Origin of the sequence: Variovorax boronicumulans (assembly GCF_009811375.1) — a bacterium.
GTDB lineage: Bacteria > Pseudomonadota > Gammaproteobacteria > Burkholderiales > Burkholderiaceae_C > Variovorax > Variovorax boronicumulans.
The window spans coordinates 2,976,973-3,086,980 of record NZ_BKDH01000001.1; the positions used below are offsets into that span (position 1 = coordinate 2,976,973).

107 protein-coding genes, 1 pseudogene and 2 riboswitches (1 of these 110 cut by a window edge) are annotated in these 110,008 nt (G+C 69.4%); of the genes and pseudogenes, 46 read left to right on the forward strand and 62 right to left on the reverse strand.

Going from position 1 to position 110,008, the window contains the following annotated elements:
- The first annotated feature begins 156 nt into the window (after nt 1-156).
- From VHAB30_RS13640 to VHAB30_RS13650, 3 genes are all read left to right on the forward strand, one after another.
- Nucleotides 157-543 carry a DUF4259 domain-containing protein gene (locus tag VHAB30_RS13640; protein WP_159277380.1) on the forward strand — a complete coding sequence of 129 codons (387 nt, stop codon included), beginning with the start codon at nt 157-159 and terminating at the stop codon, nt 541-543.
- 220 nt (nt 544-763) lie between these two features.
- Nucleotides 764-3,928 carry a hypothetical protein gene (locus tag VHAB30_RS13645; protein WP_159277381.1) on the forward strand — a complete coding sequence of 1,055 codons (3,165 nt, stop codon included), beginning with the start codon at nt 764-766 and terminating at the stop codon, nt 3,926-3,928.
- Between the two features lie 154 nt (nt 3,929-4,082).
- Nucleotides 4,083-5,126 (forward strand): RNA methyltransferase, encoded by a 1,044-nt coding sequence (locus VHAB30_RS13650; protein ID WP_159277382.1) that lies wholly within the window; start codon nt 4,083-4,085, stop codon nt 5,124-5,126.
- Here the strand turns inward: VHAB30_RS13650 and VHAB30_RS13655 are convergent.
- Nucleotides 5,119-5,871 (reverse strand): alpha/beta fold hydrolase, encoded by a 753-nt coding sequence (locus VHAB30_RS13655; protein WP_159277383.1) that lies wholly within the window; start codon nt 5,869-5,871, stop codon nt 5,119-5,121. The genes VHAB30_RS13650 and VHAB30_RS13655 overlap by 8 nt on opposite strands.
- Nucleotides 5,872-6,110: 239 nt before the next feature.
- Here VHAB30_RS13655 and VHAB30_RS13660 point away from each other — a divergent pair, with 239 nt between their 5' ends.
- On the forward strand, nt 6,111-7,709 hold the full coding sequence (locus VHAB30_RS13660) for a glucan biosynthesis protein (protein WP_070059360.1): 1,599 nt from the start codon (nt 6,111-6,113) through the stop codon (nt 7,707-7,709).
- 25 nt (nt 7,710-7,734) lie between these two features.
- On the opposite strand, the gene VHAB30_RS13665 is transcribed toward VHAB30_RS13660, so the two are convergent.
- The 3 genes from VHAB30_RS13665 to VHAB30_RS13675 all read right to left on the reverse strand — a co-directional run bounded on the left by VHAB30_RS13665 (nt 7,735) and on the right by VHAB30_RS13675 (nt 9,178).
- Nucleotides 7,735-8,229, reverse strand: a complete 495-nt coding sequence (locus VHAB30_RS13665; protein ID WP_159277384.1) for a pentapeptide repeat-containing protein — start codon at nt 8,227-8,229, stop codon at nt 7,735-7,737.
- A 134-nt stretch (nt 8,230-8,363) separates the two neighbouring features.
- Nucleotides 8,364-8,594: a hypothetical protein gene (locus VHAB30_RS13670; RefSeq protein ID WP_235926638.1), complete on the reverse strand. Its 231-nt coding sequence runs from the start codon at nt 8,592-8,594 to the stop codon at nt 8,364-8,366.
- Between the two features lie 170 nt (nt 8,595-8,764).
- Nucleotides 8,765-9,178: an FKBP-type peptidyl-prolyl cis-trans isomerase gene (locus VHAB30_RS13675; protein ID WP_062474455.1), complete on the reverse strand. Its 414-nt coding sequence runs from the start codon at nt 9,176-9,178 to the stop codon at nt 8,765-8,767.
- 136 nt (nt 9,179-9,314) lie between these two features.
- Between VHAB30_RS13675 and eat the strand changes: the two genes are divergently transcribed.
- Genes eat through VHAB30_RS13695 form a run of 4 tightly spaced genes read left to right on the forward strand, consistent with a single transcriptional unit; the run spans nt 9,315 to nt 13,515 of the window.
- Nucleotides 9,315-10,721 (forward strand): ethanolamine permease, encoded by a 1,407-nt coding sequence (gene eat, locus VHAB30_RS13680; protein ID WP_095947449.1) that lies wholly within the window; start codon nt 9,315-9,317, stop codon nt 10,719-10,721.
- Nucleotides 10,722-10,730: 9 nt separating this feature from the next.
- Entirely contained in the window at nt 10,731-12,125 is a 1,395-nt protein-coding gene (locus VHAB30_RS13685) for an ethanolamine ammonia-lyase subunit EutB (protein ID WP_159277385.1), read from the forward strand.
- On the forward strand, nt 12,122-12,937 hold the full coding sequence (gene eutC / locus VHAB30_RS13690; RefSeq protein WP_159277386.1) for an ethanolamine ammonia-lyase subunit EutC: 816 nt from the start codon (nt 12,122-12,124) through the stop codon (nt 12,935-12,937). Before VHAB30_RS13685 ends, eutC begins: the two co-directional genes overlap by 4 nt.
- Nucleotides 12,934-13,515: a peroxidase-related enzyme gene (locus VHAB30_RS13695; protein ID WP_062474448.1), complete on the forward strand. Its 582-nt coding sequence runs from the start codon at nt 12,934-12,936 to the stop codon at nt 13,513-13,515. Before eutC ends, VHAB30_RS13695 begins: the two co-directional genes overlap by 4 nt.
- 18 nt (nt 13,516-13,533) lie before the next feature.
- Here the strand turns inward: VHAB30_RS13695 and VHAB30_RS13700 are convergent, their stop codons facing one another.
- Genes VHAB30_RS13700 through VHAB30_RS13710 form a run of 3 tightly spaced genes read right to left on the reverse strand, consistent with a single transcriptional unit; the run spans nt 13,534 to nt 16,627 of the window.
- Nucleotides 13,534-15,297, reverse strand: coding sequence for a phosphoethanolamine transferase (locus VHAB30_RS13700; RefSeq protein WP_159277387.1), 1,764 nt, complete (start codon nt 15,295-15,297; stop codon nt 13,534-13,536).
- 57 nt (nt 15,298-15,354) lie between these two features.
- Entirely contained in the window at nt 15,355-15,930 is a 576-nt protein-coding gene (locus VHAB30_RS13705; RefSeq protein ID WP_070059370.1) for a phosphatase PAP2 family protein, read from the reverse strand.
- Nucleotides 15,917-16,627 carry a phosphatase PAP2 family protein gene (locus tag VHAB30_RS13710; RefSeq protein WP_159277388.1) on the reverse strand — a complete coding sequence of 237 codons (711 nt, stop codon included), beginning with the start codon at nt 16,625-16,627 and terminating at the stop codon, nt 15,917-15,919. Before VHAB30_RS13710 ends, VHAB30_RS13705 begins: the two co-directional genes overlap by 14 nt.
- A 138-nt stretch (nt 16,628-16,765) precedes the next feature.
- On the opposite strand from VHAB30_RS13710, the gene VHAB30_RS13715 reads away from it, so the two are divergent.
- Together VHAB30_RS13715 and VHAB30_RS13720 are read left to right on the forward strand one after the other, a co-directional pair.
- Nucleotides 16,766-17,440, forward strand: coding sequence for a response regulator (locus tag VHAB30_RS13715; RefSeq protein ID WP_062474437.1), 675 nt, complete (start codon nt 16,766-16,768; stop codon nt 17,438-17,440).
- A complete protein-coding gene (locus VHAB30_RS13720; RefSeq protein WP_159277389.1) occupies nt 17,437-18,795 on the forward strand; it encodes a sensor histidine kinase in 1,359 nt (452 codons plus the stop codon). The genes VHAB30_RS13715 and VHAB30_RS13720 overlap by 4 nt, the downstream gene beginning before the upstream one ends.
- 20 nt (nt 18,796-18,815) lie before the next feature.
- Here the strand turns inward: VHAB30_RS13720 and VHAB30_RS13725 are convergent, their stop codons facing one another.
- From VHAB30_RS13725 to VHAB30_RS13735, 3 genes are all read right to left on the reverse strand, one after another.
- Complete coding sequence (locus VHAB30_RS13725; RefSeq protein ID WP_070059373.1) at nt 18,816-19,238, reverse strand: acyl-CoA thioesterase; 423 nt, start codon at nt 19,236-19,238, stop codon at nt 18,816-18,818.
- Nucleotides 19,235-20,068, reverse strand: coding sequence for a DMT family transporter (locus tag VHAB30_RS13730; protein ID WP_235926640.1), 834 nt, complete (start codon nt 20,066-20,068; stop codon nt 19,235-19,237). Before VHAB30_RS13730 ends, VHAB30_RS13725 begins: the two co-directional genes overlap by 4 nt.
- 77 nt (nt 20,069-20,145) lie before the next feature.
- On the reverse strand, nt 20,146-20,928 hold the full coding sequence (locus VHAB30_RS13735) for an SDR family oxidoreductase (RefSeq protein WP_159277391.1): 783 nt from the start codon (nt 20,926-20,928) through the stop codon (nt 20,146-20,148).
- A 140-nt stretch (nt 20,929-21,068) separates the two neighbouring features.
- On the opposite strand from VHAB30_RS13735, the gene VHAB30_RS13740 reads away from it, so the two are divergent.
- Nucleotides 21,069-22,772, forward strand: coding sequence for an electron transfer flavoprotein-ubiquinone oxidoreductase (locus VHAB30_RS13740; RefSeq protein ID WP_062474428.1), 1,704 nt, complete (start codon nt 21,069-21,071; stop codon nt 22,770-22,772).
- Between the two features lie 55 nt (nt 22,773-22,827).
- Here the strand turns inward: VHAB30_RS13740 and VHAB30_RS13745 are convergent, their stop codons facing one another.
- Nucleotides 22,828-23,889: a hypothetical protein gene (locus VHAB30_RS13745; RefSeq protein ID WP_159277392.1), complete on the reverse strand. Its 1,062-nt coding sequence runs from the start codon at nt 23,887-23,889 to the stop codon at nt 22,828-22,830.
- A gap of 65 nt (nt 23,890-23,954) precedes the next feature.
- Between VHAB30_RS13745 and denD the strand changes: the two genes are divergently transcribed.
- From denD to VHAB30_RS13765, 4 genes are all read left to right on the forward strand, one after another.
- Nucleotides 23,955-24,971, forward strand: a complete 1,017-nt coding sequence (gene denD / locus VHAB30_RS13750; RefSeq protein ID WP_159277393.1) for a D-erythronate dehydrogenase — start codon at nt 23,955-23,957, stop codon at nt 24,969-24,971.
- A gap of 55 nt (nt 24,972-25,026) precedes the next feature.
- Nucleotides 25,027-26,001: a TRAP transporter substrate-binding protein gene (locus tag VHAB30_RS13755; RefSeq protein WP_062474422.1), complete on the forward strand. Its 975-nt coding sequence runs from the start codon at nt 25,027-25,029 to the stop codon at nt 25,999-26,001.
- A gap of 80 nt (nt 26,002-26,081) precedes the next feature.
- Nucleotides 26,082-26,594 (forward strand): TRAP transporter small permease, encoded by a 513-nt coding sequence (locus VHAB30_RS13760; protein WP_062474469.1) that lies wholly within the window; start codon nt 26,082-26,084, stop codon nt 26,592-26,594.
- Between the two features lie 10 nt (nt 26,595-26,604).
- Nucleotides 26,605-27,897 carry a TRAP transporter large permease gene (locus tag VHAB30_RS13765; RefSeq protein ID WP_062474420.1) on the forward strand — a complete coding sequence of 431 codons (1,293 nt, stop codon included), beginning with the start codon at nt 26,605-26,607 and terminating at the stop codon, nt 27,895-27,897.
- Between the two features lie 36 nt (nt 27,898-27,933).
- On the opposite strand, the gene VHAB30_RS13770 is transcribed toward VHAB30_RS13765, so the two are convergent.
- Entirely contained in the window at nt 27,934-28,713 is a 780-nt protein-coding gene (locus tag VHAB30_RS13770; protein ID WP_159277394.1) for an AraC family transcriptional regulator, read from the reverse strand.
- Nucleotides 28,714-28,822: 109 nt separating this feature from the next.
- On the opposite strand from VHAB30_RS13770, the gene VHAB30_RS13775 reads away from it, so the two are divergent.
- From VHAB30_RS13775 to gcvP, 6 genes are all read left to right on the forward strand, one after another.
- Nucleotides 28,823-30,016, forward strand: a complete 1,194-nt coding sequence (locus VHAB30_RS13775; RefSeq protein ID WP_159277395.1) for an MFS transporter — start codon at nt 28,823-28,825, stop codon at nt 30,014-30,016.
- 260 nt (nt 30,017-30,276) lie between these two features.
- Complete coding sequence (locus VHAB30_RS13780; RefSeq protein WP_159277396.1) at nt 30,277-30,759, forward strand: L,D-transpeptidase Cds6 family protein; 483 nt, start codon at nt 30,277-30,279, stop codon at nt 30,757-30,759.
- A 96-nt stretch (nt 30,760-30,855) separates the two neighbouring features.
- The gene (locus VHAB30_RS13785; protein ID WP_062474467.1) at nt 30,856-31,392 is read left to right on the forward strand and encodes a hypothetical protein; all 537 of its coding nucleotides are present in this window, start codon (nt 30,856-30,858) and stop codon (nt 31,390-31,392) included.
- A 31-nt stretch (nt 31,393-31,423) separates the two neighbouring features.
- Nucleotides 31,424-31,514, forward strand: a riboswitch (glycine riboswitch).
- Between the two features lie 12 nt (nt 31,515-31,526).
- Nucleotides 31,527-31,631: riboswitch (glycine riboswitch) on the forward strand.
- A gap of 47 nt (nt 31,632-31,678) precedes the next feature.
- A complete protein-coding gene (gene gcvT / locus VHAB30_RS13790; protein WP_159277397.1) occupies nt 31,679-32,875 on the forward strand; it encodes a glycine cleavage system aminomethyltransferase GcvT in 1,197 nt (398 codons plus the stop codon).
- A gap of 71 nt (nt 32,876-32,946) precedes the next feature.
- Nucleotides 32,947-33,318, forward strand: a complete 372-nt coding sequence (gene gcvH, locus VHAB30_RS13795) for a glycine cleavage system protein GcvH (RefSeq protein ID WP_062474411.1) — start codon at nt 32,947-32,949, stop codon at nt 33,316-33,318.
- A 57-nt stretch (nt 33,319-33,375) separates the two neighbouring features.
- On the forward strand, nt 33,376-36,285 hold the full coding sequence (gcvP, locus tag VHAB30_RS13800) for an aminomethyl-transferring glycine dehydrogenase (protein WP_159277398.1): 2,910 nt from the start codon (nt 33,376-33,378) through the stop codon (nt 36,283-36,285).
- A 31-nt stretch (nt 36,286-36,316) separates the two neighbouring features.
- Here the strand turns inward: gcvP and VHAB30_RS13805 are convergent, their stop codons facing one another.
- The 3 genes from VHAB30_RS13805 to VHAB30_RS13815 form a co-directional block, all read right to left on the reverse strand.
- Nucleotides 36,317-36,556, reverse strand: a complete 240-nt coding sequence (locus VHAB30_RS13805) for a hypothetical protein (protein ID WP_235926644.1) — start codon at nt 36,554-36,556, stop codon at nt 36,317-36,319.
- 117 nt (nt 36,557-36,673) lie between these two features.
- Nucleotides 36,674-37,585, reverse strand: a complete 912-nt coding sequence (locus VHAB30_RS13810) for a DUF3014 domain-containing protein (RefSeq protein ID WP_159277399.1) — start codon at nt 37,583-37,585, stop codon at nt 36,674-36,676.
- A gap of 142 nt (nt 37,586-37,727) precedes the next feature.
- Entirely contained in the window at nt 37,728-38,846 is a 1,119-nt protein-coding gene (locus VHAB30_RS13815) for a DUF2855 family protein (RefSeq protein ID WP_159277400.1), read from the reverse strand.
- Between the two features lie 50 nt (nt 38,847-38,896).
- Between VHAB30_RS13815 and VHAB30_RS13820 the strand changes: the two genes are divergently transcribed.
- Nucleotides 38,897-39,514 carry a TetR/AcrR family transcriptional regulator gene (locus tag VHAB30_RS13820; protein WP_159277401.1) on the forward strand — a complete coding sequence of 206 codons (618 nt, stop codon included), beginning with the start codon at nt 38,897-38,899 and terminating at the stop codon, nt 39,512-39,514.
- Here the strand turns inward: VHAB30_RS13820 and VHAB30_RS13825 are convergent.
- The 4 genes from VHAB30_RS13825 to VHAB30_RS13840 all read right to left on the reverse strand — a co-directional run bounded on the left by VHAB30_RS13825 (nt 39,489) and on the right by VHAB30_RS13840 (nt 43,775).
- On the reverse strand, nt 39,489-40,166 hold the full coding sequence (locus tag VHAB30_RS13825; RefSeq protein ID WP_159277402.1) for an alpha/beta hydrolase: 678 nt from the start codon (nt 40,164-40,166) through the stop codon (nt 39,489-39,491). The two genes, VHAB30_RS13820 and VHAB30_RS13825, sit on opposite strands and share 26 nt — an antisense overlap.
- A 39-nt stretch (nt 40,167-40,205) precedes the next feature.
- A complete protein-coding gene (locus tag VHAB30_RS13830) occupies nt 40,206-41,246 on the reverse strand; it encodes an NAD(P)H-dependent flavin oxidoreductase (protein ID WP_159277403.1) in 1,041 nt (346 codons plus the stop codon).
- 153 nt (nt 41,247-41,399) lie between these two features.
- Entirely contained in the window at nt 41,400-42,701 is a 1,302-nt protein-coding gene (locus VHAB30_RS13835) for a UDP-N-acetylglucosamine 1-carboxyvinyltransferase (protein WP_062474398.1), read from the reverse strand.
- A 156-nt stretch (nt 42,702-42,857) separates the two neighbouring features.
- Nucleotides 42,858-43,775 carry a protein NO VEIN domain-containing protein gene (locus VHAB30_RS13840; RefSeq protein WP_095947426.1) on the reverse strand — a complete coding sequence of 306 codons (918 nt, stop codon included), beginning with the start codon at nt 43,773-43,775 and terminating at the stop codon, nt 42,858-42,860.
- A gap of 111 nt (nt 43,776-43,886) precedes the next feature.
- Between VHAB30_RS13840 and VHAB30_RS13845 the strand changes: the two genes are divergently transcribed.
- Complete coding sequence (locus VHAB30_RS13845) at nt 43,887-44,606, forward strand: hypothetical protein (RefSeq protein WP_159277404.1); 720 nt, start codon at nt 43,887-43,889, stop codon at nt 44,604-44,606.
- Between the two features lie 3 nt (nt 44,607-44,609).
- Here the strand turns inward: VHAB30_RS13845 and VHAB30_RS13850 are convergent, their stop codons facing one another.
- Nucleotides 44,610-44,927, reverse strand: a complete 318-nt coding sequence (locus VHAB30_RS13850; protein WP_159277405.1) for a hemagglutinin — start codon at nt 44,925-44,927, stop codon at nt 44,610-44,612.
- 109 nt (nt 44,928-45,036) lie between these two features.
- Between VHAB30_RS13850 and VHAB30_RS13855 the strand changes: the two genes are divergently transcribed.
- On the forward strand, nt 45,037-45,258 hold the full coding sequence (locus tag VHAB30_RS13855; protein ID WP_143599026.1) for a DUF7661 family protein: 222 nt from the start codon (nt 45,037-45,039) through the stop codon (nt 45,256-45,258).
- A gap of 11 nt (nt 45,259-45,269) precedes the next feature.
- On the opposite strand, the gene VHAB30_RS13860 is transcribed toward VHAB30_RS13855, so the two are convergent.
- Entirely contained in the window at nt 45,270-45,539 is a 270-nt protein-coding gene (locus VHAB30_RS13860; protein ID WP_159277406.1) for a hypothetical protein, read from the reverse strand.
- Nucleotides 45,540-45,646: 107 nt separating this feature from the next.
- Between VHAB30_RS13860 and VHAB30_RS13865 the strand changes: the two genes are divergently transcribed.
- The 3 genes from VHAB30_RS13865 to VHAB30_RS13875 all read left to right on the forward strand — a co-directional run bounded on the left by VHAB30_RS13865 (nt 45,647) and on the right by VHAB30_RS13875 (nt 49,789).
- Entirely contained in the window at nt 45,647-47,743 is a 2,097-nt protein-coding gene (locus VHAB30_RS13865; protein ID WP_159277407.1) for a S8 family serine peptidase, read from the forward strand.
- A gap of 89 nt (nt 47,744-47,832) precedes the next feature.
- Nucleotides 47,833-48,084: a cell division protein FtsQ/DivIB gene (locus VHAB30_RS13870; RefSeq protein WP_070095020.1), complete on the forward strand. Its 252-nt coding sequence runs from the start codon at nt 47,833-47,835 to the stop codon at nt 48,082-48,084.
- A gap of 100 nt (nt 48,085-48,184) precedes the next feature.
- Nucleotides 48,185-49,789, forward strand: a complete 1,605-nt coding sequence (locus VHAB30_RS13875; protein ID WP_159277408.1) for a phospholipase D-like domain-containing protein — start codon at nt 48,185-48,187, stop codon at nt 49,787-49,789.
- Here VHAB30_RS13875 and VHAB30_RS13880 read toward each other — a convergent pair.
- Nucleotides 49,780-50,766, reverse strand: coding sequence for a LysR family transcriptional regulator (locus VHAB30_RS13880; protein WP_216850715.1), 987 nt, complete (start codon nt 50,764-50,766; stop codon nt 49,780-49,782). The genes VHAB30_RS13875 and VHAB30_RS13880 overlap by 10 nt on opposite strands.
- A gap of 138 nt (nt 50,767-50,904) precedes the next feature.
- Between VHAB30_RS13880 and VHAB30_RS13885 the strand changes: the two genes are divergently transcribed.
- Entirely contained in the window at nt 50,905-52,125 is a 1,221-nt protein-coding gene (locus tag VHAB30_RS13885) for a M20 aminoacylase family protein (RefSeq protein ID WP_216850716.1), read from the forward strand.
- 47 nt (nt 52,126-52,172) lie between these two features.
- On the forward strand, nt 52,173-53,165 hold the full coding sequence (locus VHAB30_RS13890; RefSeq protein ID WP_159277410.1) for a Bug family tripartite tricarboxylate transporter substrate binding protein: 993 nt from the start codon (nt 52,173-52,175) through the stop codon (nt 53,163-53,165).
- A gap of 16 nt (nt 53,166-53,181) precedes the next feature.
- Here the strand turns inward: VHAB30_RS13890 and VHAB30_RS13895 are convergent, their stop codons facing one another.
- A complete protein-coding gene (locus tag VHAB30_RS13895) occupies nt 53,182-53,382 on the reverse strand; it encodes a hypothetical protein (RefSeq protein WP_159277411.1) in 201 nt (66 codons plus the stop codon).
- Nucleotides 53,383-53,539: 157 nt separating this feature from the next.
- Between VHAB30_RS13895 and VHAB30_RS13900 the strand changes: the two genes are divergently transcribed.
- The gene (locus VHAB30_RS13900; protein WP_062474377.1) at nt 53,540-53,830 is read left to right on the forward strand and encodes a hypothetical protein; all 291 of its coding nucleotides are present in this window, start codon (nt 53,540-53,542) and stop codon (nt 53,828-53,830) included.
- A 114-nt stretch (nt 53,831-53,944) separates the two neighbouring features.
- The gene (locus tag VHAB30_RS13905) at nt 53,945-54,832 is read left to right on the forward strand and encodes an amidohydrolase family protein (protein WP_235926646.1); all 888 of its coding nucleotides are present in this window, start codon (nt 53,945-53,947) and stop codon (nt 54,830-54,832) included.
- A 21-nt stretch (nt 54,833-54,853) separates the two neighbouring features.
- Here the strand turns inward: VHAB30_RS13905 and VHAB30_RS13910 are convergent, their stop codons facing one another.
- The 13 genes from VHAB30_RS13910 to VHAB30_RS13970 all read right to left on the reverse strand — a co-directional run bounded on the left by VHAB30_RS13910 (nt 54,854) and on the right by VHAB30_RS13970 (nt 69,946).
- A complete protein-coding gene (locus VHAB30_RS13910) occupies nt 54,854-55,609 on the reverse strand; it encodes a tRNA-uridine aminocarboxypropyltransferase (RefSeq protein WP_159277412.1) in 756 nt (251 codons plus the stop codon).
- A gap of 73 nt (nt 55,610-55,682) precedes the next feature.
- On the reverse strand, nt 55,683-57,044 hold the full coding sequence (locus VHAB30_RS13915) for an NHL repeat-containing protein (protein WP_159277413.1): 1,362 nt from the start codon (nt 57,042-57,044) through the stop codon (nt 55,683-55,685).
- Between the two features lie 250 nt (nt 57,045-57,294).
- Complete coding sequence (locus VHAB30_RS13920) at nt 57,295-58,518, reverse strand: DUF1501 domain-containing protein (protein WP_159277414.1); 1,224 nt, start codon at nt 58,516-58,518, stop codon at nt 57,295-57,297.
- A 14-nt stretch (nt 58,519-58,532) separates the two neighbouring features.
- Nucleotides 58,533-60,128: a DUF1800 domain-containing protein gene (locus VHAB30_RS13925; RefSeq protein ID WP_235926648.1), complete on the reverse strand. Its 1,596-nt coding sequence runs from the start codon at nt 60,126-60,128 to the stop codon at nt 58,533-58,535.
- A 115-nt stretch (nt 60,129-60,243) separates the two neighbouring features.
- Complete coding sequence (locus tag VHAB30_RS13930; RefSeq protein WP_159277415.1) at nt 60,244-60,918, reverse strand: DsbA family oxidoreductase; 675 nt, start codon at nt 60,916-60,918, stop codon at nt 60,244-60,246.
- A gap of 59 nt (nt 60,919-60,977) precedes the next feature.
- Nucleotides 60,978-62,399, reverse strand: a complete 1,422-nt coding sequence (locus VHAB30_RS13935; RefSeq protein ID WP_095744853.1) for an MFS transporter — start codon at nt 62,397-62,399, stop codon at nt 60,978-60,980.
- A 49-nt stretch (nt 62,400-62,448) separates the two neighbouring features.
- Nucleotides 62,449-64,350: a bifunctional sugar phosphate isomerase/epimerase/4-hydroxyphenylpyruvate dioxygenase family protein gene (locus tag VHAB30_RS13940; protein WP_159277416.1), complete on the reverse strand. Its 1,902-nt coding sequence runs from the start codon at nt 64,348-64,350 to the stop codon at nt 62,449-62,451.
- A gap of 141 nt (nt 64,351-64,491) precedes the next feature.
- The gene (locus VHAB30_RS13945; RefSeq protein ID WP_159277417.1) at nt 64,492-65,268 is read right to left on the reverse strand and encodes an alpha/beta fold hydrolase; all 777 of its coding nucleotides are present in this window, start codon (nt 65,266-65,268) and stop codon (nt 64,492-64,494) included.
- Nucleotides 65,265-66,509, reverse strand: coding sequence for an MFS transporter (locus tag VHAB30_RS13950; protein WP_159277418.1), 1,245 nt, complete (start codon nt 66,507-66,509; stop codon nt 65,265-65,267). Before VHAB30_RS13950 ends, VHAB30_RS13945 begins: the two co-directional genes overlap by 4 nt.
- Nucleotides 66,506-66,931 (reverse strand): carboxymuconolactone decarboxylase family protein, encoded by a 426-nt coding sequence (locus tag VHAB30_RS13955; protein ID WP_095947412.1) that lies wholly within the window; start codon nt 66,929-66,931, stop codon nt 66,506-66,508. The genes VHAB30_RS13950 and VHAB30_RS13955 overlap by 4 nt, the downstream gene beginning before the upstream one ends.
- Nucleotides 66,928-68,142 carry a 3-carboxy-cis,cis-muconate cycloisomerase gene (gene pcaB / locus VHAB30_RS13960; protein WP_159277419.1) on the reverse strand — a complete coding sequence of 405 codons (1,215 nt, stop codon included), beginning with the start codon at nt 68,140-68,142 and terminating at the stop codon, nt 66,928-66,930. Before pcaB ends, VHAB30_RS13955 begins: the two co-directional genes overlap by 4 nt.
- Before the next feature lie 16 nt (nt 68,143-68,158).
- Nucleotides 68,159-68,992, reverse strand: coding sequence for a shikimate dehydrogenase family protein (locus VHAB30_RS13965; protein ID WP_159277420.1), 834 nt, complete (start codon nt 68,990-68,992; stop codon nt 68,159-68,161).
- A 30-nt stretch (nt 68,993-69,022) separates the two neighbouring features.
- The gene (locus tag VHAB30_RS13970) at nt 69,023-69,946 is read right to left on the reverse strand and encodes a shikimate dehydrogenase family protein (protein ID WP_159277421.1); all 924 of its coding nucleotides are present in this window, start codon (nt 69,944-69,946) and stop codon (nt 69,023-69,025) included.
- A gap of 199 nt (nt 69,947-70,145) precedes the next feature.
- Here VHAB30_RS13970 and VHAB30_RS13975 point away from each other — a divergent pair, with 199 nt between their 5' ends.
- The 8 genes from VHAB30_RS13975 to map all read left to right on the forward strand — a co-directional run bounded on the left by VHAB30_RS13975 (nt 70,146) and on the right by map (nt 76,816).
- Nucleotides 70,146-70,940, forward strand: coding sequence for an IclR family transcriptional regulator domain-containing protein (locus VHAB30_RS13975; RefSeq protein WP_056573982.1), 795 nt, complete (start codon nt 70,146-70,148; stop codon nt 70,938-70,940).
- A 73-nt stretch (nt 70,941-71,013) separates the two neighbouring features.
- The gene (locus VHAB30_RS13980) at nt 71,014-72,021 is read left to right on the forward strand and encodes a Bug family tripartite tricarboxylate transporter substrate binding protein (protein WP_095947408.1); all 1,008 of its coding nucleotides are present in this window, start codon (nt 71,014-71,016) and stop codon (nt 72,019-72,021) included.
- Between the two features lie 132 nt (nt 72,022-72,153).
- On the forward strand, nt 72,154-72,819 hold the full coding sequence (locus VHAB30_RS13985; protein WP_062482520.1) for a response regulator: 666 nt from the start codon (nt 72,154-72,156) through the stop codon (nt 72,817-72,819).
- The gene (locus VHAB30_RS13990; RefSeq protein WP_235926650.1) at nt 72,820-74,235 is read left to right on the forward strand and encodes a sensor histidine kinase; all 1,416 of its coding nucleotides are present in this window, start codon (nt 72,820-72,822) and stop codon (nt 74,233-74,235) included.
- A 23-nt stretch (nt 74,236-74,258) separates the two neighbouring features.
- A complete protein-coding gene (locus VHAB30_RS13995; protein WP_159277422.1) occupies nt 74,259-75,278 on the forward strand; it encodes a Bug family tripartite tricarboxylate transporter substrate binding protein in 1,020 nt (339 codons plus the stop codon).
- Between the two features lie 15 nt (nt 75,279-75,293).
- Nucleotides 75,294-75,698: a DUF6194 family protein gene (locus VHAB30_RS14000; RefSeq protein WP_159277423.1), complete on the forward strand. Its 405-nt coding sequence runs from the start codon at nt 75,294-75,296 to the stop codon at nt 75,696-75,698.
- A 66-nt stretch (nt 75,699-75,764) separates the two neighbouring features.
- On the forward strand, nt 75,765-76,025 hold the full coding sequence (locus VHAB30_RS14005; protein ID WP_062482851.1) for a ParD-like family protein: 261 nt from the start codon (nt 75,765-75,767) through the stop codon (nt 76,023-76,025).
- Nucleotides 76,025-76,816 (forward strand): type I methionyl aminopeptidase, encoded by a 792-nt coding sequence (gene map, locus VHAB30_RS14010; RefSeq protein ID WP_159277424.1) that lies wholly within the window; start codon nt 76,025-76,027, stop codon nt 76,814-76,816. Before VHAB30_RS14005 ends, map begins: the two co-directional genes overlap by 1 nt.
- A 31-nt stretch (nt 76,817-76,847) precedes the next feature.
- On the opposite strand, the gene VHAB30_RS14015 is transcribed toward map, so the two are convergent.
- The 6 genes from VHAB30_RS14015 to VHAB30_RS14040 form a co-directional block, all read right to left on the reverse strand.
- A complete protein-coding gene (locus VHAB30_RS14015) occupies nt 76,848-77,822 on the reverse strand; it encodes a Csu type fimbrial protein (protein WP_082818355.1) in 975 nt (324 codons plus the stop codon).
- A complete protein-coding gene (locus tag VHAB30_RS14020) occupies nt 77,810-80,134 on the reverse strand; it encodes a fimbria/pilus outer membrane usher protein (protein WP_216850717.1) in 2,325 nt (774 codons plus the stop codon). Before VHAB30_RS14020 ends, VHAB30_RS14015 begins: the two co-directional genes overlap by 13 nt.
- A gap of 25 nt (nt 80,135-80,159) precedes the next feature.
- Nucleotides 80,160-80,909 (reverse strand): fimbrial biogenesis chaperone, encoded by a 750-nt coding sequence (locus VHAB30_RS14025; RefSeq protein ID WP_159277426.1) that lies wholly within the window; start codon nt 80,907-80,909, stop codon nt 80,160-80,162.
- Nucleotides 80,910-80,942: 33 nt separating this feature from the next.
- Complete coding sequence (locus VHAB30_RS14030) at nt 80,943-81,467, reverse strand: Csu type fimbrial protein (RefSeq protein ID WP_062475695.1); 525 nt, start codon at nt 81,465-81,467, stop codon at nt 80,943-80,945.
- A gap of 401 nt (nt 81,468-81,868) precedes the next feature.
- Entirely contained in the window at nt 81,869-82,993 is a 1,125-nt protein-coding gene (locus VHAB30_RS14035) for a 3-deoxy-7-phosphoheptulonate synthase (RefSeq protein ID WP_159277427.1), read from the reverse strand.
- A gap of 147 nt (nt 82,994-83,140) precedes the next feature.
- Nucleotides 83,141-83,782 carry a hypothetical protein gene (locus VHAB30_RS14040; RefSeq protein WP_159277428.1) on the reverse strand — a complete coding sequence of 214 codons (642 nt, stop codon included), beginning with the start codon at nt 83,780-83,782 and terminating at the stop codon, nt 83,141-83,143.
- A 199-nt stretch (nt 83,783-83,981) separates the two neighbouring features.
- On the opposite strand from VHAB30_RS14040, the gene VHAB30_RS14045 reads away from it, so the two are divergent.
- Nucleotides 83,982-84,239, forward strand: coding sequence for a hypothetical protein (locus tag VHAB30_RS14045; RefSeq protein WP_099796404.1), 258 nt, complete (start codon nt 83,982-83,984; stop codon nt 84,237-84,239).
- Between the two features lie 74 nt (nt 84,240-84,313).
- On the forward strand, nt 84,314-84,667 hold the full coding sequence (locus tag VHAB30_RS14050) for a hypothetical protein (RefSeq protein ID WP_159277429.1): 354 nt from the start codon (nt 84,314-84,316) through the stop codon (nt 84,665-84,667).
- Nucleotides 84,668-84,680: 13 nt separating this feature from the next.
- Here VHAB30_RS14050 and VHAB30_RS14055 read toward each other — a convergent pair whose 3' ends face one another.
- Genes VHAB30_RS14055 through VHAB30_RS14070 form a run of 4 tightly spaced genes read right to left on the reverse strand, consistent with a single transcriptional unit; the run spans nt 84,681 to nt 88,696 of the window.
- Nucleotides 84,681-85,904, reverse strand: a complete 1,224-nt coding sequence (locus tag VHAB30_RS14055; protein ID WP_095947396.1) for an ROK family transcriptional regulator — start codon at nt 85,902-85,904, stop codon at nt 84,681-84,683.
- Entirely contained in the window at nt 85,897-86,694 is a 798-nt protein-coding gene (locus tag VHAB30_RS14060; RefSeq protein ID WP_070059425.1) for an ATP-binding cassette domain-containing protein, read from the reverse strand. Before VHAB30_RS14060 ends, VHAB30_RS14055 begins: the two co-directional genes overlap by 8 nt.
- Nucleotides 86,694-87,653, reverse strand: a complete 960-nt coding sequence (locus VHAB30_RS14065; protein ID WP_062475719.1) for an ABC transporter permease — start codon at nt 87,651-87,653, stop codon at nt 86,694-86,696. Before VHAB30_RS14065 ends, VHAB30_RS14060 begins: the two co-directional genes overlap by 1 nt.
- Nucleotides 87,654-87,682: 29 nt before the next feature.
- The gene (locus VHAB30_RS14070) at nt 87,683-88,696 is read right to left on the reverse strand and encodes a sugar ABC transporter substrate-binding protein (RefSeq protein ID WP_159277430.1); all 1,014 of its coding nucleotides are present in this window, start codon (nt 88,694-88,696) and stop codon (nt 87,683-87,685) included.
- 466 nt (nt 88,697-89,162) lie between these two features.
- Between VHAB30_RS14070 and aspT (VHAB30_RS14075) the strand changes: the two genes are divergently transcribed.
- From aspT (VHAB30_RS14075) to VHAB30_RS14085, 3 genes are all read left to right on the forward strand, one after another.
- Complete coding sequence (aspT, locus tag VHAB30_RS14075) at nt 89,163-90,851, forward strand: aspartate-alanine antiporter (RefSeq protein WP_159277431.1); 1,689 nt, start codon at nt 89,163-89,165, stop codon at nt 90,849-90,851.
- Nucleotides 90,852-90,924: 73 nt separating this feature from the next.
- Entirely contained in the window at nt 90,925-92,613 is a 1,689-nt protein-coding gene (gene aspT / locus VHAB30_RS14080) for an aspartate-alanine antiporter (protein WP_062475727.1), read from the forward strand.
- Between the two features lie 55 nt (nt 92,614-92,668).
- A complete protein-coding gene (locus VHAB30_RS14085; RefSeq protein WP_159277432.1) occupies nt 92,669-94,315 on the forward strand; it encodes a bifunctional aspartate transaminase/aspartate 4-decarboxylase in 1,647 nt (548 codons plus the stop codon).
- A gap of 33 nt (nt 94,316-94,348) precedes the next feature.
- Here VHAB30_RS14085 and VHAB30_RS14090 read toward each other — a convergent pair whose 3' ends face one another.
- The 10 genes and pseudogenes from VHAB30_RS14090 to VHAB30_RS31340 form a co-directional block, all read right to left on the reverse strand.
- Nucleotides 94,349-96,517, reverse strand: a complete 2,169-nt coding sequence (locus tag VHAB30_RS14090) for a LamG-like jellyroll fold domain-containing protein (RefSeq protein WP_159277433.1) — start codon at nt 96,515-96,517, stop codon at nt 94,349-94,351.
- 104 nt (nt 96,518-96,621) lie between these two features.
- Entirely contained in the window at nt 96,622-97,797 is a 1,176-nt protein-coding gene (locus VHAB30_RS14095; protein WP_235926652.1) for an MFS transporter, read from the reverse strand.
- 17 nt (nt 97,798-97,814) lie between these two features.
- The gene (aroC, locus tag VHAB30_RS14100) at nt 97,815-98,927 is read right to left on the reverse strand and encodes a chorismate synthase (RefSeq protein WP_159277434.1); all 1,113 of its coding nucleotides are present in this window, start codon (nt 98,925-98,927) and stop codon (nt 97,815-97,817) included.
- A 33-nt stretch (nt 98,928-98,960) separates the two neighbouring features.
- Nucleotides 98,961-99,146 (reverse strand): hypothetical protein, encoded by a 186-nt coding sequence (locus tag VHAB30_RS14105; protein ID WP_062475744.1) that lies wholly within the window; start codon nt 99,144-99,146, stop codon nt 98,961-98,963.
- A gap of 54 nt (nt 99,147-99,200) precedes the next feature.
- Nucleotides 99,201-100,784: an MFS transporter gene (locus tag VHAB30_RS14110; protein ID WP_159277435.1), complete on the reverse strand. Its 1,584-nt coding sequence runs from the start codon at nt 100,782-100,784 to the stop codon at nt 99,201-99,203.
- Nucleotides 100,781-101,149 (reverse strand): YciI family protein, encoded by a 369-nt coding sequence (locus VHAB30_RS14115; protein ID WP_159277436.1) that lies wholly within the window; start codon nt 101,147-101,149, stop codon nt 100,781-100,783. The genes VHAB30_RS14110 and VHAB30_RS14115 overlap by 4 nt, the downstream gene beginning before the upstream one ends.
- Nucleotides 101,146-101,526 carry a YciI family protein gene (locus VHAB30_RS14120; RefSeq protein WP_159277437.1) on the reverse strand — a complete coding sequence of 127 codons (381 nt, stop codon included), beginning with the start codon at nt 101,524-101,526 and terminating at the stop codon, nt 101,146-101,148. Before VHAB30_RS14120 ends, VHAB30_RS14115 begins: the two co-directional genes overlap by 4 nt.
- 72 nt (nt 101,527-101,598) lie before the next feature.
- The gene (locus VHAB30_RS14125; protein ID WP_235926654.1) at nt 101,599-102,873 is read right to left on the reverse strand and encodes an RNA polymerase sigma factor; all 1,275 of its coding nucleotides are present in this window, start codon (nt 102,871-102,873) and stop codon (nt 101,599-101,601) included.
- On the reverse strand, nt 102,870-103,352 hold the full coding sequence (locus tag VHAB30_RS14130) for an SRPBCC family protein (protein WP_308789335.1): 483 nt from the start codon (nt 103,350-103,352) through the stop codon (nt 102,870-102,872). Before VHAB30_RS14130 ends, VHAB30_RS14125 begins: the two co-directional genes overlap by 4 nt.
- 149 nt (nt 103,353-103,501) lie before the next feature.
- Nucleotides 103,502-103,789, reverse strand: a pseudogene (locus VHAB30_RS31340) (ArsR/SmtB family transcription factor); the annotation flags it as partial.
- On the opposite strand from VHAB30_RS31340, the gene VHAB30_RS14140 reads away from it, so the two are divergent.
- Nucleotides 103,788-104,210, forward strand: a complete 423-nt coding sequence (locus VHAB30_RS14140) for a cupin domain-containing protein (protein WP_159277439.1) — start codon at nt 103,788-103,790, stop codon at nt 104,208-104,210. The pseudogene VHAB30_RS31340 and the gene VHAB30_RS14140 overlap by 2 nt on opposite strands.
- Nucleotides 104,211-104,289: 79 nt before the next feature.
- A complete protein-coding gene (locus VHAB30_RS14145) occupies nt 104,290-105,207 on the forward strand; it encodes a DUF2167 domain-containing protein (RefSeq protein WP_159277440.1) in 918 nt (305 codons plus the stop codon).
- 21 nt (nt 105,208-105,228) lie between these two features.
- Here the strand turns inward: VHAB30_RS14145 and VHAB30_RS14150 are convergent, their stop codons facing one another.
- The 6 genes in view from VHAB30_RS14150 to VHAB30_RS14175 are tightly spaced (at most 50 nt apart) and all read right to left on the reverse strand, a layout consistent with a single transcriptional unit that may run on beyond the window.
- Nucleotides 105,229-106,017: an enoyl-CoA hydratase/isomerase family protein gene (locus VHAB30_RS14150; RefSeq protein ID WP_159277441.1), complete on the reverse strand. Its 789-nt coding sequence runs from the start codon at nt 106,015-106,017 to the stop codon at nt 105,229-105,231.
- Nucleotide 106,018: 1 nt separating this feature from the next.
- On the reverse strand, nt 106,019-106,849 hold the full coding sequence (locus VHAB30_RS14155; protein ID WP_070059439.1) for an SDR family NAD(P)-dependent oxidoreductase: 831 nt from the start codon (nt 106,847-106,849) through the stop codon (nt 106,019-106,021).
- A gap of 37 nt (nt 106,850-106,886) precedes the next feature.
- On the reverse strand, nt 106,887-107,303 hold the full coding sequence (locus tag VHAB30_RS14160; RefSeq protein ID WP_095744817.1) for a MaoC family dehydratase: 417 nt from the start codon (nt 107,301-107,303) through the stop codon (nt 106,887-106,889).
- Between the two features lie 14 nt (nt 107,304-107,317).
- Nucleotides 107,318-107,758 (reverse strand): MaoC family dehydratase N-terminal domain-containing protein, encoded by a 441-nt coding sequence (locus VHAB30_RS14165; RefSeq protein ID WP_159277442.1) that lies wholly within the window; start codon nt 107,756-107,758, stop codon nt 107,318-107,320.
- 11 nt (nt 107,759-107,769) lie between these two features.
- Nucleotides 107,770-108,954 (reverse strand): lipid-transfer protein, encoded by a 1,185-nt coding sequence (locus tag VHAB30_RS14170; protein ID WP_159272320.1) that lies wholly within the window; start codon nt 108,952-108,954, stop codon nt 107,770-107,772.
- Nucleotides 108,955-109,004: 50 nt separating this feature from the next.
- Nucleotides 109,005-110,008, reverse strand: partial view of a long-chain-fatty-acid--CoA ligase gene (locus VHAB30_RS14175; protein WP_159277443.1) — the 3' portion only. It continues 556 nt past the right edge of the window; 1,004 of the gene's 1,560 nt are visible here — the last part of the coding sequence; its start codon lies off the right edge, out of view; it ends in the stop codon at nt 109,005-109,007.

Consider the following 110,008-nt stretch of genomic DNA (forward strand, 5'->3'; position numbering starts at 1 on the left):
CCCCATGTCAGGGGCGCGGCCATGCTACTGGGAAGCGTCGCCTGGCATTCTGACGAATTCTGCGAGGCCGCGCGATCACGAGATTCGCGCCGCTAGCATCACCGCATCTTCAAACCGTGGCCGCACCGCGACACGCCACACACGGGAGTCAAACGAATGGGTACATGGTCGACAGCAGGCTTCGGCAACGACGAGGCACTCGATTGGCTGGCTGAACTGCAGGAAGCCGATGACGCGCTCGCCTTCATCCGCGAGACGCTGGATTCAGGTTCGACCGAAGGCACCGTCGCCGCGGCCGAAGTGCTGGCACTGCTCGCCGGACACGGCAGCGCCGATGTGCACCCGGACGCGATCGACTGGTGCGCCGGCAAGGCCGCGCCGCCCACCGACCTGCGCCATGCCGCCGCCGACGCGCTGCAGGCCATCCTCGACGACCCCGACGCGGACGGGCACGACACCTGGGCCGAGCTGGGCGAGGACGACGAGGACTACCTCGCGTGGCTGGCCAACCTGAAGAGCCTGCAGGTCCGGCTGCGCGGCTGAACCGCGCTGAACGCGCCCGGCGTTCCGGCCAAAGCGTGCGCCGTGTTACGTAACGAGTGGCGACAGCTGCCCGTTTTGCACCATTGGCCTGACAGGGCCATTTGCACAAAAATCGTTTCGAATCAAAGAGATACGGCGTTTTCGGCCCGTCGTTGACGGCCGAAGTCGAAGGCGGCACGCATGTTGCCCTCTGTAGTCATTTATTTGACGAGGAGGCCGCATGACCACCACCGTATCGCCGATCGCTTCGATCCCCGCCGCCGCCGAAAGCGGCGCCCCCGTGGTGCTTGCACAGGCCAGCGTCACCCCCCTGGGCCCTGTCGCCTCGAGCGCCCCCATGGCCGCGCCCGCCGGGCCGACCAGCCTGGGCACCCTGTCCAACGCCACGCCCGGCACGGTCGTCATGCGCGACGGATTTCGCATGCCGGTGGACGGCAACCAGACCCTCATCGCCGGCGACCGCGTGATCGTGCCCGACGGCGGGCAGGCCAACGTGCTCTTCCCCGGCTCGGCCACCAACAAGGCGCCGCTGGCCGGTGTGTTCGCGGGCGGCACCGACGCCACCATCACCTCGACCAAGCTCTCCAGCGGCCTCGAACAGGTGAACGTCGACGTGGCCGCCGGCAACCTCGATGTCACCTCGCCCGACAGCGACGCGGAAGCCGCAGCGCTCGCCGTGAGCAAGAAGACCGCGGCCGGCAGCGGCATCGGCCTGGGTGAATTCGCACTCGGCGCACTGGGCGCCATCGGCCTGGGCGCCGCGCTGAGCGGCGGTGGTGGCGGCGACGGCGGTGGCTTTCCCCTGTTCGTCTCGGGCATCGGCGACAGCGACGCGGATGCCGATTCAGATGCCGATGCTGACGCCGACGCCGACTCGGATGCAGACGCCGATGCCGATGCCGATTCGGACGCCGACGCGGATTCGGATGCAGACGCTGATGCCGATGCAGACGCCGATTCGGACGCGGATGCCGATGCCGACGCAGACCACCTGCTCGATCCGGGCGACGGCCTCGCCGGGCACCTGCTGGGCGCCCTCGACAACGCGCTCGGCCTGGGCGGCGGTGCGACCAACGTGCGCAGCGCCTCCGGCTCGTCGGGCACGCTGGCCTCGCTGATGCCGGTGGCCGACGGCCTCACCGACCTCGTCGACGACCTGCTCTCGCCGGTCACCGGCGAGGAGTTCAAGCCCAACGATCCCAACGAGTTCGAACCGGTGGACAACGCGGTCGAAAACATTGCCGTTCACGTGGGCGGCGTGCTGACCCCCGTGGTCGACGGCCTGCTCGGCGAAGGCCTGACCGACGCCCTCGTCGGCTCGCTGATCGGCCAGGTCGACTACCTGACCGACGCGCTGGGCAATGCGCTGGAGAACGTGCTGGGCAGCGAAGGCCTGCTCGGCGGCATCACCACCCCGCTGGGCCTGGACGGCCTCGTGGACGACCTGCTCGGCACGGACGGTGTCGTCGGCCAGGTGCTCGAGGGGCTGCTGGGTGACGGCAGCCTTCTGGGCAGCGTGCTCGGCGAAGACGGGTTGATCGGGCAGTTGCTGGGGGATGATGGGCTGCTGGGAGGCGTGCTGGGCGATGGCGGTTTGCTGGGCGGCGTGCTCGGTGGCGAAGGCGGCTTGCTGGGCGGCGTGCTCGGTGGCGAAGGCGGCCTGCTGGGCGGTGTGCTGGGTGACGACGGCCTGCTGGGCGGTTTGCTCGGCGGTGAAGGCGGCTTGCTTGGCGGTGTGCTGGGCGATGACGGCCTGCTGGGTGGTGTCCTCGGCGGTGAAGGCGGCTTGCTCGGTGGTGTGCTGGGTGACAACGGCCTGTTGGGCGGCTTGCTCGGTGGCGATGGGGGTCTGCTCGGCGGCGTGCTGGGCGACGACGGCCTGCTGGGCGGCGTCCTCGGCGGTGAAGGCGGCTTGCTTGGCGGTGTGCTGGGCGACGATGGCCTGCTGGGTGGCGTCCTCGGCGGCGAAGGCGGCCTGCTCGGCGGCGTGCTGGGCGACGACGGCCTGGTCAACGGCCTCCTCGGTGACGAAGGCATCCTGGGCGGCGTGCTCGGCGGCGACGGCGCCCTGTCCGGCCTGCTCGGCAGCGGAGGCCTCACCGGCGGACTGCTCGGTGGCGACGGACTCGTGGACAGCCTGCTCGGTCCCGACGGCGCAGTCGGCTCCCTGCTGAACGCGACCCCGCTGGCCGGCCTGCTCGGCGGCGAAGACGGCTTGCTCAGCGGCCTGGTGGGCGATGACGGGCTCCTGGGTGGCGTCCTCGGTGACGACGGCCTGCTGGGCGGTGTGCTGGGCGACGACGGCATCCTCGGTGCCGAAGGCCCGGTCGGCGGCCTGTTGAATGGCGTCCTTGGTGGCGACGGTGGCGGCCTGCTCGGCGGTGTGCTGGGTGACGATGGTTTGCTGGGCGGCCTGCTCGGCGGTGACGGCGGTCTCCTGGGTGGCCTGCTCGGCGACGACGGCCTTCTGGGCGGCGTCCTCGGTGGCGAGGGAGGCCTGCTCGGCGGCGTGCTCGGTGACGACGGCCTGCTGGGTGGCGTCCTCGGCGGCGAGGGAGGTCTGCTCGGCGGCTTGCTGGGTGACGAAGGCCTGCTGGGCAGCCTGCTCGGCGGCGGCGACGGCGGATTGCTTGGCGGCGTGTTGGGTGACGACGGCTTGCTGGGCGGTGTCCTCGGCGGCGACGGTGGTCTGCTCGGTGGATTGCTGGGCGACGACGGCTTGCTGGGTGGCGTCCTCGGCGGTGACGGCGGTCTGCTCGGCGGCGTGTTGGGTGACGACGGCCTGCTGGGCGGCGTCCTCGGCGGTGACGGTGGTCTGCTTGGCGGTGTGCTGGGTGACGATGGCCTGCTGGGCGGTGTCCTCGGCGGCGACGGCGGTCTGCTCGGTGGCGTGCTGGGCGACGACGGCCTGCTGGGTGGCGTCCTCGGCGGCGATGAAGGTGGCCTCCTCGGCGGCGTGCTCGGTGACGACGGCCTGCTGGGCGGCGCCCTCGGTGGCGGCGAAGGCGGCTTGCTCGGCGGCATCGTCGGCGAAGACGGCCTCGTGGGCAGCCTGCTCGGCGGCTTGCTCGGAGGCAAGAGCCCCGTCGCGGACATCCTGGAGCCGGTGTCGTCGGTGCTCTGTCATGCAAGCGATGCCGTGGCACCGGTCGTGGCCGAGGCCACGCAAGCCGCATCCGGCGCCGCGGTGCCCGCAGCCGACATCCTGGCCGGCGCCAGCTCGGCGGTTGCCCCGGTGGTCGCGGAAGTGGTGAACACCGTCGAGCACGCGGTCACGCCGCTGGTGTGTGAGGTCGTGGCCCCGATCACCAGCCTGCTCGACCACAGCGGCACAGGCTCCGCGCTGGCGCCCGTGACGAACATCCTGCACGGCCTGCTGGGCTGACCGAAGGTGGGAGAGGCCGGCAACGGCCCTCCCCCTTGTTCCAATTCGCGCACACGAAGGCGCAGCGCACCGCTTCCGGCGCGCTGCGCCTTCGCACGTCTGCCGTGCACAATCGGCGCTCCCGAGACCAGAGCCCCTCTGCCCCACGCCGCGCATGCGAATCCACGAACTGAAACGACGACTCCGCGAGGCCGGGGCCGGTCCCAGCCACGAGCAGCGCATCCTGCGGCTGTGGTCGCACGCGCTGCCACGCAACAGCGGCAGGCGCCTGCCGGCCACCTTCTTCCCGTCGTCGCTGATGGAAGCCCTGCCGGCCATCGAAGCCGAACTGGCGGGCCTGGCGCGCATCCATGCGGTTCACCCTGGCGCCGACGGCTCCGAGCGGCTCCTCGTCGCGCTGGCCGATGGCCAAACGGTGGAAAGCGTGCTGCTGCCGCGCGACGGGCTGTGCGTGTCGTCACAGGTCGGCTGCGCCGTCGGGTGCCAGTTCTGCATGACGGGCCGCGACGGCCTGCTGCGCCAGGTCGAAAGCGCCGAAATCATTGCGCAGGTCGCTCTCGCGCGCCTGCGCCGGCCGGTGCGCAAGGTGGTGTTCATGGGCATGGGCGAGCCGGCGCACAACCTGGACAACGTGATCGAAGCGATCGAGTTGCTCGGCACCGTGGGCAACATCGGCCACAAGAACCTGGTGTTCTCCACCGTCGGCGATCCGCGCGTGTTCGAGCGGCTGCTGCAGGCGCGCGTGCGGCCCGCGCTGGCGCTCTCGTTGCACACGACCAATGCCGAGTTACGCCGCAAACTCCTTCCGCGCGCGCCGAACCTGACGCCCGAAGCCCTCATCGACGCGGGCGAGCACTACGCCCGCGCGACCGGCTACCCGATCCAGTACCAGTGGACGCTGCTCGAAGGCGTGAACGACGGGCCCGAGGAAGTCGAAGGCATCGTTCGGCTGCTGTCGGGCAAGTACGGCGTGCTGAACATGATCCCGTTCAACACGGTGGAGGGCGTGGCCTTCGGCCGCCCGTCGCGCGAGCGCTGCGAGCAGATGGCCCGCACGCTGCACGAACGCGGCATCCTCACGAAGCTGCGCTACTCGGCCGGCCAGGACGTCGATGGCGGCTGCGGCCAGCTGCGGGCGCGCGCGGCCGAAGTGCGGGTGACCGTGCCGATCCGCCGCGCCGACGACCGGCTCAGCTGAGCGAGGCCACCCAGTCCCACACCGCGCCGGGCGCCTCGACCATCACGTTGTGGCCATGCGGGCCCAGGTCGCGGGCGTCGGGGTCGAGGGAACGGGTCTGTTCCATCGTCACCAGCGCGTCGTGGCGGCCCTGGCCGAGATGGACGAGGCAGCGCGCCAGGCCGACCAGTTCGGACAGCGGCGGCTTGCCCACGGCATTGGCGCGCGGGTCCATCGCAAGGCGCCAACCCTCCTCATCTTTCGTCACGCCGCGCGCCACGACGGGCGCCGTCGCGTCGGCGATCGCCGCCAGGCCAGAGACCTTCAGGTAGCGGTCAACTGCCTCTTCTTTCGTCGCGAAACGCTTGGCGGGCTGCGTCGCCAGCATCTCCATGCGGCGGACCTCTTCATCGCTCCATGCGACCTTGATGCCCGCCGCGAAGACCGCGTGCGGTGCGACGCCGAACCATCCCGTCGCAAGCGCCAGGCCGATCACGCCGCCCAGCGAATGGCCGAGCACCACGAGCCGGCCTTCGGGCTGCAGAAGCGGCAGCACCGCACGCGCCACGGTGGCGGCGTGCTGGCCGATGGCGTAGGAGGCCTGCCGGTCCGATGCGCCGTGCCCGGGCAGGTCGAGCGCAAGCCAGCGGCCACGCCAGCGCGCACCGGCCTGCGCGCACAGCGGCGACCACACCGCGCCTGTCGCGCCCATGCCGTGCAGCAGCACCAGCAGGTCCGGGCCTTCGCCGCCTTGTTCCGTGTACATGTCCTTTGTCTCCTGGCACTTTCGATGGCGCGAGAATACCCGGCGACGCCCCGAAAAGGGCCCGATCGGCACCCGCTGCCGCAAGACAGCGCGGGGCCTTGTCCGGCCCCGTTTGCGCGGAATGGCTGACGCGCCGTACCCTGTGGTCCGGGGCATGCTTGGCGTTGTTTTTCCCCCGTCTCCCCGACGCTTCTCTTTTCCCTTCTCCTCCAAAGGCTTTCGCCGCCCCTCAAGAACCCATGCTTGATCGCCGATCCTTCCTCGCCGCCGGCAGTGCCGCCGCCGCACTCGCCGCCCTGGGACTGCCCGAAGAGGCGCTGGCCGCCAACGGCCTGCAACTGAGCCAGCCGGCGCCCTTCTCCTTCGATGCGCTCGTCGCGCAGGCCAAGCGCCTCGCGGCCCGCCCCTACACCGCCGCCGCGCCGCTGGCGCCGCAGGTGCTGGAGCGCATCGACTACGACGCGCACGGCAAGATCCGCTTCGACCCCGCCAACGCCCTCTTCCGCGACGGACCCGGCGCCTTTCCGGTCACCTTCTTTCACCTCGGCCGCTTCTTCCAGACGCCGGTGCGCATGCACGTGCTGGAGACCGCCGGCGGCGACAGCTTTGCGCGCGAGGTGCTCTACAGCCCGACGTACTTCTCGATGCCCCCTGACAGCCCCGCGCGCGCGCTGCCCGAGGGCGCCGGCTTCGCGGGCTTTCGCCTGCAGGAAAGTCGCCTGGGCGACCAGGGCAAGCTCGACTGGCAGAAGAACGACTGGGTCGCCTTTCTCGGCGCCTCGTACTTCCGCGCCATCGGCGAGCTCTACCAATACGGCTTGTCGGCGCGCGGCATCGCGCTCGACGTCGCGGTGCCCGACAAGCCCGAGGAGTTTCCGAACTTCACGCGCTTCTATTTCGAGACACCCGCTGCGGGCAACACCACCTCGATGACCGTCTACGCGCTGCTCGAGGGGCCGAGCGTCACGGGCGTGTTCAAGTTCGTCATGCAGCGCGGCAAGGCCGTGATCATGGACATCGACGCGCGCGTGTTCCTGCGCCGCGACGTGTCGCGCCTGGGCCTGGTGCCGCTCACGTCGATGTACTGGTACTCGGAAACCATCAAGCCCACCGCCATCGACTGGCGCCCCGAGGTGCACGACTCCGACGGCCTCGCGATCTGGAACGGCGCGGGCGAGCGCATCTGGCGACCACTCAACAACCCCACGCAGACCCGCGCCTCCGCGTTCGCCGACACCCGGCCGCGCGGCTTCGGCCTGCTGCAGCGCGACCGCAACTTCGACCACTACCAGGACGGCGTCAACTACGAGAAGCGCCCGAGCCTGTGGATCGAACCGCTGGGCGACTGGGGCGAAGGCTCGGTCCAGCTCATCGAGATCCCGACCGACGACGAGATCCACGACAACACCGTCGCCTTCTGGGTGCCCAAGGCCGATGCCAAGGCGGGTGCGAGCTACAGCCTGCAATACCGGCTGCACTGGACCGACCAGGAGCCCTTTCCGTCACCGCTCGCGCGCTGCGTCGCCACCCGCATCGGCCGCGGCGGCCAGCCCGGCCAGCCGCGCCCGCAGGGCGTGCGCAAGTTCATGGTGGAGTTCATCGGGCAGCCGCTCACCACGGTGCCCTTCGGCGTGAAACCCGAACTGGTGCTCACCGCGCCGCGCGGCAAGTTCTCGTATGTCTTCGCCGAGGCCGTGCCGAATGGCGTTCCGGGCCACTGGCGCGCGCAGTTCGACTTCACGCCCGAGGGCACGGAGCCAGTCGACATGCGGCTGTATCTGAAGAACGGGGATCAGACGTTGACGGAGACCTGGCTGTACCAGTACCAGCCGGGGTGAGTGGGAGCAGCTGCATCCTGCAGCCTCAGTTAATGCGCGCGTTGGTCAGCTGCATGTTTTCGAACTGACTGCCCGTGAAGTCGACCTGCTCGCCCTGCAGGTTGGTCGCACTCACTTGCGTGCCTCTGCACTCGAGCAACTTCAGACCTGACCAATGGCTCGCATCGAAGTTCAGTTCAGTCCAGTTGCACCGGGTGAAGGTGCAATCACTGAGCGTGCTGGCCTTGAGCTGCGCCGCACTGAAAGTGCAGTCCACGAAGGTGCATCCGCTGATCGCGATCCGTGCCATGTCGCACTGGCTGAAGGTGCAACCGCTGAACTGGCATGCGGTCCAGATGGCGTCTTGAAAAGTGGTCGCAGTGAAGCTGCTGCCACTGAAGGCGCTGGACGAGAAGGTGATCAGGTTGAGGTCCAGGCTGGTGTAGGCATTGCCGTCGCTCTGACCGGAAAGACCCGCCGGCGCACCGCCTGCGCCTTTTCGCCATTTGTCGTGGTCCTCGATGATTTGTTTGGCGCTCATGGTGCCCTCAACCTATCCGACCGCACATGACGAAACACACGAACGCCCAATAGAGCCCGCAAAGCACGACGAGGAGCGCAAGAACCACCCACAGGATGGTTCCAGCCACCGATCCTGGCTTTTTCTTTTCCTGCTTAGCCATGTTGGACAACTCCCTGCGCATCGCGGCCGAGATCCGTCGCCTCGCTCGCGCCAAGGTTGAGAGCGTCGGACGTCTTGAGCAGCAGCTCGTACTCGAACAGGCTGTTGACGCCTTCGCGCCCATACAAACGAACCGGCTCGAGCGCCGGACGCCCCAGAAACACCGGAATGGCGGTGCTGTTGATGTCGAGCGTGCGCGTTGGCGCAGCACGGAATGCGGACATGTGTTCCTCCCTGAAGCCGCTCCTGTGGATCAGGAGTCAGGCCGCGGATTGTGGGAGGCCCATGTGCGCAAAAACAGGGGGAAAGAATCGGGCAACTATTGCGTGGCGAGCAGCGTGATGGACTGCACGCACCGCCCATTGCCCAAGCCGGTCCTGACCGGCCTCGGCCGTTATCGCTTTGTGACCGACACCAGCTCGACTTCGAAATTCAGCGTCGCATTCGGCGGAATCAAACCGTTGCCCGCACCGCGCGCACCATAAGCAATCGACGCCGGGCAGGTCAGCTTGGCCTTGCCGCCCGGCTTCATCTTCTGCACGCCTTCGGTCCAGCACGGGATCACGCCGTTGAGCGGGAACTCGGTGGGTTCGCCGCGCTTGTACGAGCTGTCGAACTCCTTGCCGCTGTCGGGGAAGGTGCCGCGGTAGTGCACCTTGACCACGTCGGTGGCGGCGGGCGATGCGCCGGTGCCTTCCTTGAGCGACTGGTAGATCAGGCCGCTGGGCGTGGTGACCGCCGCGGACTGCGCGAAGGCTGCGGGAATGGCAAGGACGGACACGAGCGCGGCACAGAAAAATGACTTCACGAAACACCTCGGTGGTTGAAAAGCTGCCGATTATGGACAGCCCCCGTGAAGCCGCCTGTACGCCGATGTATCCGATGGAACGGCCCTTGCTTTGGGAGGGGTGCACTGTCACCATCCGCCCAGAGAGGAAGCCCCCATGCGCGCCAACGACGCTCCGCCGGCCCCCGTCGCCGGCACCGGTCATCTCAAGAAAGTCCTCGGTCCCGTCCAGTTGTGGGGCATCGCGGTCGGCCTCGTCATCTCGGGTGAGTACTTTGGTTGGAGCTACGGCTGGAACACGGCCGGCACGCTCGGCTTCCTGGTCGCCACGGTGCTGGTGGCGACGATGTACACGACCTTCATCTTCAGCTTCACCGAGCTCTCGACCGCCATCCCGCACGCGGGCGGCCCCTTCGCCTATGCGCGGCGGGCCTTCGGGCCGCGCGGCGGTTTCGTGGCGGGCTTCGCGACGCTGATCGAGTTCGTCTTCGCGCCGCCGGCCATCGCGCTGGCCATCGGCGCCTACCTCAACGTGCAGTTCCCGGGCATCAACCCGAAGTGGTTCGCGGTGGGGGCCTACGTGGTCTTCATCGGGCTGAACTGGATCGGCATCGGCATCGCGGCGGCATTCGAGCTGTTCGTCACCGTGCTCGCGATCTTCGAGCTGCTGGTGTTCATGGGCGTGGTCGCGCCGGGCTGGTCGATGGCGAACTTCGTGGCCCACGGATGGGCCGGCGGCAATGTGCTGAACGGCGCGGCGGTGTCGGGCATCTTCGCGTCGATCCCGTTCGCGATCTGGTTCTTCCTGGCCATCGAGGGCGCGGCCATGGCAGCCGAAGAGGCGCGCGATCCGCACCGCACGATTCCGCTGGCCTACACCACCGGCATCGTCACGCTGGTGCTGCTGGCCTTCGGCGTGATGATCTTCGCGGGCGGCGTGGGCGACTGGCGCCAACTCGCGAACATCAACGACCCGTTGCCGCAGGCCATGAAAGCGGTGGTGGGCGCCAACAGCGGCTGGCTGCACATGCTGGTGTGGATCGGCCTGTTCGGCTTGGTCGCCTCGTTCCACGGCATCCTCATGGGCTACTCGCGCCAGATCTTCGCGCTCGCGCGCGCCGGCTACCTGCCGGCCTACTTCGCCGGCCTGAGCCCGCGCTTCGACACGCCGCATCGCGCGCTGCTGGCCGGTGGCGTGGTCGGCATCGCCGCCATCTTCAGCGACGAGTGGGTGCAGTTCGGCGGACAGACGCTCACCGCCAACATCGTCACCATGGCCGTGCTCGGCGCGATCGTGATGTACCTGATCTCGATGGCCGCGCTGTTCAAGCTGCGGCGCACCGAGCCTGACCTGCTGCGCACCTACCGCGCGCCCTTCTACCCCGTGTTCCCGGCCGTCGCGCTCGGGCTCGGGCTGGTGTGCCTGGGCGCGATGGTCTGGTTCAACCCGATGCTCACGGTGCTGTTCCTCGTTCTGATGGCGGCCGCGTACGGCTACTTCCTGCTCACCTCGGCGCAGCGCGATGCCGCCGCGCCGGACGCGATGCTGTCTTCCACGCCCTGACAAACAGACATGCGCTACCGCACCACCATTGCCGGCCAGGGCTTCGCCTTCGACGATCTGCGACAGGTGCTCGCCTGCGCCAGCCCCGCGCGCTCGGGCGACTACCTCGCGGGCCTCGGCGCGGCGACCGCCCAGCAGCGCATGGCGGCGCGCCACGTGCTGGCCGACACGCCGCTGAAGCAGTTCCTCACCGAGGCGCTGATTCCCTACGAGCAGGACAACATCACGCGGCTGATCATCGACACGCACGATGCACAGGCCTTCGCGCCAGTCGCGCACCTCACGGTCGGCGACTTCCGCAACTGGCTGTTGTCCGAGCAGGCCACCACCGCCGGACTCGCCGCGCTGGCGCCGGGCCTCACGCCCGAGATGGTGGCGGCCGTGTCCAAGCTCATGCGCAACCAGGACCTGGTCGCGGTCGCGAAGAAGTGCCACGTGGTCACGCGCTTTCGCGACACCATCGGCCTGCCCGGCCACCTGGCCGTGCGCCTGCAGCCCAACCACCCCACCGACGACCTGCGTGGCGTGGCCGCGTCCACGCTCGACGGCCTGCTCTACGGCGCGGGCGACGCGGTGATCGGCATCAACCCCGTCTCGGACAGCCTGCCGGTGCTCGGGCGCCTGCTGCACATGCTCGACGAGGTGATCCAGCGCTTCGAGATCCCCACGCAAAGCTGCGTGCTCACGCACGTGACCAACACGCTGAAGCTCGCCGAGGCTGGCGCGCCGGTGGACCTCGTGTTCCAGTCGATCGCGGGCACCGAGAAAGCGAACCTCTCGTTCGGCGTGACGCCCGCTTTGCTCGACGAGGCCCACGCCGCGGCGCAATCGCTCGCGCGCGGCACCGTCGGCAACAACCTCATGTACTTCGAGACCGGCCAGGGCAGCGCGCTCTCGGCCAACGCCCATTTCGGCGTCGACCAGCAGACCTGCGAGGTGCGCGCCTATGCGCTGGCGCGGCGCTACCAGCCGCTGCTCATCAACACCGTGGTCGGCTTCATCGGCCCCGAGTACCTGTACGACGGAAAGCAGATCATCCGCGCCGGGCTCGAAGACCATTTCAGCGGCAAGCTGATGGGCCTGCCGATCGGCTGCGACATCTGCTACACCAACCACGCCGAAGCCGACCAGGACGACATGGACACGCTGCTCGTGCTGCTGGGCACGGCGGGCATCAACTTCATCATGGGCATCCCGGGCGCCGACGACGTGATGCTCAACTACCAGAGCACCTCGTTCCACGACGCCCTCTTCCTGCGCGAAACGCTGGGCCTGAAGCGCGCGCCCGAATTCGAGGCCTGGCTGCAGCGCATGCAGATCACCGACACCACCGGGCGGCTCGCACCGCCCACGGCCAACCGGCTGTTGAGCGACATGGGCGGACTGTCCGCGCTGGCGCCATGAGCGATTCACCCGTCACCCCGAACCCCTGGGCGCAATGGCGCGCCGCCACGCCCGCGCGGCTCGCGCTGGGCCGTGCCGGTGCCGGCATGCCCACCGACGAAACGCTGCGCTTCGGCTGGGCCCACGCGATGGCGCGCGACGCGATCCATGCGGCGCTCGATGTCGACGCGCTCGACGCCGCATTGCGCGCCGACCGATGGGACGTGAGCCGCGTGCACAGCCGCGCCCCCGACCGCACCACCTACCTGCGCCGCCCCGACCTGGGCCGCCAGCTCGATGCGGAAGACGCCGCGCGCCTGCGCGACGATCGACCCGTGGGCGGCTGCGACCTCTGCCTCGTGATCGGCGACGGTCTCTCCTCCCTCGCCGTCGCCCGCCACGCCGTGCCGCTGCTTGCGGCGCTGCGCCCGCAGCTGCCGCCCGGCACGCGCCTGTCGCCCGTGTTCATCGCCACCCAGGCGCGCGTGGCACTGGCCGACGAACTGGGCGAAGCGGTGGGCGCGGCGCTGTCGGTCATGCTGATCGGCGAACGCCCGGGCCTGAGTTCGCCCGACAGCCTCGGCATCTACCTGACCCATTCGCCACGCCGCGGTCGACACGACGCCGAACGCAACTGCATCTCGAACGTGCGACCCGAGGGGCTGTCGTACGCGCAGGCCGCCTTCAAGCTCGCGTGGCTGGTGCGCGAGTCGCTGCGCCGAGGGTTGAGCGGTGTGGGGCTCAAGGATGAGAGTGACCTGGCGGTGCTGGCTGCAAGCCCGGACGCCGTTGCCTATGATCCCGGGACCGCCCCCCAGGAGACAAGCAGATGAACGCCCCTCGCTACCCCCTCGCCGAACTGAAAGACCTGCCCGACGACATCCGCACCGCGATCCTTGCCGTGCAGGAAAAGGCCGGCTTCGTGCCCAACGTGTTCCTCGGCCTTGCGCGCCGCCCCGCCGAGTGGCGGGCCTTCTTCGCGTACCACGACGCGTTGATGTTGAAGGAAGAAGGCTCGCTCACCAAGGGCGACCGCGAGATGATCGTCACCGCCACCAGCGCGGTCAACCAATGCCTGTACTGCGTGGTGGCGCACGGCGCGCTGCTGCGCATCTACGAGAAGAAGCCGCTGGTGGCCGACCAGGTGGCGGTGAACTACCGCAAGGCCGACATCACGCAGCGCCAGCGCGCGATGCTCGACTTCGCGATGAAGGTCTGCGAACGCTCGCACGAGATCGACGACCGCGACTTCGGGCCGCTGCACGCGCACGGCTTCGACGACGAGGACATCTGGGACATCGCGGCCATCACCGCCTTCTTCGGCCTGAGCAACCGCCTGGCCAGCTTCAGCGGCATGCAGCCGAACCCGGAATTCTTCCTGATGGGCCGGCTGCCGCGCGAGAAGAAGTAAGACGCTGCGGCAGCGAGCTCAGCTCTTGCCGCGGCAGGCGGCCAGCGCATCGAGCGCGGGCTTGTAGGTGGGCGTGGTCACGTCCATGAGGCCCAGCACCGTGTGATACAGGTTGTCATGCGTGAGCGGCGCATCCAGGCCCGCCTCCATGCACGAGCGCGAGAGCTTGCGGCGCTCGCTCATGCCGTCGCCGAACCAGGTGACCATGGGCACGTGCTTTTGCGCATCGGGCGCGAAGCTGTAGGGCACGCCGTGCAGGAACAGGCCGTACTCGCCCAGCGACTCGCCGTGGTCGCTCATGTACAGCAGCGCCGTGTCGTACTGCTTCGATTGGGTCTGGAGCCAGTCGATGGTCTGGCCGAGGAAGTGGTCGGTCTGCGCGATCGAGTTGTCGTAGACGTTCATCAGCTCGGCATGCGCGCACTCGGCCAGCGCGTTGGTCTTGCACTCGGGCGTGAAGCGCTTCAGTTCGGGCGCCGAGCGCTTGTAGTAGGCCGGGCCGTGACTGCCCATCTGGTGCATCACGAGCACGACGCCCTTGGCGCGGCGCTCGGCGGGCAGCGCGGCGATGCGTTCATCGAGGCCCGTGAGCATCACGTTGTCGAGGCATTCCTCGCCGTCGCACAGGGCCTTCTTGGTGGCCGCGTCGAGCCCGTCGAAGGCCGAGGCGTTCGGGATGCGCGCGCACACGCCCTTGCAGCCGGCCTGGTTGTCGAGCCAGAACACGGCCAGGCCCGAGGCCTGCAGCACGTCCATGAGGTTTTCGTACTCGTCCTTGCGCGATTCGTAGCCGCTCTTTCCCAGGGGCGAGAACATGCAGGGCACCGAGGCCAGCGTGTTGGTGCCGCACGAGCGCACCTCGCGGTAGCTCAGCACGTTGCGCTTCGCCAGCTCGGGCGTGGTGTCGCGGGCGTAGCCGTTCAGGCCGAAGTGATCGGACCGCGCGGTCTCGCCCACCACCACCACGAACAGCGGCGGGCGCTTCTGCGCTGCGTAGCTCGCGCCCAGCGCCGTGCCTGCGGTGATCGGGATCAGCTTGCTGCTGCGCTTGAACATCGGCTTGAGCACCACGGCACCGGCCGAGTACAGGCTGGCGATCGGGTTCATCATGTAGCGCAGGTGCACGTTGTTGCGCATCAACGGCGCGAGTTGCCGGTTCATGGCCACGGCCGTGACCACCGCCACGACGGCGGCCAGCACCAGCAGCAGCGCGTTGCGCCAGACGTGCGACAGCAGCCCCATCGGCACGATGCGCACGCGCCAGATCGCCCAGGCCGCGGGCAGCACGACCACGAGCACGTTGAAGGCCATGCGCCCGCTCAGCAGGTCGCGCGCTTCGTTGGGGTCGGTCTGGAACGCGTTGGCGATCATGCTCGGGTCCATCACCACGCGGTACTGGAGCATGTAGTGCTGCGCCACCGCGGCGATCACGACCACGAGCAGCCACAACGGCTTCATCCAGCGCGACCAGGCCGTGAGCGACAGCATCGCGACGGTGCCGCAGAAGGTGAGCATGCCCAGCGCGGCGATGGTCGGCATGTAGGTGCTGGGCGCACCGCCCAGGCGGGCCAGGTCGTTCAGCAGCGGCCAGTTGGCGGTGAGGCCGAGGTACAGGCTGAGCCAGACGATCACCTGCCGCGTCGAGCGGGGCTGCGAGATCCAGCGGTCGATGCGTTGCCAGAAAGTGCCGGCGGCGCCCGCATCCGACAGCGGCGCGGGACGGGATTCAGATCGGCTGGGAGCACGCGCCAGCAGCGCGGAGTCGAGACGCGAAACAGACATGCCGCCAATGTAGGCAGCGTGCCTGAAGAGAGCCTGAACAGTTCATTCAGAGCGCATTCAGGCTCGGCCGATGCGCGCGCGGCGCAGCAGCCGCAGGCGCGGGCTGCGCGACACCGCACGGCCGGCGGGGCGGCTGATGCCACGCTCCACCACGATCGAGACCAGCGCCGCCAGGATCGCGGCGGCCGTCACGTCGGTCGGGAAATGCAGGCCCAGGTACAGCCGGCTCCAGGCCACCACCACCGCCGCCACCAGGGCCAGCCGCATCGGCGTGCGCCATGGCAGGCACCACAGCGAGAAGGCGGCGGCAAACGTGCCGGCCGCATGCAGGCTGGGGAAGCCCGGGCGCGCACCCTGCGGCACCCACTGGATGCCCAGGCCGTAGAACGCGGGCCGCGGGAACGGCAGCACCGAGCGGAACACGTTCACCACCAGCCACACGACGAGCACGCTGACCAGTGCGGTGAAGAAGGCGTGGCGCCAGCGGCGATCGAAGGCCGCGGCGGCCGCGATGGACAGCGCCAGCAGGGTCGGCAGCACGTCGGACGCGAACATCGCGAAGCGCAGGCTCCACGCCGGCGCGGAGGCCGAGGCGTTGATCCAGCTGAACAGGGCGAAATCAAGGGCTTGCATGCAGGGGCGCGGTGCGCTCGATGGGAGGGGACGTCCGGCGGCGCGTCGCCACCAGTTCGATGAGGAAGCCGACCGTCCAGCAGACCCAGGCGGTCCACAGCGTGTGGCTCATGTAGTGCGCGCCGCGCAGCTGCTGCGCCACGCCGAGCACGAGGCCGGCGGCCAGCGCCACGCACAGCCACACGACGGCCCCGCGCGGCGCCACGCGCCGCAGCACGAAGTACCCGCCAAGGTAGGCAAAGGCGGCCGACGCATGGCCGGCCGGGAAGCAGCCGCCCGGCCCGCCGTCGTCCTGGCCCCAGGCCCAGTGCGACACGTAGCGCGCCACGCCGCCGAACTCCTTCAGGTCCCAGGGGCAACTGGTGTCGCTCAGGTGTTTGATCAGGCTCACGGCCAGCACCGAAGCCAGCACCGTCAGCGCCAGCTGCACGCGGGCGCCCGTGTCCAGGCGCCGCAGCACGCCCACGGGCCAGCGGATGGCGGCGAACAGGCCGATCACCAGCAGCCAGCTGAGGTTTCTCGCGCCCTCGTGCATCACGTGGACCAGGAAGGGGTTCTCGCGCCAGGGAAAGCCCATCGGTGTACCGGCCAGGCGAGCCAGCGGCAGGTCGCCGCCAAGGGCGTCCCAGATCATCAACAGGGCCAGGGCAAGCAAGGTCAGGGCTCCGAGACGGAGATGCGGGGTACGACGGGTCATGAAGAAAAACAGGCCTCGGAACAGACTGGCGCGAGCCTACGCACGCGGGATGAACCCAGTCTGAAGCGACCTGAACGATTCCTGACGCGATCGCCAGAGGGGCGGCGCTAGACTTCGAGTTTTTGTAAGGGCCACCGCGTGCGAATCTTGCTGGTCGAAGATGACAGTTCGTTGGCAGACGCGGTCTGCAGCTACCTCGTCGCCAAGGCGTTCGTCGTCGACGTGGCCCCCAGCCTGGCCGAGGCGCGCGGCGCCCTCCTTTCGGTTCAGTACGCGGCGGTGCTGCTCGACCTGCACCTGGGCGACGGCGACGGCCTCTCTTTGCTGCCGCAGGTGCGCGCGCTGCGCGAGCCGCCCATCGTCATCGTGCTCACGGCGCGCGACCAGGTCACCGACCGCATCCGCGGCCTCGATGCCGGCGCCGACGACTACCTCATCAAGCCCTACGACCCGGCCGAGCTGCTCGCGCGGCTGCGCGCCGTGGAACGCCGGCGCAGCGCCAACACCTCGCCGGTGCTGCAGCTGGGCACGCTGGAGATCGACCTGGCCCACGACCGCGTGCGCAAGGACGGCGTGCCCGTCGTGCTCACGCAGAAGGAATGGGCCCTGCTGCGCGTGATGGCCACGCGGCCCGAGCGCATCCACACGCGCGACAACCTGGCCGACGCGCTGTACGGCTTCGGCGACGAGGCCGACAGCAACACGCTCGAGGTGTTCATCAGCCGGCTGCGGCGCAAGCTCGGACGCAGCCACATCCAGACGCTGCGCGGCCTGGGCTACCGGCTGTCGTTCTCGGCGGACGACGAGGAATGACCAGCGCCCTGCTGCGCGACCGCCGCGATTCGCTGGCCGGGCGCCTCACGCGCACGCTGATCCTGTGGGTCGGCGGCGTGTGGCTGCTGTGCGTGCTCGCCGTGGTCTGGTACGTGGACCGCGAGATCAACCACAACTTCGACAACGAGCTGGTGGAGGTGTCGCACCGCATGTTCGACATGGCGGTGCAGGAGCTCGATAAGCTGCGCCTGCGCCATGAAAGCGGCAAGCAGGACACGCCGCTGATCGCGCCCAAGCAGCTGTTCTCCGAAGACGCCGTGATGTACCAGGTGGTCGATGTGCACGAGCACGTGCTGCTGCGCTCGGCCGAGGCCCCCGATGACGCCTTCGACGTGCCGCTGGCCGCCGGCTTCGCCAACAACCAGACCTGGCGCATCTACACCGTGCGCCACCCCACGCTGGGCCTGTACTTCCAGGTGGCCGACCCGCTGGACGAACGCCGCCGCGCGCTGAACCGCACGCTGTTCGGCCTGATCATCCCGCTCGGCGCGGTGCTGCCGCTGCTGGCGCTGGTGCTGCGCCGGGTGGCGCGCACCGAGCTGCGCGTGCTGCAGCAGCTGGCCGCCGAGATCGAGAAGCGCAACGGCGCCGACCTGCGCCCCATCACCTTGCCCGGCCTGCCGCAGGAGCTGCGCGCGGTGGGCGACCATGTCAACCGGCTGCTGCAGCGGCTGTCGCAGTCGCTCGACGTGGAGCGCGCGCTGGCCGCCAATGCCGCGCACGAGCTGCGCACGCCGCTGGCCGCCGCGCGCCTGCGGCTGCAGACCGCGCTCGACCACGACCTGAAGCGCACCGACGTCGAAGGCGCGCTGCAGGCTTTGCAGATGCTCAGCCACCGCGCCGAAAAGCTGCTGCAGCTGTCGCGCGCGGAATCGGGCGCCTCGCTCGCGCGGGCGCGGGTCGACCTGGTGCAGCTGGCGGGCACGGTGGCGCAGGAGTTCTGGCAAGACCCGCAGATCAACGAACGCCTGAAGCTCAAGGTGCCCGACAGTGCGGCGCCCGTGGCCTTCGGCGACGTCGACGCGCTGGCGATCGCGCTGCGCAACCTCGTGGAGAACGCGCTGCGCTACAGCGGCGACGGCCGCGTGACGATCGAGGTGGCGGCGCCCTGCGTGCTCGCGGTGCGCGATGCCGGCCCGGGTGTCAGCCCCGAACAGCTGCAATCGCTGCACCAGCGCCATGTGCGCCACGGCTCGGACCGCGCCGGCTACGGCCTGGGCATGTCGATCGTGGGCACCATCGTCGAGAAGCACAACGCGACGCTGGAGCTGGCCTCGCCGCCGCCCGGCATGGCGCGCGGTTTCGAGGCGCGCATCGTGCTGCGGCCGGCCTGAGATTTTTCGTCAGCGCGCTTTCAGTCGCTGACGATCTCGCGCAGCCAGTCGGGCAGCGCCAGTGCCTTCTGCTTCGGAAAGTCGACCCAGATGGTGGTGGCGCCGCCGGCCGCGCAGAGCACGTCGGGCGCGTCCTCGCGGACCATGGTGGCCCAGCTCTCGAAGGTGGTGCGCCCCGGGTCGCTCACGTACATCTTGATGCGCACGTTGCCCGGGTACTCGATCTGGCGGTAGAAATTGCAGAAGGCGTTGACGATCACCATGCCTTCGCCGCCCGGCGTGGGCTCCACGCCGAGCGAGCGGATCCAGTCGATGCGCGCCGTTTCGAGGTAGCGGAAGTAGGTGCCGTTGTTCAGGTGGCCCATGGCGTCCATGTCGCCCCAGCGGATGGGGATCGACATCTCGTACACGAGCTTCTTCTTTTCGGGGATTTCGATTCTCATCGGTGGGCCTTGATGGATGCGAGGATGCCCAGGACGAACAGCGCCGCCGCCACCCATTCGGTGGCCTGCGGCCAGCGGCCGTCCCAGAGGAAGGAATAGAGCAAGGCGAACAGCGTCTCGCTCACGATGAGCTGGCCGCACAGGCTGGCCGAGAGGCGCTGGCTTGCGACGTTCCAGAGAATGGTCGCGAGCCACGACGAGCCGAAGCCGCTCGCCAGCGCGATCCAGATGAACAGCATGCCGTCGGGCTGCGACTGCAGCGTGGCGACATCGCTGCCCGCCACCGCCCACAGCAGCAAGGCCCCGAGGCCGGTGGCAATGCCCAGCCAGTTGGCCCAGTCGGCCGCATGCACCTCGCGGTGCCGTTGCAGCCAGGCGGCATTGAGCAGGCCGTAGACCGTCCAGCTCACCATCGAACACAGCGCCAGCGCAATGCCCCAGCCGAAGCGCGCGCCGCCACCACCGCCCGCGCCGTGCTGCGCCGACCACGCGCCCCAGATCATCAGCGCGATGCCCGCGCCCGTGAGCAGCAGGCCGGGCAGCAAGGCCCGCATGTGCAGTCCCGCGGGCCGGCCCAGCAGCATCATCCAGACGGGAATGGTGCCGATGATGAGGCTGGGCACCTCGGTGCCCGCCGCCGCGATGCCGAAGGCCAGCAGCAGGTAGTAGCCGCTGAAGCCCAGCACGCTCAGGCCGAGCGCCGCCAGCGCCTGCCGGCCCGTGGGCCAGCGCACGGCCGCGGGCCGCGCGAACACCGCCAGCGCCGACACCGCGCCGAACACCGCGAAACGCGCCGCCGTAATGTCGACCATGCCGAAGTGGCCGACCATGCGCGGCGCCACGAACACCAGGCCCCAGAGCGCGCCCGCACCCAGGCCGGCGGCAATGCCGATCCAGGCCCGCGGACTCAGAGGGCGAACCCGTCGTCGGCCGCGATGACCGCGCCGTTCACGAAATGGCTCTCGCCGCTGGCCAGCAGCACGATCAGGCCGTCGAGGTCTTCGGGCTTGCCCACGCGCTTGCGCGGCAGCATGCTGACCAGCTTGGCGCCGCCTTCGGTGCTCCAGTGTTCTTCGTTGAGCTCGGTCGTGATGTAGCCCGGGCACAGCGCGTTCACGTTGATGCCGAAGCGGCCCCATTCCAGCGCCATGGCCTTGGTCATCTGCACCACGGCGATCTTGCTCATGCAGTAGGTGCCGATCTGCGGCATGACCTTCAGCGCCGCTGACGACGCGATGTTGATGATGCGTCCGCCGATGTAGGTGCCCGGCGCCTTGCCCTGGGCGCGCGCCAGCATGCGCTTGCCGACCTCTTGCGCGACGAAGAAGGAGCCCTTCACGTTGGTGTCGAAGATGTAGTCGTAGTCCTCGGGCGTGACGTCCTGCAGGCGCTGCGTGGCGCTCACGCCCGAGTTGTTGACCAGGATGTCGATGGGCCCCACTTCGGTCTCGGCGCGCGCCACGGCGGCCTTGATGCTGCCGATGTCGGTCACGTCGAGCTCGACCACGTGGGCGTCATGGCCCTCGCCTTCGATGCGCGCGCGCAGCTCCTTGAGCTTCTCGACGCGGCGGCTGGCCAGCACCACGGCGGCGCCGGCACGGGCCAGTGTTTTCGCGAACTGGGCGCCCAGTCCGCTGGAGGCGCCGGTGACGAAAGCCACGCGGCCGGAGAGATCGATGCTGTAAGCCATGAGCTGAATCCTGTGGAGTCGCGCAGGTGACGCAAGGCGCCTCGCCTGCGGGCGACAAGGCCCCCGCCGGACGCCGCATAAAATGCCCGGCGAACCGGGACGCCCCCGCGCCTCTAAAAATCATTATCGACCCAACCCACATGACGCACGACGAAATCCTCGCCCAGTTCGGCCCTCGCGAAGCCATGGAATACGACGTGGTCGTGGTCGGCGGCGGCCCCGCCGGCCTCTCGACCGCGATCCGCCTCAAGCAGCTCGCCGCCCAGCAGGAGAAGGAAATCTCCGTCGTGGTGCTCGAGAAGGGTTCCGAGCCCGGCGCGCACATCCTGTCGGGCGCCATCATGGACCCGCGCGCGCTCAACGAGCTGCTGCCCGACTGGGAGGAACTCGGCGCCCCGCTGAACCAGCCCGTGACCGACGACGCCATGGTGTTCCTGAGCGAAAAGTCGGGCCTGCGCACGCCCAACGCCTTCCTGCCGGCCTGCTTCCAGAACCACGGCAACTACATCATCAGCCTGGGTGCCTTCACCAAGTGGCTGGCGCAGCAGGCCGAGAACCTCGGCGTGGAAATCTTCCCCGGCTTCCCGGCCGCCGAAGTGCTCTACAACGAGAACGGCTCGGTGCGCGGCGTGGCCACCGGCAACATGGGCGTCGGCAAGGACGGCGAACCCACCGAGAACTTCCAGCTCGGCATGGAACTGCTGGGCAAGTACACGGTGTTCGCCGAAGGCGCGCGCGGCCACCTGGGCCGCCAGCTCATCGCCAAATTCAAGCTCGACGAAGGCCGCGACCCGCAGACCTACGGCCTGGGCGTCAAGGAAGTCTGGGAAATCGATCCCAAGCGCCACCAGCCCGGCTTCGTGCTGCACACGGCCGGCTGGCCGATGGACAACAACACCTACGGCGGCGCGTTCCTCTATCACATGGAGGACAACAAGGTCACGATGGGCTTCATCACGGGCCTGGACTACAGCAACCCGTACCTGAGCCCCTTCGAGGAAATGCAGCGCTGGAAGCTGCACCCCAACATCCGCTGGTACCTCGAGGGCGACGAAGCCAAGGGAATCAAGCCCGCCAAGCGCATCGGCTACGGCGCGCGCGCCATCACGGCCGGCGGCCTGATGTCGCTGCCCAAGACGGTGTTCCCGGGCGGCGCGCTGGTCGGCTGCGAGGCCGGCTACCTGAACGTGAGCCGCATCAAGGGCAGCCACGCCGCCATCAAGACCGGCATGCTGTGCGCCGAAGCCGCCTTCGACGCCGTCATGGCCGGCCGCCAGCACGACGAACTCACGGCCTACCCGGCGGCGTTCGAGAAGAGCTGGCTCTACACCGAGCTGAACAAGGCGCGCAACTTCAAGGCCTGGTTCAAGAAGGGCCTGGGCATCGCGACCGTCATGAACGGCGTCGAGCAGTGGCTGCTCAAGGGCCACATCCCATGGACCCTGCGCCGCAACAAGCCGGACCACCAGTACCTGAAGCCGGCCGCCGAGTGCAAGCCCATCGTCTACCCGAAGCCGGACGGCAAGCTCACCTTCGACCGCCTCTCCAGCGTGTTCATCAGCAACACGAACCATGAAGAGCAGCAACCCGCCCACCTGACGCTGAAGGATGCGTCGGTGCCGGTCAACGTCAACCTGGCCAAGTTCGCTGGCCCCGAAAGCCGCTACTGCCCGGCCGGCGTGTACGAGTTCGTGCCCGACGAAGCCAGCGCCGGCAAGGAGCGCCTGCAGATCAACGCGCAGAACTGCGTGCACTGCAAGACCTGCGACATCAAGGACCCGACGCAGAACATCGTCTGGGTCACGCCCGAAGGCGGCGGCGGCCCGAACTACGTGGGCATGTAAGCCCCGCAGCGTCGATGCATGAAAGCCCTCTTCGGAGGGCTTTTTTCATGGCGCTTCAGGCGAGGTACGCGGCGACCTCGTCGGGCGTGAGGAAGTGCACCAGCGACACCTGCGGGTTCTGCTCGGCGTGCAGCACGTGGGTGAACCCGGTCCAGCCGCGCGCGGGCTTGTCGTCCGTCTCCAGCGCGACGAGCACCAGCCGCCCCTGCCGGCGCACGTTCTCGCGCAGCGTGCCTTCGCCCCAGGACCACGCCATGCGGTCCACCAGCTCGCCCTGGGCGAAGGCCGTCGCCTGCAGCCAGAGGAAGGCGGCGGCATCGCTGTCCGCGTCGCGGCGCGCGCGCGGCGGCTGCCGGATGCCCAGCGTCTGGGCGTGCGTTTCCATCAGGTCCTGCAGCAGCGAGAAGGCGTGGAAGTTGTTGTTGATGCCCTGGGCGCGAACGACCATGCCCGCGCGCGACGCCGGCAGCAGGACCACCAGCTCGTCCTCGTACGACAGCTGGGCCGCGGCGCGCAGGAAGTGCAAGGCCTCGAAGGGCAGCGAGTCGTTGGCGTACATCGCCTCGATGTGCGCGAGCAGGCCTGCGTCCGCCACCAGCGACTGGTGGTTGCGCACATCGCGCACCACCATGGTCATGAGCGGCAGCACCAGCAGGTCGACCGCGCGCTGCAGCGCATCGACCTCGAAACGCGCCTGCGGCGACAGCGCCGCGAGCGCCGCTTCGGCGGCCTGCCAGGCGGCGAGTTCTGCCTCGTCCCGTGGTTCTTCGTCGTCCTCATCGGGTTCGTACGGCTGCGCCGCGCAGTACGGCGCCAGCGACGCCAGCAGGCGCCCCGCCAGTTGGCGCACGGCATCGAACATGAGCTGCGGATCGGCGCCGTTCTCGACCAGCGCGCCGCAGAACACCGCCAGCAACGCGGCCCGGTGCGGATGCAGTTCGCCGAACTGCGCGATGGCAGCCCGCAGCACCTCGTCCTTCGCCGAGCCCTCCACCACCTCGAAGTAGAGCGCACGGACCTCCGGCCGCTTGAAGAAGGAGGCCTGGGTGTCGAGGTCGGCGTCCTGCAGCACAGGCAGTCGCAGGGTGGCGAGGAGATCGGGAGGCAACATGGGCATGCGCAAATTGTGCGATACCACCGACGCTATCCTCGCGACACAAGGACACAAGGAGACAGGACCCCATGCACATCGTCATCACCGGCGGCGCCGGCTTTCTCGGCGCGCGCCTGGCGCGCACCCTCCTGGCCCTGGGCCAGCTCTCGCTCGCCGGCGCGCCCGCCCGCGACATCGCACGCATCACCCTGGTCGACCGCGCCCCGCCGCCGCCCGACCTCGCGGCCAACCCGCGCATCGCGGCCGCCACCGGCGACCTCAACGCCCAGCTGGCCGACGACGGCGCCACCTTCTGGCGCGAGGCCGACGCGGTGTTCCACCTCGCGGCCGCCGTCAGCGGCGAATGCGAGGCCGACTTCGACCTGGGCATGCGCAGCAACTTCGCCGCCACGCACGGCCTGCTCGAGAAGCTGCGCGCGCTCGGCACGCGCCCGGTGCTGGTGTTCTCCAGCTCGCTCGCCGTGTTCGGCGATTCGCCCGAACAGCCGCTGCCCGCGCTCATCGACGACCACACGCTGCCCACGCCGCAGACCAGCTACGGCATCCAGAAATTCATCGGCGAGCAGCTGGTGGCCGACTACACGCGCAAGGGCTTCGTGCAGGGGCGCAGCGTGCGCCTCATGACGGTGAGCGTGCGCCCCGGCCTGCCCAACGGCGCGGCCTCGGGCTTCTTCAGCGGCATGATCCGCGAGCCGCTCGCCGGCCTGCGCGCGGCCTGCCCGGTGCCCGACGAGACGCCCGTGGCCATCGCCTCGCCGGCCCGGACCATCGAAGGCATCGTGCGCGCCGCCGAAGCGAGCGACACCGACTGGGGCCCGCGCACCGCGCTCAACCTGCCCTCACTGGCCACCACCGTGGGCGAGATGGCCGCCGCGCTCGAACGCGTGGCCGGTCGCGCCGCCACCGACCTGCTCGACCGCACGCCCGACGCCGCCATCCGCCGCATCGTCAAAACCTGGCCCGGGCGCTTCGACACGCCACGCGCCCGGGCCCTCGGCCTCACGGCCGACGAGAGCTTCGACGCGGTGATCCGCGCCTACGTCCGTGAAAGTCCCGACGCGGTCAAACTGGTTATTGGTGCATAGTCATTTCCTGACCTGCGCCTGACGCGCTTTCGACCCCCAACTCCCCGGAGACACCATGAAATTCGGCCACATCGCCGCCGCCTGCCTTTCGCTCGCCCTGGGCACCGCCGCCTTCGCGCAGCAACCCACCGTTCTCAAGATCGGCTATGCGACGTCCAAGGAATCGCATTACGGCGTGGGCTCCACCGTGTTCTGCGAAGAGGTCGAGAAGAACACCCAGAACCGTTTCAAGTGCCAGCACTTCGCCAACTCGGCGCTGGGCGGCGAGCGCGAGCAGATCGAAGCGATCCAGCTCGGCACGCAAGACCTGCTCAACACCTCGACCGGCCCCGTGGGCAACTTCGTGCCCGAGGTCAAGATCGTCGACATCCCCTTCCTGTTCCGCGACTACGACCACGCCCGCAAGGTCATGGACGGCCCCATCGGCCAGGACATCCTGACCAAGTTCCCGAGCAAGGGCATCATCGCGCTGGCCTGGACGGAAAACGGCTTCCGCCACATGACGAACAGCAAGCGCGACATCGTCAAGCCCACCGACGCGGCCGGCCTGAAGATGCGCACCATGGAAAACAAGGTGCACATGGACGGCTACCGCACCTTCGGCATCCTGCCCACGCCGATGGCCTTCCCTGAACTGTTCGGCGCGCTGCAGCAAGGCACGGTCGACGGCCAGGAAAACCCGATTCCGGTGATCCTGTCCTCGAAGTTCTCGCAGGTGCAAAAGCACCTGTCGCTCACCGGCCACGTCTACTCGCCGGCGCTGCTGCTGCTGTCGCCCAAGGTGTGGAACAAGCTCTCGGACGCCGACAAGAAGGTGTTCACCGAAGCGGCGAAGAAGGCCTCGATCGCGCAGCGCAAGAAGGTCAACGACGACGAGAACAACGGCATCGCCCAGCTTGAGAAAGACGGCATGAAGGTCACGCGCACCGTCGACGGCGCGGCCTTCCGCGAAGCCCTGAAGCCGGCCTATGTGGGCTACGCCAAGGAATTCGGCGCCGACAACATCAAGAAGATCACGGACGTCAAGTAAGACCGCTCCGCCCCGACCGCGCCCGGCCCGCCTCAGTGTGCCGGGCGCTTCGCATTTCCGACACCACAGAGAACCACAACGTGCAAGCCTTCGAGCGCTACTTTCTCGCCGCCAACCGGTGGGCGCTGATCCTTCTGCTGGCGGCCATGTCCGTCATCATCTTCACCAACGTCGTGCTGCGCTACACCACGAACCAGTCGATCGAATGGGCCGAAGAGGTGTCGCGCCACATGATGATCTGGCTCACCTTCCTGGGCGCCGGGCCCGTGCTGCGCTACGGCGGCCACATCGCCGTCGAGAACCTGCAGGACGCCCTGCCCCGGCCGGCGGCCGTGGCGGTGCGCATCGTGGTGGCCGGGCTGCTGTTCGCCTTCTTCGGCTTCATGGTCTGGTACGGCTGGCTCTACATGGAACGCACGATGTTCCAGCTCACCGCCGTGACGCAGATTCCGTTCGCCTACATCTACAGCGCGATGCTGATCGGCGGCGTGCTGCTGATCGTGCACTGGCTGCTGGTGGTGCGTGGCTACGTGCTGAACCGCGAGTTCGCGTCCGACGCGCATTTCGACGCCAACGCGTCGGCCTCGCTGTAAGGAGAAGACCATGGATGCCAGCATTGTCCTGATCGTCTCCGCCTGCGTGTTCCTGGCCATCGGCGTGCCCGTGGCCTTCGCGCTCGGCCTGGCCACGGCCGCCACCCTGATCCTCGCGGAAAGCTACCCGCTGATGGTGCTGCTGAAGGAAACCTTCACCGGCATCGACAGCTTTCCGCTGATGGCCGTGCCCTTCTTCATCCTGGCCGCCGAACTGATGAGCGGCGGCTCGCTCACCGAGGTGCTGCTGCGCTTTGCGGGCCAATTCGTCGGCCACCGGCGCGGCGGGCTGGGCTACACCAACGTGGTGTCGCTGACCTTCTTCTCGGGCATCTCGGGCTCGGCGCTGGCCGACGCGGCCGGCCCCGGCTCGATGCTCATCAAGATGATGGACAAGGCCGGCTACGACCGCTCGTACGCGGCGGCGCTGACGGCCTCCACGGCCATCGTGGGGCCGATCATCCCGCCCTCGATCATCATGATCATCTACGCGCTGCAGGACGAGACCGTGTCGGTCGGCCAGCTGTTCGTGGCCGGCATCGTGCCGGGCATCCTGATCGCGGTGGCGATGTGCGTGGTGAACTTCTACGTCTCGAAGAAGCGCAACTACAAGGGCGACGGCCAGACGCCGCCGCTGCGCGAGATCCTCATCACGACGTGGAAGGCGATTCCCGCCATCCTGCTGCCGGTGGTGATCCTGGGCGGCATGCGCGCCGGCTGGTTCACGCCCACCGAAGCCTCGGTGGTGGCGGTGTTCTACGCGCTGGTGTGCGGCAAGTTCATCTACCGCACGCTCGAGTGGAAGATGCTGCCCGACATCCTGTCGCGCTCGGCCCTCCTGTCGGCGTCGGTGCTGATCATCATCGGCCTGTCGGCCTCGTTCGCCTGGGTGCTGACCATCGAGGGCATTCCGCAGCAGATGGCCGAATGGCTCATCAGCATGAACCTCTCGCCGTGGATGTTCCTGATCATCGTCAACGTGTTCCTGCTCTTGTTCGGCATCTTCATCGAGCCGCTGCCGGGCGTGATGGTGCTGGCGCCGATCCTTGCGCCGGTGGCGATCAAGCTGGGCGTCGACCCGGTGCACTTCGCGATGATCGTGATCTTCAACCTCACGCTGGGCATGATCACGCCGCCGGTGGGCGGGCTGCTGTTCGTCACCTGCAACGTGTCGAAGGTGCCGATGTCGGCGCTGGTGAAGGAACTGGTGCCCTTCCTGTGGGCGCACGGCGCGGTGCTGATGCTGCTGACCTTCGTGCCGATGCTCAGCACCTGGCTGCCGCGCGCGCTCGGGTTCAAGTAGCGGCGCAGGCCGCTCCCGCCCACGCCTTCACCCGCCTCAGGCCGGCGGGTGCAGGTACTGGCTCGGCGGCACGCCGAGCGTGCGGCGGAACATCGCAGTGAAGGCGCTCGGGCTCTCGTAGCCGTGCGCCAGCGCCACCTCCAGGATCGACGCGCCGGCGGCCAGCCGCGGCAGGCTCAGCAGCAGCCGCGCCTGCCGGCACCACGCGCCGAAGGTCATGCCGGTCTCGCGTTCGAACAGCCGCGCCAGCGTGCGCGCATTCATGTGCAGCCGCGCGGCCCAGCCGTCGAGCGTGGCGGGCTGCGCGGGGTCGCGGATCAGCGCCTCGCACAGCGCGGCCAGGCGCGCATGGCGCGGCATCGGCACATGCAGCGACAGCGCGGGCGCGGCCTCGATCTCGTCGAGGATCAGCTCCATCACGCGCTCGTCGCGCCCGCCCGGCGGGTAGTCCAGCGGCAGCGACACGGCCGCCATGATCAGCTCACGCAGCAACGCGCCCACATGGATCACGCGGCACTCGGCCCCCAGGTCGGCGCGCGTGCCGGGCTCGACGAAGACGGTGCGCATCTTCACCTCGCCCGCCATGCGGATCTGGTGCGTCATGCCCGGCGGCACCCAGACGCCGCGCCCCGGCGGCACCACCCAGCTGCCGGCCGCAGCGCCGACCATCATCACGCCCGAGATCGCGTGGATGAGCTGGCCGCGCCGGTGCGCATGCGGCGGAATGAAGGCGTCGCCCGCCGGATCGGTCGCCAGCACGGCCACCGCGCGCGGGGTCGATTCGCCTTCGTCGGGGCGCAGATTCAGTTTGTCCATTTCACGACGATGTTTGCACATTCGTAGCAAGAACATCTTTCCCTGTCTTCCTACGATGGCTTTTCTCCCTCTTTTTCTCCAACCGGACATCCAGGAAAGAAGCCATCGCATGAACACGCGCCGACTCGGGCTGCTCACCGGCACCCATGCCGTCAACGACCTCTACCAGGGCCTCGTGCCCGCGCTGCTGCCCTTCATGGTGCTGGAGCGCGGCTACAGCTACACGGCCGTGAGCGGCCTGATGCTGGCGGCCACCGGGCTGTCGAGCGTGGTGCAGCCGCTGTTCGGCCTGTACGCCGACCGTCACCCGCGCGCCTGGCTGGTGCCCGTGGGCTTCCTGGTGGCGGCGCTGGGCGTGGTGCTGGCGGGCCTGAGCCAGAGCTACCTGCTGACCTGGATCGCGGTCGCGCTGTGCGGGCTGGGCATCGCGGCCTACCACCCGCCCGCCACCGTGGCCGCGCGCGCGGCCGGCGGCGCCTCGCAGAAGGCGATGAGCGTGTTCTCGGTGGGCGGCACCATCGGCGCCTCGTTCGCACCCGTGCTGGCGGCCACGGTGGTCGGTGGCGGCAGCCTGTCGCGCAGCTACCTGCTGGGCATTCCTGCGTTAGCGATGGGCGTGGTGTGGGTCGCGGCCAACGCGCGGCGCGGCGCCGTCGCCAACAACGCGGCAGCCGCGGCGGCGCGCGCCGCGCAGGCCCGCGCCCAGGTGCTGAAGCCGCACAACGACTGGCGCGCCTTCAGCCTGCTGGTGGCGACCATCGTGGGCTGGTCGATCCCGTACGTCACGGTGCTGTCGATGCTCTCGCTGCGCATCACGCGCGACCTGCACGGAAGCACCTTCCAGGGCGCCGCGGCGCTCACCGCCTTCACCGCCGCTGGGGCCGTGGGCACGCTGGCCGGCGGCTGGCTCGGCGACCGCATCGGACGCATGGGCACGATCCGCTGCGGCTACCTGCTCGCGCTGCCCGCCATGGCGGGCCTCGTTCTCGCCTCCACGCCCGGCGCGGCGCTGGCCTGCACCGCGTGGCTCGGCATGAGCATGTTCCTGCCCTTCGCCGCGCAGGTGACGCTCGCGCAGGACTACCTGCCGCGCAACCCGGCCACCGCCAGCGGCATCACGCTCGGTCTCGCGCTCTCGGTCGGCGGGCTGGTGTCGCCGCTGTTCGGCCTCCTGTCGGATGCACGCGGGCTCGGCGTGACGCTCACGGTGGTGTTGTGCGTGCTGTGCGTCGCGACCGTGCTCGCCTTGCGGCTGCGCAACCGCACAGTGCAGGTGATGGCGGGCGAGGCTGCGGCGGCCTGAGTTGAGTTCCGTTCCCGCGCAACGGCAGCGCCCACCGTGCACAGGGCACTGGGTGCTTCCCGCAGCGAAATCAAGGAGGAGCCGAAGGCGGGGGACATTCGCGGAGGGAAGTACCCGGTGTCCTGTGCACGCGCCCTGAACCACGGACCACCGAAATCCGTGGGCGATTCAACGCCGCACGCGCTCTCTTTCACTGCCAGAATCGACGCAAGCTTCGACGTCGAGCCTGACAGACAAGAAGAAGGAAAGAGAAGGACGCCATGCACCGAATCGTCGCCCAGGGCAGCAGCCTTGTCGCTGCCGGCTTGCTGGCCACCGCCGGTATCGCGGCCACGCCGGCCGCCGCACCCGTTGCAGCCGTTGCACCAGCAGCCGCCCCCGCCAACCCCACCAATCCCGTCACCCACCTCGCCGAAGTGGAAAGCGCCGTGCGCGCCTGGGCCGCCGCCTGGTCCGCGCGCGACGTCGAGCGCTACCTCGCCGCCTACGCGAGCGACTTCACCCCCGCGCGCGGCCAGACCCGCGAGCGCTGGGAGGCCGACCGGCGCGCCCGCATCACGGGCAAGTCGCGCATCAGCGTGGGCATCGAGGGGCTGGTGATCAGCGTCCAGGGCACCTCGGCCAGCGCGCAGTTCCGGCAGATTTACAGCGCCGACGCACTCACCGAGACCGACCGCAAGACGCTCGAGCTGCAGCGCGTGGGCCCGCGCTGGCTGATCCGCAAGGAAAGCGCGGGCAACTGACGCGCGCCGCCTTGTCCCTGTAAGGCAAATGGTTCACGAAGATGTCACCACTTGCAACGATGCTGCAGCCTTCGACCTCCGAAAGCTGTGGCCGCCATGTTCCCCACCAAGACCGAGAAGGCACGCGACGAACTCCAGGCCGGGCAGCGCACGCTCAGCCAGCGTGAGCGCGCCCTGCTGCTCATGGCCGACGGCCGGCGCTCGCTGACCGACTTCAGCCCGCTGTTCCCCAGCCGCGTCGAGGCCGAGCAGGCGATCCAGGGGCTGATGCAGCGCGGCTACCTGCAGGTCGCGCGCCCGGTCGCGCCACCGCCCGCACCGGCCCCCACGCCCGTCCCCGCCGCCGAGCCGATCCAGGTCGCCACCTCGGCCGACAGCTTCGACGGCAAGCGCTCGCTGGCCACCACGCGCATGTTCCTGTTCGACATCTGCGAGCGCATGTTCGTGCGCCGCGACCCGCGCTTCGCCAACCAGATGCGCGACGCCCTGCGCGAGGCCCGTGACCGCGAGGCCATGCTGACCATCGCCGCGCTGATGCTCTCCGAGATCGAGAAAGCCGCCGGCCCCGAGCGCGCCGACTCGCTGCGCGAGCGCATCGACAAGCTGCTGCCGCCGGCAGAAACCGTGCACTGAGCCGCCAGCCCCGGCCCCGCGATCCACTACACTCGCCGGGTCAGGAGAGAGCCCCGCGCGACGGGGCCGCCGAAGGCGCAGGGGTTCCCCGAACGCTCAGGCAAAAGGACTGACAAGACGCCGGCAACCACCGGCGTTTCCTTGCTGGAGAGAGGCCGTGGCATTGCACGCGGCCCACCGAAGGAGCAAACCCCGATCGTGGGGCGAATCTCTCAGGTAAAGCGGACAGCAGGGGTGGCCCGTGGCGTTGCAGCCATGGATTTCGACTGCCCCTTTGGAGTGCCCCGTGGCCGCTTCTTCCGCTTCCGCTTCTTCCGCTTCCGCTTCTTCGGATACTCAACTTCTCAAGACCCCGCTGTACGACTTCCACGTGGAGCTCGGCGCCCGCATGGTGCCTTTCGCCGGCTATTCCATGCCCGTGCAGTACCCCGCCGGCCTCATGGCCGAGCACAAGCACACGCGCGACGCGGCCGGCCTGTTCGACATCTCGCACATGGGCCAGCTGCGCCTGGTCGGCCCCGATGCCGCCGCCGCCTTCGAAACCCTGATGCCCGTCGACGTGGTCGACCTGCCCGCCGGCAAGCAGCGCTACGGCCTGCTGCTGAACGACGAGGGCGGCATCCTCGACGACCTGATGTTCTTCAACGAAGGCAACGGTTCGCTCTTCGTGATCGTGAACGGCGCCTGCAAGGTGGCCGACATCGCCCACATCCAGGCCAGGATCGGCGCGCGCTGCCAGGTGCAGCCCCTGCCCGACCACGCGCTGCTGGCGCTGCAGGGCCCACAGGCCGCCGCCACGCTGGCGCGCCTGTCGCCCGGCATCGAGCGCTTCGTGTTCATGACCGGTGGCGCGGTGCAGATCGGCGGCATCGCGGCCTTCGTCACCCGCAGCGGCTACACCGGCGAAGACGGCTTCGAGATCTCGGTGGCCGCAAAAGACGCCGACGCCCTCGCCCGCCTGCTGCTCGCGCAGCCCGAGGTGAAGCCCGTCGGCCTGGGCGCGCGCAACTCGCTGCGGCTCGAAGCCGGCCTGTGCCTGTACGGCAACGACATCGACACCACCACGACCCCGGTTGAAGCCTCGCTCAACTGGGCGATCCAGAAGGTGCGCCGCGCCGGCGGTGCGCGCGAAGGCGGCTTCCCGGGCGCGGCAAAGGTGCTGGCCCAGCTGACCGCCGTCGCCTCGGGCGCGGCCGGGCACACCGACCACAAGACGCTCACGCGCAAGCGCGTCGGCCTCGTGGCGCTCGAACGCATTCCGGTGCGCGACGGCACGCTGCTGCAGTCGCTCGAAGGCCACGACATCGGCGCCGTCACCAGCGGCCTGCTCGGTCCCACGGCCGACCGCTGCGTGGCCATGGGCTACGTGGCCGCCGCCTTCGCCGAGCCCGGCACGCGCGTGCAGGCCATCGTGCGCGGCAAGCCGGTGCCGATGGAGGTCTCGACCCTGCCTTTCGTGCCGACGCGCTACTACCGCGGCTGACCGACACTGAACACCGCAGACCCGGCTAGGCTCTGCACCCCGATTCCATTTTTTCCACGAGGAGTTTTTTCATGAGCATCAAATACACCAAGGACCACGAATGGGTGGCGGCCGAAGGCGGCGCCGCTACCGTCGGCATCACCGTGCATGCGCAAGACGCGCTGGGCGACGTGGTGTTCGTCGACCTGCCTGAAGTGGGCAAGACCTTCGCGCAGGGCGAGGTCGCCGGTGTGGTCGAGTCGGTGAAGGCCGCCGCCGATGTGTTCATGCCCGTGTCGGGCGAGATCACCGAAGTGAACGAAGCGCTGCGCGCCGACCCGTCGCTGGCCAACAGCGACCCGCTGGCCGCCGGCTGGTTCTTCAAGGTCAAGCTGAGCGAACCCGCGCAGCTCGACGCCCTGCTCGACGCCGCCAGCTACGACAAGTTCGCCGCCGAATCCTGATCCGCTGAACAGCAGCTTCCTCGCACCTTCGTTCCTTCTCCCCGAGCCTTCACCGCCATGCCGATTCCCGCCCTTCCCTCTTTGCAAGAACTAGAGAACGCCGAAGAATTCCTCGCCCGCCACATCGGCATCGATGCGGCGGACGAGGCGCGCATGCTGCCGGTGATCGGCTCGGAAACGCGCGCGGAGCTCATCGACGGCATCGTGCCGGCGGCCATCCGCCGTGCCCGGCCGATGCGCCTGCCCGCGCCGGTCACCGAGGCCGACGCGCTGGCCGAGCTGAAGACGCTGGCGTCGAAGAACAAGGTGTTCAAGAGCTTCATCGGCCAGGGCTACTACGGCACGCACACGCCGGGCGTGATCCTGCGCAACATCCTGGAGAACCCCGCCTGGTACACCGCCTACACGCCCTACCAGGCCGAGATCTCGCAGGGCCGCATGGAAGCCCTGCTCAACTTCCAGACGATGGTGTGCGACCTCACGGGCATGGCCATCGCCAACGCCTCGATGCTCGACGAGGCCACGGCCGCCGCCGAAGCGATGACGCTCGCCAAGCGCAGCGTGAAGAGCAAGAGCAACGTGTTCCTGGTCTCTGGCGACTGCCACCCGCAGACCATCGAAGTCATCAAGACGCGCGCCGCCCCGCTGGGCATCGAAGTCAAGGTGAGCACGGTGTCGGAAACACTGCCGCACCTGATGGTGAGCGGCGAGTTCTTCGGCGTGCTCGCGCAGTACCCCGCCACCACCGGCCACGTGCACGACCTGCGCCCGCTCGCGGGCCACGCGCACCAGTGCGATGCCGCCTTCATCGTCGCGGCCGACCTGCTGGCGCTGACGCTGCTGGTCGCCCCCGGCGAGTTCGATGCCGACATCGTCTGCGGCACCACGCAGCGCTTCGGCATGCCGCTGTGCAACGGCGGCCCGCACGCCGCCTACCTGGCCTGCCGCGATTCGTTCAAGCGCTCGCTGCCCGGCCGCCTCGTCGGCGTGAGCGTCGACACGCACGGCCAGCCCGCCTACCGCCTCGCGCTGCAGACGCGCGAGCAGCACATCCGCCGAGAAAAGGCCACCTCGAACATCTGCACCGCGCAGGTGCTGCCGGCCGTGGTCGCCAGCATGTACGCCGTGTACCACGGCCCCGACGGCCTCACGCGCATCGCGCAGCGCGTGGCCGTGCTCACCGCCATCCTCGCCAAGGGCCTGTCGCAGATGGGCCGCGAGCCGGTGAACACCACCGCCTTCGACTCGCTGACGATCCGCACCGGCGACGACACGGCCGCGATCATCGAGCGCGCACAGGCCGGCGGCGTCAACCTGCGCCAGCGCCTGCAGCAGCACCTGGGCATCTCGCTGGACGAAACCACCACGCGCGCCGACATCGAAACCCTGTGGGCGCTGTTCGTGCCCGCCGGCACCGCGATGCCGCGCTTCGACGAGCTGGCCGCCAGCACCACGCCGCTGATTCCCGAGGACCTGCGCCGCACCAGCGCCTTCCTCACGCACCCGGTGTTCAACACCCACAAGAGCGAGACCGCGATGCTGCGCTACATCCGCAGCCTGTCGGACAAGGACCTCGCGCTCGACCGCAGCATGATCCCGCTGGGCAGCTGCACCATGAAGCTCAATGCGACCAGCGAGATGATCCCCATCACCTGGCCCGAGTTCGCCAACATCCACCCCTTCGCGCCCGCCGACCAGCTGCAGGGCTACGCCCAGCTCGACGCGCAGCTGCGCGCCTGGCTGTGCGAGGCCACCGGCTACGCGGGCATCAGCCTGCAGCCCAACGCGGGTTCGCAGGGCGAGTACGCGGGCCTGTTGGCCATCAAGTCCTTCCATGAAGCCAAGGGCCAGGGCCACCGCAACATCTGCCTGATTCCCTCGTCGGCCCACGGCACCAACCCCGCGAGCGCCCAGATGGTGGGCCTGCACGTGGTGGTGACGGCCTGCGACGCGCAGGGCAACGTCGACATGGACGACCTCAAGCGCGCCTGCGAGAAGCACAGCGCCCACCTGGCCGCCGTGATGATCACCTACCCCAGCACGCACGGCGTGTTCGAAACCCGCGTGAAGGAGCTGTGCGAGCTCGTGCATGAGCACGGCGGCCGCGTGTACGTCGACGGCGCCAACATGAACGCACTGGTCGGCGTGGCCGCGCCGGGCGAGTTCGGCGGCGACGTAAGCCACCTGAACCTGCACAAGACCTTCTGCATCCCGCACGGCGGCGGCGGCCCGGGCGTCGGCCCGGTCTGCGTGGTCGAAGACCTCGTGCCCTACCTGCCGGGCCATGCCACGGCCGGCGTGCCGTCGAACGGCGTGGGCGCCGTGTCGGCGGCACCGCTGGGCAACGCGGCCGTGCTGCCGATCAGTTGGATGTACTGCCGCATGATGGGCGCCAAGGGCCTGCAGGCCGCCACCGAAACGGCCATCCTCAGCGCCAACTACATCAGCGCGCGCCTGAAGGACCACTACCCCACGCTGTACGCGAGCCCCAACGGCCACGTCGCGCACGAGTGCATCCTGGACCTGCGCCCGCTCAAGGACACCAGCGGCGTCACCGCCGAAGACGTGGCCAAGCGCCTCATCGACTATGGCTTCCACGCGCCCACGCTGAGCTTCCCCGTGCCCGGCACGCTGATGGTGGAACCCACCGAAAGCGAACCGCTGGCCGAGCTCGACCGCTTCGTCGACGCGATGATCGCCATCCGCGGCGAGATCCGCCGCGTGGAAGAAGGCGTCTGGTCGAAGGACGACAACCCGCTCAAGCACGCGCCGCACACCGCCGCCAGCCTGCTGGGCACGGAGTGGAGCCACCCGTACTCGCGCGAACTCGGCGCGTTCCCGCTGGCCGAACTCAAGCAGGCCAAGTACTGGCCGCCGATCGGCCGCGTCGACAACGTCTACGGCGACCGCAACCTGTTCTGCAGCTGCGTGCCGGTGGGCGAGTACAAGGAAACCGAAGAGGCCTGATGAAGGCGAGGCGGCGCAGGCCGCCCGCCGTTCAGCCTTCGCGGCGGTACATCGCCCACTTCACGGTGAGCAGGTCCGCGGCGATCTTCGCGGCGTTCACGCCCGCGTAGGTTTCGGACGGATCGAACGCGAAGGCCGCCTGGTAGCGCTTGATGTGCGCGTAGTCCCGATCGAAGGTCATCGGGCCCATGAGTTCGGTCGGGTCGGTGCCGGCGGGAAGCGCCAGGAATTTCCCGGGGTCGGTGGTGCTCTGGTAAAGATCGACGCTCATCAGGTTCATGGCTTGCCCTCGAAGTCGTAGGCGCAAATCATCTCGACCCTTCGCGCGGCATGCAATCGGCCCGCGCCTACAGGGCGTGCAGGCGGGGCGCTGTCAGTGCATCGCGCCTCAGGGCTGCTTCTTCTTCGCGATCTCGCCGGTGGCGATCTGCGCGCGCAGCCCGCGCAGGCTGGCCTTCATCTTGCGCTCGTTCTCGGGCCCCATGCGCACCAGGATCTTCTGGCCGGCCGAGAGCGATTCGAGCTTCGGATCGGCGTATTCGTAACGCACCCAGGGCCGTTGCGAGGGAATGTCGCCCTTCACCTCGACCAGCTTCACCTGCACCGGCCCCGTGGGCTCGGGCGCTTGCAGCAGGTGGTCGATCACGGCGATGAAGCGGTCGTTGAAATAGCGGCCCGGATAGCCCAGCTCTTCGTACGCCTGCTGGAACAGCGGGTACAGCCGCGCATACACCGCCGCCGCCTTGGCCGGATCGACAGCCCCGGCCAGCATCACGATGCCGTTGTAGCGCGCCGCGTTGTTCGCCGCGATGGTCTGCACGCCGCCCTGCTGCGGCCCGTCGGTGATGAAGCGCTGCGGCGCGGGCTGCACCGGCCACTTGCTCGCGGGCGCCTGCTCGCGCGGCAGGTTGTCGACCGTGGCGACGAAGCGCCGCACCACGCCGTCGGACTGCAGGTAGGCCGCGACGGCCTTGCCGCCCAGCAGCTCGGTGAGCGCCCTCATCACGCGCGCATCGGAACTGGCCAGCGCGGGCAGCGCGGCATCGGGCGGGGCCAGCGCCTCGACCGGGTTCTGCGGGCCCTTCGGCTCTTCGGCCTTGGGCGGCTCGGGGGGCGCGTCGTTCGGTGCGACGGCCACGGGCGCGGTCGGCAACGGCGCCAGTTGCTGCTGCTGGTACCAGCGCCAGCCGAAATAAGCCGCCACCAGCACGACCAGCGCCAGGCCGACGATGGTGCCCATCGGCGCTTCCTTGCGGGGTCGGAATTCAGGGGTGTCGCGGGGGGAGTCGGCGTCGGACATGGGCGGTTTCCTTTTGCGGGATGGCAGTGGGGAGACGAAAGGCAATGGTGCACCAGGATGGCCTGCACGGCCCGCACGATCGCCACGTTCTCGTAACCCCCTGTGACGCCCCACCCGCGCCGAAGTTCAGTCGCTCACGCTGTCACTCGCCGCCGATGCGCACCACATGCGCCTCGCGCGGATCGACGCGGCCCGCGTGCAGGTCGGCGATCACGGCCTGCGCATGCGCGAAGCCATGGCCCTGCGCCAGCGTCATCCAGCGGTTGCCCGGGCGGCTCAGCTCGGCGATGAAGCGGCCCTGCGCGTCGTTGAAGCGGCGGTTGACCTCCTGCGGGCCCCAGTCGGCATTGCGCTTGCGGATCTGCACGGGCGCGAAGTAGAGCTTGGGCGTGGGGCCGGGCAGCGCGCTGGTGTCGCCGAGGAATTCGGTCTTCTGCGCCGAGCCCGCATAGCAGTCGTACACCAGCGATTCACCGAAGTGGTGGTGCACGGTGGCGCGCAGGTCGTCATGGCCCGCGAAGTCGACATACAGCGTGGGCACGTCGGCCGCGAGCGTCGCGATCTCACCGTAGGCCACCGTGCGGTCGTAGCAGCCCAGCGCCTCGACGAAGGCGCGGTTGCCTTCCGACGTGGCCGCGATCAGCTGCAGGCCCTCGCGGCGGCCGAGGCAGAAGGCCGTGCCGAACGCCGTCTTGCTCGATGCGCTCGACACCACGACCTGCGTCGCGCCGAAGAAGGCGTTGTCTTCCAGAAAGTCGGCCAGCATGAACGAGGTGATGAACAGCGGGCGCACCAGCATCTGGTAGTCCTCCAGCGCGGCGACGTAGCCGGCGTCGTGGCTGCAGCGCATGTACTGGTTGTAGGCCGACACCAGTTCGCTGCGGTGCACCGCGCCGTCGTAGAAGCCGCGCGGCGTCACGCGCACCGGCTGCATGCGCAGGTGGCTCGCGATGGGGAAATAGCCGTAGAAACGCTCGCCCACCGCCACGCCTTCGACATTCGATGCCACCACGTCGGCAAAGCCCCAGGCCGGCATGTGGCCCCAGTCGGCGTCGCCGGTGGGAAAGAACTGCCAGTACTTCATCACCGCATCGCCGAAGGCCGCGTAGGTGATGTTGTTGGTGGTGAGCGAGAAGCGCTCGATCTGCATCAGCACCTCGCCCGGCTGCAAACTGCCGGCGTCTTCCGAAGTGACGATGCGGGTGGTCCCGAGTGCGTTCTTGCGCGTTTCGAGGCGGGTTAAAGTGAATGCGTTGTTCATTCGCAAACTGTAGGACGGCCCGCTTCGCCGCGGGTTCGGAAACCCGGTCCATGCCCGCAGCACCCCGCTCCAAGCCCCTGAAACGCCCCACGCAGGCGCGCGGCAAGTTCACCGTGCAGGCCATCTACGACGCCTTTGTTCGGATTTGGCGCACGCAGGGCTGGGAAGGCGTGACCACGCGCGCCGTGGCGCTCGAAACCGGCATCGCCGTCGGCACCTTCTACGACTACTTTCCCGACAAGGAAGCCCTGCTCTCGGGCTACGTGCGCCACTGCGTCGAGGCGCTGCTCGCGCGGCTCGACGCGGACGTGATCGCGCCTTCAGGCATCGACTGGCGCGAACGCACGCAGCGCCTCGTGCGCTTCACCTGCGACACGCACCTCGACGGGCTGCCCGCCTTCGACCACGAGATGCTGATGCTCGAACACCGCGTGGCCGAACCCAAGCACCATCGGCGCGTGTACGACGAGTTGCTCGCGCGCTGGACGCAGGCCTTCGCCGCCTGCCGCGACCTGCAGCCGCCGCCCTCGCCCGCCACCGTGCAGGCGTTGCTCACCGCCGCCTGGGGCGGGCGCCGCTACCGGCTGCTGGTGCAGCCCGACACCATCGACGACGCCTGGGTCGCCGAGATGGAGGCGATGGTCATGGCGCGGCTGTCGGCGCGCTGAGCGCCTGCAGCCACGCCAGCGTGCCCTGCAGCTCGGCCGGGCGGATCTCGTGCGCGCCCGGGAAGTCCGAGCCCGACAGCGCCAGCGGCAGCCCGCGCGCCAGCTCGCGCGTGGCCTGCGCGGCGCTCGGCGGAATCACGTTGTCGGCGCTGCCGTGGCTCACCCACAGCGCCTTGCCCGCGAAGGCCTCGGGCGGTGCGATGTGCGGCACCACCTCGGGCAGCAGCCGGCTGTGCCACACCAGCGCGGCGCGCAGCTTGTCGGGCTGCGTGAGCAGCAGCGACAGCGACATGATCCCGCCCTGGCTGAAGCCGCCGACCACCACGCGCTCGGGCGGAATGCCCAGCTGCTGCGACGCCGACGTGACCATCTCGCCGATGAGGAAGCGGCTTTCGCGCTCCTGTTCCTCGTCGATGCGGCGCCCGCCGTCGGCCAGCACCTGGAACTCGAACCAGGCGTAGGAACCGGGCGACAGCACATACGGCGCGCGCAGGCTCAGCACATGGAACTGCGGCGGCATCATGCGCGCCAGGCCGAACAGGTCCTGCTCGTTGCTGCCCACGCCGTGCATCAGCACGAGCAGCCAGGGTTCAGGGCCGCCCGAGGGTGCGGGGTGGTGCAGGAACTGCAGGGGCAGATGGAGCGATGTCATAGGTCGGAAGTGCCTTGAAAAAATGACGGACACCGCGATTCAGCGAAAGCCCTTGGCCAGCGCCCGCGTGACCTCGGCCGAGGACACCTCGCGGCAGCCGGTGGCGTTCTGCCCCGACCAGAGCGGAGAAAAATCGCCGCTGCCCTGCGCCTCGGCCTTGGCGCGCAGCGGCGCGATGCCCGAGGTGGCGAACGGAAATTCCGGCGCCGGGCCGATGGGGCCCAGCTCGCGCATCACGCGGTTGACGATGCCGCGCGCGGGTCGGCCGGTGAACAGGTTGGTGAGCGCCGTGTGGCGCGCGGCCTCGCTCTTCAGCGCCGCGCGGTGCAGCGCGCTGGTCATGGCCTCGGGCGTCAGCAGGTAGGCCGTGCCGACCTGCACGCCGGCCGCGCCCAGCGCCATGGCCGCGGCCACGCCGTCGGCATCCGCGATGCCGCCGGCCGCGATCACCGGCACCTTCAACGCGTGCACCAGCTGCGGCAGCAACGCGAAGGTACCGAGCTGCTTCGTCAGGTCGTGCGACAGGAAGTGGCCGCGGTGCCCGCCGGCCTCCAGCCCCTGCGCGATGACCGCGTCGACGCCCTTCGCCTCGAGCCACAGCGCCTCTTCCACGGTGGTGGCCGAGACCAGCACCTTCGCACCCCAGCCGCGCACTTTGGCCAGCAGCGGCTCGGGCGGCAGCCCGAAATGGAAGCTCACCACCGGCGGCTTGAACTCGGCCAGCAGGTCGGCCACCTCGGCGCTGAAGGGGTTGCGCCCGGGGCCGGTCGGGATGCCCGCGGGATCGATGCCGAACTCGGCGTAGTACGGCCCCAGCGCGGCGCGCCAGGCGGCCTCGCGTGCCTCGTCCGGCGTGGGCGGGGTGTGGGCGAAGAAGTTGACGTTGTAGGGCTTGTCGGTGCCCGCGCGGATCGCCGCAAGTTCGCTGCGCATCGCGTCGGGGCCGAGCATCGCGCACGGCAGCGACCCCAGCGCGCCTTCGTTGCACACCGCGATCGCCATCGCGCTGGCCTGCGCGCCGGCCATCGGCGCCTGGATCAACGGAAGTTCGGTGCCGAGGATCTGTTGCAACGTCGTCATTCGGGGTGCGCTCCTGTGTCCGTGTGTCGAATGCACGGCATTGTCCGGCCAAGCCGTTGAGCGCGGCGCCCGCGGGGTCATCGGGCAGCAGGACAGGTCAGCAGCAGCAGCAGCAGCAGCAGCAGCAGCAGCAGCGCGCAGCCTGCCGCGGGCTCACTCCTCGCTGGTCCACTCCACCTGCACGCCCAGGCTGCGCAGGTTCTCGACGAAGCGCGGGTGCGCGCGCCGGATCGGGGTCGCGTTGCGGATCTCGGACTTGCCTTCGATGCTCGCGGCCACCATGAACAGCGCGATCGCCACGCGGATGATGTAGGGGCTCTCGACCACCGCCGGCGTGAGCGCGTGGCCGCCGAAGGTGATGAGGCGGTGCGGGTCGGACGAGAACACGTGCGCGCCAAACTTGGACAGCTCGCCGGTCCAGCCCAGCGCACCGTCGTACACCTTGTTCCAGAACATCGCGTTGCCCTGCGCGCGCACGCCCAGCGCAATGAAGATCGGCAGCAGGTCGACCGGGAAGTACGGCCACGGCGCGGCCTCCACCTTGGTGAGCACGTTGCTGGTGAACGGCGTCTGCACCTTCAGCGGGCCGCTGCGGATGGCGCGCGACCAGCCGTCGGCATGCTCGATCTGCACGCCGAACTTGGCAAAGGTGCGGTCGATGAGCGGAAAGTTGCCCGGCGCGCTGTTGCGCACCACGACGTCGCCGCCGGTGATCGCGCCCAGCGCCAGGAAGGTGGTGATCTCGTGGAAGTCTTCGTCGAAGCGGAACTCGCCGCCGCCCAGCGCGCCGCCGCCATGCACCGTGAGCCGCGAGGTGCCCATGCCCTCGATGCGCACGCCGATCATGGCCATGAAGCGGCAGAACTCCTGCACGTGCGGCTCCGAGGCCGCGTTGGTGAGCGTCGAGGTGCCGCCCGCGGCGGCCGCGCACAGCACGAAGTTCTCGGTGGTCGTCACCGAGGCGTAGTCGAGCCAGTGGTCGGTGGGCGTGAGCCGGCCGGGCGCATACACCAGCAGCGAGCCCTCGGTGCGCTCCACCTGGCCGCCGAAGCGCTGGAACACCTCGACGTGCGGATCGATCTCGCGCACGCCCAGCGTGCAGCCCTTGACGTTGTCTTCCAGCCGCGCCACGCCGAAGCGCGCCAGGAGCGGCGGCACCAGCATGATCGACGAGCGCATTTCCTCGGGCAGGCGGTGAAGCGCCGCATCGAAGGTGGTGGCGCGGTGGTGCAGCTCGAGCGTGCCGCTCTCGTGGTCCATGCGGACCTCGCTGCCCAGCGTACGGAAGATGTCGAGGATCTTGCGCACGTCGGTGATGTCGGGCACCCCGTGCAGCCGCAGCGGCTCGCCGGTGAGCAAGGTGGCGCACAGCACCGGCAGCACCGCGTTCTTGTTGGCGGAGGGAATGATGCGGCCGCGAAGGGGCGTACCGCCGTGCACGATGAGGTTGGACATGAAAGGGGGCGAACAGAGGGGCGAAGGCACGAACTGTTCGCGCCGGACGGCGGAACTTTACCGTTGGAAACGACGGGTTTCCGGGGGCTCAGTTGTAAGAATTTGGAAACGCCCGCGGCGCGCCGGTGCGGCCGCGGCGTTTGCCCGGGAGGCCGGTCAGGCCTTGCGCTGGAAGCCCGGCGCCTGGTCCACTTCGGTCGGCTTGTAGATCTTGTGCGCCGCCGTCGCGCTGCCCGCGTCGGCCACCACCAGCAGGCGCCACAGCGGCTCGCGCACGGCGCACAGGCTTTCCTCGGGCGTGAGCGCGAAGGTCGGCAGCGCCGGGGCGGTGCCCTTCACGACCACCTTGAGCAGCATCGCGCCCTTGGCGTTCGACACCTCGATGTCGTAGCCCAGCGCCTTGCTGGTGACGTCTTCCGCGTTGTAGCCGTAGCCCTTGAAGTGGCCCATGACGTAGGCCATGGCGGCGGCCTGCACGGCGTCGGTCGTGGTCGGGCCGGCCGGGGCCGCGTCGGCATCGTCGGCCGCCGGCACGCCGCCGCGGGCCTTGGCGGCCGTGATGTCGGCCTCGGTCGGCACCCAGCCGCGCGCGCCGCGCACCAGCACGGCGAGCTGCTGCTCGGGTTCCCAGCTCGCAACGTGCCATTCGGCGTCGTCGCGCACGCGCGTCGAGACCTTGGCGCTCTTGTTGCTCTCGAGCTCGGCGATGGCGACGCGGTTGGTCTGCAGCACGGCGCGGAAGCCCTGGCCGGCGTCGAAGGTGCGCTTGAGCAGGGCCAGGCGGTCCTTGGCGCGCTGCGCCTGCTGGGCGCTGCGCACGCCGCCGCCGGGGCGGCGCTGGGCGTCGAGCGATTCCAGGTAGAACCAGCGGCCACCGGCCGCCACGCTCACGTACTCGCCCCAGATGGTGGCGATGACGTTGTCGCCGGTGGCGAGCCAGGCGTGCTCGAACGGCTTGTCGCGTGCGTCGAACACCCCCATCTTGGCGACGATTTCGACCGGCGTGAGGCGCGGTCCGGAGAGCCGCATCTCATCGATGGCGGCGAGCACGGAGGGGTCGACTTCCTTGTCCATTCAGCGGAATTCTGGCGAGTTGGGAGGGGGTGGGAGTATGCCGCATCGGCCGTCGCTTCCCGGTGCCCGGCGCCCCGCCGCGTGTACCCTCCGTGCCTTGAGAGCCCCCGCATGCACGACCTGCTGACCTCCTACTTCTGGCACGGCGACACGCTGCGCAGCCGCAGCGTGAGCGGCATCGTGCATGCGGCCCTGCTCGACGTGCCCGAGCCCCCGGCGCGCCTCGTGGCCGACTGGCAGCGGGAGATCGCCACGAACGTGCTGCTCGAACCCGGCGATGTCGAACCGATGCCGCTGGCCCGCGCGCGCACGCGCTGGCCCGACTACGCGCAGTGCGTGCAGGCGATGTCCGGCTGGCTCGGCACGCTGGGCCTGCCCGCGTCGCTGCTGCCGGCCAGCGACGTCGCCCTGATGGCCTGCCGCGGCGCGCGCTACCACCACGACGGTGCGCAGTACGGCGGCGCGGCCTTCTGCAACCTGTTCCTCAGCGAAGACAAGGGCCTGGACGTGCACTTTCCCGTCACGGGCCACCGCATCGCGCTCACCCGGGGCACGGCCCTGCTGTTCGACACGGGCCAGCCGCACGCGGTCGTGCCGCGCGGCAGCGACCACGGCTTCGATGCGGCCGACTTCCCGTCTTCGCTCGATCGCACGCAGCTGTTCCTGACCTGGGAACTGTCGATCGAAGACGCGCAGGTGGCGCGCCTGCTCGGCGTCGACTTCGATGTCGATCCGGTCACCGCGTCGCGGCTCGATGAAGAACAGGTCCGGGTGAACGGCGAACCGGCCGACGTCTGCGCGAGCTCCGGTCGCTGGCGCAGCGCCCCGTAGCAGTCAATCGCCCTGGCGGTAGTGAGTCCCCGGCCGCGCCGCCGAATCGATGATGTCCCGCCACGACTTGCCCGCGTTGCGCAGTTGCTCGATCGACGGGCCCAGCGTGTTGCCGTAGCGGCTGTGCGACCTGGCTTCGAGGGCCTGCAACGCGTCCGGGGGCGTCAGCGCGCGGTAGTGCAGCTTGAGATCGTCCCGCTGCGCGAAGATCCAGCGCGCCACCTGTTCTTCACTCACACCATCGGCCAGCATCCGCGCAGCGGCAGGCCCCAGCTCGGCCACGGCCGCTTCGTAGGTCTTGCGTACGTTGAGGTCTGCCATGCGGACTCTGGAGTGGATGTGACGGGCGAGTCGGCCCATTGTGCATACGACGAGGGCGCTACAGTGGCGGTCCCCTCATCTCTTTTCGTGCATGCCCGGAGCCCCGACGATGCGCCACCTCTTCAACGTGTTCGGCCGCACCCTGCGCGTCGAAATGACCGATGCCCGCTGGCGCAGCCACTGGGTCGGTGCCGATGGAAAACTGGGCCTCGCCCAGCTCGCGATTCCGCCGGACGTGGCGCCGGCCGACCTCGCGCAATACCTCTACGACATCTACCACGAGAACGCGACGCCGACGAACGGCGATGTCTTCGAGATCGGGGCGAAGTAAGCCCGGCGTTGCTATCGCTGCGCGGCCTTCGGTGACGCGCGCAACATCAGCCAGGCCACGCCGCCAAACGCCAGCACGAACACCAGCAGCGGCCCCACCTCCCTGGCCCTGAATCCCTGGGGCACGACGTTGGCCAGCAAGGTCCACGGCACCAGCGGAAACGCGAGCAGCACCACCACCGCAGGCACATGCGCGTGCAGCGGAAAGAGAACCAGCGCAAGGCCCGTCGACAGCAGGCTCGCCACCAGGTACGCGAACAGAAGCTTGAACACCACTTTCATTCGGCGATTCTGACCGCCTCCTTGCCCAAGCCGGGGTGACAGATGACACGGCAATCTGCTACACCTCGCGGTACCCACCCGTGCCCCTGCGCAAGGAGATCCGACCGATGGCCCCAGCCAAGAAGCGCGTCGCCGCGAAGAAGCCCTCGCCCGCTGATACGAAAGTCCCCAAGATGCCGCACGGGGTGCTGACGCCGGCGCTGTCGTCCGGCAGCGTGCGGCTCCACGTGACGGGGCAGATCAAGCTGCTCAACAGCTGGGTCGACCTCCCGCCCGAGATGGCCGCCGCGATGGTGGCGCAGTCGGCCCACGCCGATGCACCCGCCGCGGGCCACCTGCCGGGCGAAGCCTCCCCCGCCCTCACCGCCGCGCTCGCCGGCACCGCCGATGCGCTGTGCACGCGGCTCTCGCCGGTGTCGACCTTTGGGCTCGCACAGCTGCAGCGCCTGCCGATGGACGTCGAGACCTCGATGGACCCGCGCCTGCAGCTGGCGGTGATGAACCGGCGCGCGGGCAAGCAGAGCATGCCCATCTCGTCGGCCGATGGCGACTCGGTGCCGGTGGTGGCACGCGTCACCAGCCATGCGGAGTGGGCCGACATTCCCGACGTCGATGCGGGCTCCGACATCGGCACCGCCGACGACGGCACGGTGCTCGTCACGGGCCGCATTCCGCTGGGCAAGGCCGAGGCCATCCGCCAGCATCCGGCCGTGCTCAGCATGAAAGCCTCGCAGCCCGTGCTGCCGGCACTGAACAACACCATCGCGTCGATGGGCGTGCCGGCCGACAACCCCGCGCTCGCCGGCACGGCGGGCGGCGCCGGCGTGGTGATCGGCGTGGTCGATTCGGGTGGCGACTTCGCGCACCAGAACTTCCTGAAGGCCAACGGCAAGACGCGCCTGCTGGCGCTGTGGCAGCAAGGCGCGCCGGCCAAGGCCAACAGCCCCTACGGCTACGGCCGGCTCTTCGAGGCGGCGGACATCGACAAGGCGCTGAAGAAGGCCGATCCGTACAAGGCGCTGGGCTACGACCCCGGTGCGGGCATGCCGGGCAGCCCGGGTTCGCACGGCACGCATGTGATGGACATTGCCGGCGGCAACGGCCGGGGCTCACTGCAACCCGGCGTGGCGCCGAAGGCCGACCTGATCTTCGTCGAGATGTCGGCCCGCGACATCGCCTGGACCGGCCACAACGCCGTGTTCAGCTCCTTCGGCGATTCGGTGCAGATGCTCGAGGCGGTGAAGTTCATCTTCGACCGCGCCGGCGACAGGCCCTGCGTCGTCAACCTGAGCCTGGGCACCAACGGCGGCCCGCACGACGGCACCTCGCTGGTCGAGCAGGGCTTCGATGCGCTCGTGTCGCAAAAGCCCAACCGCGCGATCGTGCTGGCGGCCGGCAATTCGCAGGAAGACAACACGCACACGGCGGGCACGGTGCCCGGCAACGGGCACCTCGACGTGTCGTGGACCCTGGTCAATGGCAAGGGCGGCGAGTTCGAGCTCTGGTACGGCGGCGGCCAGCGCCTGCGCGCCGAGCTGCTGGGCCCCGACGGCGAGGTGTTGGCCAGCGTCGCACCGGGAGAAAACTTTCCGCTCGGCGCGGGCAACGGCGAGATCGCCGCGTTCCTCAGCAGCCGCATCACCGACCCGAACAACAAGGACAACGTGATCGGCATCTGGCTCGCACCCAACTGGCCCGACGGCGAGTTCAAGGTGCGGCTGCACGCCCTGGCCGCCGACGACGTGCCGTTCCACGCCTGGCTCGAGCGCCTGGACAGCGGCCAGTCGTACTTCGGCCAGCCGGTGAAGTCGCACCTGCTGGGCTCGCTGTCGACGGGAAAACTGTCGATCGTGGTCGGCGCCTACGACGCCCGCAAGACAGGCGAGCCCGCCGCCAGCTTCTCGAGCGCGGGCCCGACGCGCGACGGCCGGCCCAAGCCCGAGGTCAGTGCACCCGGCGTGCAGGTGAAGGCCGCGCAGTCGCGCACGAAGGACGGCATGGTGAAGAAGTCGGGCACCAGCATGGCGGCACCGGCGGTGACGGGGCTGGTCGCGCTGATGCTGGCCAAGGCCCACAAGGAGGGAAAGAAGCTGACCATCGCCGACATCCGCGCCAGGCTGAAGGCGGGCGTCAAGCCCAGCGCCGGTCCGGCCGGCTGGGACCCGCAGCGCGGCGATGGCCGGGCCGGCAGCGGCGCGATCTGACGATCCAGCCATGACCCCCACGCCCGGTGCGGTTGTGCCGAACCCGAGCGGGGGGTGTAATCTGTGTTCTGGCCCCCATCTGCCCTCTCATGCCCATCGATTTGCGCTCGCTCAAGAAGCTCGACTTTTCGGCCGCCCCCGCGCCGGTGTCGGGCGAGCGCGTCGTCGTGCTGGTCAAGCTGTGCGAGGGCGCCGAGCGACCGGACTACATCGCCGCGCGCGCCGACATCTCGCCGGGCCTGTTCTCGGCCGAGATTCCGCTCGACAAGCTCCAGCAACTCGAAGCCGACCCGGCCGTCGAGTCGGTCGAGCTGTCGCGCCGGCTGCCCAACATCTCCTGATTCCCCTGACAAGCGACCCACCCGAGTCGCTGCCTTCGCGCATGCCATGCCGGCAGGCGCCCGCACACGCGTGCACCACAACCCACCCCAAGGAACACCCATGAAAGTGCTCGACGATGCCGCGCGCGCGGCGGCCCGGTCGGTGATCGCCACCCACCAGGCGCAGCTGGCCGCCCTGCCCGGCTACGTGGCGGCGGAGCCGGGCTTTCCGCTGGTCGATGGCCGCTTCCTGCGCGAGCCCGCCGTGATCGTGTTGGTCGACCGCAAGCGGCCCTTGTCGGAGGTGCCCGTGGCCGAGCGCGCGCCCCGGCAGCTCGGCCCCTACCGCGTCTGCGTGATGCAGGCCGACCCCGCGCGGCAGCTGGCCGCCAACGCGGACTTCGAGGACACGGTGAACGCGCTCGCCGAAGCGGCCGTCGACCTCGTCTACAAGCCGCCTGCAGGCCAGCCCATCGACAAGGTCTACAACGTGAAGCAGCCCTTCCTGTGCCACGTCGGCCCCGATGCGGGGTGGCCGGTGCTGCGGCCCTTTCTCGAGGGCACCACGCGCTCGCTGTCGGTGGCGATGTACGACTTCAACGCCGACCACATCGCTCAGGTCTTCATCGACCTCGTGCGCGACGGCGGCATCGCGGCGGCGCTGAGCTGGGACGACGGCATGACAAAAGAAGAACAGGTCATCCGCAAGAAGCTGCGCAAGCTGCAGCAGGAGGCCGACTTCACCGCCTGGCTCGTGCAGTGCGGCAAGGGCCGCCGCTTCGCCAGCGCGTACCACGAGAAAGTGGCGGTGCGCGACCACAAGGCCTTCTGGCTCTCGAGCGGCAACTGGAGCAAGCGCAGCCAGCCCGACATCGACCCCGTGGCCACGCCCGCACAGGCCAAGGGCATGTTCAGCAAGGGCAACCGCGAGTGGCACGTGATCTGCAGCGACGCCGTGCTCTCGAAGGTCTTCGAGAAGTACATCCTGCACGACCTCAAGGCCTCCGAGAAGGAAGAAGCCGACGGCGCGGCCGACGCGGCGCTGGACGTGCCGCCCAAGCTCACATTGCCCGACGTGTTCGTGCCGCTCGACCACCTGCTGGAACAGGCCGTGGCCTTCGCGGGGCCGGTGGTGCCGGTCGAACCCGCGCGGCTGCCGGCGGTGAAGACCACGGTGAAAGTGCAGCCCGTGCTCACGCCGGACAACTACCTGCCGCACATCAATGCGCTCATCGACAGCGCACAGACTTCGCTGTACCTGCAGTTCGCCTACATCACCTGGAGCGATGCCGACAAGGACGCCGACTTTCGCGCGCTGCTGCGCAAGCTGGCGCAGCGCAGCACCGAGCCGGACCTCGACCTGCGCATCATCCTGGGCAGCACCAGCGCGGCCGACAACATCCGCAAGCTGGTCGAGGCGGGCTGCAACCAGGATGTGTTCCGCGTCCAGGGCAGCATCCACAACAAGGGCATCATCGTGGACGGCCAGGCGGTGCTGGTGAGCAGCACCAACTGGTCGGGCGACGGCGTGCTGCGCAACCGCGACGCCGGGCTGATCATCCACAACGAAGAAGTGGCGCAGTACTACCAGCAGGTCTTTCTCGACGACTGGGATTCGCGCGCCAGAAGCCGCGTGGACGACGACCCGCCGGTGACGCTGGCCTCAGCCGGCGCGCCCACGCCGCCGGGCATGGTGCGCATGTCGTGGAGCGACTATCACGGGTGAGGCAACGGGGCGTCCGGCGCTGCCTCGATGAAATCCACCGAGTGCAGCACCCGCCGCAGCTCCGGATCGTCCGAGGCCTGCCACGCCGGCAGCTGCGCCAGGAAGTGCGCGATGAAGCGCGCCGCCGCATGCGACGGCGCTTCCTGCGCGCGGCGCACGATGCCCACCACGTTGCTGTGGAAGCGCTCGCGCAGCTGCAAGGTCACCAGCGCATGGCGCAGGCTCTCGGTTTCCACCAGCGGCCAGGGGCAGAAGGTGAGCATGTCGGTCTTGCGCACGAGGCCCAGCATCATCGACGGCGAATGGGCCAGCTGGATGCGCTGCACGGGCGCAGCCAGGCCGTGCTGGCGGAACAGGTTGTCGAGAAAGCTCGCCCCCTCGTCCGGCGTGAAGTTGAGCACCCAGTCGTCCTGCAGCAGCTCGGCCATCGACTGCGCGCCGGCCCGCGGATGGCCGCGGCGCGCCACCACCGTCATGTCGTAGCGGAACAGCGGCTGCGCCTGCAGCCCCTGCATGGCCTCGTCGGGGCCGATGCGGCCGATCAGCAGGTCCAGGCTGCCTTCGCGCAGCCGCGGGTAGCTGAGCGCCGACAGGCCGTCGAACATCTCGAGCTGCACGTGCGGCAGCTCTTCGCGGAACAGCGACACCACGCGCGGCAGCAGGGTCTGCGTGATCCAGGGCGTGATGGCCACGGTCAGGCGCTGCTGCGCACCGGTGTCGCGGTGGCGTGAGAGCGTGTCTTCGGCCTGGCGCAGCTGGGCCAGCACGCGCTGCGCATGTTCGAGCAACTCCAGCCCGGCCGGCGTGAAGGCGATGCCGCCGCCGTGGCGCGTGAACAGCGCCACCTGCGCATGCGCCTCCAGTTCGCGCAGGCCCTGCGTGACCGTGGCCTGGGTGACGCCCAGTGCCCGCGCGGCGGCGCGGATGCTGCCTTCAGAGGCGACGGCGGCGAGATAGCGGAGCTGGTGCAGCTTCATGGCGGCCCATTATCCGCAGCCGTCCGCAGCCGTCCGCAGCGACAGGCTGCGCCCGCCCCCGCATGGTGGCGCCTGTCTGCCCCGGCTGGCAGCGAATTCCTAGACTCGCAGCAAGACAGCAAGGAGACAGATTCCCCCATGACGACCTACACCGTCGACAACGCCGCCGCCCTCGAGAGCGTGCTGCCCGCCGTGCGCGAGGTCGCGCCCGAGATGGTCGGCCTGCGCCACCGGATTCACGCCCACCCCGAGCTGGCCTACGAAGAGCACGACACCAGCGAGCTGGTGGCCACGCGCCTGGCCGATTGGGGCTACGAGGTGCACCGCGGCCTGGCCGGCACCGGCGTGGTCGCCACGCTGACATGCGGCACGGGCACGCGGCGCCTGGGCCTGCGCGCCGACATGGACGCGCTGCCGATCCAGGAAGCCACCGGCCTGCCCTACGCCAGCCAGGTGCCCGGCAAGATGCACGCCTGCGGCCACGACGGCCACACCAGCATCCTGCTGGCCGCCGCGCGCGTCATCGCGCAGGAGCGCAACTTCGACGGCACGCTGCACCTGATCTTCCAGCCGGCCGAGGAAGGCCTGGGCGGCGGACGCCGCATGGTGGAAGAAGGCCTGTTCGAGCGCTTTCCCTGCGACGCCATCTTCGCGCTGCACAACATGCCGGGCTTTCCGGCGGGCAAGTTCGGCTTCAAGGAAGGCTCGTTCATGGCCTCGTCCGATTCGGTCACGATCACCGTGACGGGGCGCGGCGGACACGGCTCGGCGCCGCACCTGTCGGCCGACCCGGTGGTGGCGGCGGCGCACATCGTCGTGGCGCTGCAGACCATCGTGTCGCGCAACGTCGACCCGCGCGAGATGGCGGTGGTGTCGGTGGGCGCGATCCACGGCGGCGACGCCCCCAACGTGATTGCCGACAGCGTGCAGATGCGCCTCACGGTGCGCGCCTACCGCCCCGAGATCCGCGCCATGCTGCGCGAGCGCATCACCGAGCTGGCGCTGGCGCAGGCCGTCACGCTCGGCGTGAAGGCCGAGGTGGACTACCACTGGCGCTACCCCGCGCTGGTGAACGACGAGGAGTCCACGCGCTTCGCACGGCAGGTCGCGCGCGACTGGCTGGGCGACGACGGCCTGCTGCCGCCGCTGGCGCCGCTCACGGGCAGCGAAGACTTCTCCTTCATGCTGGAGCGCTGCCCCGGCAGCTACCTGATCGTGGGCAACGGCGAAGGCGAGCACCACCGCACCGGCGGCTGCATGGTCCACAACCCCGGCTACGACTTCAACGACGCGATCCTGCCGATCGCGGCCAGCTACTGGGTGCAGCTGGTGCGGCGCTTCCTGGGCGCGCAGGCCTGAGCGGGCCTTTCGCCTTTCCTTTCCCACTCCTTCGTACTGGAACCGCGATGACCCGTCTTGCTTCTTCCGTTTCGCGCCGCGTGGCACTGAGCGCGCTCGGCGCCGCCGCCTTCTGTGCCGCAGCCCCCACGTTCGCGCAGGGTACCTACCCCGCCAAGCCCATCAAGCTGCTGGTCGGTTACGCGCCGGGCGGTTCGGTCGACATGGCCGCGCGCGTGGCGGCGGACATCCTGTCGGCCAAGCTCGGCGCGACGGTGGTGGTCGAGAACGTGACCGGCGCCGCGGGCGTGGTCGCGGCGCAGCGCGCGGTGAGCAGCCCAGCCGACGGCTACACGCTGCTGGCCGGCTCCAGCAACGAGATGGCGGCCACGGTGCTGGTGAACCCGGCGCAGCGCTACGACCCGGTGAAAGACCTGACCCCGGTCAGCCTGCTCGCCGTCGCGCCCGTGTTGCTGGTGGCGAGTCCGAAGGTGGGCGTGAAGAACCTCGACGAGTTCATCGCCCTGGCCAAGCGCAACCCCGGCAAGTACAGCTACGGCAGCTCGGGCGTGGGCTCGACGCTGCACTTCGTGGGCGAGCAGATCAAGCAGCGCGCGGGCCTGTTCCTCACGCACATTCCCTACCGCGGCACCGCGCCGCTCACGAGCGACCTGGTCGGCGGCACGCTCGACTTCGCGATCGTGTCGCCCACCGCCGCGGCGCCGTTCCTGCAGGGCGGGCGGATCGTGCCGCTGGGCGTGTCGTCGGCCAAGCGCTTTCCCGGCCTGCCGCAGGTGCCGGCGCTCGGCGAGCATCCGCAGTTGAAGGGCTATGAGCTGAGCGGCTGGTTCGCGCTCGCGGGCCCGAAGGACCTGCCCGCGCCCATCGTGCAGAGCCTGCGCGCGGCGCTGCAGGCCGGCCTGGCCGACCCGGCGATCCGCCGGCGGCTGGAAGAAGGCGGCTCCATTCCCGCCACGGGCAAGGAAGACCTCGGCCAGATCATGCGCGAGGACACGGCGAAGTACGCAACGCTGGTGAAGTTCGCGAACATGCGCGACTGAGGCCCGCCGGGTCGTTTCAGCGCGGGGCGTCGCCGCCCTGGCGCACCTCCACCCACCACTTCGCCTGCGCGGCATTCATCGCGCGCGCGTTGACAATCATTTCCTCGATCTGCGCACGCGTGGCCGGTGAATCGACCATCCACGCGGTCTGCACGGCATGCGCGGGCCCGCCTTCGGCGAGCCGGTATTCCAGACAAAAACGAACCTCATTGCTCATCGGTGATCGAACCCTCTCTCTTCGCCACCGATTCTGTCTGACTCAAGTGAAACAGAACGCTTCTTCGATGCGTCGCAGCCACAGGAAGCGATGGCGTTTTGAGGCCATTCGTTCACAATGATTGCACCGTTGTTGCAGCGGAAAGGAGTGTGAAACCATGTTCGACTTCTTGTTTCGGCCCACCCACACGGCCTATTTGAAACGTGCCTCGGCACTGCTCGAAGAGGCGCAGATGGCACGCATCGAACACCAGGCTGCCGCAGAGCATCACAGCGCCCTCGCCCGCATGTACGCGGAACGTGCCCGGCGGCTCGAGAACGAGCTGTACCGGCAACCGCGCGCCGCGGAGCACGGCACCGAGGCAGTGGCGGTCGCGGTGGAAGACCGCCCGCAGCTGTACTCGCTGGATGGCAGCCGCAAGGCGACGACGCACCCGGCCGGCAGCTGACGCCGGCCCGCGCGATCGCCTCGAGGTCGCGCCCGGCGACAAGGGTGCGGCTGTGCCGATGCGGTGATCCGGGGTGATGTAATCCGGCTCCCCGGCACTCACCGCGAGAACCCCATGCGCTTCATTGCCCGCTTCGCCGCCTGCGCGGCCCTGGCCCTGTCCCAAGCCCACGGGCAAACCGCCGCGCCGTACGACGGCCCGCTGTTCGACACGCACCTGCACTACAACCAGGAAGCCTGGGACAGCAATACCGGCCCCTTCCCGCCCACCGAGGCGCTCGCGCGTATGCAGCGCAACCAGGTGAAGGCCATCATCGCGAACTCGCGGCCCAACGCCGGCACGCAGACCCTGGCCGCCGCACGCGAGACCCGCGCCGCCGGCGTCACCGTGGTGCCCTTCGTGCGCCTGTACCGCAACCGCGACGACTACAACAACTGGTTCCGCGACGAAAGCATCCACGAGATGGTGCTGGCCGAACTGGCGCGCGGCACCGCCAGCGGCCCCTACCGCGGGCTCGGCGAGTTCCACCTGTACGAGAGCGCCAACGCCAACGGCCCCGTCGCGAAGAAGCTGATCGCACTGGCCGAAGAGAAAAAACTCGCCGTGCTCGCGCACGTGGACGACGTGGCCGTCGACCTGCTGATGGCGAACGCGCCGTCGAAGGGCCGCGCGCTGCGCCTCATCTGGGCCCACACCGGCATCGGCGGCACGCCGGTCGAGCGCGTGCAGGCGATGCTGGAGCGCTACCCGCTGCTGATGGGCGAACTCTCGTACCGCCCCGGCCTGACCTGCGAGGACGGGCGCCTGTGCCCCGAATGGCGCGCGCTGATCCTCAAGCACCCCGATCGCTTCATGGTCGGCTCCGACACCTGGGTCAACCAGCGCTGGAGCGCCTACGACGAGATCATGCGCGGCTACCGCACCTGGCTGGGCGACCTGCCGCCCGCCGTGGCGCAGCGCATCGCCTGGGGCAACGCGGCGGCGCTGTTCGACCTGCGCTGAGGCCCGCCCGCGCAGACGGTCTCAGGCGGCCTGATCGCGCCGCGCGGCCACCTCGCGCAGCCGCTGGTGCGCGGCGCCGTCCCATGCGACTGGCTGCTGGTTCTTCGCGCACAGGTAGTGGTGCGTGAACACGCCCAGGTAGGCGTCCAGCGTCTGCTGCGCGGCCTGCTCGCCGGCCAGGTCCATGCACATCGCCGCCACCTCGCTGGTGCAGAAGTGGTCGCCGCGGCCGGAGTTGCGCAGCTTGTATTGCGTGATCTGCTCGGGCTGCAGGCTCAGCACCGGCAGCCGGTCGAGGTAGGGGCTGCGGCGAAACATCTTGCGCGCCTCGGCCCAGGTCGCATCGAACAGGATGAAGAGCGGGCGCTTCGCGACGCCGCCACCGGCCGCATCAGGCGACGCAGGAACGCCCAGCACCACGCGCTCGGGCGCCGCGTACTGCCCCGGGAACACCACGTAGGGCTGCCATTGCGGGTCGTCCAGCAGCGCCAGCAGCGCGGGATCGGTCTCGGTGCGGGCCCAGCCGAAGGCAAAGGTGTCGGCCACCACGTCGGCCACCAGCCACCCCGTGTTGGTGGGCTTGAGCGGCTCGATGTCGGCCATGAGCAGGCACACCCCCGCGCGCGTGGCCACCGGAGGGCGCACGGCGCACATGCAATGGCTGGGCACCAGGCGGCAGCCCGCACAGCGCTCGCGCTTGAAACCGCCACGGGCAAGAAAAGGCTTGGCGCTGCGCGCCAGGCGCGCGGCGCGAAGGAGGGAGACGGCGTGAGGCATGCCCCGATTCTCGGTGGCGTGGCCGTCGCATGGCGGCCCCTGCCCTCACCGACGCTGCCGCGATGCCTCGGGATCAGGGCGTGCGAGCCGGCGTGACCTTGCGGATCAGGTTGTTGAAGGTGTCGGCCACGTACAGATTGCCAGCGGCATCCACCGTCACCCCATAAGGCTGCTTGAACGTGGCTGCCGTGCCGATGCCGTTCTGTGCGCCCAGCACACCAGGCTGGCCGGCGATCGTGGAGACCACGCCCGCCGGCGTGATCTTGCGCAGCAGGCTGTTGCCCGTGTCGGCCACGTAGATGATGCCGTCGCTGTCCACCGCCAGGCCGCTCGGCTGGTGGAAAGATGCCGAGTTGCCGGCCCCGTCGGCCGCCCCGGCCTGGCCCGAACCCGCCAGCGTCGTGACCACGCCACCGGGCGTGATCTTGCGGATGCGGTTGTTCCCGCCATCGGCAACGTAGACGGTCCCGCCCGCGTCGACCGCGATGCCATAGGCCATATTGAAAGACGCCGCGCTCCCGGTGCCGTCGGCGAAACCCAGCGCACCCGAACCGGCCAGCGTGGTGACGTCGCCAGCAGGCGTGATCTTGCGAATGACGGCGCCGAAGAGTTCGGTCACGTAGAGGTTGCCGGCGGCATCTGTAGCGACCGACGCAGGTGCATTGAACGTGGCGGAAGTGCCATGACCATCGAGCGAACTGCTGTTGCCGTTCCCGGCGAACGTGGTCACGTCAGCTGCCGGCGTGATCTTGCGGATGCGGTTGCCGTTGAATTCCGTTGCATAGGCATTGCCCGCAGCATCCAGCACAAGACCGGCCAGCCCCGCGAACGATGCGGCCGTGCCGTTGCCATCCCCCGAGCCACCACCGGCACCGCCGCCCGCAAAGATCGAGACATCGCCGGCAGGCGAGATCTTTCGCACGAGATTGGTTCCTACGTCGGACACGAGCAGGCCGCCGCTCTTGCCGACGACCACGCTGTACGGGAGGTAGAACGATGCGGCGGTCCCGTTGCCATCGACCGAGCCGGTGGTACCCGATCCGGCGAACGTGGACACTTGCGCCTGCACCGCCGAGCACGCGACCGCCACGTCGCCGACGTCGGCCGCCGCCTTGCCGCTGCCCTTGCTGACGGTGCAGAACTGCCACAGCGGCTGGGTGCGTACGCTGACCTCGTAGGCCGCACCTTCGACGAGCACGGTGGTAAAGGTGAACTTGCCATCGGCCGTGAGCTTCAGGTCGTCGCCCGCATTGTTCTGGAGCACCAGGCTGCCGGTGAGGCCAGTGACGGTGCCGCCGACCGTGTGGGTCACGACCACGGGAGGCGCCGGCTCGGGCTGCGGCTGTGCCGGCGCGACGATCGGCAGGAAACCCGCGCCACCGCCGCTTCCCCCACCACCGCCGCAGGCCGCCAGCAGGACGATCACACCGGCCATGGCGCTGCAGCGCCCGTAAGAACTCACTCGCTTGGAAAGCATCCGACGCCTTTTTGGAGAAACCCGCTCTCCGGCTGGAGCGCCCAATTGTTTCTGAATGTCTATTTTTGTAATTAACCTGCGCCAAAGCCATCCCCGAAATTGGGTAAACGCAGCGGCGCATGCCTGTGCGGCCTCAAGGCGAAGGGGCGGACACAAGGTCCAAAAGGAGATCGTGAAAGAGACGGTGCGGCCCGCCCCCGTGGGGCCATCAGACCAGCCGCAGGTCCCTCACCGCCGCACCGCCGAACACCCGCGCCACCTGCGCAGGCGACAGCCCGTACATCCGCTGGAACAACCCGCCCAGCACCGCCCGGTACTCGTTGAGCACCGCGTGGTCGCGGTTCTGGAACAGCGTGGCCTGCGTCAGCGGCTGCTGTTCGCCCACAACGCGCCCGCCCGCCTGTGCGGCCAGGCCGCCGCCGAGCACCCAGTACACGGTGCCGTGCCCGTGGTCGGTGCCGCGGTTGCCGTTCTCGCGGAAGGTGCGGCCGAACTCGCTGACGACGACCACCACGGTCTGGCGCCAGGCGGGCTCGCCCATCTCCTGCGCGAAGCCGGCCACGCCGCGGCCCAGTTCTTCGAAACGGTTGGCCAGGTAGCCCTTGGCCGCGCCCTGCCCCACGTGGGTGTCCCAGCCGCCGACGTCGACAAAGCCGATGTCGTAGCGCTCGCGCATCAAGAGCGCCATGCGGCGCGCGACCTGCTCGAAGCCCTTGGGGCTCATGGCGTTGCGGCTGGCGGCGTCCATCTCGGCCTGCATGGCGCGCACCACCTCGTCGCGCACCTGGAAGCCCTCGGCCACGGGCTGCGCGAGCGCGGTGTTGCGGTACATGGACGCGATGATCTGGCTCTGCCGCGCATCGAGGGCCTGCCGCGCCACGCCCGCGAGCGCCATGTTGGCGGCCTTGGCGTCGTCGCCGCGCAGCACGATGGGCAGCTGGTCGGTGAAGGCGATGGGCGACACGTCGGCCAGCGGCCCGGCGCCGAGCACGCCGGCCAGCCGGTTGAGAAAGCCCGAGCGGTAGTCACGCCGCGCGTTGTCGGGCGCCACGCCAAGCTCGATGGCGTCCTGCGTCTCGAAGTGGCTGCGCGTGAGGTCGTCGGTGCCGGCGAAGGCGATGAAGGCCGCCTGCTTGCGCTGGTACAGCGGCAGCACGCTCTGCGCGAGCGCCGGGTGCAGGCCCCAGTCGCCGCCCTCGAGCGGCAAGGCGCCGTCGGGCGTGCCGGGCCGGGGGATGGCGATGTTGGGCCGCGAGGCGTAATAGAAATCGCTGTTCGCGGTGGGCACCAGCAGGCTGGTGCTGTCGTAGGCGCCGCGCAGGAACACGACGAGCAGCTTGGTGCCCTCGGCCGCGGGCGCGGCGACCACGCGCGCGGCGGCGCCGGCCAGCGGCGTGGCGGCGATGAGTTGCAGCAGGTGTCGACGTTGCATGGCGGTCCCTCTTTTCAGCGCCGCATCAGCTCGGGCGATGCGAGCAGGAAGGTGTTCCACTCCGGCGGGTTCCTCGCCTGCGCGAGCGCCTGCTGCGTGTCGGCGCTCAGGCCGGGCTGCAGCGCATGCACGGCGCGCGATTCGGCCAGCGGCGGAAACGGCGGCTTCTCGATCGGCGCCTTGTCGTCGGTGCGGAACAGCACGGCGCCGCCCGTGCCGATGGCGCGCGCAATCTCGAAGCGGGTGTTCATCTGCCCCGCGCTGGCCCAGGCGGCCTCGTTGAGCGGGTAGCCGTCGGGCGTCTCGTGGGCGTACAGGGTCTCGCCCATGCGGTTGATCCAGCCGATCATCGGCGTGGTGTTGAGCACCACGCGCTCGTCGTAGGCCAGCCGCACGCCCGCCACCACGTAGTGCACGGGGTCGCGGAACTTGCGGCCCAGCGAGGCCGCGAACTCGCGCGATTCGAACAGCGTCTGCAAGGTGGCGGCGATGTCGCCGTCGCTGCGCGTGAAGGTCGCGGCCATGCGATCGACCAGCGCGGGCGGTGGCTCGTCGGCCACGAAGTACACGGCGAGCTTGCGCGAGATGAAGCGCGCGGTGGCCGGCGCGCGCGCCAGGCGGTCGAGCGCCTCGTCGGTCTCGGCCAGGCCGCGCGCCTGGATGGGCTGGCCCAGGAAGGTCTTCGGGCCGTAGTCGTGCCGGTTCGGGTGGAACTCGAACAGGCCCTGGCGCACGTAGTCGGCGCGCACGGCCGGGCGCACCGCGGGCGGCGTCGCGTCGGGCGGCTGCACGCTGACGCCCACGCCGGTCAGCACGCGCGCCAGCTCCTGCACGTCGGCCTGCGTATAGCCGCCGCCCACGCCCAGCGTGTGCAGCTCCATGAGCTCGCGCGCGTAGTTCTCGTTGATGCGGTTGGCGGCGTTCTGCGCGTTGTCGAGGTAGCGCAGCATGGCCGGATGCCGCGCGGTGGCGCCCAGCAGGTCGCGGAACTTGCCGAGCGCGTGCGGACGGATGGCGTTCTCTTCGTAGTCGCCGACCATCGCGCGCACCAGGTCCTTGCGAATGCTGACGCTGAAGTGGTTCATCCAGAACCAGGTCATCTGCTCCTGCAGCTGGTTCGGCGCGTACAGCGCGCGCAGCAGGAAGCGCTGCTGCGCCTCGCGCGCGAGGGTGTTGAGTTCCTGCTGGTAGGCCGTGCGTGCGGCCTTCTTCGCTTCTTCGTCGGGCAAGGCGTCGGCGGCCTTGCGCCGGGCGTCGAGCGCGAAGACGAGCTGGTCGAGCGGCGTGCGCGAGATGGCCATGGCGTCGATCTGCGCCTGCGCCGCCGCGGGCAGCGGACGCGGCGCGGGGCGCAGCTGGCGGCCCATCCAGCGCGGCAGGCCTTCGCGCGCCAGTTCGGCCTGGCTGCCGGCGTTGGCGCCCCAGCTCACACGGTCGAGCCAGCGCAGCTGCGCGGCGGGTGTGTCGGCGGCGTGGCCCAGCGCCGTGAGCGGCGGGCCCTCGGGGCGCAGCAGGCCGGTGGAACAGGCGGTGAGCGCCAGCACGGCGGCCAGCGTCACGGCGATCGCGCGCGAGCGGTGCAGCTTCGGAAACGGCATGCGGTCGATCATGCGCCCTTCAACCGCTTCGCGATGTAGGCGGTTGACCGACCTCGGCCCGCGCTCAGGTAAAGCTGAAGGTCAGCTTCGTTTCAGGACGAAACGACGGGGCCGAGGCCCCGCACGTTCAGGCCACGGCCGTGCTGCTGGGCTGTGCGCCCGCAATCTGCCGCAGCGCGCGCTCGAACACCTCGACCGGCTGGCCGCCGGAGATCAGGTGCTGGTCGTTGATGATGATCGCGGGCACCGAATGGATGCCGGCGTCGGTGTACAGGCGCTCGCGTTCGCGGGTTTCCTGTGCAAACTCGTCGCCGGCCAGGATCTCGCGGGCCCGCGCCGCGTCGAGCCCCGCCTCGGTCGCCGCGCGCACCAGCACGTCGGTATCCGAAGGGTTCTGGCTGTCGGTGAAGTAGGCCTTCAGCAGCAGCTTCTTGAGCGCCACCTGCTTGGCCGGGTCTTCCAGCTCGGCCCAGTGCAACAGGCGGTGGGCGTTGAAGGTGTTGTACACGCGGGGCCGGCCCCCGGCGCTGAACTCGAAGCCGACGGCCGCGCCGCGCTGGCGGATCGCCTCGCGGGCCTGGGCCTGCTGCTCGCGCGAGGAGCCGTACTTCTGGTTCAGGTGCTCGAAGGTGTCCTGGCCTTCGGGCGGCATCTGCGGGTTCAGCTCGAAGGGCTGGAAATGCAGCTCGGCCGTGACCTCCGGCGCCACCCGTTTCAGGGCGGCCTCGAGCGAGCCGAGGCCCACGGCACACCAGGGGCAGGACACATCGGAAACGAAATCGATCTTGAGATGGGCGGTCATGGCGCCATTCTTCATGGCGCCACAACCCCTTTGTGCGCGCGGGGTCTTCGCCCCCGAGCTCAGGCCATGGCCTTGCGGCGCTCGCGCTCCGTGCGGGCGCTGGCCAGCGTTTCTTCGCGCAGCCGGTCGTACTCGGCCTTGTCGACCGGCACCGCGTTCGGGTTGCCCAGGTCGTGCATGTGGACGCGGTAGGTCTCGCGGGCGCTCATGGCGGCCAGCGCGGCCAGCACGGTCACGGCGAAGGTGATGGCACCCACGGTGAACCAGATGTTGGTCGAGCCCGGAGGCGCCACGGCAGCGAACAGCGCGGGCAGCAGCGCGGTGAAGGTGGTGCCGATGTTCTGCGAGATGGCCATCGCCGACACGCGGTTGCGGGTGCGGAACAGCTCCGGGTAGAAGCTCGGGAAGGTCGCGTTGTAGCCCTGATACACGATGCCCCACATCAAGAGCGACATGCAGATCGCCAGCGGCACGTTCTTGATGCTGATGGCGTACAGGTACACGAACGACAGCAGGCCCGAAGCCAGGGCGCCCACGATGATCGGCGGCTTGCGGCCGATGCGGTCCGACAGGTTGCCCACGAACGGGATCACCAGCACGGCCAGGATGTTGCCCAGCACGGGAATCCACAGGTACACGTCTTTCTGGAAGCCGATGCCGTAGGCGGCCTGCACCGCGTAGGCCGCGCCGAACACGGTGGCGACCACCGGAATCACGTTCATCAGCGCCATGCAGATCACGCGCAGCATGTCGCCCCAGCTGTCGGTCAGCGCCTGGACGATCGGCGCCTTGGCCACTTCGCCCTTCTGGTCGACTTCGGCAAAGGCCGGCGTCTCGTCGACCTCGCGGCGGATGATGTAGCCGGCCACGATCACGATGAAGCTCAGCAGGAACGGAATGCGCCAGCCCCACGAGTTGAAGGACTCTTCAGGCATGTAGTGCGCCAGCGGCAGGAACACGGCGGCCGCCAGGATCTGGCCCGCCTGCACGCCCTGCAAGGTGAAGCTCGCGAAGAAGCCGCGGCGCCCGAACGGCGCGTGCTCCAGGATCATCGAGCTCGCGCCCGAAATTTCGCCGGCCACCGCGAAGCCCTGCACCAGGCGCAGGAACACCAGCAGCGCCGGCGCCAGCAGGCCGACCTGGTCGTAGGTCGGCAGCAGGCCCACGGCCACGGTCGAGAAGCCCATCAGGAACATGCACAGCACCAGCACCTGCTTGCGCCCGTGCGTGTCGCCCCAGTGGCCGAGCACGAAGGCGCCGATGGGGCGCGCGACATAGCCCACGCCGTAGGTCGCGAGCGACGCGATGATGGCCGTGGTCGGGTCGCCCTTGGGGAAGAAGATCTGCGGAAAGATCAGCGCCGCGGCGGTGGCGTAGATGAAGAAGTCGTAGTACTCCAGCGCCGAGCCGATCCAGCCGCTGGCGGCGGCTTTCCTCGACTGGTGCTTGCCTTGCGGCTCTTTGGCGGATGGGTGGGCCATGGGTTGTCTCCAGTGGTGTGACGAAGGTGTCGGATGCGAGGGAAAAAAATCAGTCTTGTTGTTGGGGCTGCTGCGCCTGCGACGCCATGCGCGCGGGTGCGTTGAGCGCGCCGTAGGCGTCGTAGCCGCCCACGCGCTGCGCGACCTCGAAGAAGAGGCCGCCGTCGAAACTCTCGGTGTAGATGTGCAGGTAGTCGCCGGCCGCCGAGCGGTCGAACAGCACGCCCGCTTCGCGCATGCGCGCCAGCAGCTCGGGCGCCACGTCGATGCGCGTGGCCTGGTCGTCGTAGTAGTTGTCCGAGATCGGCACGAAGCGCGTGCCGTTGGCGCGCAGCCGGGCCACGGTGTCGAAGATGTCGTCGCAATCGAGCGCGATGTGGTGCACCGCGCCGCCGCCGGTCACGCTCAGCGTGCGCGCGGTGCGCGTGCGCTGGCTCAGCGACACGTTCAGCACGAGGCGCAGGCTGCGGTCGGCATTGGCCACGCCGCGGCTGCGGATCAGGCCGAAGGGGTCGGCCAGCTCCAGGCTCTCGCCGGGCTCCAGGCCGAGCACGGCGCGCGTGAACAGCACCCAGGTGTCGAGCTGGTCGAGCGCCAGGCCCAGCGCCACGTGGTCGATGCGCGTGAGGCCGGCATCGTGCGCATCGGGCCCCGCGTCTTCGAGGATGAAGTCGGTCTCGTACAGCCCGTTGGCGCCCAGCGCCTCGGGCACGAAATGGATCAGGTTGCCGCCCGGCACCACGATGGCCGGCACGCGCAGCTCGTTCGGCCCCACCGGGCTGTCGTGGCGCTGCGAGCGCATGGCGCTCGCGCGGCCCACGGCCGCGAGCGGGTCGGCGCAGCGCACGCCCAGCGCGCAGACCGAGGTGCCGTGCGCCTCGAAACGGCGGCGCGCAAACGAGTCCGGCTGCGCGTTGACGATGAAGTGGATGCCGCCCTGGCGGTACAGCGTGACGGCCTTGGAGCGATGGCGCCCGACACGGCGAAAGCCCAGCTGCCCGAGCAGCGCGCCGAGCGTGACGGCCGAGGCCTCGTCGGCCGCGAACTCGATGAACGACAGGCCCGAGAGCGCCGGCGCGGGCGGCGGGTTGAACAGCTCCACGCGCTGCGGCTGCACGGGGGCATTCCCGTTGGCGAGCCGCTCGCGCGTTTCGCTTTCGAGGTACAGCAGCGAGCGCATCGCATCGACGGCGGTGCGGCGGTTCGGCGTCTCGCGGAAGATGTCGTTGAAGATCTCCAGCGACAGCGGCCCGGTGTAGCCCGCGCGCAGAACTTGCTCGAAGAAGCCGACCACGTCGAAATCGCCCTGCCCCGGGAACGAGCGGTGGTGGCGCGCCCACTGCAGCACGTCCATCGACAGGAGCGGCGCATCGGCCATCTGCACGAAGAAGATCTTCTCGCCCGGAATGGCGGCGATGCCCGCCGGATCGTCCTTGAGCGACAGCGTGTGGAAGCTGTCGAGGATCAGCCCGAGGTGCGGGTGGTCGGCGCGCTGCACGATGTCCCAGGCCTGGGCGTAGCGCGAGGTGTGGCGGCCCCAGGCCAGCGCCTCGAAGCCCACGCGCAGGTTGCGGCGCGCGGCGCGTTCGGCCAGCGCGTGCAGCTGGGCGGCGGCGCGCGCCGGGTCGTTCACCGACAGCGGCGAGGTGTTGGAGCAGCACAGCACCAGCGGCGCGCCCATGGCTTCCATGAGGTCGAACTTGCGTTCGGCGCGCTCCAGGCTGCGGTGGAACTGCGCTTCGGGCATGCCTTCGAAGTCGCGGAACGGCTGGTACAGGTCGATAGCCAGGCCCAGGTCGGCCACGATGCGGCGCAGCTCGGCGGCGGTGCCGCGGAAGTTGACGAAGTCGGCTTCGAACAGCTCGATGCCGTCGAAGCCCGCGGCCGCAATGGCTTCGAGCTTCTGGCGAAGGGTGCCGCTGAGCGAGACGGTGGCAATGGCGCGGTGCATGGGGATGGACTGTAGAAAGAGCCCGGGCGCGCCACAACGCAAATCAGCCCCTTCTGATCGATGATCGAACGCTGCCGATCATCATTCGAACGAAATAGGGGTTACACCTAGCCCGCGTGGGGATGCGGGCCGGGCGTTTTTTCAGAGGCTGCGCCAGTAATCGATCAGCATCTGCGCGAACTCGACCGGGCGCTCCACTGCGCTCAGGTGCGCGGCGTCGATGGTCGCCAGCCGCGCGCCCGGGATTTGCGCCACCATGGCCTCGGACATGGCCAGGGGCGTGGCCTCGTCCTGCAGCCCGCCGATCACCAGCGTGGGCGTGGCGATGCGGCGGTTGCTGTCGCGGAAGTCGATGGCGGCCACGGCGTTGCAGCTCTCGATGTAGCCCTGCGCGTCGGTGCGCACCAGCGTGTCGTGCAGCGTGCGCGCGGCCGCCGCGCCCTCGGGCGTGGCGGCGTAGGCCGGCGTGAGCCAGCGCGCCACGGCGCCCGGGGCGATGGCGGCCACGCCCTTGGCGGCCACGGTTTCCGCGCGCAGGCGCCACGGGGCCTGGTCGGGGTAGTGCGCGGCCGAATTGGCGATCACCACAGTCTTGAGCTGCGCGGCATGCCGCACCGCCAGCGCCTGCGCGATCATGCCGCCCATCGACAGGCCCACGAAGTGCACGGGCTCGCCGCCCGTCTCGCGCGCGATCAGCTCGGACGCGTCCTGCGCCAGCGTTTCCACGCGCAGCACGCCGGGCACCACCTCGGAGCCGCCGTGGTTACGGTGGTCGTAGCGGATCACCGTGTGGGCGCGCGCGAGTTGCGCGGCCACGCCGTCCCACATGTGCAGGTCGCAGCCGAGCGCATGGCTGAGCACGACGAAGGGGCCGTCGCCTTCGCGCACGACATTCAGGCGGGGGGAGGAAGTGGTCATGGTGTGGAGTCCTTCTTTGGGGAGGATGGAGAAGCAGGTTGAGAGAGACGCGGCAGCCACAGGAACGCGATGGCCAGCAGCACGGTGCCGGCCATCAGCATCGGCACCACCATCGGCCAGGCGCCGTACGAAAAACTCGTGTCGACGAACAGCGCTGCGACCTGCCCCACGCAGAACGCGACCATCATCATGCCGAAACCGGACCACGACACGGCACGCCCCGCCAGGTGTGGCAGGTCGCCCACGGCGCCGGCCTGCCCGCAGGGCTGGTGGATGCCGTGGCCGAGGCAGTACACGGCGTGGCCCGCCAGCAGCGGCACCGCGCTGTGCGGCATCAGCCAGCAGCCCAGCGCCTGGATCACGGCGCCGGTGATGCTCAGCACCGCGCCCAGGCGCACGGTGCGCATCGGCCCGAAGCGGCGCAGCAGGCTGCGGCACATCGTGGTGCTGAAGATGTAGACCAGCGAGCCGCCGGCCGGAATCCAGCCGTACCACGCGGGCGACCAGCCGAGGTAGCCGATGTAGACCATCGGCGAAAGCAGCAAAAAGCAGAACAGCCCGCCGTAGGTGGCCGCGGCCACCGAGGCCCAGGCGCGGAAGGCGCGGCTCGCGAACACGGCGCGCGTGCTGCCGCGCGGCGCGGACGATTCGCCTCCGGCCAGCGGCTTGCGCGTTTCGCCGAACGAGCGCCAGCACAGCGCGAACAGCGCCAGCGAATAGACCGCCATCGCGACCATCACCCAGCGCCAGCCCGCGCCCTGCACCAGCCAGGCGCCGAGCAGCGGCGCCATGAGGCCGACCACGCCCAGCCCCGTGAGGCCGCGCGCCATGACGTGCGGGCCTTCGTGCGCCGGATACAGGTCGCGCACCGCGGCACGCGCGCACACGAGGATCGCCGCCATCGAGAAGCCTTGCAGCGTGCGCCAGCCCGCGAGCACCGCCACGCTGCCCGCGAACGCGCCGCCGAAGGCCGCGATGGCGTAGCAGCCCAGGCCCGCGAGCAGCACCGGCCGGCGACCGAAGCGGTCGGCCAGCGGGCCGCACAGCAGCTGCGCAAAGCCGAAGGCCAGCACGAACAGCGTGAGGCTGGTGCTGGCCGAGCCGAGTTCGCCGGCGATGGCGGGCAGCGCCGGCAGGTAGCTGTCGGTCGCGACCGGCTGCGCCGCGAGCAGCAGCGGCAACAGCAGCGTGAAGCCGACGTCGAAGCGGCCCTTGCCGCCCCGGCCTTCCGTCGCGCTCACTGCGCCGCCACTGGCGGCAGCAGGCCCTTCTCGCGCAGGATGTTCGTCGCGATGCCGAAGGCGTGGTTGGCCACCGGCACGCCGCAGTAGATCGCGGCCATCATGATCACTTCCTTGATCTCGTCGGGCGTGAGGCGCGACTCGGGCGGGCCGTCGAGCGCGGCACGCACGTGCATGGCGAACTCCTCGTAGGCGTGGATGCCCAGCATCATCGACAGCACCATGAAGCGGCGCGTCTTGTCGCCCAGCGCGGGGCGGCCCCAGATGTCGTTCCACGCGTGGCGCGTGATGAGCTCCTGGAACTCGGCGTTGAAGCCGTTGCGGTTGGCGAGCGACTTGTCGACCCACGCGTCGCCGAGCACGCGGCGGCGGTTGACGAGGCCGTCTTCGTAAGGATTGCTCGGGGTGTCGGGGGCGGTCATGGCGAGAGTTCCTTGTCGGATGAGAGTTGGGCTTGCAGGGCTTTCACCTCTGCCACAGCGATCTGCCCCGCGTTCACGGCCAGCGCGGGGTCGAACCATTCGTCGGCCGCGTCGCGCGGCAGCTCGGCGCGCAGCCGGTCGATGTTGGCGCGCATGCGCGCGGCATCGACCTGCAGGCCGGGCAAGGCGCCGGCCATGGCACGCACGCTGCCGTGCGCCGACATCAGCAGCTGCGGCCATTCGGCCAGCTCGGCCTGCCAGGCGCCGAGCGCGCGCTCATGCTGCTGCGGCATGGCACCGAGCAAGGCGGCCACGCGCTGCGGCGCGCGGTGCGCGGCGGCGATGGCGACCATCGAGGCCACGGGGTTGCGCTTGTGCGGCATCGCCGACGAGCCGCCGCGCCCGGGTTCGCTGGGCTCGGCGACCTCGGCCACTTCGTACTGGCCGAGCAGCGAGATGTCGACCGCGACCTTGCCCAGGCTGCCCGTGAGCAGGCCGAGTTCGCAGCCGAGCGCGACCCATTCGTCGCGCTGCGTGTGCCATGTGGCGCCGGGGTCGCCCAGGCCCAGTTCCTTGGCCATGCGCTGGCGCACCGCGGCGCCCTGCCCCTTCATCTGCGCCAGCGTGCCGACGGCGCCGCCGAGCTGCAGCTGCAGCGCGTGCTTCGCGGCGGCGCGCAGGCGGGTGCGGCTGCGCACCAGCGGCGCGGCCCAGCCGGCGCACTTGAAACCGAAGCTGGTGACCGAGGCCGGCTGCATCAGCGTGCGCGCGAGCATCGGCGTGTCGGCGTGCTGCACCGCCAGGCGCAGCAGTGCGTCGGCGGCCTTGGCCAGATCGGCCTCGACCAGCGCGACGGCTTCGCGCGTGACGAGTGCCATCGCGCTGTCGATCACGTCCTGGCTGGTGCTGCCGAAGTGCACGAAGGGCACGGCCTCGGCATTGAACAGGCCCACCGCTTCGCGCAGCGCCTTCACCAGCGGGATGGCGACGCTGCCGGCGCGTCCGCTCTCGCGCACGATCTTGGCCACGTCGAACAGCTCGACCTTGCAGCTGCCGACGATCGAATGCGCGGCGCTCTCGGGAATCAGCCCCTCGGCCGCCTGTGCGCGCGCGAGCGCGGCCTCGAAGCGCAGCATGGCGTCGACGAAGGCGCGGTCGCTGAAGGCGCCCAGCGTCTCGGAGGTGGAAAGGAAGCCTTCAAAAATGCTCATGCGTGTTCCGGTGTTTTCAGTATTTCAATTGCGCGACGGCGCGCAGCTCTTCAGGCGAGGCGGTGCCGAAGCCGAAGAACTCGAGGTAGGCCGGGATCATCTCGAACAGCATGTCGGTGCCCACCTGCACCTGGCAGCCCTTGGCCCTGGCGGCCTGCAACAGCGGCGTGTATTCGGTCTTCATGACAACCTCGCCGACGAAGGTGTCGGGCGCGATGCGGTCCACGTCGAAGGGCAGCGGGTCGCTGTCCTTCATGCCCAGCGGCGTGGCGTTGACGACGATGTCGAAGCCCGCCGGGTCCTTCGAGCCGGTGGTGACCTTCATCTGCGGATAGTGTTCGCGCAGCCGCGCGGCCAGTGCCTGCGCCGAAGCGTCGCTCATGTCGAACAGCATCAGCTCGGCCGCGCCGGCCGCCGCGATCGACGCCGCAATGGCCGACCCGACGCCGCCCGTGCCCGACACCAGCACCCGCGTGCCCTTGAACAGCCGCCCCTTGCGCTCCACGCCGCGCACGAAACCCGCGCCGTCGAACTGGTCGCCCAGCAGGGTGCCGTCGGGCCGCTTGAGCACGGCGTTGCAGGCGCCTGCGACGCGCGCGGTGGGCGTGACCTCGTCGACCAGCGACATCGTCGTGACCTTGTGCGGCATCGTGACCAACGCGCCGCGCAGGTTCGAAAACTTGAAGATCTGCGCGAGCGACACCGCGTAGTCCTCGGGCTTCACGCCCATGGGCACGACGACCGCGTCGATGCCCTGCTTGTCGAACCAGGGGTTGTAGATCATCGGCGCCTTGAAGGCCTCGGTGGGGTAGCCGATGTGGGCGATGAGCGTGGTCTTGCCGGAGATCATGGGAGTCGTCTTGTTCAGGAAGGTACGGGGTCAGGCCACGCTCGGGGATTGGTAGCGCAATGGCGTTGCGATCTCGGCGTGCATCGCCGGCGGATAGATGAGCTCGCGCAGAAAGTCGGCGTCGGCCTGCATCGCATCGGCCGCGTCGATGTGGCCGAAGTAGCGGAAGTAGTGCGGCATCTGCTGCACCAGCATCTCGAAGCCGGCCTGCGCATTGAGCCCGCGCGCCCGCGCCGCGCGCACCAGCGGCGTGGGCTGGTTGCGCAGCAGGATGTCGAACAGCGCCGCGTGCGGTTCCATGCGCGCCACGTCCAGCGGCAGCGCGTCGTCCTCGGCCAGGCCCAGCGGCGTGGCGTTGATGACGAGGTCGTAGCCCTCGGGCGCGTTGCTGTCCACGGCAACCACGGTCGCGTCGAAAAAAGCGTCGAGCTTGGCGGCCACGCCCGCGGCTTTGCCGGAGGCGGTGTCGCAGAAGGCGATGTGCTCGGCGCCATTCACCGTGCCGCCTTCGGCCAGCGCCACGCCGATGGCGGCGGCGCTCACGCCCGCGCCGAGGATCAGCACGCGCTTGCCGCGAAACGGCACATTGCAGCGATCGAGCGCGCCGATCAGGCCTTCGCCGTCGAACAGGTCGCCCTCGAGCTGGTCGCCCTCGGTGCGGCGCACCACGTTGACCGAGCCCGCCACGCGGCCGAACAGGCCGCAGCCGTCGAGCAGGTCGACCACGCGCGGCTTGTGCGGCGGCGCGATCACCATGCCGCGCACGTTGCGCGCCAGGAAGGCCGACTTCATGAACACCGCGAAGTCGCGCACCGGCACCTGCATGGGCACCAGCACCGCGTCGATGCCGTAGCGCGCGAAGGCCGCGTTGAACATGCGCGGCAGCCGCACGTTGCGGACCGGGTCGCCGGGGATGAGGTAGGCCTGGGTGCTGCCAGTGATGAATGGGCTCATGGGCGTGCTTCCGTTCGTCAATCGCTCGTTTCGGGGCGGAACAGCGGGCTTTATAGTCCCTTCGCGCGCGGCCTGCTGGCACATGGACAGCTAAATGTTCGATGATCGATCTTTCAAGTTCGCCAATCGATCAAATTGCGGGTTTTTACTTAGCCATTCGGGCCTCGCCACCGCGCCGGACGCGGGCACACTTCCGCCCATGAACAGCACCAGCCCCGACGACTCGACGCCGCCCGCCGGCCTGGACAAGCGCGACTGGATCGCCGGGCTGGAGCGCGGCGTGAGCATCATCGAGGCCTTCGACGACGCCAACCCGCGCCTCACGGCCAGCCAGGCCGGCCAGCGCACGAACATGACGCGCACCGCCGCGCGGCGCTACCTGCTCACCCTGCAGCACATGGGCTACGTGGCCAGCGACGGCAAGCTGTTCTGGCTCACGCCGCGCGTGCTGCGCCTGGGCCAGTCGTACCTCGAATCGGCCCGGCTGCCGCGCGTGGTGCAGCCTTTTCTGCAACGCGTGGCGGCCGGCACCAACGAGATCGCCTACCTCAGCGTGATGGACGGCGACGAGGTGGTCTACATCGCGCGCAACGGTCCCAACCGCAGCATGAGCACCGGCTACGTGCTCGGCGCGCGCGTGCCGGCGCAGGTGACGGCCTCGGGCATGCTGATGCTGGCGCTGCGCAGCGACGCCGAGCTGAACGACTGGCTGGCCACGCGCCAGCTCACGGTGTTCACCTCGCACACCATCGCGAGCATGGAGCGCATGAAGCTCGAGCTGGCGCGCATCCGTGCCCAGGGCTGGGCGCTGTCGGAACAGCAGCTCGACCTGAACTCGCGCGGCATCGCCGTGCCGCTGCGCGACCGCCACGGCACGCTGGTGGGCGCGCTCAACATCACGATGCCGATGGGGCACGAGAGTTCGGAAGACGCGGTGGCCCGCGTGCTGCCGGTGCTGCGCGAGACGGCGCAGGCGATGCGCAACCTGATCTGAGGCACTGACAGCATTCCGACAGCATCCGCCCGGCAGGATGCGGGCTTCCATCCAAAAACACTGGAGACAAGCCATGTCCGACCGCTTCCCCACCGACGTTCCCCTGAGCCGCCGCCACTGGCTGCAAGCCGGCGGCGCCCTCACCCTCGGCGGCCTGCTGCCTTCGATGGCCTCGGCGCAAGACGCCTGGCCCAGCAAGTCGATCCGCTTCGTCGTGCCCTTCGCGCCGGGCGGCAGCTCGGAGATCGTGGCGCGCTCCACCGCCGCCGAGCTGTCGCGCACGCTGGGACAGAGCGTGTTCGTCGACAACAAGCCCGGCGCGGCGGGCAACATCGCCATGAGCGAGGTGGCGCGCGCCACCGACCAGCACACGCTGATCCTCGGCCACATCGGCACGCTGGCCGTGAACCCCTACATCTTCGCCAAGCTGCCCTACGACGCGAACAAGGACTTCAAGCCCGTGAGCCTGCTGGCCAAGGTGCCCAGCCTGTACGTGGTGCACCCCGACGTGCCGGCGAAGAACCTCAAGGAGTTCATCGCCTATGCCAAGAGCAAGCCCGGCAAGCTGAGCTACGGCTCGGCCGGCAACGGCAGCGCGGGCCACCTGGCCTTCGAGTACCTGAAGATGACGGCCGAGGTCTTCATGCTGCACGTGCCCTACCGCGGCACCGGCCCGATGGTGACCGACCTGCTCTCGGGCCGGCTCGACGCCTCGGCCATCGGCGCGGCGGCGATCATTCCGTTCATCAAGGCCGGCAAGGTGCGCTGCATCGCGACCGGCTCGGCCAAGCGCCTGGCGCAGCTGCCCGACGTGCCGACCGTGGCCGAGCAAGGCTTCCCCGGCTTCGAGATGACGCAGTGGTACGGCATGCTCGCGCCGGCCAGCATCACGCCCGCACAGATGGCCAAGCTGTCGGCCGAGACCATGAAGGCCGTGAAATCGCCCGACTCGATGCAGCGCCTCACGGCCGACGCGGCCGAGGCCGTGGGCGGCACGCCGGAACAGTTCGCGCAGTTCATCACTGCAGAACAGAACCGCTGGCAAAAGGTCATCGCCCGGGCAAACATCAAGCCTGATTGATTGGCACTCCCCCAGGCTTCGCGCACTTCGTGTCGCTACGCCAACCCCCTCGCCGGGGGCAACACCAGCGGCCCGGCAAAGCCGGTTCCGCGGTGTTTCGCGAAAAGACGGGGCACCACTAGCATCCAGCCCATGCGCATCCTCTTGGCCGAAGACGAACACACCCTGGGCACCTGGCTCTGCAAGGCGCTGGAGCATGCGGGCATCCAGGTCGAATGGGTGGACGACGGCCGGCTGGCCGACCGGGCGCTGCAGCAGCGCGACCACGACGCGCTGGTGCTCGACCTGGGCCTGCCCGGCATGGACGGCCACACGGTGCTGCAGCGGCTGCGCGAACGCGACCAGCGGCTGCCGGCGCTGATCCTCACGGCGCGCGATTCGCTGGACGAGCGCGTCGCCTCCCTCAACGCGGGCGCGGACGACTTCCTCGCCAAGCCCTTCGCCTTGGCCGAGCTGGAAGCCCGACTGCACGCGCTGGTGCGCCGCGCGCGCGGCGTGGAGCATCCGCGCCTGGCCTGCGGGCCGCTGGTGTACGACGGCGCGCGCCGGCAGTTCACGCTGGGCGGTGAAGCGCTCGCCCTGTCGCCGCGCGAACAGGCGGTGCTGCGCGCGCTGGTGCAGCGCAGCGGCGAGCCGCTGTCGAAGCAGCAGATCCTCGACCGCGTGTTCTCCGACGACGACGAGGTGCACCTCGAAGCCATCGAGGTGCTGGTGTACCGGCTGCGCAAGCGGCTCGACGGCAGCGGCGTGCGCATCGTCACGCTGCGCGGCCTGGGCTACGTGCTGGAAGCGGACTGAGTGAGCGCGCTGCGCCGCTTCACCGACCGCCTGCGCCGCACCAGCCTGTGGCAGCGGCTCGCGCTGCTGCTGTTCCCCGCCCTGCTGCTGGTGACGGGCATCGAGCTGTGGATGACGCGGCACGACGCGCTGGCCGCCGCCAACGCCGCGTACGACCGCTCGCTGCTCGGCGCACTCAAGTCGATCGACGCGAACATCTCCACGGCCTCGGGCGGGCTGTCGGTCGAGCTGCCGTACACGATGTTCGAGTTCTTCGAGCTCACGGCCAGCGGGCAGGTGTTCTTTCGCGTCGCGACCTCCGACGGGCTGGTGGAGCTGGGCAGCGCCGACCTGCCTGCGCCGCCCGTCGAGCCGGCGATGGGCGTGCCGGCCTTCTACGACGCCACCTACTTCGGCGAGGCCGTGCGGCTCGCGGCCTACCGGCGCGACCTCGACCGCGCGCCGGCCGGCAGCACCGGGCGCAGCGTGCTGATCCAGGTCGGCGAGAGCACGCGCTCGCGCCAGGAGTTCACAAGCCGCTTCGTGCGCAGCGCCGCGCTGCGCGACGGGCTGATCCTCGCGATGCTGCTGTGCGGCACCGCGCTGGCGCTGGCGGCGGCGCTGCGCCCGCTCTCGCGGCTGGCGCGCGAGGTGCAGGCACGCACGCCCGACGACCTGACGCGCATCGCCGAGACCGACCTGCCCGCCGAGGTGCGCCCGCTGGTGGCCGCCGTGAACCAGCAGATGGCGCGCACGCAGGAGCTGGTGGCGCAGCAGCGGCAGTTTCTCGACGACGCTTCGCACCAGCTGCGCACGCACCTGACCACGCTGCAGATGCAGGCCGACTACGCACGCCGCGAGGACGACCCCGTGCAGGTGCGCGCCGCGCTCGACGCGCTGGGCGCCGAGATCGGCCGCGCCACGCGCAGCGCGCAGCAGCTGCTGGCGCTGGGCCGCAGCGACACCGTGGCCGTGGCGCCGGCCGAGTTCGACACCGCCGAGCTGTTGCGCGAAGTGGCGGTCGACCTGCTGCCGCTGGCGCGCGCCAAGCGCATCGACCTGGGCATCCATGCGCCCTCTCCCGACCTGCACGCGGTGGGCGACCGCGGCCTGCTGCGCGAAGCGCTGAGCAACCTCGTGGCCAACGCCATCGCCTACACGCCGGCGGCCGGCACCATCACGCTCTTCGCGGCCGGCGACGCCGCGGGCTGGAGCCTCAACGTGGAGGACGACGGCCCCGGCCTGAGCGAGGACGAGCGCGCCACCTTGGGCCAGCGCTTCCGTCGCGGCGCGCGCGCGGACCAGGGCGGCTTCGGGCTCGGCCTGGCGATCGTGCGTTCCATCGCGCAGCGGCACCGTGGCGATTTGCGGCTCGAAGCGCGCGGCGCGGGGCCGGGCCTGCATGCCATCATCTGGTGGCCCCGGCCTGCGGGGTGAACCGCCGCCGTCCTTCTTCTTCGATGCCACGCCCTTTTGCCTTCACCCGTCGCCATGCGCTGCGCGCGCTGTCGGCGTGGCTCGCGCCTGCTGCGCTGCAGGCGACGGCGGCCGCGGGCGATGTGTCCGAAGGCCCGGCGGAATGCGTGATTCCCGCCAAGGCCGGCGGCGGCTTCGCGCTGACCTGCGCGCTGGCGCGCGATGCGCTGCAGGCCGTGCGCCCCGCGCGCACGCCGCTCGCGCAGCGCTACCTGCCGGGCGGCATCGGCGCGGTGGCCTTCGACCGCATCGCGAGCGGCCAGCTCGGCGGGCCGGGCACGCTGGTCGCGTTCTCCAGCGGCTCGCTGCTCAACCTCGCGCAGGGCCGCTTCGGGCCGCATCCGCCCTCGGCCGTGCGCTGGATCGCCACGCTGGGCACCGACTACGGCGTGGTCGCCGTGCACCGCGATTCGCCCTACCGCCGTTTGCAGGACCTGATCGCCGCGCTGCGCCAGGACCCGTCGCGCGTGGTCTTCGGCGCGGGCGGTACGGTCGGCAGCCAGGACTGGGTGAAGGCCGCGCTGCTGGTGCGCGCAGCCGGCGGCGCACCGAAGGCGATGCGCTTCGTCTCCTTCGAAGGCGGCGGCGATGCGCTGGGCGCGCTGCAGGGCAAGCACGTCGACGCGTTCCCGGGCGACGCCGCCGAGGCGCTGCAGGCCATCGCCGGCGGCGCGCCGCTGCGCCTGCTCGCGGTGCTGTCCGAAGCGCGGCTGGGCGGCGCGCTCACCGGCGTGCCCACCGCGCGCGAGCAAGGCGCGGACATCGTCTGGCCGACCGTGCGCGGCGTCTACCTGAGCGCCAACGTGCCCGACGCCGCCGTGCGCGCCTGGACCGCCGCCTTCGCCGAGGCCACGGCCGCGCCGGGCTACGCGGCGCTGCGCGAGCGGCATGGCCTTTATCCTTTCGCCCTCACCGGCGCCGCGCTCGACGACTACGTGCAGGCGCGCATCAAGGCCTACCAGGCACTGGCCGACGAGCTCGGCCTGCGGCGCTGGAAGCCTTGACCTCATCCAATCTCCATGACCGAAGACGACATCACCCAACACCTCATCGACATGCTCGGCGGCGGCCATTTCGAAGTGGCCGACGACAACACCTTCTTCTTCCACGGCGCGGACAACAAGTTCCCCTTCGCCACGATCGTGACGAAGGACAACGACTTCGACAGCGCCTCGAAGCTGAACCGGCCCGGCGTGTTCCGCCTCAACGTCGGCGTGGGTAAGGAGACCTTTCGCGCGCTGTTCGGCGAGCAGCCACCAGTCGACATCGACTACACCGCGCTCGACCGGCTGATGCCGCACCCGGTGTACGCCAAGATGCACTGGGTGAGCGTGATCAACCCGAGCGCCGCGACCTTCGAGACCGTGAAGCCACTGCTGACGGAAGCGCGCAACCTGCTGATCGCGCGGGACAAGAGCGCATAGACCGGCCCCAACACCTGACCACATGAAACGCATACAATCCATATACGTTTCATACAGAGGTGACCCATGGGCATCGTCAAGATTTCAGACCTGATGCACGAGAACTTGCGCGTGGCGGGCAACGCCCTCAGCCGGTCGATCAATGCGCAGGCAGAGCACTGGATGCGGGTCGGCATGCTGACCGAGATGCATCCCGACCTCGACTACCGGGAGGTCTGTCAGCTGCTGATCCAGGCCGAGCTTTCAGGCGGGCTGGACATTGCCGCGACAGTCACTGCGGCGCCACCCGGCAAGCCCCGCGCCCCCGCGAACGGCAAGCAGCACTGATGGCACACGACGTTCCACTCAAGTCCGCCGAAGAGCTGGTGATGGCGCGGCGCGCCGCACAGCTGGCCGCCGAGGTCCTGGCCATGATCGAGCCCCACGTCGTGCCCGGCGTGAGCACCGAAGCGCTCGACCGCCTCTGCCACGCACACATCGTGAAGGTGCAAGGCGCCATTCCCGCCAACGTGGGCTACCTGGGCTATCCAAAGACCATCCTCACCTCGGTGAACCAGGTGGTGTGCCACGGCATTCCCTCGGCCGACAAGATCTTGAAGGCGGGCGACATCGTCAACATCGACGTCGCCGTCAACAAGGACGGCTGGTTCGGCGACACCAGCCGCATGTTCTTCGTCGGTGCGCCCAGCGTGCTGGCGCGCCGGCTGGTGGAGACGACCTACGAAGCCCTGTGCGCCGGCATCCGCCAGGTGAAGCCCGGCGCGACGCTGGGCGACGTGGGCCACGCCATCCAGTCGGTCGCACAGCGCGAGCACTTCAGCGTGGTGCGCGAGTACTGCGGGCACGGCATCGGCCGCATCTACCACGACGAGCCGCAGGTGCTGCACTTCGGGCGGCGCGGGGCGGGCCTGGTGCTCGAGCCGGGCATGGTCTTCACCATCGAGCCGATGCTCAATGCGGGCCGCGCCGAAACGAAGCAGCTGGCCGACGGCTGGACCGTCGTGACCAAGGACCGCTCGCTGTCCGCGCAGTGGGAGCACATGGTCGCGGTCACGGCCGACGGCTACGAGGTGCTGACGGCCTGGCCGGACGGCACGGGCGCGTACGCGCCGATCTGATGCGCGGCCCGGCCCCCGGGACGATGGCGATTCAGTAGGTCACGGTGACCGTGATCGTGTCGCTGTAGCTGCCCGGCGTCACATTGGTCTGGGCCGGCACCCGCCCATAGACCGGAATGCTGCTGCCGGGATTGCCACTGCCGTCGACCGTGTCCGTGCCGACGGTGTTGCCCCAGCGCAGCGAGCGCGCGGCATCGCGGTACAGCTCGTACTGGATGTAGTCACCGGTGCCGCCCGCCATGCGCCGCTGCGTCCCCGCCACGTTCACGCCATTGCTCAGCCCCACCTTCCAGGCGGTGCTGGGCGGGCAGGCCATCGTGATGGCGGCCGTGCCGTTGACCGCGGCGCTGAGCGAGCTGGCACTGCCGAAGTCCAGGTCGGTGGCCGCCACGCTGACGGTGCAGGCGTTGGAATAGAGCGCCGTGACCTGCGTGTAGAAGTTCGTCCTGCCGACGTACTTCGCCGAACTCGCGGTGCAGCTGTCGGGCGCGTTGCCGCTCTTCATGCCCCAGACGACCTCGGAGTTGTAGATGTTGGCCTGGTAGCTGCCTGCCGCCAGCGATTGCCCGGACGGCACGCGACCGTACAGCGGGATGTTCAACGCGACGTTGCCGCCGCTGGCCGGCAGCACGAAGGTGCCGCCCGCGCTGGCGTAGGTGCCGCCGCCCGGCGGCGGGCCGACGATGCCGCTGCGGGCCGCGTCGGCATAGATGTTGTAGGCCATCTGCGAACCGTTCCAGTTGGTCATGTAGCGCGGGGCGTAGCCGGCGATCTCGTTGCCCTGGGAGACGTACACACAGTAGCTCAAGTACATGGTCTGGCCGGTGTCGTTCTGGCAGGCGAAGCCGACCGTGGCGGTGGTGTCCGTCGCCGCCGACGCCGTCACGGTGCCGAAGGCGAAGCTCGGCTGGCTGGCGACCCAGCAGCTCGGGTCGGCATGCGCCGCGCCCATGCCCAGCAGGCATGAGAAGGCCAGCGCCAGTTTCACGAATCTCAACGTCCACATGTCAACCGCTCTTTCTGCAAACCACCGCCCTCGGGACGCCGCCAGTCGAACTGCGCCCGGCACACCGCGCCGTCGGGCGTGCGCACGGCCAGCGTGTTGCGCACGTCCAGCGTGTCCAGGTACACCCAGCCGTCATAGCCCACCACCGCGCCGCCACCGCCCTGGCCGTTCACCTGCACGCGGCTGCCCAGCGGCAAGGCCTGGCCCTGTGCGTCCATCAATGCCACGTGGGCGGCCCGCACGGGCGTGATGCCGAAATGCGCCCGTGCGCCCGACCGGCCGGCGGGCGTGATGAGGCTCTCGGCGCGCTCGATGCGCACGTCGGCGGGCAGGTCCATCGGGTCGATCGCCAGCTTGTTGTTCTGGTAGGCGTTCACCGGCACGACCAGCAGCAGTCCGCGCGAATTGGTCTGCCCCACCGGGCGATTCTCAAGCTTCACGGGCACGCCGGCCACGCCGTCGGTGTCCACCACCGCAAAGGCGTCGTCGATGCGCCGCGCGGCCAGCACCCCACCGCCCATCAGCACCAGCGCACCGCTGGCGCCGGCATAGGCGTAGCGGCTGGCGCGGCCACCGCCCATTTCGCTCACGCCGGCCTGCACGCGGCCGTAGGGGCCGAGGTAGTTGATCTCGGCCTGCCCGCCGGTCGTGCCGCCGCCCGTGCGCGCGGTGGCGCGCCAGCCCCAGCCGCCTTCGCCGAGGGGCGAGTGCTGCGCGCTGACGGTGCCCACGGTGCCCTGGTCGCCGCTGCGCTGCACGCCGGCGCTCACGCTGGTCTGCGCGTCCCAAGACCAGCTCAGGCCGACGAAGATGCCGCGGTCGCTGCGCTTGTCCAGGTTCTGGTTCATGCCCACCGAGACCGAGGTCGTGCGCCCGATCGAACGGAACCAGTTCACGCTGGCGTAGCGCGACGCGTTCTGACCGACCGAGCGCAGGTAGAGGTAGCTGACGCTGACGTTGCCCAGGCCACCCATGTCATAGCCCACGCTGGCGCTGGCGCTGCCCTTGGCCGGGGCCGAGCCGTAGGCCGTGGCCACGTCGCGGTAGTCGCCCTGGGTGCGGCTGCCGTTCAGGCCCACCGACAGGCGCTCCTGCCGCCACAGGTAGCCCAGGCTGGTTTGCGTACCGCTGCGGCTGCCGCCGGGGACATCGGCGTCGTGCCGGCTGCCCGCCAGCGCCGCCGACAGCGTGCCCGCGGCGCCCAGCTGCCACACGCCGCCCGCACCGGCCAGCGCCAGGCCGCGCGTCACTTCGCCATGTGCTTCCACCGTGAAGCTGTCGCTGAGGCCCCGGCGCCAGGTGCCGGTCAGCACCGGCTGCTTGCCGTAGTCGAAGGAGCGCAGGCCGTAGTTGCGGCGCACCACGCCCAGGTCCACCGTCCAGTCGCTCAGTCCGGGGGCCAGCAGGCGGCTGCTGTCGAAGAGCGAGAAGCTCAGCGTGGCGGCGCGGCCCAGCGCGTCGGTCACCACCACCTGCGCCGTGCCCGTGCTGTTGATGCGCGGCAGCGCGTTGAGCTGGAAGGGCCCCGCCGGCACCTGGCCGCTGTACTGGCGGATGCCGTCGATGAACAGTTCCACGTCCGAAGGCATCGTGGCCGAACCGATGAAGCTGGGCAGCGGCGCGGTCTGCCGGTAGGGCTGCAGGCCGAAGTCGCGCGACAGCTGGATGCCGCCGATGCGCGTGGCGCGCGACCAGGGCACGGCGCCGGTGAGCGTGTCGCCCACGCGCAGGGTGAGCATCCTGTCGGGGAAGGCCATGCTCCAGGTGCTGTCCATGCGCACGGACTGGTCCTTCCAGCCCTGGGTGTCGTGCGTGCGCTGCATCAGCCAGGTGGTGCTGAGCACGCTGGCGCCGCGGAAGGCGCGCAGCTCGCCGAAGGCACTCAGGCTGGCGCTGCCACCCCTGCCCTGGGTGCCGTAGAGGTCGTAGTTCAGCAGCAGGCCGGTGGACGTGCTCAGGGGCTGCGCGGTGACGGCCGCCTGCCCCACCGTGGCCGTGGGCAGCTGCAGCATCGCCAGCGGCGCGGTCAGGCTCAGTTGCTGGCGCGCGGCGTCGTAGTCGGCCACCAGCCCGGGCAGGTCGCGCAGGGGCAGCCATTCGGCGCCGTTGTCGGGCAGGGAGAAACTCAGTTCGCGCAGCACCGCGCGGGAGGCCGACAAGGCCCCGGCCTGCAGGCGAAACGGGTGCAGCCCGCGCGCCATGCCGTTGAGGCTGACCTCCAGGTACAGCGTCATGGCCCCCGGCACGGACTGCGCGGCGGGCGCTGCGTGGGCGGGAAGCGTGGTCAGGGCCAGTGCAAACGGAGCCAGCAAGGCCCTCGCAGCGAACCCGGCCCGCTCAGCGCGCCAGCGGCGCGAGGTTGGCGTCCGTCGTTCTGCCATCGATCATGACCTGCCAGCGACCCGCGCCAGCCAGGGCGGCAGGCGACGTCTTCAGCGGCCAGCGCATGGTGGCGCCGGGCAGCACGTAGCCCAGCAAGCCGGTGTAGGCGGCGACGGCGCGGCCGTCCGCGCCGGTGAACACGAGGTCCGCGAGCTGGGCATGCACCCCGCCGCTGTTGCTGACTTCCAGCACGGCCTTGCCGTCCTCGCGCCGCAGGCTCCAGCGCAACTGCGCGGGGGCCGGCTCCGCGCCCGCCGGGGACACGAAGATGGGCAGCGAGTGCCGCATCACGAAGTTCAGGTTGCTCTTCTTGCCGTCCACCGCCGCGCCTGCTGCCTGGGGCACGGGCAGCTCATCCACCAGCACGCGGTAGGCCTCTTCCGCCGGCCCCGCGGGCGGCGGGCCGTTGCGGATCACGCGCACCAATTGCCGCCCGTCGGTGGGCAGTTGCAGCATGGGCGGGCTGACGACCAGTCCGTCCGCCGGCTCCATGCGGTCCTGCCCGTCGACCTGCGTCCAGCGGAACACGCGGATCTGCGCATCCAGCGGCGCCGTTCCCGTGTTGCTGAGCCACAGCCCGTCGCCCTGCCGCGTCGGCGCCAGCGTCAGGGTGACCGGCGAGACCTGCAGGCCGGCCGCCTGGACCGCACCGCCGCCAAGCAGGCATGCGCCCCACAGTCCGAGGATGGCAAGTGCACGTCTCACGATTCAGCTCTGGCTCGGTGATTCAGCTCTGGCTCAGTACGTGACCGTCACCGTCACGGTGTCGGCGTAGCTGTCCGGGGTGAAGTTGGCGTTGGTGTTCTTGGCGTAGACCGTGTGCGTGATCGCCGCACCGGTGCCCGTGCCGCCGACCACATTGGCGCCGGTGCCGACGGTGTTGCCCCACACGGTGGTGTTGCCCGCGTTGGAGTACAGCGCGTAGGGCACCTTGTCGGTGTTGGTGGCCGAGTTGGCGACGGACGACATGGCACCCGTGCCGTCGGTGGTGCCGCCGTTCGTGGACGAAGGCAGCAGGCCGACGGTGTACGGCGTGGTCTTGGAGCAGGTGACCGAGATGGTGTTGTTGCCCGTCTGGTTGGTGGCGGTGGGCTGCACGGTGGTGCCCAGGCTGATGTCGGAGGCGTTGCCGGCCGTCACCGAGCAGCTGCGGACGATGGTCATCTTGACCTGGAAGTTGGCGCTGGCCGTGTCAGCCAAGGCCGAACCGGATGCGAAAACGAAGGTGGCGGTGGCCGCCGCGGCGACTGCGAGCTTGAGCATGAAGGCACTCCAAATGTAATCAATAAGACCTGACAGGTCGGTATTTTGTAATCATTTTTCATACGTTTTGACTACAAAGTGGCGCAAGGATGCCCCACAACCGGCCCGTTTGCCCTCGGATTCACGGCGCCTCGGCTCAAATTTCGTGATCTAGTTCTCGTAACAATTGGAAAACTGTTTGCATTGTTTACATTTCCACCACAGTCAAAACGCCCCTGCCTCGGCGAAATGGAGGCCTTCGGTGCGGTCGATAGCGGGTGGGGAAGTGGTCGCGACAAGCGCAGGGCTTGGTGGCGCCCGAGGCTGGGCAGCCTCAGGAAGTCGATGCGGGCCGGCTCAAAGCGTTGCCCGGACCCGCCCGGGCGCAGACGGCAGGGAGTCGCCCTGCCCCCGCGTCAGCCTCAGGCCTTGGCCAACCGCCGCCGCGCCTTCACCGCCGACGCCAGCCCCTCGAGCACCGGCACCGTCTGCGCAAAGCCGATGCAGGCATCGGTGATCGACACGCCGTGCTTCAGCGGAACACCGGGCTTCAGGTCCTGCCGGCCTTCCTCGAGGTGGCTCTCGATCATGATCCCGGTGATGCGCCGCTCGCCGGCCGCAATCTGCGCGGCCACGTCTTCGGCGACCACGATCTGGCGCTGGTGCTGCTTGCTGCTGTTGCCGTGCGAGACGTCGATCATCACCTGCGGGCGCAGGCCGTTGGCCAGCAGCGCCTCGCAGCTCGACGCCACATCCGCCGCCGAATAGTTGGGCGCCTTGCCGCCGCGCAGGATCACGTGGCAGTCGTCGTTGCCGCGCGTCTCGAAGATCGCGGCCATGCCCATCTTGGTCATGCCCATGAAGGCATGCGGCGCACGCGCCGCGAGGATGGCGTCGGCCGCCACCTTCACGCTGCCGTCGGTGCCGTTCTTGAAACCGACCGGGCAACTCAGGCCCGAGGCCAGTTGCCGATGGCTCTGGCTCTCGGTGGTGCGCGCGCCGATGGCGCCCCAGGCGATCAGGTCGGCGATGAACTGCGGGCTCAGCAGGTCGAGGAACTCGGTGCCGGTCGGCAGGCCCAGCGTGGTCAGCTCCAGCAGCAGGCGCCGCGCGCGCTCCAGGCCTTCGTTGATGGCGAAGCTGCCGTCCAGGTGCGGGTCGTTGATATAGCCCTTCCAGCCGACGGTGGTGCGCGGCTTCTCGAAGTAGGCGCGCATCACGATGAGCAGGTCGTCCTGCAGCGAATCGGCCACCTTCTTCAGGCGCTGCGCGTATTCGATGGCCTGGTCGTGGTCGTGGATGGAGCACGGGCCGACCACCACGACCAGCCGGTCGTCGCGGCCGTGCAGCACGTCGGCGATGGCCGCGCGGCTGCCTTCGACCAGCGCGAGCGTGTTGTCGCGCACGGGCACGCGCTCCTGCAGCAGCGCGGGGGTCATGAGGGGACGCACGGCGCCGATGCGCACGTCGTCGATGCGGGTGGTGTCGAGGGTGCTGTCGCGGGAGCCGACTTCGGCGTCGTGGCGGGGGTCGTCGAGGCGGGACATGATCGTGGAATGCTGTGATGTCGAGGGGGTTGCTTCGATTGTCCCCCAGCGCGCCCTCCTCCCCCGGCTCAGGCGGCTTTCAGGAACACGTCGGGGTCCGTCGCGGCCTGCAACGGCCGCTGGCCTCACAGGACAAAAGCCAGGCGATCACGCCGACGAATGCGACAGCGTCGCCAACTTCTTCCTCGCGCTCTGCAAGAGGCCGACCTTCTCGACGGGCAGCGGCGCCTTCGTATCCCCGGGCTTGATGATCTCGAGCGCCGCGGGTTTCGGCATGAGTGCATCGCGCGGCGTGAGGCCGTTGAACTTCGCGTTCGAGATGACGTGCACCTTCAGGTGACGGTGGATGTTCTTCGAGAGCTTCCGGCAGGCGGCCGCCAGGGTGGCTTCGTCGGGCATCGACTGGCCGTGCACGACGAGCAGCTCCAGGGTGCCGTCTTCGTCCTCCGCGAGCACGAAGGCGCGCACGACCGAGGCCTTGAACTTGCCGCGCAGCATCGCGCGAACCGGCTCGGCCGCGGCGAACGACTTGAGTGCGATGTTGCGCAGTTCGTCGTGGAAGATGAACGCGCGGTCGATCGAGAAGGTTTCGGCCTCCTCGGCCTTCGGCTTTTGCTTCTTCAGGATGCCGCTGCCGACGAGGTGCGCCAAGGTGCGCTCCGCATCGGCCGTGTCGAGCTTCGAGCGATGGGCCAGCTCGCTGGAAGACAAGGGTTGTTGGGGCGCCGCGTAGGCGACCATCAAGAGCTTTTGCACCTCGGGGGCGAAAAGAAAATCTGCTGCACTCATTTCGCGGTTCTCTACTTCTGTGCTTCTGTGGGGTTCTCTACAAGCGGGTTGCATTATCGAGAGCGCCCTGTCTCCCGTGCGATGCGGCTTTCTCCACGGCGTTTTCGCGGCGGATTCCGTCACCGCGCATGGCGCCGGCCTACAGCGGAGCCCGGCGCTCACCGGTAAGAACGGCTGAACACGACAAGGAGCTTCAGCCATGGACCTGGAACAGACGATCGACAAGATCAAGCAGGTGGATGCGGCGCGCGCCGACTACCCCGGCGAACACCTCGTCGTGCTCGGCGCCGGCGTGCTGCTGTTGCTGGCCGCGGGCCGCAGCCGGTCGTTCCTGATGCGGATCGTCGCGGGCGCCGCCGGCGGCGCGCTGATCGGCCGGGCGGCGAGCGGCACCGGCGGCATCGCGAAGCTGGCCGGCGTGCTGCAGAACGGGGGCCTGGCATGGCCGCGGCGCTGACCCCGCGGGCCGGCCCGCCCGCAGGCGACCCCCGGCGGTACTGGGCCCCGTGCCTGGGCGTGGCGCTGGTGGCGATGTCGCTCTTCTATGTGACCTTGAAAGACCTGGTGCACGAGAGCGCGGCGCGTGCTGCGCTCCTGACCACGGCAGTCGTTCCGGTCGAGGCCGAGCCCGACAGATCGACCGCCCGCGAAACGTTGCCGGATGCGGTGACCCGCGCATCCAAGGAACCTGCCACGCTGACGAACACGCACTTCGAGCCCCCAGTGATCGCCCCCGCAGCCAAGTCCGTGCCTGCCGTCGTCGAGGTGCACAAGTGCGTCACGCCCGAGGGCGATGCGGCCTACTCCGACGGGCCGTGCCCCGAGGGCGCACGCGCGAGCACGCTGCGATTGCCGCGCGACCTGCACGCCTCGGCGAGTCCCTGAGCTCTTGAGCGGCTTACCCCGCCTTCAAGAACACGTCGTGGTCCGGCGCAAAGTTGGCATGCAGCGGCAGCATCGCGCCGCCGAGCGCGCAGGCCTGCGCCCCCGCCCTGCCCCCATGCAGCTGCGGCGCCCACAGGCCTTCCCAATTGCACTGCGCGAGCGCCGCGCGGGTCTGCACCAGCAGCGCGTCGAGCAGCGCGCGCGACATCGATCCGTCCATCACCACGTCGGCCAGGTCGAGCACCGCGGTGCTGCTGACGATGGCATGCGCCAGCGCGCGTGACGCGCTGCCGAGCCAGGCCTGCGTGGCTGCGGCAAACGGCGCCTCGAGCGCGCGGTCGTCGTAGGCCGCCGTGGCGTCGAGGCCTTCGGCGCGCAGGCGCTGCTCCAGCTCCCACAGCGACGCCTCGGCCACCACCTGCGTCGACAGGCCTTCGGAGGGCTTCTCGGTGCGCATCGGGATCGACGCGAGCGCGCCCGCGTTGCCATGCGCGCCGGTGTGCAGGTGCGAGTTGATGACCAGCCCGCCGCCCACGAAGGTGTCGACGAAGATGTAGAGAAAGCTCTTGAGGTCGTGCCCGCGCCCCGTCACCAGCTCGGCCACGCAGGCCGCCACGGTGTCGCGCGCGAAGCCCACGGGCACGTCGGTGCGCGCGCGCACCTCGGCCAGCAGGTCCATCTGGTTCCACTCGTCCGACTGCGCCTTCGACAGCCCCAGCGTGCGGTGCCAGCCGCCGAGCTGGAACGGCGCCGCCAGCCCTGCGCCCACGTTGCGCGCAGCCAGCGGCCCGAGCCCGTCGCGCAGCCGGTGGATGTGCTCGGCGATCACGGGCAGGAGCGCTCCGGCGTCCGGGAATTCGTAGCGGATCGCGTGGTGCTCGCGCACGCGCGCCGCGAAGTCGATCAGCAGCCACTCGGCCCCGCGCCGCCCGAGCTTCACGCCGATGGCAAAGGCGCCGTCGGGGTTGAGCGCCAGCGGTACCGAGGGCTGGCCGATGCGCCCGCGCACGCGGCTTTGCTTGACGATGAGGCCGTCGTCCTCGAGCCGCGCGGTGATGAGGCCGATGGTCTGCGCGCTCAGGCCCGTGAGCCGCGCCAGGTCGGCCTTGGGCAGGCTGGTGTGCACGCGCAGCGCCTGCAGCACCACGCGCTCGTTGAACTGGCGCATGCCCACCTGGTTGGAGCCGCGCGGACGCAGCAGGGCCGACGGGCGCTCGAGGGCATCGGTATCAAGCATGCGCCTCCGCGGGCAACTGGTCGGCGGTCATGGCACCGGTCATCACGGCCACGGTGTCGCTCATGCTGATCTTCTTCGGATTGAGCACGGCCGCGCGCTTGCCCAGGCGCGCCACGTGGATGCGGTCGGCCACCTCGAACACGTGCGGCATGTTGTGGCTGATGAGCACCACGGGCAGGCCACGCTCGCGCACGCGGCGGATCAGTTCGAGCACCATGTTGCCCTCCTTCACGCCGAGCGCGGCGGTGGGCTCGTCCATGATGACCACGTGCCGCGCGAAGGCCGCGCTGCGCGCCACGGCCACGCACTGGCGCTGGCCGCCCGAGAGCGTTTCCACCGCCTGCGTCATCGACTGGATGCCGACCTTCAGGTCGGCCATGCGCGCCGTGCTTTCGAGCAGCATCTTCTTCTTGTCGAGCATGCGCAGCACATTGCCCAGGAAGCCGGGGCGGCGCAGCTCGCGGCCGAGAAAGAGGTTCTCGTAGATGGTCATCGCGGGCGCGACGGCGAGGTCCTGGTAGACCGTCTCGATGCCGGCGCGGCGCGCGTCCAGCGGGTTGCGGAAATGCACCGGCGCGCCGTCGAGCAGGATCTGGCCTTCGTCGGGCACGATGGCGCCCGACAGCGCCTTGATGAGCGACGACTTGCCCGCGCCGTTGTCGCCGATCACCGCGAGGATCTCGCCTTCGCGCAGCTCGAAGTCGACACCGTCGAGCGCGGTGACCTGGCCGTAGCGCTTCACCAGGCCCTTGGCCTGCATCACGATCTTGGGGTTGGCCACGGTGTTCATCAGCGGGCTCCCTTGCGCGAGAGTTGATCGGCCGCCACCGCCAGGATCACGAGCACGCCCGTCACCAGCACCTGGTAGATCGACGACACGCCCATCAGCGTGAGCCCGTTGCGGAACACGCCCACGATCAGCACGCCGATGAGCGAACCCAGCACGATGCCGCGCCCGCCGAAGAGGCTGGTGCCGCCGAGCACCACGGCCGTGATGGCGTCCAGGTTCTCGGTCTGGCCCGCGTTCGGGTCGCCCACGCCGGTGCGCGCCACCGACAGCAGCGAGGCGATGCCGTAGAACACGCCCGCCGCCACGTACACCGCGAGCAGCACGCGCTGCGTGGGAATGCCCACCAGCCGCGTGGCCTCGGCGTTGTTGCCGATCGCGTAGACATGCCGGCCGGCCGCTGTCTCGCGCAGCACGAACCACGCGAGCGCATAAAGCGCCAGCATGAGCACCGAACCCCACGCCACCTCGGCGCTGCCGATGGTGAAGGTGGTGCCCAGGCCCGTGAGGCCGGCGGGCAGATCGGTGATGGTCTGCGAGGACGAATACAGCTGCGTGATCGCGAACGCGATGTTGAGCGTGCCCAGCGTCACGATGAAGGGCGGCAGCTTGATGCGCGTGACCAGCAGGCCATTGAGCAGGCCGAACAGCGTCGTCACGCCGATGCCGCACAGGATGGCCACCGGCACCGGCATGCCGAGCTCGGTGGCGAACTTCGTCATGATGATCCCGCCCAGCGCCATCACCATGCCGCACGACAGGTCGATGCCGGCCGTGAGGATGATCAGCGTCTGGCCGATGGCGATCACGCCCACCACCATCACCTGCTGCAGGATCAGCGACAGGTTGCCGCCCGTGAGAAAGCGCTCGGACTGCGTCGCAAAGAAGATGCAGGCGCCGAGCAGGGCCAGCCACGGCCCGAGGGCGCCCCATGGGATGTGGTGCGTCGGAGATTTCGCCATCGATATGCCTCCCTATAGACCGGGGCCGTTTACTTCTTGCCCCAGCACAGCTCGGTGCCGGTCTTGGTGTCCTTGCTGTCGACGCCGGCCACGCTCTTGCCGGCGATGAGCGTCACGCCGGTGTCGACGTAGCCCGAGGCCTTCTTGCCGGTCTTGGCGAATTCGACGCCCGCGGCCACGCCCATGGCGGCCATCTTCAGCGGGTACTGCTGCGAGGTCGCGGCGATGATGCCGGCGGCCGTGTCCTTGATGCCCTGGCAGCCGCCGTCGACCGAGACGATCATCACGCCCTTCTCCTTGCCCGCGCGCTTGAGCGCGTTGTAGGCACCGGCCGCGGCGGGCTCGTTGATGGTGTAGACCAGGTTCACGTTGGGCGCCTTCTGCAGGCAGTTCTCCATCACGGTCTGCGCCTTGGCCTGGTCGCCGAAGCTGTCGGCCATGCAGACGATCTCGGGCGACTTGGACAGCTCGTTCGACTTGGCGTCGTTGGCCGGCAGGCCGAAGCCCTTCATGAAGCCGTTGTGGCGCTGCGCGCCCACCGGGTGGCCCGGCAGCAGGTCGAGCGCGACGATCTTGGGCGTCTTGCCGGCCATCGCGGCCTTGGCGTATTCGCCGATGAGCACGCCGGCCGTGTAGTTGTTGGTGGCGAAGAGCGCGTCGGTCGCGTCCGGCGGATCGGCCGGGCTGTCGAGCGCGATCACCTGCACGCCCTTGTCGCGCGCCTTCTTGATGGCCGGCACGATGGCCTTGGCGTCGCTGGGCGTGATGAGGATGGTCTTGGCGCCGGCGGCGATCATGTTTTCCATCGCGGTGATCTGGCCCGCGTTGTCGCCGTCGGCCTTGCCAGCGCCCGACAGCAGCTTGGCGCCGAGCTTCTTGGCCTCCTCCTGCGCGCCCTCTTTCATCTTCACGAAGAAGGGGTTGGTCTCGGTCTTGGTGACCAGGCCGATGACGGGCGGGTCGGCGGCCAGGGCCGTGGACGTGGCCGATGCGGCAAGGGCCAGGACGGCCAGGGCGGGAACGAAGCGCGGGCTGATGAACATGAGGTTGTCTCCTTCAGGGGGCGGGCGCACAGCGCCTGCCGTACTTGCTATGGAACCGGATGACCACCCGCCAACGAGCGGGAAGGCATTCGGACGAGGGGGACTATCGAGCAGTCGACCGACTAAATCAAGCAACTTGAGTTATCGAAAACCCGAGGCCGGACAGGTTCGTGCGGTCAGAGCTGACTGCGACGGAGGATTCCGTGCAGCGCGTAATTTGTAATTCAAACGGCCTCGTTTCTATTGCCTCTCGCTCAATTCTTTTCTGATTTTGACAATTGTCATGGATGTTGATTTATCGTCATCGAAGATGCAAAGAATCGGCAATTCGCAAAACGAAAAATAAAGTTTTCGCTGGAGCTCCACCACTCGCCAGCCGTTGATGCCAATGGATGCAGTGCTCCTTTTTTCGTTGCGATCCGCCGACCCGCTCGAATGAACAAATAACCCGGAGGGATCGCGGCAGATGTTCGGCCACCTTGTGGAAATACTCAGAAACAGTCCGGAGATCGCATTGTTTCTGGTGCTGTGCATCGGCTACGCGGTGGGCCAGATCCGCTTCGGCCCGATCCAGCTGGGCGGCATCTGCGGCACGCTGATTGCTGCGCTGGTGGTCGGCCAGCTGGGCATCCGGCTCGACGACAGCGTGAAGAACGTGTTCTTCATGCTCTTCATCTTTGCGCTCGGCTACGCGGGCGGCCCGCAGTTCTTCGCCAACCTCGACGCCAAGGGCTTGCGGCTGGGCCTGCTGTGCCTGGTCGAGGTGGTGGTGGTGCTCGCGCTGGTGCTCGGCGCCACGGTGCTGCTCTCGCTCGACCGCGGCACCGCCGCCGGTCTGATGGCGGGCGCGGCCACCGAATCGGCGGTGGTGGGCACGGCGACCGACGCGATCTCGAAGCTGTCGCTCCCCGCCGCCGAGATCGCGCAGCTGCAGGCCAACGTGGTCACGGCCTACTCCATCACCTACGTCTTCGGGCTCATCGCCATCGTGGTGGTCACGAGCCAGGTGTTTCCGCTGCTGCTGCGCGTGAACCTGCGCACCGAAGCCGACAAGCTCTGGAAGACCATGGGCGGCGGCGCCGACGACCCGGACGCCGCCAGCGCCACGCCCGAGATGGTCGGGCGCGTGTTCCGCGTCACCGTGGGCCGCGGCCGCTCGGTCGGCGAGCTCACGTCGATCCTCGGACGGCAGGCCAGCATCGAGCGCGTGGTGCGCGACGGCCAGAGCCTCGCGGTCGAGCCCGACTTGCACCTGCGCGTGGGCGACCAGGTGCTGGCCATCGGCCGGCGCAGCGCGCTCGTCAACGTGGGCGAGCTGCTGGGCCGCGAGTTCGCCGACACCACCGCCTTCGACACCGTGGTCGAGACCACCGAGGTCGTTGCCAACCGCCGCGAATGGTTCGGCCGCGGGCTGCGCATGCTGGAAAACGAGTTGCCGTCCGCCGTGCAGGTGATCGGCGTGGCGCGCGACGGCCACGCCATGCCGCTCGTGAACGACCTCACGCTGCAGCGCGGCGACGTGCTCCAGCTCTACGGCCCGGCGCCCGAGGTGGCGAGCGCCATCGTGCAGGTCGGCGACCGCGTGATCGCCTCCACGCGCAGCAACATCAGCTTCGCCGCTGCGGGCATCCTGCTGGGCGTGTTCATCGGCAGCTTCAGCGCGAAGATCGGCGGCATTCCGTTTTCGCTCGGCACCGGCGGCGGCGCGCTGCTCACGGGGCTGGCCTTCGGCTGGTACCAGTCGAAACACCCGCACCGCCTGAGCGTGCCGGCCGACGCGCTGGCGCTCATGAAGGACCTGGGCCTGGCCACCTTCATCGCCTGCGTGGGCCTGGCCTCGGGGCCGCAGGCGCTGGCGCTGGTCCAGAAGTTCGGTGTTGCGCTGCCGCTGGTGGGCATCGCCGTCGCGGTGGTGCCCGCCAGCATCTCGCTCTTTGTCGGCCACCGCCTGCTCAAGCTCGAGGCGCCGGTGCTGCTGGGCGCCATCGCCGGCCAGCAGTGCAGCACGCCCGCGCTCAGCGCCGTGCAGAACGCCGCGGGCAACGCCACGCCGCTGCTGGGCTACACGATCACCTACGCCATCTCGAACGTCGTGCTGCCGCTGATGGGCCCGCTGATCGTGGCCCTGGCCGGCCTGGTGCAGCACGCGAAGTAAGACAACGACCCGAGACGCTCCACGCCCTTCTCTTCTCTCTTCTTCTCATTGATGCCTTGAAAGGACTTCCTCTATGGAATGGCTGCATGAACTCTTCAAGAAGTCGCCCGAAATGGCGCTCTTCCTCTCGCTGGCGGTCGGCTACTGGATCGGCAAGATCAAGTTCGGCAAGTTCCAGCTCGGCGGCGTCGCCGGCTCGCTGCTGGTGGCGGTGATCGTCAGCCAGGTCGGCGTGCAGATCGACGGCGGCGTGAAGGCCGTGCTGTTCGCGCTGTTCATCTACGCCGTGGGCTTCGAGAGCGGGCCGCAGTTCTTCAGCTCGCTGGGCAAGCAGTCGATCAAGGAGATCATCCTGGCCGCCGTGATGGCGGCCACCGGCCTGGCGACCGTGGTGGTCATGGCCAAATTGTTCGGGCTCGACAAGGGCCTGGCGGCGGGCGTGGCGGCCGGCGGCCTCACGCAGAGCGCCATCATCGGCACCGCGGGCGACGCCATCGGCAAGCTCGGCCTCGCCGCGGCCGAGACCGCGCGGCTGCAGGGCAACGTGGCCATCGGCTATGCCGTGACCTACGTGTTCGGCTCCTTCGGCGCGATCATCGTGTGCGTCAACATCCTGCCCAAGCTCATGGGCCGCAGCATCCGCGACGACGCGATCGCGGCCGAGACCGCGATGCAGGCCGGCGTGAAGGTGCTCGGCCCCGACCAGGAAGAAGCCGCGCCCTCGCTGGTCGGGCGCATCTACCAGCTCACGAGCGACCCGCAGCGCACGGTGGCCGACATCGAGAACGCCAACCCGGCCACCACCATCACCATCGAGCGCGTGAAGCGCGACGGCAAGTTCGTCGAAGTCAGCCCCACGCTCGTGCTGCGCCAGGGCGACTACGTGCTCACCGTGGGCCGGCGCGATGCCGTGGTGGCGAGCGCGCCGCTGCTGGGCAAGGAGGTCGACGCGGTCGACGGCATGGAGCTGACGCTGAACAAGCGCGAGATCGTGCTCACCAACAAGGACTTCGGCGGCAAGACCGTCGACCAGATCCGCCAGGCCACCGCCGGCGGCGTGCGCCACGGCATCTTCGTGGTGCAGCTCAGCCGCATGGGCCAGGTGCTGCCGATGAAGCCCGACACCGTCGTGCAGGTGGGCGACCTGGTGTCGATCTTCGGCGCCGAGCAGGACGTGAAGCGCGTCGCCTCCCTCGTCGGCGACGTGATCGTGCCCAGCGCCAAGACCGACTTCGTGTACCTGGGCGCGGGCCTGGTGGTGGGCCTCTTGGTCGGCCTGCTGAGCGTGAAGATCGGCGCCATCCCGCTGACGCTCGGCGCCGGCGGCGGCGCGCTGCTGTCGGGCCTGCTGTTCGGCTGGTACCGCGCGAAGAAGCAGACCTTCGGCGCGCTGCCGCCCAGCGCGGTGCAGCTGCTGAAAGACCTGGGCCTGGCGGGCTTCGTGGTCGTGGTCGGCCTGACGTCGGGCCTGCAGGCCGTGCAGACCATCAAGGAGCTGGGCCTGACCATCTTCGGCGTCGGCGTGGTCGTCACGCTCGTGCCGATGATCCTCACGATGCTGTTCGGGCGCTACGTGCTGCGCTACGACAACACGGCCGTGTTCGCGGGCGCGCTGAGCGGATCGCGCAGCGCCAACCCGGCCTTCGGCGAAGTGCTGGGCAAGGCCGAGAACGCCATTCCCACCGTGCCCTTCGCCATCACCTACGCGCTGGCCAACGTGTTCCTCACGCTGCTGGGGCCGCTGATCGTGGCGCTGGTCTGAGCACCGCGCCTTCCCTTTTCTTTCTTCTTTCTTTTTATCAACCAAGGAGTACTCCATGGATTTCGGCGACGTGAAAAAGCTGGGCGGCCTGAGCCCGTTCGAACTGAAGGATGCGCTGATCCAGGTCGCACGACAGAGTGACCGCCTCATGCTCAACGCCGGCCGCGGCAACCCGAACTTCCTGGCCACCACCCCGCGCCACGGCTTCTTCCAGTTCGGCCTGTTCGCCATGACCGAGGCCGAGCGCTCGTACATCTACATGGCGGACGTGGGCGGCTTTCCGCAGCGCGAGGGCATCGAGGCGCGCTTCGAGCTCTTCGCCAAGTCGCACGAGGGCGAGCCCGGCGTGCGCTTCATCGAGGCCGCCGTGTCCTACGTGCGCGACCAGCTGGGCCTGTCGGCCGGCGACTTCATCTACGAGATGTGCGAGGCCATCCTGGGCTGCAACTACCCGGTGCCCGACCGCATGCTGCGCCTGACCGAGATCGTCGTGGGCCAGTACATCCACAAGGAAATGATCGGCACCCACCCCTTCGTGGGCAAGTTCGACATGTACGCGGTGGAAGGCGGCACCGCCGCCATGACCTACCTGTTCAACAGCCTGCGCGAGAACCACCTGCTGTCGCCCGGCGACACCATCGCGCTGGGCATGCCGATCTTCACGCCCTACATCGAGATCCCGCACCTGAACGACTACCAGCTCATCGAAGCACTGATCGACGCGCCGCCGGAGAACAACTGGCAGTTCACCAAGAAGGAGCTGCAGAAGCTGCTCGACCCGAAGGTCAAGGCCTTCTTCCTGTGCAACCCGAGCAACCCGCCCTCGGTGAAGATCAGCGACGAAGTGCTGGGCTACATCGCCGACATCGTGAAGCAGCGGCCCGATCTCATCATCCTGACGGACGACGTGTACGGCACCTTCGCCGACAACTTCCTGTCGCTGTTCGCGATCTGCCCGCAGAACACCATCCTGGTGTATTCGTTCTCGAAGTACTTCGGCGCCACCGGCTGGCGCATGGGCGTGGTCGCCACGCACGAGGACAACATCCTCGACCGCAAGATCGCCGCCCTGCCCGAGGCCAAGCGCCGGGAACTCGACGCGCGCTACAGCTCCATCACCACCGAGCCGCGCAAGCTGAAGTTCATCGACCGCCTCGTGGCCGACAGCCGCACCGTGGCGCTGAACCACACGGCCGGCCTCTCCACGCCCGTGCAGGCGCAGATGGTGATGTTCTCGCTGTTCTGCCTGATGGACGAAGGCGAGACCTACAAGAAGTCGATGAAGCACATCGTCTTGCGCCGCAAGGAAGCGCTGTACCGCGAACTCGGCCTGCCCCTGCCGCCCGACCCGAACTCGGTGAGCTACTACCACCTGCTCGACCTGCAGGACATCGCCACGCAGATGCACGGCGAGCGCTTCGGCAAGTGGATTCTCACGAAGCTGCAGCCGAATGAGGCGCTGTTCCGCATCGCCGCCGAAACCAGCATCGTGCTGCTGCCCGGTCGCGGCTTCGGCGGCAAGCACCCCTCGGGGCGCGTGTCGCTGGCCAACCTCAACGAGTACGACTACGCGAACATCGGGCGCTCGCTGCGCAAGATGGCGTCGGAGTACTTTGCGGTGCTCGAGAAGGAGACTGGTGGGAGCGGCAAGGGTGCCGCCCCCGCCAAGGGCAAGCCGGCGAAGGCCGGGAAGAAGAAGTAGCCCTTCTCCCGGGCTACCGGCCCCGCAGGGCGCTCAGCCCGCCCTGCGCGCCGTCAGCCACTGCGACGGCGCCAGGGCCGCAGCCACCACGCGCACCTCGCCGATGTGGCCGAAGAAGCCGTCGGCGCGCGCACCGTCCCACGAGCCGCCGCCCACCACCCATTGCGAGGTGGCCCCGACCGAAGCCAGGCCCTGCGCCGCCGCGACGTTGCGCAGCACCGGCGCGCCTTCGACGTACATCGTGGTGTCGTGCGACACCGGGTCGTTGACGATCGCGATGTGCACCCAGCGGTCGGCAATGACCTCGCCCGACCAGTTGGTCTTGGCCCGGGGCGTTCCCGCCGGACTCGGCACGACCTCCCATTGCACTTCGCGCAGGCTCGAGATGGCGAACAGCATCGGTGGTGCCTCGGCATCGCCCAGGAAACCAGGCAGGTCCTCGCTGCGACCGTCGCGCGTCATGATGTTCATCCACGCGTGGTCCTTGCTGGTCCAGGCCTTGTCGATCTTCACGAAGGCTTCGACGGTGTAGCCCTGGTCCAGCGTGTGCGCGTTGATCGGCGCTGCCGGGTCGGTGAGGAAATAGCTCATCCGAGGCGGTGGATTCTTGTTGGTGTTGAGGAAGCGCACCGAGCCCGGCGCGGCCGAGAGGCGGTGGCGGTCGTCCGTCCAGATGATGTCGCCGTCGGTGGCATTGCGGATGACGCTCTGGTTCAGGGCATCGCGGCGCAGCGGATTGGTCCCCGTCACGTCGGCGATCACGGTGCCCGGCAGCACCGGCTGGTTCACCGCACCGCCGACGAAGCGCCAGTGCGCCAACGTGTTCGCGACCTTGGGGTAGTCCTCCGCATCGGCGGCGGGCCGCTGCACGGTGGCTTCGGGGTCCTTGTAGTTGGCCAGGATCAGCGCCTTCGCCTGCTCGACCAGCGACTGCTCGACCGTGGCCTCGCCCGCGGCAAAGCCCTTGTTGAAGCCGGCGAAGCGCTGCGCGAAATCCATCTCGATGGTGAAGGCCTCGTTGGGCGTGGTGAGCACGGCCTGGTCGAAGGCGTTCAGCGTGGCGGCGGGCTTTTGCGGCACCCAGGGCGAGAACGACAGCACCTTGATCTGCTTGTTCGTCAGGTCGAACTCGTACAGGCGCATCAGGCCGTTGCCGCCCTGGTAGGCCATCTGGTAGTCGACCACCATCTCCTCGACCTTGTGGCCGAAGTCGTTGGTCTTCGTGAGGTGCGCGGCGCCGTGGTGGTGGCCGTTGAGCGTCATGAAGATCTGGTCGTTGTCGCGGATCAGCTTCTCCCACAGCATCTTGCCGTAGTCGGTTTCCAGCGGGCTGGTGCCGTCGGGGGCGATGTTGAGCAGTTGGTGGTTGACCAGGATCACGGGCAGCGTCGGGTTCTTCGCGATCACCTGCCGCGCCCACGCGATGCCCGCGTCGGACACGCGCCACGACAGCGACAGCACCATGAACTTCTGACCCTGCGCCTCGAACACGTGGTACTCGTGGAAGCCGCTGGTGTCGCGCGCGCCGAAGGTGGCCTGCTTCTTGGCGCGCTCGGTGCCGAACCACTGCAGGTAGGGCTCGGCAGCCAGGTTGCGGGCGGCGTCGGTGCCGTTGACGGGGTCGACGCCGTAGTCGACGTCGTTCAGCACGTCGTGGTTGCCGGCCAGCACGCTGTAAGGCAGCTTCGCGTCTTCGAGCACCTTCATGGCGGCATCGGCCACCTTCCACTGGTCGGGCTTGCCGACCTGGTCGACCACGTCGCCGAGGTGGATGGTGAAGGGAATGTGCAGCGCCTTGGCGTTGGCGGCGATCCACTTCGTCTGCGCCGCGAAGGGCGCGCTGCCGAAGCGCTTGTCGTACTGGTCGCTCTCGGCGGCGGTCGCGTAGCGCGCGTAGAACTGGGTGTCGGGCATCACGGCCAGCGCGAAGCTCGAACGCTTGCTCACGACGGGTTCTGGCGCGGGCGGGTTGGGCGCCGGTGCGGGGACGGGCAGCGGGCCGAAGCCGGCGCTGCCGCCACCACCACCGCCGCAGGCGGCGATGAGGGCGCTGCTGCCGCCGACGGTGAGCAGGGAGGCGCCGAGCTTGAGCATCTGCCGACGCGGCGGGACGCGTTCGGTGTCGGGAGCGGAGGGGGAAGAAGAAGAAGACGGGGAAAGCGGAAGCGCGCGTGCGCCGCGCGGATCGACGGAATCGGACATGACAAGAGAAAACGTTGGGAAGCACCCAGCGTAGGTCGCGGCCATGACTCGGTCATGTACGCCCCATGACACTTCACCCCGGAAGCGCCCTCCCCGAACCGTGCTCAGGCCTTGGCCGCGCGCCCCGACGGCTCGAGCACCACCATCCGCCACGCACACAACGTCCCTGCCACCGCCAGCAACGCCGCCAGCGCGAACATCGTGCGGTAGCCCAACTCCTGCGCCACCGCCCCACCGAGCAGCACGCCCAGCACGCCGCCGAAGCCGTAGCCGATCACCGTGAACAGCGCCTGCCCGCGTCCGCGCAGGTGGCCGGGGAAGCGGCGCGACACCACGGCGATGCAGGCCGTGTGGTGCGCCGCGAAGCTCAGCGCATGCAGCCACTGCGCGATGACCAGCGCCGCGATGAAGCCGCCGAGCCCGGCCGTGAGGCCGAGCCGCGCCACGCCGGCGATGCCGCACACCAGCATCCAGCGCGGCATCGGCAACAGGCCGATGAGCCGGCCCTGCAGGAAGAACCAGACGATCTCGGCCACCACCGACAGCGCCCACAGGAGGCCGATGGTGCTCTTGCCGTAGCCGATCGAATCGAGGTACAGCGAGAAGAACGCGTACACCGAGAAGTGCGACATCACCTGGAAGAACAGCGACGCGAAGAACCAGCGCACGGCGGGGATGCGCAGCACGGGGCCGATGGGTTCCTTCACGGCGTCGTGCGCGGCCGGCGGTTCGCGCAGGTCGGGCAGCTTCATCGTCGCGAGCAACACCACGGCCAGCGTGCCGGCGGCCCAGTACGGAAAGTGCTTCATGCCGAAGCGCTCGAACCACTCGCCCGCGACGAACACGGTGACCAGGAAGCCGGCCGAGCCGCACAGGCGGATGCGCCCGTAGCGCCCCCAGTCGCCCGCGACGATCTGCGCCATGGCCGCTTCGGTGAGCGACATCATCGAACTGGTGTGCGTGAACATCACGAGCAGCACCAGCGCGAGCCACCAGGCGCCGCCATGCCACCACAGCCCGAAGGAGCTGGCCAGCGCCACCGCGGCGCTGAAGCGCAGCAGCTTCACGCGCTGGCCGGTGTGGTCGCTGAGCGCGCCCCAGGCATAGGGCGCGAAGACGCGCGTGATCGATTGCACCGAGGCCAGCAGGCTGATCGTGAAGATCGGCAGGCCCAGGTCCTTGAGCCACAACGGCAGGTACGGATTGAAGAAACCGATGTGCGCGAAGTAGCTGGCCGACAGGCCAGCGAACGCCAACAGGTGGCCGCGCCCGGCGGCCACAGGTGGCGGCGTCGACACTACAGGAAGGAGGACTGCGGCGACGCAGCTTCGCTCTTCTCGACGGGCGGGTTCACGTCGCCGCACTGCGCGCGGTTGCGCAGCACGTGCTCCATCACCACCAGCGCGAGCATGGCTTCGGCGATGGGTGTGGCGCGGATGCCCACGCAGGGGTCATGGCGGCCCTTGGTGATGACTTCGACGGGGTTGTTGTTCACGTCGATGGACTGGCGCGGGCTGATGATCGAGCTGGTGGGCTTGATCGCGATGCTCACCTCGAGGTCCTGCCCCGAGCTGATACCGCCCAGGATGCCGCCCGCGTTGTTGCTGAGGAAACCCGTCGGCGTGATCGAGTCGCCGTGCGTGGTGCCGCGCTGCGTGACGCTGTCGAAGCCGGCGCCGATTTCCACGGCCTTCACGGCGTTGATGCCCATCATGGCGTAGGCGATCTCGGCGTCGAGCTTGTCGAACAGCGGCTCGCCCAGGCCCACGGGCACGTTGGTGGCGGTGACGCGGATGCGCGCGCCGCACGAATCGCCGGCCTTGCGCAGGCGGTCCATGTAGTCCTCCAGCGCGCTCACGTCGGCGATGGGGGCGAAGAAGGGGTTGTTCGGGACGTGGTCCCAGTTCTCGAAGGGAATGGCGATCTCGCCGATCTGCGTCATGCAGCCGCGGAACACCATCCCGTATTTTTCGGCCAGCCACTTCTTGGCGACCGCGCCGGCCGCGACCATGGGCGCGGTGAGGCGCGCCGAAGAACGCCCGCCGCCGCGCGGATCGCGGATGCCGTATTTCTTCCAATAGGTGAAGTCGGCGTGGCCGGGGCGGAACTGCTGGGCGATCTGCCCGTAGTCCTTGCTGCGCTGGTCGGTGTTCTGGATCAGCAGCGCGATGGGCGTGCCGGTGGTCTTGCCCTCGTACACGCCGGACAGGATCTGCACCGCGTCGGGCTCGTTGCGCTGGGTGACGTGGCGGCTGGTGCCGGGGCGCCGGCGGTCGAGGTCGCCCTGGATGTCGGCCTCGCTCAGGGCCATGCCCGGGGGGCAGCCGTCGATCACGCAGCCGATGGCCGGGCCGTGCGACTCGCCGAAATTGGTGACCGCGAAGAGAGTTCCGAAGGTGTTGCCGCTCATGGCGGGGATTATCCCCACAAAGCAGCAGCCGACTCAGTCGGTGGTGTTTTCCATGCGCTTGGCGAGCGCGCCGAGCTGCAGCTCGATGCTGAACAGCCGCTCGTTCAACACCGCCGTCTGCAGCCGGATCGCCTCGACGATGGCCTTGGTCTGCGGGTCGGAGGTGCTGTCGGACAGTTCCGCCAGGTCATGCAGCTTCTTGCGCAGTTCGTTGCTCATGGGGCCTCCGTTCGGTCGTGGAATGCGTCGTGGAAGCCCCAGTATGGAGGCTCGTCAACGCTCCGGCAATGCGGCGCCGCCCGGGGGTACGGCGACCTCTTCCGCATGCGACGCGCCCACGCCGCGCAGCCGCACCGCCACCAGCACGCCGACGAACAGCAGCACCACGGCGCACAGGCCGGCCACCAGCCGCAGGGCGCGCAATAGCGCCTCGCGCCCGGCGTCGAGCAGTGCGGCGCCCGTGGTACCGGGCAGTTCCCCGGCCAGCGCGACCGCCCCGCCCAGCGTGCTGCGGGCGGCTTCGACCGCGGCCGCACCGGCCAGCCCGGCCGGCACGGCGTCGGCCATGGCCGCCCGGTAGATCGCCGCACCGACGCTGCCGAGGATGGCGATGCCCAGCGCCCCGCCGAACTCGGAGCTGGTCTCCGAGATGGCCGAGGCCACGCCCGCGCGCTCCGGCGGCGCGCTGCCCACGACCAGGTCGGTCGCCAGCGTGAACACCGGCGCCAGGCCGAGCGAAGAGATGACCGCGCTCGTCACCATCCAGGCCAGCCCGCCCTGCGCGGGCAGCAGCACCAACATGCCGAAGCCCAGCGCCGCCACGCCCAGCCCGCCGCCCATCACGTAGGCCGGGCACAGGCGCCGCGTGAGCGCGGGCACGATCATCGAGCCGACGATGAAGGCGCCGGCGCCCGGCATGCTCCACAGGCCCGCCGCCAGCGGCGGCAGGCCGAGCACCAGCTGCAGGTACTGCGCGTTGTACAGAAAGAGCCCGAACATCACGAAGCAGGCCAGCATGTAGGCCCCCAGCGAGACGCTGAAGGCCGGCAGCCTGAACAGGCGCAGGTCGATCATCGGGTTGGCCAGCCGCCCCTGCCGGCGCGCGAACAGCCAGCCCAGCAGCGCACCGGCCGCGATGGCCAGCAGCGACACCGCGTCGGGCCCGTGCTCGGCCACCTGCTTGATGCCGTAGATGGCCGCCAGCACCGCGCCCAGCGAGAGCGCCACGCTGGCCAGGTCGAGCGCGCCCGCGTCGGGGTCGCGGTACTCGGGCAGCAGCCAGGGGCCGAGCGCCAGCAGCAGCACCATCACCGGCACGCCGATGAGGAACACCGAGCCCCACGGAAAGAACTGCAGCAGCACGCCGCCCAGCACCGGGCCGATGACGGCGCCGGCCGAGTAGCTCGAGATCCACACGCCGATGGCCACGGTGCGCTGCGCCGGGTCGAGGAACATGTTGCGGATCAGCGAGAGCGTGGACGGCGCCAGCGTCGCCCCCGCCACGCCCAGCAGCGCGCGCGTGGCGATCAGCATGTTGGCGCTGGTCGAGAAGGCCGCGAGCACCGAGGCCACGCCGAACGCCACCGCGCCGATCAGCAGCAGCCGGCGCCGCCCGATGCGGTCGCCCAGCGTGCCCATGGTGACCAGCAGGCCAGCCACGAAGAAGCCGTAGATGTCGACGATCCACAGCAGCTGCGAGGCGGTCGGCTTGAGGTCTTCGCTGATCGACGGGATCGCCAGGTTCAGCACCGTGAGGTCCATCGAATAGAGCATGCACGGCAGCGCGATGACGGCCAGCCCGGTCCATTCGCGCGCCGTGGCGCGGGCGGGTGCCGCCCGGTCGGGTGCGCCGCTCATGGGCCGGCTCCGCTGTCGCTTGCCGACCAGGCCTTGCGCACCTCGATGCTGCTGAAACGCGCCGAGGGAATGCCGGCCGCGAGCTGCAGCGCTTCTTCTTCGCTGTCGGCCTCGACCAGGTAGAAGCCGCCCAGCTGCTCGCTGGTTTCGGCGAACGGCCCGTCGGTGACCGAGAGCTTGTCGTTGCGCATGCGCACCGTGACCGCCGTGCCGGCCGGCTGCAAGGCCTCGGCCACGACGAGCTTGCCGAGCGCCTGCAGATGGGCGTCGTAGTCGATGTGTTCGTTGATGTAGTGGTCCATGTCCTGCGCCGAGAAGTGGCTCGTCTGCGCGTCGGTTCCGTAGATCAGGCAAAGGTATCTCATGCGGCATTCCCCTCGGGGTTTTCGATCATTTCAATGACGTCGATGGGACGCACCTCGATGGCGCCGTAGCGCGCCATCGGAATGCGGCCCGCCAGCTGGATCGCGGCGTTCAGGTCGCGCGCCTCGACCAGGATGAAGCCGTACAGCTGCTCGCGCGCTTCGGCATAGGGGCCGTCGACGTGCGAGCGCTGGCCCTGGCGCACCTGCACGACCTTGGCGGCGCGCACCGGGCTCAGCGCCTCGGCGGCGATGAAGTGGCCGGCGGCTTCGAGCAGGCGGTCGTAGGCCATCGAATCGGCGTTGAGCGCGCGGCGCTCGTCGGGCGGCAGCGCGCGAAGCACCGCTTCGTCGCAGTGAACGAGGCAGAGGTATTTCATGCGGAATCTCCTTGCAGATGTGAGTGAGGACATCACTGGTCGAACGGCGACGGCCGGAATCGACAAGGCGCGTCAAAAATTTTTCGTGTTCGGCAGCGAAGCCAGCTGCCGCTCCAGGAATTGCCGCTCGGGCTGCTGGCGCACCAGCGACAGCGCCTGCAGATAAGCCTCACGTGCTTCGTCGGTGCGGCCCAGGCGCCGGCACAGTTCGGCGCGCGCGCCATGCGCCAGGTGGTAGCGGGCCAGCTCGCCGCGCGCGAGCAGCGCGTCGATCAGCGCGAGCCCCGCCGCCGGCCCGTCGCGCATCGCCACGGCCGCGGCGCGGTTGAGCTCGGCCACGGGCGAGGGATCGAGCCGCAGCAGCACGTCGTACAGGCCGACGATCTGCGGCCAGTCGGTGGCGGCGGCCTCGGGTGCTTCGGCGTGCACCGCGGCGATGGCGGCCTGCAAGGTGTACGGGCCGAAGCGGCGCGACAGCAGCGCGCGCTCGACCAGCGCCGCGCCGTCCCCGATCTGCCCGCGGTGCCACAGGCTGCGGTCCTGCGCGTCGAGCAGCACGAGCTCGCCCTGCGCCGAGGTGCGCGCGGCACGGCGCGCGTCGTGCAGCAGCATCAGCGCGAGCAGGCCCAGCGCCTCGGGGTCGGGCAGCAGTTCGGCCACCAAGCGCCCGAGCCGGATCGCCTCGGCCGAGAGGTCGGCGCGCGTCACGCTCTGGCCCGACGAGGCCGCGTAGCCTTCGTTGAACACGAGGTACACCACGCGCAGCACGGCATCGAGCCGTTCGGGCAGCTCGGCCAGGCCCGGCACCTGGTACGGAATGCCGGCCTCGCGGATGCGCGCCTTGGCCCGCACGATGCGCTGCGCGATGGTGGGCGCGGGCACGAGGAAGGCGCGCGCGATCTCCTCGGTCGCCAGCCCGCAGACCTCGCGCAGCGTGAGCGCCACCTGGGCGTCGGGTGCGAGCGCGGGATGGCAGCAGGTGAAGACCAGGCGCAGGCGGTCGTCCTCGAGCGCGTCGGCATCGGGGTCGGCCTCGTGCCAGGCGGGCGCGGGGTCGGCCAGCGTGTCGGTGTGGGCGGTGGCGTCGTCCCACGCGGTGAAGCGCGCCTGCCGGCGGATGCCGTCGATCGACTTGAAGCGCCCCGCCGACACCAGCCAGGCGCGCGGGTTGGCCGGCACGCCTTCGCGTGGCCATTGTTCGAGCGCGGCGCGAAAAGCGTCGTGCAGGGCTTCCTCTGCCAGGTCGAAATCGCCCAGCAGCCGCACCAGCGTGGCGAAGATGCGGCGCGACTCGCTGCGGTAGATCGCGTCGAGCGTGTCGGCGATGGCCGTCGGTTGTGCCGTCACCCGGTGTCGCCGGCGAGCAACCAACTCTCGAGCTTGACGAGGGAGCCGGTCCAGCCATGGCCGTGGCCGTCGCGCGCCGCTTCGTCGAAGAACTGCTGGTGCATGAGCACAAGCTCGCAGCCGCCCGCATCGGGCTCGAGCTGCACGGTGACACGCGATTCGCGCTCGGGCGTGCTGCGCCAGGCCCAGCTGAAGACCAGCCGGCGCTCGGGCACGACCTCCAGGTAGGTGCCGCTCACGTCGTGCGTCTCGCCGTCGGCCGCCAACATGGTCACGCGAAAGCGTCCGCCCACGCGCAGGTCGACCTCGGCCAGCGGCACGTCGACGATTTCCTCGGGGCCGAGCCAGTGCTTCAGCGCTTGCGGGTCGGTCCACGCGCGCCAGACTTTGGCGGGGCTGACGCGGAAGTGCCGGCGGAGCGTGAGCGAGGGGCGATCGGTGCCGGGGCCGGCGGTGTCGCCGGGGGAAGGTTTCGCCATGCGGTGTCCTCCTGGTGGTAGAGAAAGCGCGCCAGGGCATCGAGGCGGCCGGTCCAGAACTTCTCGTAGCGCGAGAGCCACACGGCGGCCTCCTGCATCGGGCCCGGCGACAGCTCGCAGCGCACGACGCGGCCCGCCTTCGTGCGCGAGATGAGGCCGGCGCCTTCGAGCACGCGCAGGTGCTTCATGAAGCCGGTCAGCGACATGCCGTGCGGTTCGGCCAGCTCGGTCACGCTGAGGCCGCCCTCGCCCAGCGCTTCGAGCACGCTGCGGCGGGTCGGGTCGGACAGGGCCGCAAACACGGCGTCCAGGGCATCTGAGTGAACCATGCGGTTGAGTATCTGGAGCGGCCCGCAGGCCGTCAAGCAATGGGCCGTGCGCAGGAACGGTTTATGCATGCTGCATCGCAGCATCATCCCCCGCGAAGGAGCGCCCATGCTGGACCGAACCGCCACCCAGTTCTCCCACGTCAAGCCCGGTGACACCGACTACGTCTCGGGCGGGTTGCGAGACTTCTTCCTGTACCGCGACCTCGGCATTGCGGCCGCCACGCACGGCAAGGTGATCGCGCACCTGGTCAAGGCCAACATGGCACCGGAAACGGGCACCGGCTGGCACCGCCACGAGGCGGACTTCCAGATCGTCATCATGCTCAAGGGCTGGGCGCGCTTCATGTACGAAGACAAGGAGACGCGCGTCGAGGCCGGCGACGTGGTGCACCAGCGCCCCGGCATCCGCCACTTTCTCTTTGACTATTCGCCCGACATGGAGTACCTGGAGATCGTCTCGCCGGCCGACTTCAAGAGCATCGATGTCGAGCCCGTGTGCGAGATTCCGCCGCCCACGCCCTGGCCCTGAACCCGCTGCCAGCGCGGCTTCGCGCGCCGATAAACTCCTCGCGTCTCACCAGAAACGACAACAACCGAGGAGAGAGAACTTGCGTATTCATACTGCCCGCCTGACGGCCGGCTTGCTGTTCGCGTGCGCCCTGACGGCCACCAACCTCAGCAACGCCGCATCCCCCACCACCGCTTCCACAGCCTCGACCGCGAGCTCGCTCGAAGCCGAGCAGGAAGCCGCTTTCAAGGCCGCCAAGGCCGTGCAGAAAGCCGGCCCCGCCGACATCACCCTGCGCGACCAGGCCCACCTGAAGCTGCCCGCGGGCTACGTCTGGGTGCCGACGCCCGCCGCCGCGCAGCTCATGCGCAGCATGGGCAACCGCACCGACGACACCTTCATCGGCGCGATCTTTCCCGCCGACGACGGCGACTGGATGGCGGTCGTGAAGTTCGTGAAAGAGGGCTACATCAAGGACGACGACGCCAAGGACTGGAACGCCGACGAACTGCTCACGAGCCTGAAGGAAGGCACCGAGGCCGCGAACGAGGAACGCGCCAAGCGCGGCATCCCGGGCATCGAGGTCACGGGCTGGGCGCAGAAGCCGCAGTACGACGCCACGACGCACCGGCTGGTGTGGTCGGCCCTGTCGAAGAAGAAGGGCAGCGACGGCGGCAATCCCGGCGTCAACTACAACACCTACGCGCTGGGCCGCGAGGGCTACCTGAGCCTGAACCTCATCACCAACGCGAACGACCTCGAGAAGTACAAGCCCGACGCCACCCAGCTGCTCGGCGCGCTGCAGTACGACGACGGCAAGAAGTACGCGGACTTCAACGCGTCCACCGACAAGGTCGCGGCCTACGGCCTGGCCGCGCTGGTGGCCGGCGCGGCTGCGAAGAAGCTGGGCCTGTTCGCGGTCGCCCTCGCCTTCCTGGCCAAGTTCGCGAAGGTCGCCGTGGTGGCGGGCGGCGCGGCGCTGTGGGGCCTCACGAAGCTCTTCAAGAAGAAGAGCTGAGCCTGCAGCAGCCCGCCGCGCTCAGCGGCCCGAGAAGCGCGGCGCACGCTTCTCGGTGAAGGCCTTCACGCCTTCGCGCCCATCCGCGCTGCCCGCGCGTCGGCGCAGCAGGCGGTGTTCCATCTCGAAGTGCTCTTCGATCGGGCGCGCGGTGGCACCACCGCACAGCGCCTTGATGCCCGCGAACGATGCGGTGGCACCGTTCGCCAGCCGGGTCACCAGCGCTTCCGCAGCCGCCGCCAGTTCGGCGTCCGGGTACAGCGCATCGACCGCACCCGCCGCCAGGCAGCGCGCGCTGTCGATCGCGTCGCTCAGCATCAGCCACTGCTGCGCGCGCACCGGCCCGATGCGGCGCGACAGGAAATACGAACTCCCCGCGTCCGGCGACAGCCCGATGGCCGCGTAGCCCGTGCGCAGCTTCATCGACTCGGTGGCGAGCACGAAGTCGCCGCACAGCGCCAGCCCCACGCCGGCGCCGCCCACCGTGCCGTTCACCGCCACCACCAGCGGCGCCGGGTTTTGCGCCAGCCGCAGCAGCGCGGGATGCAGCCGGTCGAGGATGGCGTCGACCAGTTCGGGCAGCTTGTCGCCGGCCGCCACGAAGCTGTCGATGTCGCCGCCCGCGCAGAACACGCGCCCCTCGCCGGTCAGCAGGATGGCGCGCGGCGCCGCTTCGAGCACCTCGTCGATGGCGCGCGCCAGCGCATGGCTGCTCGCCAGCGACACCGAGTTGGCGCGTTCGGGCCGCTTCAGCACGATGCGGCCGATGCCGTCCTGCACGCCCCAGGCAATGCCTTCTTCGAACTGCATCTCAGATCCCCGTCAGCCCACCGGTGCACATGAGCGTCTGGCCGCTCACGTAGTCCGACTCGGGCGCGCACAGCAGGTACACCGCGCCGGCCGCCTCTTCGGGCGTGCCGCCGCGGCCCAGCGGAATCGACTGTTCCATCATCGCCAGCAGGCCGGGGTTGACGCCGACCTTGATCTCGCGCCCCTCGATGTTCGCTGTGGTGGCCTCGGCCGTGCTGGCCGTGAGCCGCGTCTGGATGAAGCCGAAGGCCACGCAGTTCACCGTGACGTTCATGCGGCCCCACTCCTTGGCCAGCGTCTGCGTCATGCCCACGATGCCGGCCTTGGCGGTCGAATAGTTGGCCTGACCCGCATTGCCGAAGAGCCCGGCCACCGACGAGATGTTGACCACCTTGCGCACCACGCGCCGGCCCGCTTCGCCCTCGGTTTTCGCCAGCGCACGGATCACGGGCTGTGCGGCGCGCAGGATGCGAAACGGCGCCGTCAGGTGCACGTCGATCATGGCGTACCACTGCTCGTCGGTCATCTTCTGCACCACGCTGTCCCAGGTGTAGCCGGCGTTGTTGACGATGATGTCCAGGCCCTTGAACTCGTTCACCGCCGTGCCGACGAAACGCTCGGCGAAGTCCGGCGCCGACACGCTGCCGACGCAGGCCACGGCCTGCCCGCCTGCGGCGCGGATGGCCTGCACGGTCTCCTCGGCCGGTGCGGCGTCGAGGTCGTTGACGACGACGCGCGCGCCTTCCGAGGCGAGCTTGAGCGCGATCGCGCGGCCGATGCCGCGGCCCGAGCCGGTGATGAGGGCGACCTTGCCTTCGAGTTTGGGTGTCATGTCTCTTCTCTCCTCTTTCATTCGTACGTTCAAGGGGTCAGCGCAGCGCCACCAGGGCTTCGCCCGCGATGCGCGTCTGGCCGTGCTGGTTGGCGCTGAGCACTTCCACGCGCACGCAGCGTTCGCCGCCCAGCTCCAGCTTCTCGACCACACGGCCGGTGCAGCGCACGGCATGGCCCAGGTGCGTGATGCCCTGGAAGCGCACGTCGAAGCGGCGCAGCTGCGCCTGCGGCACCCACTGCGTGAGCAGCCGGCCGAGCCAGGCCATGCCCAGCATGCCCTGCGCGAACACATCGGGCATGCCGGCCTTGCGCGCGAAGTCGGTGTCGATGTGGATCGGGTTGTGGTCGCCGGAAGCGCCCGCGAAGAGCGCGAGCGTGGTGCGGTTCACCGGCGGGAGTTGCAGCGCAGGAAGTTCGTCGCCGACCTGGACGGTGTCGTAGCGGAGGGTCATCGCAGGTTCCTTCTTCAGTGACGGCAAACGATCACCGTGCGCAGCTCGGCCACGAGTTCGTCGCGCTGGTTGGTGGCGCGCGAGGTCTTCACGACGAATTCGAGCGCGCCGTTCTTCTTGTCGTAGATGTCGCTGATGGTGGAGCGCACCGTCACCGTGTCGCCCACGCAGGCGGGGTGGTGGTAGCTGAAGCTCTGCTCGCCATGCAGCAGCTTCGACAACGGGATCTGCAGGTCGGTCAGCAGCCGGTCCGACGCACCCGAGTCCAGCTCGGCGGCGAACAGGAAGGTGGGCGGCGCGGGCAGGTCGGGGTAGCCGGCGTCGCGCGCGGCGGCGGCATCGGTGTAGACCGGGTCGGTCTCGCCGATGGCCTTGGCGAAAAACTGCAGCCGGCTGCGCTCGATGGGCAGCACCGAGGCGGGCAGTTCGTGGCCGATCCATTTCTTGTCGATCATCTGGGCCGCCCTCAGACGCGTTCGTACAGCGTGACCACGCAGGCGCCGCCCAAGCCGAGGTTGTGCTGCAGCGCCATCCGCGCGCCTTCGACCTGGCGCTTCTCGGCCGTGCCGCGCAGCTGCTGAACCAGCTCCGTGCATTGCGCGAGCCCCGTCGCGCCGAGCGGGTGGCCCTTCGACAACAGCCCGCCCGACGGATTCGTGACGACCTTGCCACCGTAGGTGTTGTCGCCATCGACCACGAACTTTTCCGCGCCACCGACCGGGCACAGGCCCAGCGCTTCGTAGCTGATGAGCTCGTTGTGCGCAAAGCAGTCGTGCAGCTCGACCACGTCGATGTCCTGCGGGCCGACACCGGCCGCGTCGTACACCTTCTGCGCGGCCTCCTGCGCCATGCTGAAGCCCACCACCTCGCGCATGTCGCGCGCCTCGAAGGTGATGGCGCGGTCGGTCGTCATGGCCTGGGCCTTGATGCGCACGCTGCGGTCCAGCCCGTGGCGTTCGGCGAAACGCGGCGAGCAGACGATGGCGGCCGCCGCGCCGCAGGTCGGCGGGCAGGCCATGAGCCGCGTCATCACGCCGGGCCACATCACGGGCGCGGCCATCACCTCGTCTTCGGTGACGACGGTGCGAAACAGCGCCACCGGGTTGTTCGACGCGTGGCGGCTGGCCTTGGCGCGGATCTTCGCGAAGGTCGACATCTGCGTGCCGTACTGCTGCATGTGCGCCAGGCCCGCGCCGCCGAAGTAGCGCAGCGCCAGCGGCACCTGCTCGTTGCCGACCAGCTCGTCGGTGATCGACTCGAAGTGGTCGAACGGGCTCGGGCGGTCGTTGAACACCGCGCCCAGCGCGCCGGGGCTCATGTGCTCGAAACCCAGCGCCAGCACGCAGTCGGCCGCGCCGCTGGCCACGGCCTGACGCGCGAGGAACAGCGCGGTCGAGCCGGTGGAGCAGTTGTTGTTGACGTTGACGACCGGAATGCCGGTCATGCCCACTTCATACAGCGCGCGCTGGCCGGCGGTGGAGTCGCCGTACACGTAGCCGACGTAGGCCTGCTGCACCAGCTCGTAGCCGATGCCGGCGTCTTTCAGCGCGGCGTTGGTCGCGTGCGCGGCCATCTGCGGGTAGGGCTGGTTCGCGCCCGGCTTGGTGAAGGGGATCATGCCGACACCGACGACGTGGACATCCTGGCTCATGAGGGGCTCCTGAAGTGAATGAATGAGTGAAATGGGAAGAGAAACAGGGCTCAGGCTACGCTTCGTTGGCGCCCTTGCCAAAACGGTTCGCGCAACCGGGTCTTGAGCACCTTGCCCGCACCCGACAGCGGCAGCGCCTCGAGCACCGCCACGCTGCGCGGGCATTTGTAATTCGCGATCAGCGCCTTGCAGTGCGCGATGAGCGCATCGGCCGCCAGCTGCTGGCCCGGCTTGAGCACGAGCACCGCATGCACGGCCTCGCCCCACTCCTCGCTGGGGATGCCGATGACCGCGCAGGCCGCCACGGCCGGGTGCTGGTTGATGGCGTTCTCGACCTCGGCCGAATAGATGTTCTCGCCGCCGCTGATGATCATGTCCTTCAGGCGGTCGACCACGAAGATGTAGCCGTCGTCGTCCATGTACGCGCCGTCGCCGGTGTGCATCCAGCCGCCGCGCACGGCCGCGGCCGTTTGCGCGGGCTGGCTCCAGTAGCCCTGCATCACGTTGGGGCCGCGCACCGCGACCTCGCCCACCGTGCCGCGCGGCACCTCGAGGCCTTCGGCGTCGACGATGCGCACCTCGGTGCAGTAGCTGGCGCGGCCGGCCGAGCGCAGCTTGCCCCGGCGCTGGCCTTCGGCCGTGTGGTTGCGCGCGGGGTTGATGGTGGCCAGCGGCGACAGCTCGGTCATGCCGTAGGCCTGCACGAAGTCCACGCCCGGAAAGGCTGCCATCGCGCGGGTCAGCACCGCCTCCGAGATCGGCGAGGCGCCGTAGGTGATGCACTTCAGGCTGCTGAGGTCGCGCGGCTCGCGCATCGCCGGATGGTCCACCAGCATCTGGATCATGGTGGGCACCAGCAGCGCGTGCGTGACGCGGTCTTGCTCGATGGCGTTCAGCACCGCCTCGGGGCTGAAGGCCGGAATGATGGCGTGCGTGTTGCCCTCCAGCCAGTGCGGCGCGGCCAGGCCCATGTCGGCCAGGTGGAACATCGGCGCGGCATGCAGGTAGCAGCCGTCGGGCGCGGCCAGGCCTTCGGCATGCAGGGCCAGCCCCG

What these genes read in the sequence shown, in the direction of transcription:
- VHAB30_RS14060 (WP_070059425.1), bottom strand. Translation starts at nt 86,694, where the DNA reads ATGAACACCGTGGCCAACCCCAAGATCGTGATGCAGGCCAAGGGCCTG.
- VHAB30_RS13840 (WP_095947426.1), bottom strand. Translation starts at nt 43,775, where the DNA reads ATGGACAAGGAAGTCGACCCCTCCGTGCTCGCCGCCATCGATGAGATG.
- VHAB30_RS13845 (WP_159277404.1), top strand. Translation starts at nt 43,887, where the DNA reads ATGCACGACCTGCTGACCTCCTACTTCTGGCACGGCGACACGCTGCGC.
- VHAB30_RS14015 (WP_082818355.1), bottom strand. Translation starts at nt 77,822, where the DNA reads ATGTGGACGTTGAGATTCGTGAAACTGGCGCTGGCCTTCTCATGCCTG.
- VHAB30_RS13980 (WP_095947408.1), top strand. Translation starts at nt 71,014, where the DNA reads ATGTCCGACCGCTTCCCCACCGACGTTCCCCTGAGCCGCCGCCACTGG.
- VHAB30_RS13640 (WP_159277380.1), top strand. Translation starts at nt 157, where the DNA reads ATGGGTACATGGTCGACAGCAGGCTTCGGCAACGACGAGGCACTCGAT.
- VHAB30_RS13935 (WP_095744853.1), bottom strand. Translation starts at nt 62,399, where the DNA reads ATGGCCCACCCATCCGCCAAAGAGCCGCAAGGCAAGCACCAGTCGAGG.
- VHAB30_RS13660 (WP_070059360.1), top strand. Translation starts at nt 6,111, where the DNA reads ATGCTTGATCGCCGATCCTTCCTCGCCGCCGGCAGTGCCGCCGCCGCA.
- VHAB30_RS13965 (WP_159277420.1), bottom strand. Translation starts at nt 68,992, where the DNA reads ATGATCTCCGGCAAGACCACGCTCATCGCCCACATCGGCTACCCCACC.
- VHAB30_RS13940 (WP_159277416.1), bottom strand. Translation starts at nt 64,350, where the DNA reads ATGCACCGCGCCATTGCCACCGTCTCGCTCAGCGGCACCCTTCGCCAG.
- VHAB30_RS14030 (WP_062475695.1), bottom strand. Translation starts at nt 81,467, where the DNA reads ATGCTCAAGCTCGCAGTCGCCGCGGCGGCCACCGCCACCTTCGTTTTC.
- VHAB30_RS13955 (WP_095947412.1), bottom strand. Translation starts at nt 66,931, where the DNA reads ATGACCGCCCCCGACACCCCGAGCAATCCTTACGAAGACGGCCTCGTC.
- aspT (WP_159277431.1), top strand. Translation starts at nt 89,163, where the DNA reads ATGTTCGGCCACCTTGTGGAAATACTCAGAAACAGTCCGGAGATCGCA.
- gcvP (WP_159277398.1), top strand. Translation starts at nt 33,376, where the DNA reads ATGCCGATTCCCGCCCTTCCCTCTTTGCAAGAACTAGAGAACGCCGAA.
- VHAB30_RS13850 (WP_159277405.1), bottom strand. Translation starts at nt 44,927, where the DNA reads ATGGCAGACCTCAACGTACGCAAGACCTACGAAGCGGCCGTGGCCGAG.
- VHAB30_RS13705 (WP_070059370.1), bottom strand. Translation starts at nt 15,930, where the DNA reads ATGCAAGCCCTTGATTTCGCCCTGTTCAGCTGGATCAACGCCTCGGCC.
- VHAB30_RS13995 (WP_159277422.1), top strand. Translation starts at nt 74,259, where the DNA reads ATGCCACGCCCTTTTGCCTTCACCCGTCGCCATGCGCTGCGCGCGCTG.
- VHAB30_RS14115 (WP_159277436.1), bottom strand. Translation starts at nt 101,149, where the DNA reads ATGAGATACCTTTGCCTGATCTACGGAACCGACGCGCAGACGAGCCAC.
- VHAB30_RS13865 (WP_159277407.1), top strand. Translation starts at nt 45,647, where the DNA reads ATGGCCCCAGCCAAGAAGCGCGTCGCCGCGAAGAAGCCCTCGCCCGCT.
- VHAB30_RS13885 (WP_216850716.1), top strand. Translation starts at nt 50,905, where the DNA reads ATGACGACCTACACCGTCGACAACGCCGCCGCCCTCGAGAGCGTGCTG.
- VHAB30_RS14005 (WP_062482851.1), top strand. Translation starts at nt 75,765, where the DNA reads ATGGGCATCGTCAAGATTTCAGACCTGATGCACGAGAACTTGCGCGTG.
- VHAB30_RS13890 (WP_159277410.1), top strand. Translation starts at nt 52,173, where the DNA reads ATGACCCGTCTTGCTTCTTCCGTTTCGCGCCGCGTGGCACTGAGCGCG.
- VHAB30_RS13860 (WP_159277406.1), bottom strand. Translation starts at nt 45,539, where the DNA reads ATGAAAGTGGTGTTCAAGCTTCTGTTCGCGTACCTGGTGGCGAGCCTG.
- VHAB30_RS13775 (WP_159277395.1), top strand. Translation starts at nt 28,823, where the DNA reads ATGAACACGCGCCGACTCGGGCTGCTCACCGGCACCCATGCCGTCAAC.
- aroC (WP_159277434.1), bottom strand. Translation starts at nt 98,927, where the DNA reads ATGAGCGGCAACACCTTCGGAACTCTCTTCGCGGTCACCAATTTCGGC.
- VHAB30_RS14150 (WP_159277441.1), bottom strand. Translation starts at nt 106,017, where the DNA reads ATGCAGTTCGAAGAAGGCATTGCCTGGGGCGTGCAGGACGGCATCGGC.
- VHAB30_RS13895 (WP_159277411.1), bottom strand. Translation starts at nt 53,382, where the DNA reads ATGAGCAATGAGGTTCGTTTTTGTCTGGAATACCGGCTCGCCGAAGGC.
- VHAB30_RS14120 (WP_159277437.1), bottom strand. Translation starts at nt 101,526, where the DNA reads ATGAAATACCTCTGCCTCGTTCACTGCGACGAAGCGGTGCTTCGCGCG.
- VHAB30_RS13815 (WP_159277400.1), bottom strand. Translation starts at nt 38,846, where the DNA reads ATGAACAACGCATTCACTTTAACCCGCCTCGAAACGCGCAAGAACGCA.
- VHAB30_RS13910 (WP_159277412.1), bottom strand. Translation starts at nt 55,609, where the DNA reads ATGCCTCACGCCGTCTCCCTCCTTCGCGCCGCGCGCCTGGCGCGCAGC.
- VHAB30_RS14045 (WP_099796404.1), top strand. Translation starts at nt 83,982, where the DNA reads ATGGACCTGGAACAGACGATCGACAAGATCAAGCAGGTGGATGCGGCG.
- VHAB30_RS13930 (WP_159277415.1), bottom strand. Translation starts at nt 60,918, where the DNA reads ATGACCGCCCATCTCAAGATCGATTTCGTTTCCGATGTGTCCTGCCCC.
- VHAB30_RS14170 (WP_159272320.1), bottom strand. Translation starts at nt 108,954, where the DNA reads ATGAGCCAGGATGTCCACGTCGTCGGTGTCGGCATGATCCCCTTCACC.
- VHAB30_RS13745 (WP_159277392.1), bottom strand. Translation starts at nt 23,889, where the DNA reads ATGCCCATGTTGCCTCCCGATCTCCTCGCCACCCTGCGACTGCCTGTG.
- map (WP_159277424.1), top strand. Translation starts at nt 76,025, where the DNA reads ATGGCACACGACGTTCCACTCAAGTCCGCCGAAGAGCTGGTGATGGCG.
- VHAB30_RS13915 (WP_159277413.1), bottom strand. Translation starts at nt 57,044, where the DNA reads ATGGCCGGTGTGATCGTCCTGCTGGCGGCCTGCGGCGGTGGTGGGGGA.
- VHAB30_RS14105 (WP_062475744.1), bottom strand. Translation starts at nt 99,146, where the DNA reads ATGAGCAACGAACTGCGCAAGAAGCTGCATGACCTGGCGGAACTGTCC.
- VHAB30_RS13875 (WP_159277408.1), top strand. Translation starts at nt 48,185, where the DNA reads ATGAAAGTGCTCGACGATGCCGCGCGCGCGGCGGCCCGGTCGGTGATC.
- VHAB30_RS13920 (WP_159277414.1), bottom strand. Translation starts at nt 58,518, where the DNA reads ATGCAACGTCGACACCTGCTGCAACTCATCGCCGCCACGCCGCTGGCC.
- VHAB30_RS13870 (WP_070095020.1), top strand. Translation starts at nt 47,833, where the DNA reads ATGCCCATCGATTTGCGCTCGCTCAAGAAGCTCGACTTTTCGGCCGCC.
- VHAB30_RS13825 (WP_159277402.1), bottom strand. Translation starts at nt 40,166, where the DNA reads ATGACATCGCTCCATCTGCCCCTGCAGTTCCTGCACCACCCCGCACCC.
- aspT (WP_062475727.1), top strand. Translation starts at nt 90,925, where the DNA reads ATGGAATGGCTGCATGAACTCTTCAAGAAGTCGCCCGAAATGGCGCTC.
- VHAB30_RS13785 (WP_062474467.1), top strand. Translation starts at nt 30,856, where the DNA reads ATGTTCCCCACCAAGACCGAGAAGGCACGCGACGAACTCCAGGCCGGG.
- VHAB30_RS13805 (WP_235926644.1), bottom strand. Translation starts at nt 36,556, where the DNA reads ATGAGCGTCGATCTTTACCAGAGCACCACCGACCCCGGGAAATTCCTG.
- VHAB30_RS13755 (WP_062474422.1), top strand. Translation starts at nt 25,027, where the DNA reads ATGAAATTCGGCCACATCGCCGCCGCCTGCCTTTCGCTCGCCCTGGGC.
- VHAB30_RS13820 (WP_159277401.1), top strand. Translation starts at nt 38,897, where the DNA reads ATGCCCGCAGCACCCCGCTCCAAGCCCCTGAAACGCCCCACGCAGGCG.
- VHAB30_RS13735 (WP_159277391.1), bottom strand. Translation starts at nt 20,928, where the DNA reads ATGGCTTACAGCATCGATCTCTCCGGCCGCGTGGCTTTCGTCACCGGC.
- VHAB30_RS13900 (WP_062474377.1), top strand. Translation starts at nt 53,540, where the DNA reads ATGTTCGACTTCTTGTTTCGGCCCACCCACACGGCCTATTTGAAACGT.
- VHAB30_RS13770 (WP_159277394.1), bottom strand. Translation starts at nt 28,713, where the DNA reads ATGGACAAACTGAATCTGCGCCCCGACGAAGGCGAATCGACCCCGCGC.
- VHAB30_RS13700 (WP_159277387.1), bottom strand. Translation starts at nt 15,297, where the DNA reads ATGTCTGTTTCGCGTCTCGACTCCGCGCTGCTGGCGCGTGCTCCCAGC.
- VHAB30_RS14070 (WP_159277430.1), bottom strand. Translation starts at nt 88,696, where the DNA reads ATGTTCATCAGCCCGCGCTTCGTTCCCGCCCTGGCCGTCCTGGCCCTT.
- VHAB30_RS13855 (WP_143599026.1), top strand. Translation starts at nt 45,037, where the DNA reads ATGCGCCACCTCTTCAACGTGTTCGGCCGCACCCTGCGCGTCGAAATG.
- VHAB30_RS13970 (WP_159277421.1), bottom strand. Translation starts at nt 69,946, where the DNA reads ATGAGCCCATTCATCACTGGCAGCACCCAGGCCTACCTCATCCCCGGC.
- VHAB30_RS14090 (WP_159277433.1), bottom strand. Translation starts at nt 96,517, where the DNA reads ATGTCCGATTCCGTCGATCCGCGCGGCGCACGCGCGCTTCCGCTTTCC.
- VHAB30_RS13645 (WP_159277381.1), top strand. Translation starts at nt 764, where the DNA reads ATGACCACCACCGTATCGCCGATCGCTTCGATCCCCGCCGCCGCCGAA.
- VHAB30_RS13730 (WP_235926640.1), bottom strand. Translation starts at nt 20,068, where the DNA reads ATGGTCGGCCACTTCGGCATGGTCGACATTACGGCGGCGCGTTTCGCG.
- VHAB30_RS14035 (WP_159277427.1), bottom strand. Translation starts at nt 82,993, where the DNA reads ATGTCCCGCCTCGACGACCCCCGCCACGACGCCGAAGTCGGCTCCCGC.
- VHAB30_RS13740 (WP_062474428.1), top strand. Translation starts at nt 21,069, where the DNA reads ATGACGCACGACGAAATCCTCGCCCAGTTCGGCCCTCGCGAAGCCATG.
- VHAB30_RS13725 (WP_070059373.1), bottom strand. Translation starts at nt 19,238, where the DNA reads ATGAGAATCGAAATCCCCGAAAAGAAGAAGCTCGTGTACGAGATGTCG.
- VHAB30_RS14110 (WP_159277435.1), bottom strand. Translation starts at nt 100,784, where the DNA reads ATGAGCGGCGCACCCGACCGGGCGGCACCCGCCCGCGCCACGGCGCGC.
- VHAB30_RS13720 (WP_159277389.1), top strand. Translation starts at nt 17,437, where the DNA reads ATGACCAGCGCCCTGCTGCGCGACCGCCGCGATTCGCTGGCCGGGCGC.
- eat (WP_095947449.1), top strand. Translation starts at nt 9,315, where the DNA reads ATGCGCGCCAACGACGCTCCGCCGGCCCCCGTCGCCGGCACCGGTCAT.
- VHAB30_RS14040 (WP_159277428.1), bottom strand. Translation starts at nt 83,782, where the DNA reads ATGAGTGCAGCAGATTTTCTTTTCGCCCCCGAGGTGCAAAAGCTCTTG.
- VHAB30_RS14085 (WP_159277432.1), top strand. Translation starts at nt 92,669, where the DNA reads ATGGATTTCGGCGACGTGAAAAAGCTGGGCGGCCTGAGCCCGTTCGAA.
- VHAB30_RS14160 (WP_095744817.1), bottom strand. Translation starts at nt 107,303, where the DNA reads ATGACCCTCCGCTACGACACCGTCCAGGTCGGCGACGAACTTCCTGCG.
- VHAB30_RS13945 (WP_159277417.1), bottom strand. Translation starts at nt 65,268, where the DNA reads ATGACCACTTCCTCCCCCCGCCTGAATGTCGTGCGCGAAGGCGACGGC.
- VHAB30_RS13765 (WP_062474420.1), top strand. Translation starts at nt 26,605, where the DNA reads ATGGATGCCAGCATTGTCCTGATCGTCTCCGCCTGCGTGTTCCTGGCC.
- VHAB30_RS13975 (WP_056573982.1), top strand. Translation starts at nt 70,146, where the DNA reads ATGAACAGCACCAGCCCCGACGACTCGACGCCGCCCGCCGGCCTGGAC.
- VHAB30_RS14065 (WP_062475719.1), bottom strand. Translation starts at nt 87,653, where the DNA reads ATGGCGAAATCTCCGACGCACCACATCCCATGGGGCGCCCTCGGGCCG.
- denD (WP_159277393.1), top strand. Translation starts at nt 23,955, where the DNA reads ATGCACATCGTCATCACCGGCGGCGCCGGCTTTCTCGGCGCGCGCCTG.
- VHAB30_RS13650 (WP_159277382.1), top strand. Translation starts at nt 4,083, where the DNA reads ATGCGAATCCACGAACTGAAACGACGACTCCGCGAGGCCGGGGCCGGT.
- VHAB30_RS13880 (WP_216850715.1), bottom strand. Translation starts at nt 50,766, where the DNA reads ATGAAGCTGCACCAGCTCCGCTATCTCGCCGCCGTCGCCTCTGAAGGC.
- VHAB30_RS14000 (WP_159277423.1), top strand. Translation starts at nt 75,294, where the DNA reads ATGACCGAAGACGACATCACCCAACACCTCATCGACATGCTCGGCGGC.
- VHAB30_RS14140 (WP_159277439.1), top strand. Translation starts at nt 103,788, where the DNA reads ATGCTGGACCGAACCGCCACCCAGTTCTCCCACGTCAAGCCCGGTGAC.
- VHAB30_RS14165 (WP_159277442.1), bottom strand. Translation starts at nt 107,758, where the DNA reads ATGATCGACAAGAAATGGATCGGCCACGAACTGCCCGCCTCGGTGCTG.
- VHAB30_RS13905 (WP_235926646.1), top strand. Translation starts at nt 53,945, where the DNA reads ATGCGCTTCATTGCCCGCTTCGCCGCCTGCGCGGCCCTGGCCCTGTCC.
- VHAB30_RS13780 (WP_159277396.1), top strand. Translation starts at nt 30,277, where the DNA reads ATGCACCGAATCGTCGCCCAGGGCAGCAGCCTTGTCGCTGCCGGCTTG.
- VHAB30_RS13925 (WP_235926648.1), bottom strand. Translation starts at nt 60,128, where the DNA reads ATGATCGACCGCATGCCGTTTCCGAAGCTGCACCGCTCGCGCGCGATC.
- VHAB30_RS13810 (WP_159277399.1), bottom strand. Translation starts at nt 37,585, where the DNA reads ATGTCCGACGCCGACTCCCCCCGCGACACCCCTGAATTCCGACCCCGC.
- gcvH (WP_062474411.1), top strand. Translation starts at nt 32,947, where the DNA reads ATGAGCATCAAATACACCAAGGACCACGAATGGGTGGCGGCCGAAGGC.
- VHAB30_RS13695 (WP_062474448.1), top strand. Translation starts at nt 12,934, where the DNA reads ATGAACGCCCCTCGCTACCCCCTCGCCGAACTGAAAGACCTGCCCGAC.
- VHAB30_RS14055 (WP_095947396.1), bottom strand. Translation starts at nt 85,904, where the DNA reads ATGCTTGATACCGATGCCCTCGAGCGCCCGTCGGCCCTGCTGCGTCCG.
- VHAB30_RS13830 (WP_159277403.1), bottom strand. Translation starts at nt 41,246, where the DNA reads ATGACGACGTTGCAACAGATCCTCGGCACCGAACTTCCGTTGATCCAG.
- eutC (WP_159277386.1), top strand. Translation starts at nt 12,122, where the DNA reads ATGAGCGATTCACCCGTCACCCCGAACCCCTGGGCGCAATGGCGCGCC.
- pcaB (WP_159277419.1), bottom strand. Translation starts at nt 68,142, where the DNA reads ATGAGCATTTTTGAAGGCTTCCTTTCCACCTCCGAGACGCTGGGCGCC.
- VHAB30_RS13985 (WP_062482520.1), top strand. Translation starts at nt 72,154, where the DNA reads ATGCGCATCCTCTTGGCCGAAGACGAACACACCCTGGGCACCTGGCTC.
- VHAB30_RS13665 (WP_159277384.1), bottom strand. Translation starts at nt 8,229, where the DNA reads ATGAGCGCCAAACAAATCATCGAGGACCACGACAAATGGCGAAAAGGC.
- VHAB30_RS13685 (WP_159277385.1), top strand. Translation starts at nt 10,731, where the DNA reads ATGCGCTACCGCACCACCATTGCCGGCCAGGGCTTCGCCTTCGACGAT.
- VHAB30_RS14130 (WP_308789335.1), bottom strand. Translation starts at nt 103,352, where the DNA reads ATGGCGAAACCTTCCCCCGGCGACACCGCCGGCCCCGGCACCGATCGC.
- VHAB30_RS14050 (WP_159277429.1), top strand. Translation starts at nt 84,314, where the DNA reads ATGTCGCTCTTCTATGTGACCTTGAAAGACCTGGTGCACGAGAGCGCG.
- VHAB30_RS13655 (WP_159277383.1), bottom strand. Translation starts at nt 5,871, where the DNA reads ATGTACACGGAACAAGGCGGCGAAGGCCCGGACCTGCTGGTGCTGCTG.
- VHAB30_RS13835 (WP_062474398.1), bottom strand. Translation starts at nt 42,701, where the DNA reads ATGTCCAACCTCATCGTGCACGGCGGTACGCCCCTTCGCGGCCGCATC.
- VHAB30_RS13710 (WP_159277388.1), bottom strand. Translation starts at nt 16,627, where the DNA reads ATGACCCGTCGTACCCCGCATCTCCGTCTCGGAGCCCTGACCTTGCTT.
- VHAB30_RS13670 (WP_235926638.1), bottom strand. Translation starts at nt 8,594, where the DNA reads ATGTCCGCATTCCGTGCTGCGCCAACGCGCACGCTCGACATCAACAGC.
- VHAB30_RS14155 (WP_070059439.1), bottom strand. Translation starts at nt 106,849, where the DNA reads ATGACACCCAAACTCGAAGGCAAGGTCGCCCTCATCACCGGCTCGGGC.